The 112,907-nt window shown below is 72.3% G+C and carries 108 protein-coding genes and 1 tRNA gene (2 of these 109 only partly in view); 46 read left to right on the top strand and 63 right to left on the bottom strand.

Features of this window, described 5'->3' with window-relative positions; genetic code table 11:
* Together OHA81_RS18755 and OHA81_RS18750 are read left to right on the top strand one after the other, a co-directional pair.
* Window positions 1–524 carry the 3' end of an amidohydrolase family protein gene (locus OHA81_RS18755; protein WP_329197455.1) on the top strand. It extends 826 nt beyond the left edge of the window, so the window shows 524 of its 1,350 coding nt (coding positions 827–1,350); its start codon lies beyond the left edge, outside the window; it ends in the stop codon at window positions 522–524.
* Between the two features lie 75 nt (window positions 525–599).
* The gene (locus OHA81_RS18750; protein ID WP_329197453.1) at window positions 600–1,256 is read left to right on the top strand and encodes an SDR family oxidoreductase; all 657 of its coding nucleotides are present in this window, start codon (window positions 600–602) and stop codon (window positions 1,254–1,256) included.
* Between the two features lie 117 nt (window positions 1,257–1,373).
* On the opposite strand, the gene OHA81_RS18745 is transcribed toward OHA81_RS18750, so the two are convergent.
* The gene (locus tag OHA81_RS18745) at window positions 1,374–1,814 is read right to left on the bottom strand and encodes a DUF3574 domain-containing protein (protein WP_329197452.1); all 441 of its coding nucleotides are present in this window, start codon (window positions 1,812–1,814) and stop codon (window positions 1,374–1,376) included.
* 103 nt (window positions 1,815–1,917) lie between these two features.
* On the opposite strand from OHA81_RS18745, the gene OHA81_RS18740 reads away from it, so the two are divergent.
* The gene (locus OHA81_RS18740) at window positions 1,918–2,427 is read left to right on the top strand and encodes a hypothetical protein (RefSeq protein WP_329197450.1); all 510 of its coding nucleotides are present in this window, start codon (window positions 1,918–1,920) and stop codon (window positions 2,425–2,427) included.
* A gap of 111 nt (window positions 2,428–2,538) precedes the next feature.
* Here the strand turns inward: OHA81_RS18740 and OHA81_RS18735 are convergent.
* Window positions 2,539–2,620, bottom strand: a tRNA-Tyr gene (locus tag OHA81_RS18735).
* Between the two features lie 200 nt (window positions 2,621–2,820).
* Here OHA81_RS18735 and OHA81_RS18730 point away from each other — a divergent pair.
* Complete coding sequence (locus OHA81_RS18730; RefSeq protein ID WP_329197449.1) at window positions 2,821–3,309, top strand: YajQ family cyclic di-GMP-binding protein; 489 nt, start codon at window positions 2,821–2,823, stop codon at window positions 3,307–3,309.
* A gap of 304 nt (window positions 3,310–3,613) precedes the next feature.
* Entirely contained in the window at window positions 3,614–5,056 is a 1,443-nt protein-coding gene (locus tag OHA81_RS18725) for a SulP family inorganic anion transporter (RefSeq protein WP_329197447.1), read from the top strand.
* A 409-nt stretch (window positions 5,057–5,465) separates the two neighbouring features.
* Here the strand turns inward: OHA81_RS18725 and OHA81_RS18720 are convergent, their stop codons facing one another.
* From OHA81_RS18720 to OHA81_RS18665, 12 genes are all read right to left on the bottom strand, one after another.
* Window positions 5,466–5,858 carry a YccF domain-containing protein gene (locus OHA81_RS18720; RefSeq protein ID WP_329197446.1) on the bottom strand — a complete coding sequence of 131 codons (393 nt, stop codon included), beginning with the start codon at window positions 5,856–5,858 and terminating at the stop codon, window positions 5,466–5,468.
* Window positions 5,855–6,718 (bottom strand): zinc metalloprotease HtpX, encoded by an 864-nt coding sequence (gene htpX / locus OHA81_RS18715; protein ID WP_329197444.1) that lies wholly within the window; start codon window positions 6,716–6,718, stop codon window positions 5,855–5,857. The genes OHA81_RS18720 and htpX overlap by 4 nt, the downstream gene beginning before the upstream one ends.
* A gap of 315 nt (window positions 6,719–7,033) precedes the next feature.
* Window positions 7,034–8,578, bottom strand: coding sequence for an NADH-quinone oxidoreductase subunit N (locus OHA81_RS18710; protein WP_329197442.1), 1,545 nt, complete (start codon window positions 8,576–8,578; stop codon window positions 7,034–7,036).
* The gene (locus tag OHA81_RS18705; RefSeq protein WP_329202376.1) at window positions 8,575–10,128 is read right to left on the bottom strand and encodes a complex I subunit 4 family protein; all 1,554 of its coding nucleotides are present in this window, start codon (window positions 10,126–10,128) and stop codon (window positions 8,575–8,577) included. Before OHA81_RS18705 ends, OHA81_RS18710 begins: the two co-directional genes overlap by 4 nt.
* Window positions 10,129–10,166: 38 nt before the next feature.
* A complete protein-coding gene (locus tag OHA81_RS18700; protein WP_329197440.1) occupies window positions 10,167–12,173 on the bottom strand; it encodes an NADH-quinone oxidoreductase subunit 5 family protein in 2,007 nt (668 codons plus the stop codon).
* A complete protein-coding gene (gene nuoK / locus OHA81_RS18695; protein WP_329197438.1) occupies window positions 12,170–12,541 on the bottom strand; it encodes an NADH-quinone oxidoreductase subunit NuoK in 372 nt (123 codons plus the stop codon). Before nuoK (OHA81_RS18695) ends, OHA81_RS18700 begins: the two co-directional genes overlap by 4 nt.
* Window positions 12,541–13,206, bottom strand: a complete 666-nt coding sequence (locus OHA81_RS18690; RefSeq protein WP_329197435.1) for an NADH-quinone oxidoreductase subunit J family protein — start codon at window positions 13,204–13,206, stop codon at window positions 12,541–12,543. Before OHA81_RS18690 ends, nuoK (OHA81_RS18695) begins: the two co-directional genes overlap by 1 nt.
* A complete protein-coding gene (locus OHA81_RS18685) occupies window positions 13,203–13,826 on the bottom strand; it encodes a NuoI/complex I 23 kDa subunit family protein (RefSeq protein WP_329197433.1) in 624 nt (207 codons plus the stop codon). Before OHA81_RS18685 ends, OHA81_RS18690 begins: the two co-directional genes overlap by 4 nt.
* Window positions 13,826–14,794, bottom strand: a complete 969-nt coding sequence (locus tag OHA81_RS18680) for a complex I subunit 1/NuoH family protein (protein WP_329197431.1) — start codon at window positions 14,792–14,794, stop codon at window positions 13,826–13,828. Before OHA81_RS18680 ends, OHA81_RS18685 begins: the two co-directional genes overlap by 1 nt.
* A complete protein-coding gene (locus tag OHA81_RS18675) occupies window positions 14,791–15,996 on the bottom strand; it encodes an NADH-quinone oxidoreductase subunit C (RefSeq protein ID WP_329197430.1) in 1,206 nt (401 codons plus the stop codon). The genes OHA81_RS18680 and OHA81_RS18675 overlap by 4 nt, the downstream gene beginning before the upstream one ends.
* Window positions 15,993–16,616 carry an NADH-quinone oxidoreductase subunit B gene (locus OHA81_RS18670; RefSeq protein ID WP_329197429.1) on the bottom strand — a complete coding sequence of 208 codons (624 nt, stop codon included), beginning with the start codon at window positions 16,614–16,616 and terminating at the stop codon, window positions 15,993–15,995. Before OHA81_RS18670 ends, OHA81_RS18675 begins: the two co-directional genes overlap by 4 nt.
* Window positions 16,607–17,014 (bottom strand): NADH-quinone oxidoreductase subunit A, encoded by a 408-nt coding sequence (locus tag OHA81_RS18665; protein WP_329197427.1) that lies wholly within the window; start codon window positions 17,012–17,014, stop codon window positions 16,607–16,609. Before OHA81_RS18665 ends, OHA81_RS18670 begins: the two co-directional genes overlap by 10 nt.
* A 156-nt stretch (window positions 17,015–17,170) precedes the next feature.
* On the opposite strand from OHA81_RS18665, the gene OHA81_RS18660 reads away from it, so the two are divergent.
* The 5 genes from OHA81_RS18660 to OHA81_RS18640 all read left to right on the top strand — a co-directional run bounded on the left by OHA81_RS18660 (window position 17,171) and on the right by OHA81_RS18640 (window position 24,104).
* Complete coding sequence (locus tag OHA81_RS18660) at window positions 17,171–18,364, top strand: sensor histidine kinase (protein ID WP_329197426.1); 1,194 nt, start codon at window positions 17,171–17,173, stop codon at window positions 18,362–18,364.
* 407 nt (window positions 18,365–18,771) lie between these two features.
* Complete coding sequence (locus OHA81_RS18655) at window positions 18,772–20,061, top strand: sensor histidine kinase (protein ID WP_329197424.1); 1,290 nt, start codon at window positions 18,772–18,774, stop codon at window positions 20,059–20,061.
* A gap of 135 nt (window positions 20,062–20,196) precedes the next feature.
* A complete protein-coding gene (locus OHA81_RS18650) occupies window positions 20,197–20,856 on the top strand; it encodes a response regulator transcription factor (protein ID WP_329202374.1) in 660 nt (219 codons plus the stop codon).
* 232 nt (window positions 20,857–21,088) lie between these two features.
* Entirely contained in the window at window positions 21,089–23,038 is a 1,950-nt protein-coding gene (locus tag OHA81_RS18645; RefSeq protein ID WP_329197421.1) for a 2-oxoacid:acceptor oxidoreductase subunit alpha, read from the top strand.
* Entirely contained in the window at window positions 23,031–24,104 is a 1,074-nt protein-coding gene (locus OHA81_RS18640) for a 2-oxoacid:ferredoxin oxidoreductase subunit beta (RefSeq protein ID WP_329197420.1), read from the top strand. The genes OHA81_RS18645 and OHA81_RS18640 overlap by 8 nt, the downstream gene beginning before the upstream one ends.
* 36 nt (window positions 24,105–24,140) lie before the next feature.
* On the opposite strand, the gene OHA81_RS18635 is transcribed toward OHA81_RS18640, so the two are convergent.
* Window positions 24,141–24,533: a winged helix-turn-helix transcriptional regulator gene (locus OHA81_RS18635; RefSeq protein ID WP_329197419.1), complete on the bottom strand. Its 393-nt coding sequence runs from the start codon at window positions 24,531–24,533 to the stop codon at window positions 24,141–24,143.
* Between the two features lie 93 nt (window positions 24,534–24,626).
* On the opposite strand from OHA81_RS18635, the gene OHA81_RS18630 reads away from it, so the two are divergent.
* From OHA81_RS18630 to OHA81_RS18620, 3 genes are all read left to right on the top strand, one after another.
* A complete protein-coding gene (locus OHA81_RS18630) occupies window positions 24,627–25,484 on the top strand; it encodes an SDR family oxidoreductase (protein WP_329197417.1) in 858 nt (285 codons plus the stop codon).
* 137 nt (window positions 25,485–25,621) lie between these two features.
* Window positions 25,622–26,623, top strand: coding sequence for an EamA family transporter RarD (gene rarD / locus OHA81_RS18625; RefSeq protein WP_329197415.1), 1,002 nt, complete (start codon window positions 25,622–25,624; stop codon window positions 26,621–26,623).
* A gap of 202 nt (window positions 26,624–26,825) precedes the next feature.
* Window positions 26,826–28,154, top strand: a complete 1,329-nt coding sequence (locus tag OHA81_RS18620; protein WP_329197413.1) for a M28 family metallopeptidase — start codon at window positions 26,826–26,828, stop codon at window positions 28,152–28,154.
* A 22-nt stretch (window positions 28,155–28,176) separates the two neighbouring features.
* On the opposite strand, the gene OHA81_RS18615 is transcribed toward OHA81_RS18620, so the two are convergent.
* From OHA81_RS18615 to OHA81_RS18600, 4 genes are all read right to left on the bottom strand, one after another.
* Entirely contained in the window at window positions 28,177–28,593 is a 417-nt protein-coding gene (locus OHA81_RS18615; RefSeq protein WP_329197411.1) for a hypothetical protein, read from the bottom strand.
* On the bottom strand, window positions 28,590–28,793 hold the full coding sequence (locus OHA81_RS18610; protein WP_251050317.1) for a hypothetical protein: 204 nt from the start codon (window positions 28,791–28,793) through the stop codon (window positions 28,590–28,592). Before OHA81_RS18610 ends, OHA81_RS18615 begins: the two co-directional genes overlap by 4 nt.
* 95 nt (window positions 28,794–28,888) lie before the next feature.
* A complete protein-coding gene (locus tag OHA81_RS18605) occupies window positions 28,889–30,112 on the bottom strand; it encodes a LolA family protein (protein WP_329197406.1) in 1,224 nt (407 codons plus the stop codon).
* A 213-nt stretch (window positions 30,113–30,325) separates the two neighbouring features.
* Window positions 30,326–31,336 carry a polyprenyl synthetase family protein gene (locus OHA81_RS18600; protein ID WP_329197404.1) on the bottom strand — a complete coding sequence of 337 codons (1,011 nt, stop codon included), beginning with the start codon at window positions 31,334–31,336 and terminating at the stop codon, window positions 30,326–30,328.
* A gap of 387 nt (window positions 31,337–31,723) precedes the next feature.
* Between OHA81_RS18600 and OHA81_RS18595 the strand changes: the two genes are divergently transcribed.
* Window positions 31,724–33,727, top strand: coding sequence for a CocE/NonD family hydrolase (locus OHA81_RS18595; RefSeq protein ID WP_329197402.1), 2,004 nt, complete (start codon window positions 31,724–31,726; stop codon window positions 33,725–33,727).
* Window positions 33,728–33,747: 20 nt separating this feature from the next.
* Here OHA81_RS18595 and OHA81_RS18590 read toward each other — a convergent pair whose 3' ends face one another.
* Window positions 33,748–34,566, bottom strand: a complete 819-nt coding sequence (locus tag OHA81_RS18590) for an HAD family hydrolase (protein WP_329197400.1) — start codon at window positions 34,564–34,566, stop codon at window positions 33,748–33,750.
* Window positions 34,567–34,706: 140 nt separating this feature from the next.
* On the opposite strand from OHA81_RS18590, the gene fahA reads away from it, so the two are divergent.
* Window positions 34,707–35,930 carry a fumarylacetoacetase gene (fahA, locus tag OHA81_RS18585; protein ID WP_329197398.1) on the top strand — a complete coding sequence of 408 codons (1,224 nt, stop codon included), beginning with the start codon at window positions 34,707–34,709 and terminating at the stop codon, window positions 35,928–35,930.
* Between the two features lie 89 nt (window positions 35,931–36,019).
* Here fahA and nuoN read toward each other — a convergent pair whose 3' ends face one another.
* From nuoN to OHA81_RS18515, 14 genes are read right to left on the bottom strand one after another with little or no spacing between them, the layout of a single operon-like run.
* A complete protein-coding gene (gene nuoN, locus OHA81_RS18580; protein WP_329202372.1) occupies window positions 36,020–37,666 on the bottom strand; it encodes an NADH-quinone oxidoreductase subunit NuoN in 1,647 nt (548 codons plus the stop codon).
* A gap of 5 nt (window positions 37,667–37,671) precedes the next feature.
* Window positions 37,672–39,264 carry an NADH-quinone oxidoreductase subunit M gene (locus OHA81_RS18575; RefSeq protein ID WP_329197396.1) on the bottom strand — a complete coding sequence of 531 codons (1,593 nt, stop codon included), beginning with the start codon at window positions 39,262–39,264 and terminating at the stop codon, window positions 37,672–37,674.
* 1 nt (window position 39,265) lies between these two features.
* Window positions 39,266–41,206 carry an NADH-quinone oxidoreductase subunit L gene (gene nuoL / locus OHA81_RS18570; RefSeq protein WP_329197394.1) on the bottom strand — a complete coding sequence of 647 codons (1,941 nt, stop codon included), beginning with the start codon at window positions 41,204–41,206 and terminating at the stop codon, window positions 39,266–39,268.
* A 12-nt stretch (window positions 41,207–41,218) separates the two neighbouring features.
* A complete protein-coding gene (nuoK, locus tag OHA81_RS18565; RefSeq protein ID WP_007265827.1) occupies window positions 41,219–41,518 on the bottom strand; it encodes an NADH-quinone oxidoreductase subunit NuoK in 300 nt (99 codons plus the stop codon).
* Window positions 41,515–42,327, bottom strand: coding sequence for an NADH-quinone oxidoreductase subunit J (locus OHA81_RS18560; RefSeq protein ID WP_329197392.1), 813 nt, complete (start codon window positions 42,325–42,327; stop codon window positions 41,515–41,517). Before OHA81_RS18560 ends, nuoK (OHA81_RS18565) begins: the two co-directional genes overlap by 4 nt.
* Entirely contained in the window at window positions 42,324–42,941 is a 618-nt protein-coding gene (gene nuoI, locus OHA81_RS18555; protein ID WP_329197390.1) for an NADH-quinone oxidoreductase subunit NuoI, read from the bottom strand. The genes OHA81_RS18560 and nuoI overlap by 4 nt, the downstream gene beginning before the upstream one ends.
* Complete coding sequence (gene nuoH, locus OHA81_RS18550) at window positions 42,934–44,298, bottom strand: NADH-quinone oxidoreductase subunit NuoH (RefSeq protein ID WP_329197388.1); 1,365 nt, start codon at window positions 44,296–44,298, stop codon at window positions 42,934–42,936. Before nuoH ends, nuoI begins: the two co-directional genes overlap by 8 nt.
* On the bottom strand, window positions 44,295–46,802 hold the full coding sequence (locus OHA81_RS18545) for an NADH-quinone oxidoreductase subunit G (protein WP_329197386.1): 2,508 nt from the start codon (window positions 46,800–46,802) through the stop codon (window positions 44,295–44,297). Before OHA81_RS18545 ends, nuoH begins: the two co-directional genes overlap by 4 nt.
* Window positions 46,799–48,172: an NADH-quinone oxidoreductase subunit NuoF gene (gene nuoF, locus OHA81_RS18540; protein ID WP_329197385.1), complete on the bottom strand. Its 1,374-nt coding sequence runs from the start codon at window positions 48,170–48,172 to the stop codon at window positions 46,799–46,801. The genes OHA81_RS18545 and nuoF overlap by 4 nt, the downstream gene beginning before the upstream one ends.
* Window positions 48,172–48,921, bottom strand: a complete 750-nt coding sequence (gene nuoE, locus OHA81_RS18535) for an NADH-quinone oxidoreductase subunit NuoE (protein ID WP_329197383.1) — start codon at window positions 48,919–48,921, stop codon at window positions 48,172–48,174. The genes nuoF and nuoE overlap by 1 nt, the downstream gene beginning before the upstream one ends.
* On the bottom strand, window positions 48,918–50,252 hold the full coding sequence (locus tag OHA81_RS18530; RefSeq protein WP_329197380.1) for an NADH-quinone oxidoreductase subunit D: 1,335 nt from the start codon (window positions 50,250–50,252) through the stop codon (window positions 48,918–48,920). Before OHA81_RS18530 ends, nuoE begins: the two co-directional genes overlap by 4 nt.
* Window positions 50,252–50,974 carry an NADH-quinone oxidoreductase subunit C gene (locus OHA81_RS18525; RefSeq protein ID WP_329197379.1) on the bottom strand — a complete coding sequence of 241 codons (723 nt, stop codon included), beginning with the start codon at window positions 50,972–50,974 and terminating at the stop codon, window positions 50,252–50,254. Before OHA81_RS18525 ends, OHA81_RS18530 begins: the two co-directional genes overlap by 1 nt.
* Complete coding sequence (locus OHA81_RS18520) at window positions 50,971–51,525, bottom strand: NuoB/complex I 20 kDa subunit family protein (protein WP_007265818.1); 555 nt, start codon at window positions 51,523–51,525, stop codon at window positions 50,971–50,973. Before OHA81_RS18520 ends, OHA81_RS18525 begins: the two co-directional genes overlap by 4 nt.
* Before the next feature lie 15 nt (window positions 51,526–51,540).
* Window positions 51,541–51,900 carry an NADH-quinone oxidoreductase subunit A gene (locus OHA81_RS18515; RefSeq protein ID WP_190182942.1) on the bottom strand — a complete coding sequence of 120 codons (360 nt, stop codon included), beginning with the start codon at window positions 51,898–51,900 and terminating at the stop codon, window positions 51,541–51,543.
* 775 nt (window positions 51,901–52,675) lie between these two features.
* Here OHA81_RS18515 and OHA81_RS18510 point away from each other — a divergent pair.
* The gene (locus tag OHA81_RS18510; protein WP_329197376.1) at window positions 52,676–53,524 is read left to right on the top strand and encodes a C40 family peptidase; all 849 of its coding nucleotides are present in this window, start codon (window positions 52,676–52,678) and stop codon (window positions 53,522–53,524) included.
* 56 nt (window positions 53,525–53,580) lie between these two features.
* On the opposite strand, the gene OHA81_RS18505 is transcribed toward OHA81_RS18510, so the two are convergent.
* Both OHA81_RS18505 and OHA81_RS18500 read right to left on the bottom strand, forming a co-directional pair.
* Window positions 53,581–54,648, bottom strand: coding sequence for a hypothetical protein (locus OHA81_RS18505; RefSeq protein ID WP_329197373.1), 1,068 nt, complete (start codon window positions 54,646–54,648; stop codon window positions 53,581–53,583).
* A gap of 16 nt (window positions 54,649–54,664) precedes the next feature.
* Complete coding sequence (locus OHA81_RS18500; RefSeq protein WP_329197372.1) at window positions 54,665–55,078, bottom strand: hypothetical protein; 414 nt, start codon at window positions 55,076–55,078, stop codon at window positions 54,665–54,667.
* Between the two features lie 226 nt (window positions 55,079–55,304).
* Between OHA81_RS18500 and OHA81_RS18495 the strand changes: the two genes are divergently transcribed.
* The 6 genes from OHA81_RS18495 to OHA81_RS18470 all read left to right on the top strand — a co-directional run bounded on the left by OHA81_RS18495 (window position 55,305) and on the right by OHA81_RS18470 (window position 60,210).
* On the top strand, window positions 55,305–55,757 hold the full coding sequence (locus OHA81_RS18495; protein WP_329197370.1) for a hypothetical protein: 453 nt from the start codon (window positions 55,305–55,307) through the stop codon (window positions 55,755–55,757).
* Window positions 55,754–57,304, top strand: a complete 1,551-nt coding sequence (locus OHA81_RS18490; RefSeq protein WP_329197369.1) for a peptidoglycan-binding protein — start codon at window positions 55,754–55,756, stop codon at window positions 57,302–57,304. Before OHA81_RS18495 ends, OHA81_RS18490 begins: the two co-directional genes overlap by 4 nt.
* The gene (locus tag OHA81_RS18485; RefSeq protein WP_329197367.1) at window positions 57,301–58,128 is read left to right on the top strand and encodes an ABC transporter ATP-binding protein; all 828 of its coding nucleotides are present in this window, start codon (window positions 57,301–57,303) and stop codon (window positions 58,126–58,128) included. The genes OHA81_RS18490 and OHA81_RS18485 overlap by 4 nt, the downstream gene beginning before the upstream one ends.
* The gene (locus tag OHA81_RS18480) at window positions 58,125–59,357 is read left to right on the top strand and encodes an ABC transporter permease (RefSeq protein WP_329197365.1); all 1,233 of its coding nucleotides are present in this window, start codon (window positions 58,125–58,127) and stop codon (window positions 59,355–59,357) included. Before OHA81_RS18485 ends, OHA81_RS18480 begins: the two co-directional genes overlap by 4 nt.
* Before the next feature lie 50 nt (window positions 59,358–59,407).
* Window positions 59,408–59,701: a hypothetical protein gene (locus OHA81_RS18475; RefSeq protein WP_329197363.1), complete on the top strand. Its 294-nt coding sequence runs from the start codon at window positions 59,408–59,410 to the stop codon at window positions 59,699–59,701.
* Between the two features lie 284 nt (window positions 59,702–59,985).
* Complete coding sequence (locus OHA81_RS18470) at window positions 59,986–60,210, top strand: hypothetical protein (RefSeq protein WP_329197362.1); 225 nt, start codon at window positions 59,986–59,988, stop codon at window positions 60,208–60,210.
* 60 nt (window positions 60,211–60,270) lie between these two features.
* Here the strand turns inward: OHA81_RS18470 and OHA81_RS18465 are convergent, their stop codons facing one another.
* Window positions 60,271–61,554, bottom strand: coding sequence for a geranylgeranyl reductase family protein (locus OHA81_RS18465; RefSeq protein ID WP_329202370.1), 1,284 nt, complete (start codon window positions 61,552–61,554; stop codon window positions 60,271–60,273).
* Window positions 61,555–61,664: 110 nt separating this feature from the next.
* On the opposite strand from OHA81_RS18465, the gene OHA81_RS18460 reads away from it, so the two are divergent.
* Window positions 61,665–62,186 carry a GNAT family N-acetyltransferase gene (locus OHA81_RS18460; RefSeq protein ID WP_329197360.1) on the top strand — a complete coding sequence of 174 codons (522 nt, stop codon included), beginning with the start codon at window positions 61,665–61,667 and terminating at the stop codon, window positions 62,184–62,186.
* Between the two features lie 125 nt (window positions 62,187–62,311).
* Here the strand turns inward: OHA81_RS18460 and OHA81_RS18455 are convergent, their stop codons facing one another.
* The 6 genes from OHA81_RS18455 to OHA81_RS18430 all read right to left on the bottom strand — a co-directional run bounded on the left by OHA81_RS18455 (window position 62,312) and on the right by OHA81_RS18430 (window position 68,942).
* A complete protein-coding gene (locus OHA81_RS18455) occupies window positions 62,312–63,271 on the bottom strand; it encodes a glutaminase (RefSeq protein ID WP_329197358.1) in 960 nt (319 codons plus the stop codon).
* 23 nt (window positions 63,272–63,294) lie between these two features.
* Entirely contained in the window at window positions 63,295–63,987 is a 693-nt protein-coding gene (locus tag OHA81_RS18450) for a demethylmenaquinone methyltransferase (RefSeq protein WP_329197356.1), read from the bottom strand.
* An 86-nt stretch (window positions 63,988–64,073) separates the two neighbouring features.
* On the bottom strand, window positions 64,074–64,712 hold the full coding sequence (locus OHA81_RS18445) for an imidazolonepropionase-like domain-containing protein (protein WP_329197354.1): 639 nt from the start codon (window positions 64,710–64,712) through the stop codon (window positions 64,074–64,076).
* A gap of 47 nt (window positions 64,713–64,759) precedes the next feature.
* Entirely contained in the window at window positions 64,760–65,959 is a 1,200-nt protein-coding gene (gene mqnC, locus OHA81_RS18440; protein ID WP_329197353.1) for a cyclic dehypoxanthinyl futalosine synthase, read from the bottom strand.
* 154 nt (window positions 65,960–66,113) lie between these two features.
* Entirely contained in the window at window positions 66,114–67,733 is a 1,620-nt protein-coding gene (locus OHA81_RS18435) for a serine/threonine-protein kinase (RefSeq protein WP_329197351.1), read from the bottom strand.
* Window positions 67,734–68,078: 345 nt separating this feature from the next.
* The gene (locus OHA81_RS18430; protein WP_329197349.1) at window positions 68,079–68,942 is read right to left on the bottom strand and encodes a menaquinone biosynthetic enzyme MqnA/MqnD family protein; all 864 of its coding nucleotides are present in this window, start codon (window positions 68,940–68,942) and stop codon (window positions 68,079–68,081) included.
* Between the two features lie 237 nt (window positions 68,943–69,179).
* Here OHA81_RS18430 and OHA81_RS18425 point away from each other — a divergent pair, with 237 nt between their 5' ends.
* Window positions 69,180–69,383 carry a cold-shock protein gene (locus OHA81_RS18425; protein ID WP_007265804.1) on the top strand — a complete coding sequence of 68 codons (204 nt, stop codon included), beginning with the start codon at window positions 69,180–69,182 and terminating at the stop codon, window positions 69,381–69,383.
* A 165-nt stretch (window positions 69,384–69,548) separates the two neighbouring features.
* On the opposite strand, the gene OHA81_RS18420 is transcribed toward OHA81_RS18425, so the two are convergent.
* Window positions 69,549–71,258: a lytic transglycosylase domain-containing protein gene (locus OHA81_RS18420; RefSeq protein ID WP_329197347.1), complete on the bottom strand. Its 1,710-nt coding sequence runs from the start codon at window positions 71,256–71,258 to the stop codon at window positions 69,549–69,551.
* Window positions 71,259–71,514: 256 nt separating this feature from the next.
* Between OHA81_RS18420 and OHA81_RS18415 the strand changes: the two genes are divergently transcribed.
* The 3 genes from OHA81_RS18415 to OHA81_RS18405 all read left to right on the top strand — a co-directional run bounded on the left by OHA81_RS18415 (window position 71,515) and on the right by OHA81_RS18405 (window position 75,362).
* A complete protein-coding gene (locus tag OHA81_RS18415) occupies window positions 71,515–71,847 on the top strand; it encodes a nuclear transport factor 2 family protein (protein WP_443056778.1) in 333 nt (110 codons plus the stop codon).
* A gap of 115 nt (window positions 71,848–71,962) precedes the next feature.
* Window positions 71,963–72,745 (top strand): SDR family oxidoreductase, encoded by a 783-nt coding sequence (locus OHA81_RS18410; RefSeq protein ID WP_329197345.1) that lies wholly within the window; start codon window positions 71,963–71,965, stop codon window positions 72,743–72,745.
* Between the two features lie 40 nt (window positions 72,746–72,785).
* Window positions 72,786–75,362 (top strand): bifunctional FO biosynthesis protein CofGH, encoded by a 2,577-nt coding sequence (locus OHA81_RS18405; protein WP_329197343.1) that lies wholly within the window; start codon window positions 72,786–72,788, stop codon window positions 75,360–75,362.
* 23 nt (window positions 75,363–75,385) lie between these two features.
* Here OHA81_RS18405 and OHA81_RS18400 read toward each other — a convergent pair whose 3' ends face one another.
* Complete coding sequence (locus tag OHA81_RS18400) at window positions 75,386–76,495, bottom strand: cation diffusion facilitator family transporter (RefSeq protein ID WP_443056575.1); 1,110 nt, start codon at window positions 76,493–76,495, stop codon at window positions 75,386–75,388.
* A gap of 184 nt (window positions 76,496–76,679) precedes the next feature.
* Between OHA81_RS18400 and OHA81_RS18395 the strand changes: the two genes are divergently transcribed.
* The 5 genes from OHA81_RS18395 (at window position 76,680) to OHA81_RS18375 (ending at window position 81,281) form a co-directional block, all read left to right on the top strand.
* Window positions 76,680–77,084 carry a ribonuclease gene (locus OHA81_RS18395; RefSeq protein WP_329197341.1) on the top strand — a complete coding sequence of 135 codons (405 nt, stop codon included), beginning with the start codon at window positions 76,680–76,682 and terminating at the stop codon, window positions 77,082–77,084.
* Window positions 77,085–77,345: 261 nt separating this feature from the next.
* On the top strand, window positions 77,346–78,545 hold the full coding sequence (locus tag OHA81_RS18390; protein WP_329197339.1) for an ADP-ribosylglycohydrolase family protein: 1,200 nt from the start codon (window positions 77,346–77,348) through the stop codon (window positions 78,543–78,545).
* Between the two features lie 34 nt (window positions 78,546–78,579).
* Complete coding sequence (locus OHA81_RS18385) at window positions 78,580–79,440, top strand: hypothetical protein (RefSeq protein ID WP_329197337.1); 861 nt, start codon at window positions 78,580–78,582, stop codon at window positions 79,438–79,440.
* A 147-nt stretch (window positions 79,441–79,587) separates the two neighbouring features.
* Window positions 79,588–80,448, top strand: coding sequence for a TIGR03619 family F420-dependent LLM class oxidoreductase (locus OHA81_RS18380; RefSeq protein WP_329197336.1), 861 nt, complete (start codon window positions 79,588–79,590; stop codon window positions 80,446–80,448).
* 161 nt (window positions 80,449–80,609) lie between these two features.
* Window positions 80,610–81,281, top strand: coding sequence for a DedA family protein (locus OHA81_RS18375; RefSeq protein ID WP_329197333.1), 672 nt, complete (start codon window positions 80,610–80,612; stop codon window positions 81,279–81,281).
* Here OHA81_RS18375 and OHA81_RS18370 read toward each other — a convergent pair.
* From OHA81_RS18370 to OHA81_RS18325, 10 genes are all read right to left on the bottom strand, one after another.
* Entirely contained in the window at window positions 81,271–81,873 is a 603-nt protein-coding gene (locus OHA81_RS18370) for an isochorismatase family protein (RefSeq protein WP_329197332.1), read from the bottom strand. The two genes, OHA81_RS18375 and OHA81_RS18370, sit on opposite strands and share 11 nt — an antisense overlap.
* A 32-nt stretch (window positions 81,874–81,905) precedes the next feature.
* Window positions 81,906–82,889 (bottom strand): GlxA family transcriptional regulator, encoded by a 984-nt coding sequence (locus OHA81_RS18365; RefSeq protein ID WP_329197330.1) that lies wholly within the window; start codon window positions 82,887–82,889, stop codon window positions 81,906–81,908.
* 70 nt (window positions 82,890–82,959) lie between these two features.
* A complete protein-coding gene (locus OHA81_RS18360; protein WP_329197328.1) occupies window positions 82,960–83,295 on the bottom strand; it encodes a hypothetical protein in 336 nt (111 codons plus the stop codon).
* 111 nt (window positions 83,296–83,406) lie between these two features.
* Window positions 83,407–83,697, bottom strand: coding sequence for a hypothetical protein (locus OHA81_RS18355; protein WP_329197326.1), 291 nt, complete (start codon window positions 83,695–83,697; stop codon window positions 83,407–83,409).
* Between the two features lie 62 nt (window positions 83,698–83,759).
* Window positions 83,760–85,340: an APC family permease gene (locus OHA81_RS18350; RefSeq protein ID WP_329197325.1), complete on the bottom strand. Its 1,581-nt coding sequence runs from the start codon at window positions 85,338–85,340 to the stop codon at window positions 83,760–83,762.
* Window positions 85,341–85,592: 252 nt separating this feature from the next.
* Complete coding sequence (locus tag OHA81_RS18345; RefSeq protein WP_329197323.1) at window positions 85,593–87,074, bottom strand: aldehyde dehydrogenase family protein; 1,482 nt, start codon at window positions 87,072–87,074, stop codon at window positions 85,593–85,595.
* A complete protein-coding gene (locus OHA81_RS18340) occupies window positions 87,071–88,810 on the bottom strand; it encodes an N-acyl-D-amino-acid deacylase family protein (RefSeq protein ID WP_329197321.1) in 1,740 nt (579 codons plus the stop codon). Before OHA81_RS18340 ends, OHA81_RS18345 begins: the two co-directional genes overlap by 4 nt.
* 80 nt (window positions 88,811–88,890) lie before the next feature.
* Window positions 88,891–90,012 (bottom strand): LLM class flavin-dependent oxidoreductase, encoded by a 1,122-nt coding sequence (locus tag OHA81_RS18335; RefSeq protein WP_329202366.1) that lies wholly within the window; start codon window positions 90,010–90,012, stop codon window positions 88,891–88,893.
* Between the two features lie 130 nt (window positions 90,013–90,142).
* Window positions 90,143–90,928, bottom strand: coding sequence for an SDR family NAD(P)-dependent oxidoreductase (locus tag OHA81_RS18330; RefSeq protein WP_329197320.1), 786 nt, complete (start codon window positions 90,926–90,928; stop codon window positions 90,143–90,145).
* Window positions 90,929–90,938: 10 nt separating this feature from the next.
* The gene (locus tag OHA81_RS18325; protein ID WP_329197318.1) at window positions 90,939–91,886 is read right to left on the bottom strand and encodes an LLM class F420-dependent oxidoreductase; all 948 of its coding nucleotides are present in this window, start codon (window positions 91,884–91,886) and stop codon (window positions 90,939–90,941) included.
* A 194-nt stretch (window positions 91,887–92,080) separates the two neighbouring features.
* Between OHA81_RS18325 and OHA81_RS18320 the strand changes: the two genes are divergently transcribed.
* The 3 genes from OHA81_RS18320 to OHA81_RS18310 all read left to right on the top strand — a co-directional run bounded on the left by OHA81_RS18320 (window position 92,081) and on the right by OHA81_RS18310 (window position 93,734).
* Window positions 92,081–92,593: a transmembrane-type terpene cyclase gene (locus OHA81_RS18320; RefSeq protein WP_329197317.1), complete on the top strand. Its 513-nt coding sequence runs from the start codon at window positions 92,081–92,083 to the stop codon at window positions 92,591–92,593.
* Window positions 92,566–92,700, top strand: coding sequence for a hypothetical protein (locus tag OHA81_RS18315; RefSeq protein ID WP_329197315.1), 135 nt, complete (start codon window positions 92,566–92,568; stop codon window positions 92,698–92,700). The genes OHA81_RS18320 and OHA81_RS18315 overlap by 28 nt, the downstream gene beginning before the upstream one ends.
* 683 nt (window positions 92,701–93,383) lie before the next feature.
* Window positions 93,384–93,734, top strand: coding sequence for a hypothetical protein (locus OHA81_RS18310; protein ID WP_329197313.1), 351 nt, complete (start codon window positions 93,384–93,386; stop codon window positions 93,732–93,734).
* Window positions 93,735–93,743: 9 nt separating this feature from the next.
* Here the strand turns inward: OHA81_RS18310 and OHA81_RS18305 are convergent, their stop codons facing one another.
* The gene (locus OHA81_RS18305; RefSeq protein WP_329197311.1) at window positions 93,744–94,259 is read right to left on the bottom strand and encodes a hypothetical protein; all 516 of its coding nucleotides are present in this window, start codon (window positions 94,257–94,259) and stop codon (window positions 93,744–93,746) included.
* Window positions 94,260–95,309: 1,050 nt separating this feature from the next.
* On the opposite strand from OHA81_RS18305, the gene OHA81_RS18300 reads away from it, so the two are divergent.
* Window positions 95,310–95,753, top strand: a complete 444-nt coding sequence (locus OHA81_RS18300; RefSeq protein WP_329197309.1) for an NUDIX hydrolase — start codon at window positions 95,310–95,312, stop codon at window positions 95,751–95,753.
* Between the two features lie 99 nt (window positions 95,754–95,852).
* Here OHA81_RS18300 and OHA81_RS18295 read toward each other — a convergent pair whose 3' ends face one another.
* Window positions 95,853–96,698: a trypsin-like serine peptidase gene (locus tag OHA81_RS18295; RefSeq protein WP_329197307.1), complete on the bottom strand. Its 846-nt coding sequence runs from the start codon at window positions 96,696–96,698 to the stop codon at window positions 95,853–95,855.
* 182 nt (window positions 96,699–96,880) lie between these two features.
* Between OHA81_RS18295 and OHA81_RS18290 the strand changes: the two genes are divergently transcribed.
* Entirely contained in the window at window positions 96,881–98,071 is a 1,191-nt protein-coding gene (locus OHA81_RS18290; RefSeq protein ID WP_329197305.1) for an alpha/beta fold hydrolase, read from the top strand.
* Window positions 98,072–98,115: 44 nt separating this feature from the next.
* Here OHA81_RS18290 and OHA81_RS18285 read toward each other — a convergent pair whose 3' ends face one another.
* Window positions 98,116–99,333, bottom strand: a complete 1,218-nt coding sequence (locus tag OHA81_RS18285) for an amidohydrolase family protein (protein WP_329197302.1) — start codon at window positions 99,331–99,333, stop codon at window positions 98,116–98,118.
* 209 nt (window positions 99,334–99,542) lie between these two features.
* Here OHA81_RS18285 and OHA81_RS18280 point away from each other — a divergent pair, with 209 nt between their 5' ends.
* The 4 genes from OHA81_RS18280 (at window position 99,543) to OHA81_RS18265 (ending at window position 105,073) form a co-directional block, all read left to right on the top strand.
* A complete protein-coding gene (locus tag OHA81_RS18280; RefSeq protein ID WP_329197301.1) occupies window positions 99,543–102,692 on the top strand; it encodes a BTAD domain-containing putative transcriptional regulator in 3,150 nt (1,049 codons plus the stop codon).
* A gap of 177 nt (window positions 102,693–102,869) precedes the next feature.
* On the top strand, window positions 102,870–103,091 hold the full coding sequence (locus OHA81_RS18275; RefSeq protein ID WP_329197299.1) for a hypothetical protein: 222 nt from the start codon (window positions 102,870–102,872) through the stop codon (window positions 103,089–103,091).
* 273 nt (window positions 103,092–103,364) lie between these two features.
* Entirely contained in the window at window positions 103,365–104,273 is a 909-nt protein-coding gene (locus OHA81_RS18270; protein WP_329197297.1) for a DUF4232 domain-containing protein, read from the top strand.
* A gap of 47 nt (window positions 104,274–104,320) precedes the next feature.
* On the top strand, window positions 104,321–105,073 hold the full coding sequence (locus OHA81_RS18265) for a class I SAM-dependent methyltransferase (RefSeq protein WP_329197295.1): 753 nt from the start codon (window positions 104,321–104,323) through the stop codon (window positions 105,071–105,073).
* Window positions 105,074–105,202: 129 nt separating this feature from the next.
* Here the strand turns inward: OHA81_RS18265 and OHA81_RS18260 are convergent, their stop codons facing one another.
* Entirely contained in the window at window positions 105,203–106,873 is a 1,671-nt protein-coding gene (locus OHA81_RS18260; protein ID WP_329197293.1) for a FadD3 family acyl-CoA ligase, read from the bottom strand.
* A 95-nt stretch (window positions 106,874–106,968) separates the two neighbouring features.
* Here OHA81_RS18260 and OHA81_RS18255 point away from each other — a divergent pair, with 95 nt between their 5' ends.
* Genes OHA81_RS18255 through OHA81_RS18245 form a run of 3 tightly spaced genes read left to right on the top strand, consistent with a single transcriptional unit; the run spans window position 106,969 to window position 109,348 of the window.
* Entirely contained in the window at window positions 106,969–108,120 is a 1,152-nt protein-coding gene (locus OHA81_RS18255; RefSeq protein ID WP_329197292.1) for a lipid-transfer protein, read from the top strand.
* Between the two features lie 8 nt (window positions 108,121–108,128).
* A complete protein-coding gene (locus OHA81_RS18250) occupies window positions 108,129–108,575 on the top strand; it encodes a Zn-ribbon domain-containing OB-fold protein (protein WP_329197290.1) in 447 nt (148 codons plus the stop codon).
* Window positions 108,572–109,348, top strand: a complete 777-nt coding sequence (locus OHA81_RS18245; RefSeq protein ID WP_329197288.1) for an enoyl-CoA hydratase/isomerase family protein — start codon at window positions 108,572–108,574, stop codon at window positions 109,346–109,348. The genes OHA81_RS18250 and OHA81_RS18245 overlap by 4 nt, the downstream gene beginning before the upstream one ends.
* Window position 109,349: 1 nt before the next feature.
* On the opposite strand, the gene OHA81_RS18240 is transcribed toward OHA81_RS18245, so the two are convergent.
* Window positions 109,350–109,841: a hypothetical protein gene (locus tag OHA81_RS18240; RefSeq protein ID WP_329197287.1), complete on the bottom strand. Its 492-nt coding sequence runs from the start codon at window positions 109,839–109,841 to the stop codon at window positions 109,350–109,352.
* Window positions 109,842–109,940: 99 nt separating this feature from the next.
* Between OHA81_RS18240 and OHA81_RS18235 the strand changes: the two genes are divergently transcribed.
* Both OHA81_RS18235 and OHA81_RS18230 read left to right on the top strand, forming a co-directional pair.
* On the top strand, window positions 109,941–110,486 hold the full coding sequence (locus OHA81_RS18235; RefSeq protein ID WP_329197285.1) for a hypothetical protein: 546 nt from the start codon (window positions 109,941–109,943) through the stop codon (window positions 110,484–110,486).
* A gap of 36 nt (window positions 110,487–110,522) precedes the next feature.
* Window positions 110,523–111,029 (top strand): GNAT family N-acetyltransferase, encoded by a 507-nt coding sequence (locus OHA81_RS18230; protein WP_443056776.1) that lies wholly within the window; start codon window positions 110,523–110,525, stop codon window positions 111,027–111,029.
* Between the two features lie 56 nt (window positions 111,030–111,085).
* Here the strand turns inward: OHA81_RS18230 and OHA81_RS18225 are convergent, their stop codons facing one another.
* The 3 genes from OHA81_RS18225 to OHA81_RS18215 form a co-directional block, all read right to left on the bottom strand.
* Window positions 111,086–111,400 carry a 4a-hydroxytetrahydrobiopterin dehydratase gene (locus OHA81_RS18225; protein ID WP_329197281.1) on the bottom strand — a complete coding sequence of 105 codons (315 nt, stop codon included), beginning with the start codon at window positions 111,398–111,400 and terminating at the stop codon, window positions 111,086–111,088.
* 205 nt (window positions 111,401–111,605) lie between these two features.
* Entirely contained in the window at window positions 111,606–112,103 is a 498-nt protein-coding gene (locus OHA81_RS18220; RefSeq protein ID WP_329197279.1) for a peptidylprolyl isomerase, read from the bottom strand.
* Window positions 112,104–112,181: 78 nt separating this feature from the next.
* On the bottom strand, window positions 112,182–112,907 hold the 3' portion of the coding sequence (locus OHA81_RS18215; RefSeq protein ID WP_329197278.1) for a serine/threonine-protein kinase. 1,686 nt of this gene lie beyond the right edge of the window; the window shows 726 of its 2,412 coding nt (coding positions 1,687–2,412); its start codon lies beyond the right edge, outside the window — the gene reads right to left on this strand; the stop codon is at window positions 112,182–112,184.

The raw sequence follows: 112,907 nt of genomic DNA, 5'->3' as shown, positions 1-112,907 counted from the left end.
CGCGGCTCCCGCTCGACGTGGCGGGCCGGGCCGCCGACGAGCTGGCCACGGCCGGAGTCAGGGTGACCTGCCTCCCGCAGGGCGACTGCGCCGCCCTGGAGCGCCGGGGCCTGCGCACCGCGCCCGTACGCCTCCTGCGCTCCGCCGGGGTCAGGGTCGCGGCGGGCAGCGGAGCACTGCGGGACGCGGGCAACCCCGTGGGACGCGGCGACCCGCTCGAAGCCGCGTACCTGCTGGCCTCCCAGGGCGGTCTGCGTCCGGCGGAGGCGTACGAGTCGGTCAGCGCCGCCGCCCGGGACGCGATGGGCCTTCCGGAAGTCCGGGTGGAATCCGGTTTCCCGGCGGAGCTGCTCGCCGTACGCGGTGACCGCATCGCGGGGGTGCTGTCCCTGGCGTACAGCCGGATCGTGATCCACCGCGGCCGGGTGGTAGCCCGTACGAGTGCCGTACGGGAGTACTGCGACTCGGCGGTCGCGGTGGCCCTGGACCTGCCCCGGCAGGGGCGTACGGAGCCGGGCCCCTGACCCGTACCGAACCGGCACCGGCCGTTCGCCGCCCGTTCGCGGGCGGGCGGGCCCGGCTCGTCGTACGGTCGGGGCATGCGCATCGTCATCGCAGGTGGACACGGTCAGATCGCGCTGCGGCTGGAGCGGCTGCTCTCCGCGCGCGGGTACGAGGTCGCGGGCATCATCCGCGACCCGGAGCAGGGCGACGACCTGCGGGAGGCGGGCGCCGAACCGGTGCTGTGCGATCTGGAGTCGGCCACGGTGGAGCACGTGGCGGGGATCCTCCAGGGCGCCGACGCGGCGGTGTTCGCCGCCGGCGCCGGGCCGGGCAGCGGCATCGAACGCAAGGACACGGTGGACCGTGCGGCCGCGGTGCTGTTCGCGGACGCGGCCGAACGCGCGCGCGTACGCCGCTTCCTGATGGTCTCCTCGATGGGCGCGGACGCCCGTCACGAGGGCGAGGAGGTGTTCGACTACTACCTCCGCGCCAAGGGGGAGGCCGACGACCACCTCCGTACGCGCCTGGGCCTGGAGTGGACGGTGCTGCGCCCCGGTGCGCTGACCGACGACGACGGTACGGGGCTGGTGCGCCTGGAGGCGCACACGGGGCCCGGGGCGATCCCGCGTGACGATGTGGCGGCGGTGCTGGCGGAGCTGGTGGAGACCCCGGCGACGGCCGGCCTGACGCTGGAGGTCGTCTCGGGATCCACCCCGGTCGCGGTGGCCGTCAAGGACGTGGCGGGCAACTGACCGTACCCGCCCGCCCGGGCCCGCACGCGCCGGGACCGCATGCCCCGGACCTGGACGCCCCGGGCCCGCACGCGCCGGGACCGCACGCCCCGGGCCGGAATCCGCCCCCGGCCGCCGTCAGAACTCCGCCGTCACCTCGTCGTCGGAGCGGCCGACGGAGTCCTGTTCGTACTGCCGCTCGTACGCCTGGCGGATCCGCTCGATGCGCACGCTGCGGTCGTCGGCCTCCCGCTCCGGGTAGAGCAGCACCACCTCGTACGACGTCTCGTGGACGATCGTCCCGTCCTTGCCGCGCCACTGGCCGTGTGCGTCCTGGACGGTGAGCCCCTCGGGGAAGGCGGGGGTCACCTCGCGGTCGATGAAGTGGTTGAACTCCGCCTCGGTGACCGGGCTCTGACCGCCGGGCCGCGCGGTGCCGAAGTAGAGCCGGGTCTCCTGGTAGGAGTGCCCGACATGGGGGTGCAGGGCCGCCCCGAGCAGGGCCGGGAGCCCCGCGCCCAGCAGGGCGATGAGGACTCCGCCGCCGACCTTGCCACGTGTATTCGATGTCCAGTTCACGCCCCGTGAACGACGGGACGCGTTGATCGTTGCGCCCGGGGCGCCCGATAGGGTCACTGCGGTTCGGCTGCAGGGGGCGGTCGCGTGGGGTACCGGGGTGGGCATGGGCGACGGCGAGTGGCGCGTGGGCGAGGCGCAGGGCGGCCGGCTCGCCGCCCGGTGGTGGAAGTGGGCCCTCTCGGCGCCGCAGGACCAGAGCCCGGTCGCCGATACGACGGGGCGCAACGCCGGGTGGCGCCAGCCCGACGACCTCTGGTTCCTCGCGGGCACGTACGGCGGCCGGGTGGTGCGGCGGTGCAGCGTCCCGGCGGCCCGTCCGCTGTTCTTCCCGGTGCTGAACACCCAGCGCAGGGCGGTGCCGTTCGTGACCAAGCCGTGGGCGCTCTCCGTGGCGCGCGCGTCGGCGGCGCTGAACAGCACTCCGCTGACGGTGCGCGAGTACAGCTCCAGGACCTTCCACGCGGGGGGCACTCCGCGGGTGGCCTGGGGGCTGTGGTGCGGCCTCACCCCGCTGCCGCCGGGCCAGTTCGTGCTGGAGATCGACGCTGCCACGACGAACGGCTTCCGCGTCGACACGACGTACCACCTGACGGTGACGCAGCCGGGGAAGTAGCCGCCGTCGGCCGCTCGGCGGGGCGCTTGCACCGCGCCGCTCCTCGCTCGCGGACATGCGAAGAGACCCCCGCCCCCTACGTTTCCGTAGAAGGCGAGGGTCTCACTCGCGTGGCGGCGCCAGGGTTCGAACCTGGGTAGGCTGAGCCGGCAGATTTACAGTCTGCTCCCTTTGGCCACTCGGGCACACCGCCATGGGATGTTGCCGTTTTTCCGCCTTGCGGCGGCGCTCCGTGGCAACGACGTAAACAATACCCGATGCCCGGGGGTGCTTCGCCACCGGATTGATCAGCACCGCACGGGGGCGCGGTGGCTAGGCTTTGCGGAGCGGTCCGGGGATGTCCGGCCGCGGCCCCACGGGGCACAGCCAGCCGATTTCAAGGAGCCACAGCACATGGCCGACTCCAGTTTCGACATCGTCTCGAAGGTCGAGCGGCAGGAGGTCGACAACGCCCTCAACCAGGCCGCCAAGGAGCTTTCGCAGCGCTACGACTTCAAGGGCACGGGCGCCTCGATCGCCTGGTCCGGCGAGAAGATCCTCATGGAGGCGAACTCCGAGGAGCGCGTGAAGGCCATCCTCGACGTCTTCGAGACCAAGCTGGTCAAGCGTGGAATCTCGCTCAAGGCGCTGGACGCCGGCGAGCCGCAGCTGTCCGGCAAGGAGTACAAGATCTTCGCGACGATCGAGGAGGGCATCTCCCAGGAGAACGCCAAGAAGGTCGCGAAGATCATCCGGGACGAGGGGCCCAAGGGCGTCAAGGCGCAGGTCCAGGGCGAGGAACTGCGCGTCAGCTCCAAGAGCCGCGACGACCTCCAGACCGTCCAGGCGCTCCTCAAGGGCAAGGACCTGGACTTCGCGATCCAGTTCGTGAACTACCGCTGATCCGGGTCCGCGAGCCGCGCATGCGCTTCTAGCGAGCCGGCAGGGCACAACGGGGGCACACCGCCGAAGGCCGAGGACCGCCTCGACGGCTGCCCGCGTTGTGCCCTCGCCGTTTCTCCGCCCCGTTTCCCCGCGCGGTGTCCCCCGCACGGTGTCCCCCCGTACCCGGGGGCGGGGCTCTCGGGTGGGGTGCGCCGGGCGTGAGCGGCGCGTGCTCCGCCAGGGCTCCCGGTGGTCACTAGGCACCGGCTCGTGCGCCCGTCACGCTGAGTGCCATTCGTCACCGCGTGACAGGGGGACTCGCATGCCCGGGACCGGCACGTTCCGCGAAGACTTCGGGGCGTCCGTGGTCGTCGCGCTCGTCGCGCTGCCCCTCTGTGTGGGGGTGGCCGTCGCTTCCGGCGTGCCGGCCGAGCTGGGCATGGTCACCGGGGTCGTCGGCGGGCTGCTGACCGGCTGGTTCCGCGGGAGCTCGCTCCAGGTCAGCGGGCCGGCGGCGGGGCTGACCGTCCTCGTCTACGAGGCGGTGCAGGCGTACGGTCTGCCCGCGCTCGGGGCGCTGGTGGCTGCTGCCGGGGTGATGCAGCTGGGCATGGGGCTGCTGCGGTTCGGGCGGTGGTTCCGGGCGATCTCGGTCGCCGTGGTGCACGGGATGCTGGCCGGGATCGGCCTCGTGCTGATCGCCGGGCAGCTCTACGCCCTGGGCGGCGTACGGGCCCCGGCGAAGACCCTCGACAAGCTGGCGGGGACCGCCGCGTTGGGCTCGCAGGGCGACTGGGTGGCCGTGGCGCTCGGGGTCGGGACCATCGGCGTTCTCGTGGCGTGGCGCCGGCTGCCGGCCCGGCTGCGGCTCGTACCCGGGGCGCTGGTCGGGGTGGCCGCGGCCACCGCGACGGCCGCGCTGTTCGGGCTGCCGGTCGAACGGGTACGGGTGACGGGCGTACTGGACGCGGTGTCGCTGCCCCGCTGGGAAGACGCCGGGGCGCTGGCTTCCGTCGGGGCGTTCGGGACCGTGGTGGCGCTCGCGCTGATCGCCTCCGCGGAGACCCTGTTCAGTGCGGCGGCGGTGGACCGGATGCATGACGGGCCCCGCACCGACTACGACCGGGAACTGGTGGCCCAAGGCGTGGGCAACCTGACGTGTGGGCTGCTCGGGGCGCTGCCGATGACGGCCGTGATCGTACGCAGCGCCACCAACGTGGAGGCCGGGGCGCGGACCCGGGCGTCCAGGGTCCTGCACGGTGGCTGGCTCCTGCTGTTCTGCGTGGCCTTCCCCCGGGCGCTGGAGGCGGTACCGCTGGCCGCGCTCGCCGGGGTGCTGCTGCACGCGGGGTGGAAGCTGCTCCGGGTCAAGGTGCTCGCCGCCCTGTGGCGGACCCACCGGGGCGAGGCGGTGGTCCTGGTGGCGACGGCCGGCGCGATCGTGGCCACCAACCTCTTCGAGGGCGTGCTGGTCGGGCTGGGCCTGGCGGTGGCCAAGGCGGCGTGGGAGACCTCCCAGCTGCACATCGAGGAGGTCTGGGAGGCGGAAGGGGACGTGCTGTGCGTGCGGATGGTCGGGACCGCCAGCTTCCTGCGGCTGCCCAAGCTGCTGGACTCCCTGGACGGTCTGCCGCCGGGCCAGCCGGTGCGGCTCGACCGCAGTGGCCTGCGGCATCTGGACCACGCCTGTCTGACCGCCCTCGACGGATGGGAGAGGCAGCGCCCGCCGCTCCCGCCGCTCCCGCGGCCCCGGAACGTCAGCTAACGGCCGGACGCGGGGCGGTCACATACGGGAGCTCTCACTGGATCGCGATCGCGAACATCTGCGCGTGGGCTCTGTATTCAGGCGTCAAGGAGCGGGCCGCGGCAGCGGCAAGGGAGTGGGGACGGCGATCCATGCCGCGCGGGGGCGGGGCGGGCACACCGGTTGAGGGCCGATCAGGTCAGGGCGCGCCGGGGCGGAGGGCGCGGCCGGACGCGGCCTGCCGGGCGGCCGGCGCGGGACCGGGTACCGGTTTCCGGCAAGGCCGTTGAGGACCCTGCGTACGCCCGGGCGGAGTTGGGTCGTCGGTGTGGAAGTTGCTGCGGCAACTTCTGTGCTTCGTCCATGCATTCATCGTGCACCACCCCACTGACAAGCGCCCCGGCCTGTGGATAACCACGAGGCGAAGCCGCTACCGGGAGGCGAAGGGGGCGTCCGTCGGGACGATCTCGCGGCCCAGCGGGAGCAGGGAGAGCGGGACCATCTTGAAGTTGGCGATGCCGAACGGGATGCCGATGATCGTGACGCACAGGGCGAGGCCCGTGACGATGTGGCTGATGGCCAGCCACCAGCCGGCCAGGACGAGCCACAGCACGTTGCCGACGCATGAGGCGGCGCCGGCGTCGCGGCGCTCGACGGTGGTGTAGCCGAAGGGCCACAGGGCGTACAGCGCGATGCGGAAGGCGGCGATCCCGAAGGGAATGCCGATGATGGTGACGCAGAGGATCAGGCCCGCGAGGCAGTAGCCCAGGAACAGCCACACGCCGCTGAGTACGAGCCAAATGACGTTCAGAACGGTCTTCACTGGGTCCGGCCTGCCATCTGTTCGAGCCGGGCGATGCGCTCGGCCATCGGGGGGTGCGTGGAGAACATCTTGGACAGTCCCTGGCCGGGACGGAAGGGGTTGGCGATCATCATGTGGCTCGCCGTCTCCAGTCGGGGCTCGGGCGGCAGCGGAAGCTGCCTGGTGCCCGCGTCGAGCTTGCGCAGGGCGCTGGCCAGCGCCAACGGGTCTCCGGTCAGCTGGGCGCCGGAGGCGTCCGCCTCGTATTCGCGCGAGCGGCTGATCGCGAGCTGGATCACGGATGCGGCCAGCGGGCCCAGGATCATGACCAGCAGCATGCCGAGGATGCCGGGCCCCTCCTCGTCGTCGGAGCGCCCGACCGGGATCAGCCAGGCGAAGTTCACCAGGAACATGATCACGGAGGCGAGGGCCCCGGCGACCGAGGAGATGAGGATGTCCCGGTTGTAGACGTGGCTCAGCTCGTGGCCGATGACGCCGCGCAGCTCGCGCTCGTCGAGGATGCGCAGGATGCCCTCGGTGCAGCACACGGCGGCGTTGCGCGGGTTGCGGCCGGTGGCGAAGGCGTTGGGGGCTTCGGTGGGCGAGATGTAGAGCCGGGGCATCGGCTGGCGCGCGGAGGTGGAGAGCTCGCGCACCATGCGGTAGAGGGCGGGGGCCTCGAACTCGCTGACGGGACGGGCGCGCATCGCGCGTAGAGCCAGCTTGTCGCTGTTCCAGTACGCGTACGCGTTCGTCCCGAGCGCGATGAGGACGGCGACGATCAGGCCGGTCCGTCCGAAGAAGCTTCCGATGACGATGATGAGTGCCGACAGCCCGCCGAGGAGTACGGCGGTCTTCAGCCCGTTGTGCCGGCGGTGCACGGTACGCCCTCCAAATGGTGCGGCAGGGGGAACCCGTCCGGGATCTGTGGAACAAAGGGTCTTCCGGTCCAGTGGACCCTCCCTTCCTGGTCAACGCGAGGTGAACGCGCCAGGTTCCCGGGCCGCGCCCCGGCGGACCGCCCCGGCGGGCGGGCAGGCCGGGGCGGCATGCGGCGTTGCTCCGTACGGGTTGCCGCACGAGCGCGGGCCGCGCGGGATCACACGTGCGGCCCGCGCGGGCCACCACGAGGCGGGCCGGCGCGGGCCACTGCCGCACCGGGCGGGCGGGGCGACCGGCGGGATGGGCGGCCCCGGCTACTGCGGGAACAGACTGCCCGACGCGAAGCGCAGCACCAGCTGCGGCGCCCCCGAGAGGATCAGGGCGGTGACCCCGGTGAGCAGGATCGCGACGGTGACGGGCCAGGGCGCCGGGGCGGTGGTGCGCGCCTGGTCCGCGGCGGCGGGGCGGAAGAGCAGGGCCGTCCAGCGCAGGTAGTAGTACAGGGCGATGACCACATTGACGGCCATGACCACGGCCAGCCACCCCAGACCCGCGTCGATCGCGGCCCGGAAGACGGTGACCTTGGCGAACAGGCCGATGATGCCCGGCGGCAGGCCGGCCAGGCAGAGCAGGAAGAAGGCCAGCGTCAGGGCGGCGAGCGGGCGCTCGGCGTACAGCCCGCGGTAGTCGTCGATCCGGTGCAGCGGCTTCGTACGGGCCGCCAGCGCGGCCACGGCGAAGGCGCCGAGGTTCACGGCGCCGTACATGAGCGCGTAGGCGACGGTGGAGCCGATCTGGTCGCGCTCGGCGTACGCGGCGGCGGCGATCGGCACGAGCAGGTAGCCGGCCTGTCCGACCGAGGACCAGGCGAGCAGCCGTACGGCGCTGTTCGCGCGGTCGGCGGACTGGCGCAGGGCGGCGACGTTGCCGACGGTCATGGTGAGGGCGGCGAGGACGGCGAGCGCCGGGCCCCAGATGTCGGAGTACGCCGGGAAAGCGATCACGGTGACCAGGATCAGGCCGGTGAAGCCGACGGCCTTGCCGATGACCGAGAGGTAGCCGGCGATGGGCAGGGGCGCGCCGACGTAGGTGTCGGGGACCCAGAAGTGGAAGGGGACGGCGGCCGTTTTGAAGGCGAAGCCGACGAGGGTGAGGGCGACGCCCGCCATGGCGAGGGTGGTGAGCTGCGCGGGGACGTCTTCGAGGCGGTCGGCGACCTGGGTGAGGTGCAGGGAGCCGGTGACGGCGTAGACGAAGCTGACGCCGAGCAGCGACACGGCCGTGGCGGTGACGGAGGACAGGAAGAACTTGAGGGCGGCCTCGGAGGAGAGCCGGTCGCCGCGGCGCATGCCGACGAGGGCGAAGGCGGGCAGCGAGGCGACTTCGAGGGCGACGATGAGGGTGGCGAGGTCGCGGGCGGCGGGCAGCAGGGCCGCGCCGGCGGCGGAGGAGAGCAGCAGGAACCAGTATTCGCCCGCGGGCATGCGCATCTCGTCGACGGCGGTCAGCGACAGCAGGGCCGTGACGAGGGCGCCGGCCAGGACGAGGAACTGGATGACGAGCGTGAAGTGGTCGGCGGTGTAACTGCACGCGCCGACATCGCCGGCGAGGCAGAAGGTGGCGCGGTCGCCGGCGCGCAGCGGCAGCAGGGTGGCGGTCGCGGCGGCGAGTCCGGCGACGGAGAGCCAGCCGAGGAGCGGCTTGTGCCTCTGCGCTGTGAACAGGTCGGCGACGAGTACGACCAGGGCGACGGCGGCGGGGATCACGACGGGGGCGATCGCGAGCCAGTCGACGGACTGGACGAGGCTGGGCGCGGCCGGGCCGGGGGCCGTGGCGGCCGCGACGGACAGGACCGTCATGAGTTGCCTCCTGCGAGGAGCTTCTGGACGGCCGGGTCGGTGAGGCCGAGGAGGACGGCGGGCCACAGGCCGGCGAGGACGGTGAGGGCGACGAGCGGGGTCCAGGCGGCGAATTCGTAGTGCTGGACGTCGGCCAGGGAGAGCTCGGGGCCTTCCTTCGGGTCGCCCATGCACACCCGCCGTACGACGATCAGAAGGTATGCGGCGGTGAGCAGCGTGCCGAAGGCGCCGACGGCCATGTACGTCAGGAAGGCCGGACGGGACAGGCCCGCGGCCGGGTCGAACGCGCCGAACAAGGCCAGCATCTCGCCCCAGAAACCGGCCAGGCCGGGCAGGCCGAGGGAGGCGACGGCGGCGAAGGCGAGCAGCGCGCCGAGGCGGGGGGCGCGGCCGTACAGGGCGGCACCGGTGGCTCCGGCGAGGGTGTCGAGGTCGGCGGTGCCGTAGCGGTCCTTGAGCGCGCCGACCAGGAAGAAGAGCAGGCCGGTGATCAGGCCGTGGGCGATGTTGGCGAAGAGCGCGCCGTTGACGCCGGTGGGGGTCATGGACGCGATGCCGAGGAGCACGAAGCCCATGTGGCCGACGGAGGAGTACGCGATGAGGCGCTTGAGGTCGCCCTTGTTGCCCTTGCGGGTCAGCGCGAGGCAGGCGAGGGACCCGTAGACGATGCCGATGGCGGCGAACGCCCCGAGGTAGGGGGCGAAGGTGTGCATGCCGTCGGGGGTGACCGGGAGCAGGATGCGTACGAACCCGTACGTGCCCATCTTGAGCAGTACGCCCGCGAGGAGGACGGAGCCGACGGTGGGCGCTGCGGTGTGGGCGTCCGGCAGCCAGCTGTGCAGCGGCCACATCGGGGTCTTCACGGCGAGGCCGATGCCGATGGCGAGCACGGCCAGCAGCTGGGTGGTGTGGGTCAGTCCGCGGCCGTTGTCAGAGGCGAGTGCCACCATGTCGAACGTGCCGCTGTTCAGTCCGATCAGCAGCAGACCGAGCAGCATGACCACGGATCCGAGGAGGGTGTAGAGGATGAACTTCCAGGCGGCTGCCTGCCGCTGAGCACCGCCCCAGCGGGCGATGAGGAAGTACATGGGGATGAGGACCATCTCGAAGGCGAGGAAGAACAGCAGCAGGTCGAGGACGGCGAAGGTCGCGAGGGTGCCGGACTCCAGGACGAGGAGCAGTGCGACGAAGGCCTTCGGGGAAGGGCCGTCGGGGAGCTTGAAGTAGCTGTAGAGCGCGCACAGGAAGAACAGCAGCGCGGTCATCAGGAGGAGGGGGAGCGAGATGCCGTCGACGCCGAGGTGGATCCGGATGTTCAGCGCCTGGATCCAGCTGATGTCCGTCGTCGCCTGGAAGCGGGACGGGGTGTCGTGGTCGAAGCCCGCGGCGAGGGCGATCGCCGCGGCGAGGATCACGCCGGTGACGGTCACGCCGTGGCGCAGCACGGCCTGTTCGGGGCTCTTCCCCCTGAGCCCGGGCGGGGCGGGCAGCAGGGCCGCGACGGCGCCGAGGAGCGGTGCGGCCACGATGAACGCCAGAAGGAACTGCATCACGGACGGGCTGATATCAATCACGGCTGGCTCACGGCTCACGATCCGGCGTTGACGTTGGCGATGACGGCGGTGGCGATGGCCAGGACCACGGCGCCGGCGAGCAGGGCGCTCAGGTAGCTCTGCACGTTGCCGGTCTGGGCGCGGCGTACGAGGAGGCCGAGCAGCCGGGGGCCGGCGCCCGCGCCGGTGACGTACGTGTCCACCACCTCGCGGTCGAGGAAGCGGACCAGGCTCGCGGCGCCGCGGACGGGGCGCACGAAGAGCCGGGCGTAGACGGCGTCGAGGTGGAAGCCGTCGGCGGCGTGGCGGAACAGCGGGCCGAGGAGGGCCTTGCCGGGGTCGGGGGCGGGACCGGCGGGCACGGCCGGGTGGTCGTGGGTGACCTCGGCGACCTCGGGGGTCTCGGCGGCCGACTCCGCGGCGGTGGCGGCGGCGGGCACCGCGGTCGCATCGGAGGGGGCTCCGGCGGCGGCCTTGGCGGTGGCGCGCTGCCACAGGCCGTAGGTGAGCAGGGCTCCGATGAGTGCGGCGCCGGTGCCGAGGAGGGAGGTCGTCACGGTCGGGGTGAGCCGGCGGCCGTCGAACCAGTCGGCGATCGGTCCGGCGGCGAGGCCGAAGCCGATCGACGGGATCGCCAGCAGCCACAGCACGCCGGTCATGGCGAAGGGTTCCCTGCCGTGGTCGGGGGCGGCGGCGCCCCGGCCGCGGAAGGCCATCAGCCACAGGCGGGTGGCGTAGCCGGCGGTGAGCAGGGCGGTCAGCACACCGGCGACCAGGACGACCCAGCCGGCGGTACTGGGCGCGACGTCGGAGTGGCCGCCGGCGGCGTGTTCGGCGGCGACGAGGACGGCTTCCTTGGAGAAGAAGCCGGCGAAGGGCGGGATCGCGGCGAGCGCGAGGAGCGCGATCGTCATGGTCCAGAAGGCGTCGGGGATGCGCTTGGCCAGGCCGTCCATGCGGGACATGGCGGCCAGGGAGTTCGTCCCGGCGGCGTGGATGATGACGCCCGCGCCGAGGAAGAGGAGTGCCTTGAAGGCGCCGTGGGACAGGAGGTGGAAGATGGCGGCCCCGCGGTCGCCGACGGCCAGGGCCCCGATCATGTAGCCGAGCTGGCCGACGGTGGAGTAGGCCAGGACGCGTTTGATGTCGTCCTGCGCCAGGGCGGCGAGGCCCGAGCCGACCATCGTGACGGCCGCCATGACGGCCATGACCACCAGCGCGGCCCGGGAGGCCGCGAAGACGGGCAGGAGTCGGGCGATGAAGTAGACACCGGCGGCGACCATCGTCGCCGCGTGGATCAGGGCGGAGACCGGGGTGGGGCCCGCCATGGCGTCGGGGAGCCAGGTGTGCAGCGGGAACTGCGCGGACTTGCCGGCGACTCCGGCCAGCAGGAGCAGCGCGATCAGCGTCGGGTGGCTCAGGCCCCCGGAGGCGACGGCGCCCAGGATCTTGGTGATCCGGAAGGAGCCCGCGTCGGCGGCGAGGGCGAACAGGCCGATGAGGAAGGGCACGTCGCCGAGCTTGGTGACGAGGAAGGCCTTGAGGGAGGCGGAGCGGGCCGCCTCGGTCTCCCAGTAGTGGCCGACCAGGAAGTACGAGCAGATGCCCATGACCTCCCAGCCGACCAGCAGGACCATCAGGTCGCCGGAGTAGACGACGAGCAGCATGGCGGAGGTGAACAGGGAGACCAGAGCCGCGTACGACGGGTAGCGCGGGTCGTCGCGCAGGTAGGCCGTCGAGTAGATCTGCACGCAGGTGGCGACGACCCCGACGAGGACGGCGACCAGCACGGCGAAGCCGTCGAGGTAGAGGGAGAGGTCGATCGGCACGGAGCCGGTCGGGGTCAGTTCGGTGGCGGTGTCGATCGCCTTGCCGCCGCCCTGGCGGACGGCGACGAGCACGGCCAGTACGGCGGTGCCCAGCGTCGGCAGCACGGCCAGCGGCCGGACGAACCCGGGGGCACGGCGGCCCGAGAGGAGTCCGGCGACTGCGCTCAGGAAGGGGAGGAGGGGGACGAGGACCGCGAGGGTCGTGGTGCTCACGCGGTGACCTCGCTCTGCTGGTTCGCGGCGGTGGAGGAGTCGGGGGCGGCCGGGGGCTCGTGGCCTTCGGCGGTGTCGCGCAGCCGGTCGATGTCCGAGGTGCCCCGGTTGCGGTACACCATCAGCACGATCGCGAGACCGATGCCGATCTCGGCGGCGGCGATGGCGATGGTGAACAGGGTGAGGGCCTGGCCGGCGTGGAGGGTGTCGCGCATCCAGACGTCGAAGGCCACCAGGTTGAGGTTGACGGCGTTGAGCATCAGCTCGACGGACATCAGGACCAGGATGGCGTTGCGGCGGGCGAGCACTCCGTACAGGCCGGTGCAGAACAGCAGCGCCGCGAGCACGGCGGGGTAGGCGAGGTGCATCAGCGCGGCCCCTTGTCGGTGGGGCGGTGGGCCGCGGGGCGGGTGCCGGCGGCGCGGGGGGCGGCCGGCCCGGGGTCGCCCGGGCCGGAGTGGCCCGGGTCTGTCCTGCGGGAGAGCACGATGGCGCCGATCAGGGCGGCGAGGAGCAGGACGGACAGCGCCTCGAAGGGCAGCACCCAGTGCCGGAAGAGGATCTCTCCGGAGACCTTGGTGGAGCCCTGGACGGGGCCGTCGAGGTCGATCCAGGTGGTGCGGAAGGCGTCGACGACGACCCACACCAGCGCGGCGGCGGCGACCACGGCGACACCGACCGCGACCGGGCGGTTGCGGGAGTCGGAGTCCGGGGACGGGCCGATGGGGGCCTTGGTGAGCATCAGCCCGAAGAGCAGGAGGACGATCACGGAACCGAGGTAGATCAGTACCTGGACCCAGGCGATGAACTCGGCGGTCAGCAGCAGGTACTCGACGGCGATCCCGCCGAGCGCGACGACCAGCCACAGGGCGGCGTGCACGAGCTGCTTGGTCGTCACGGTGACGGCGGCCGCGCCGAGGGTGGCGAGGCCGACGAGGGCGAAGGCGATCTCGACACCGGTCGGGGACAGGAAACCCGGTCCCGTCGTCGCGGCCAGGGTGAGGACGGCGGGGCTGAGGACGGCGGGGCTCACGCGTCTGCCTCCGGCGTGCTGTCGGCGCCCGGTTCGGCAGCGGGCTCGGTGGTGGTCGGCTCGGCGGCAGCCGCGGCAGCAGCAGCGGCCGCGGCGGCAGCAGCTTCGGCCTTCTCCACCGCCTTGCGGGCGGCGGCGACTTCCTTCGGCTCCTCGGCGGCCGGGTCCAGGGCGGGCGGGGCCGGCACGGTCCACATCCATTCGCGCAGCTTGTCGCGCTCGTGGGTGAGTTCCAGGATGTCCGTCTCCGCGTACTCGAACTCCGGCGACCAGAACAGGGCGTCGAAGGGGCACACCTCGATGCAGATGCCGCAGTACATGCAGAGGGAGAAGTCGATGGCGAAACGGTCGAGGACGTTGCGGCTGCGCTCGCGGCCGCCGGGGGCGGCGGCCGGCACCGTCTCCTTGTGGGAGTCGATGTAGATGCACCAGTCGGGGCACTCACGTGCGCACAGCATGCAGACTGTGCAGTTCTCCTCGAACAGGCCGATGACCCCACGGCTGCGGGGCGGGAGCTCGGGCTGCACGTCGGGGTACTGGGCGGTGTGCGAGCGCTTCGTCATCGTGCGCAGGGTGACGGCCAGCCCCTTGGCGAGGCCGGAACCGGGGATGGGGGGCATTACTGGATCGCCACCTTCACGATGCCGGTGAGCGCGATCTGGGCGAGCGCGAGGGGGATGAGTACGGTCCAGGCGAGCTTCTGGAGCTGGTCCTCGCGCAGTCGCGGGTAGCTCACGCGGAGCCAGATCACCACGAAGGCGAGGACCGCGACCTTGAGGAGGGTCCAGACCCAACCGAGGCCGTCGGCGCCGAAGGGGCCGTGCCAGCCACCGAGGAACAGGACGGTGGTCAGGGCGCAGAGGACGACGATGCCGGCGTACTCGGCGAGCAGGAACAGCGCGAAGCGCAGGCCGGTGTACTCGGTGTACGCGCCGAAGATGATCTCGGAGTCGGCGACGGGCATGTCGAAGGGGGGCCGCTGGAGTTCGGCGAGGCCGGCGGTGAAGAAGACGACGGCGCCGACGATCTGCCAGGGCAGCCACCACCACTGGAACTCTTCGAGGATGCCGGGCAGGGACACGGTCCCGGCGGCCATGGCGACCGAGGCGGCCGCGAGCAGCATGGGCAGCTCGTACGCGAGGAGCTGGGCGGCGGTGCGCAGGCCGCCGAGCAGGGAGAACTTGTTGGCGGAGGCCCAGCCGGCCATCAGGCTGCCGAGTACGCCGACGCCCATGACCGCGAGCGCGAAGAAGAGCCCGGCGTCGATGACCTGGCCGACGGCGCCCTTGCCGGGGCCGAGGGGGATCACGATGAGGACGAGGAGGTACGGGAGCAGCGCGACGGCGGGGGCGAGCTGGAAGATCCGGCGGTCGGCGTTGGCCGGGACGACGTCTTCCTTCTGCGCGAACTTCACTCCGTCCGCGACGAGCTGTGCCCAGCCGTGGAAGCCGCCGGCGTACATGGGGCCGAGGCGGCCCTGCATGTGGGCCATGACCTTGTGCTCGGTCTGGCCGACGACGAGCGGGAGCACGAGGAAGACGGCGAAGACGAGGACCAGGCGCAGGGCGACGTCGAGTACGTCGTTCACGCGTCGCCTCCATCGTGGTGGTCGGGGGTGGTGCCGTCGGACGGGTCGTCCGCGGCGGGCTCGGGCGGAACGGGGTCGTCCGCGGCGGGCTCGGGCGGAACGGGGTCGCCTGCCGCGGGCTTCGGCGGGGCCGGGTCCTGTGCCGCGGGCTTCGGCGGGGCCGGGTCCTGTGCCGCGGGCTTCGGCGGGGCCGGGTCCTGTGCCGCGGGCTTCGGCGGGGCCGGGTCCTGTGCCGCGGGCTTCGGCGGGGCCGGGTCTTCGAAGGCGGGCTTCGGGTCGTGCCACGGAGCGTCTCGGCCGGCCGGCGGCTTCGCGGTGGGGGTCTCCGCCCCCGGCGCGGGCACCTGCCCGGCGGCAGGGCTGCCCTCGCCGGGCGGGGTCGCCTGGCTCGCCGAGCCCTGTGACACCGAACGCGTACGGCGGGCCGGGCGCGGGGCCGGGGCCTCGGCCGGAGCGCCCTCCACCGGGGTCGCCTGGCTCGCCGAGCCCTCCGACACCGAACGCGTACGGCGGGGTGCGCGGGGCGGCGCGGCGTCGGCGGGGGCGTCCGTGGACGCCGGGCCCGGACGGCGGGTCGGGGCGCCGGCGCGGGGGGTGCGGGCCGGCCGGGCAGGGGCCGGCGGGAGCTGGCCCTTGAGCGGGCCCCAGTCGTTCGGGTCGGGCACTCCCGGCGGCAGCATCTGCCGCCGCTTCGGCGCGTCCGGGTCGTGTGCCTCGCCCGGCTCCTTGGCACCCGGCCACGCCTTGGCCACGCGCGCCGCCAGGACGAAGTCCTTGCGCAGCGGGTGGCCCTCGAAGTTCTCGGGAAGCAGCAGCGGCACCAGGTGCGGGTGGTCGGTGAAGGTCACCCCGAACATCTCGAAGGTCTCCCGCTCGTGCCACTCCGCGCCCGCGTAGACCGCGACCGCCGACGGCAGCGACGGCGCCGCGTGCGGAACCGTCGTCCGCAGCAGGAGGCGACGTACCCGGTGGCCCTCCAGCGCGACGACGTGCGCGCAGATCCGCAAGCCCGTGCCCGGCTCGTCCACCGCGCTCAGCCAGTCGAAGTAGGTGCAGCCCAGCTTGTCGCGGGCGATCTCCAGCGCCGGGATCCAGGATCCGACGGGCACGTCGACCGTGAGGACGTCGTACGCGGACGAGCCGACGGCCTCGGCTCCGAAGACCGTCGGGGCGGCGTCGGGCAGGGTGTCGTAGAGGTTCACTTCCCCGCCCCCTCGGCGGCGGGCGGCGCGACCAGGCCGCTGGTGAGCTGGGCGACCGAGGAGCCGGCGGTGGCGTAGCGGTCGGCGAGCGACTCCCTGGCGATCTTCTCCTGGAGCTTGAGGATCCCCTGGAGCAGCGCCTCGGGACGCGGCGGGCAGCCGGGGACGTAGACGTCGACGGGGATGATCTGGTCGACGCCCTTCGTCACCGCGTACGAGTCCCAGTAGGGGCCCCCGCAGTTGGAGCAGGCACCGAAGGAGATGACGTACTTCGGCTCCGGCATCTGCTCGTAGAGCCGCTTGACGGCCGGGGCCATCTTGTCCGTGACGGTCCCGGAGACGATCATCAGGTCCGCCTGGCGCGGGCCGGGCGCGAACGGGATGACGCCGAGCCGGATGAAGTCGTGCCGGGCCATCGACGCGGCGATGAACTCGATCGCGCAGCAGGCCAGGCCGAAGTTGAAGACCCACAGGCTGTACCGGCGGCCCCAGTTGAGGACCACCTTCATGGGTTCGGGGGCCAGCCGGGAGAGCACGCCCAGCCTCTTCGGCTCCGGCAGGAGCTCCGGGACGGTCACGGCCGGGCCAACGGCCGGTGTGGGGGCGGGTGTCACGTCCATTCGAGGACGCCCTTCTTGTACGCGTAGAGCAGGCCGACGGCCAGGAAGCCCAGGAAGACGAACATCTCCACGAGCGTCGTGGCGCCGTAACCGGCGGCGGCGAAGACCGTCGCCCACGGGAAGAGGAAGATCGAGTCGACGGCGAAGATGACGTAGAGGAAGGCGTAGACGTAGTAGCGGACCTGGGTGTGCGCCCAGCCCTCGCCCACCGGGTCCACGCCGCATTCGTACGTCAGCAGCTTTTCGGGGGTGGGGACCACGGGCCGCAGCAGACGGCCGGCGCCGAAGGCCACGGCGACGAAGAGCACGCCGAGTACGGCGAGCAGGCCGACGACCGAATAGCTTCGGAAGTAGTCCGCCGCGAGCTCGTTTACGGTCGATACCGTTGGGTCGGGCACGTCCGTTCCTCGCTCCTCGGCCACTGTCGACGATCTGGATGATCTGGTACGCACGGGAGTCTAGAGCCTGGGCCACGGCGGGTGGGGTTATCCCCCGTTCACCGCGGGCGGGCCACCCCATGGCATCGGGAGTGCGCAGTTGGCAGGCTGTGGCGCATGGACGCCAGCAGCCGCACCCCAGATGACGACCGCCCTCCCCGAGTCCGGGGCCCCTTCGACGCCTCGACGTGGAGGGAGATCGCGTACCTGCTGATCAATCTGCCGGTGGCGTTGATCGGTTTTGTTTACACGGTTGTCATGGTTGCGGCGACGGGTGCGCTGTCCGTGACCGTGGTCGGACTGCCGTTGCTCGTGTGTGGTCTGTGGGGAGCACGGCAGCTCGGGAAGCCGGAGCGCGCGCGGGCGCGGACGCTGCTCGGGATACGGGTGGACGAGCCGACGCCGATACCGGGGCCGGGACGGTCCGGCGGGTTCTTCCCCTGGCTGTGGACGGGCATCAAGGATCCGGTGGCCTGGCGGACCGTGCTGTACGCGCTGGTCCGGCTGCCGTGGGGACTGCTGACTTTCAGTATCGCGCTGGTCGGGCTGTTCGTGCTGTGGCCGGTGCTGCCGTGGCTGGTGCGCGCCCTGGCCAATGCGGACCGGGCGATGGTACGGGGCCTGCTGTCGCCGTCCGACGGGCTGGAGCGGCGCATCGCGGAGCTGGAGTCCGGGCGGGGGGTGGTCGTGGACACGGCCGCCGCCGACCTGAGGCGGATCGAACGGGACCTGCACGACGGGGCGCAGGCGCGGCTGGTGGCGCTGGCCATGGGGCTGGGCCTGGCGAAGGAGAAGCTGCTGGAGGACCCGGACGCGGCGGCGGCCATGGTGGACGAGGCGCACGGGGAAGTGAAGATCGCCCTCCAGGAGCTGCGGGACCTCGCGCGCGGGATCCATCCGGCGGTGCTGACGGACCGGGGGCTGGACGCGGCGCTGTCGTCGGTGGCGTCGCGGTGTCTGGTGCCGGTGGACGTGGCGGTGGACCTGCCGGGGCGGCCGGCGGCGGCGATCGAGGGGATCGCGTACTTCGTGGTGTCGGAGCTGCTGCAGAACGTGAGCAAGCACGCGGGGGCCGGGGCGGCGAGCGTGGAGGTGTGGCGGGCCGACGGCCACCGCGGTGGGGGCCGGCTGCTGCTGAGGGTGTCGGACGACGGGCGGGGCGGAGCCGATCCCCTGGCCGGGGGTGGGTCGGGGCTGGGGGGGCTCGCCGAGCGGGTGGGGGCGGTGGACGGGGTGTTCGTGGTGGACTCGCCGCCCGGCGGGGGGACCGTGGTGACGGCGGAGCTGCCGTGGCGGGACCGCGAGGCGTAGGCCGCCGGCGGTTGGCGGGCGGTTGCGCTGCCCTGCCGGGCCGGGTTCCGTGCGGCGCCGCTGCGCTGCGGGGCCGGGTTCCGTGCGGCGCCGCTGCGCTGCGCGGAACCCGGCTGCGCCGGGCTTTCTGGGGCTCCGCCCCAGGCCCCGCGCCTCAAACGCCGGCGGGGCTGGAATGGCTCGGCGGGGCCGGGATGTAGCCCGGGGCTGGAGTCGGCTCGGCCATGACGGGCCGTATCCCCGGGCTGGAGCCGGCTCGGCCGGGCCAGGACGCACCCCCGGGGCTGGAGTCGGCTCGGCCGGGGGGTGGGGTTAACCCCCCGGGGGACAGGCCCACGTGCCGGATGGTTTGGGCAGGTGGGCGGCGGGAGGCTGGGGGTACCGAGAAGACACGGAGGGGTGGGGACATGGCCGGCGGCAGTGGGGTGTGGCGAGTGGTGCGGGGGCCCGTGGCGGGGCGGACCTGGAAGGAGTTCGGGTACCTGATCACCGGGTTCCCGCTGGCGTTGCTGTACTTCGGGCTCACCGTCGCCGGGCTGAGCATCGGCGCCGGGTTGCTGGTCACCTTCCTCGGGGTGCCCGTGCTGGCCGGGGTGCTCGCGATGGGCCGGGGCTTCGGCCGGGTGGAGCGGGCCCGGGTGCGCGGGCTGCTGGGCGGACGGCTCGGGGAGCCGGCGCCGATCCGGGCCCGCAAGCCGGGGGCGTTCGCCGCCATGGGGGCCGTGCTCAAGAGCGGGAGTGCCTGGCGGCACGTCCTGTACCCGGTGCTGCACTTCCCCTGGGCGATGTTCGGGTTCACCCTGGCACTGGTGTTCTGGGCGTGCGGTTGGGCCATGCTGCTCTATCCCCTGTACTTCTGGGTCTTCCCGGCCTTCACCGACCAGCCCGGGCTGATCGTCTTCCAGAACGACAGCTACGCCTTCTACCTGGACTCCCCCGCGGCCATCGCCGCCACCGCCGCGGCCGGCCTCGCCCTCACCCTCGCCACCCCGTGGGTGATCCGCGCCCTGACCACCGTCGACCGCGTCCTGGTGACCTCCCTCCTCGGCCCGTCCCGCCTGGACAGCCGCGTCAGCGAGCTGGAGTCCGACCGCGGTGCGGTCGTGGACACGGCCGCCGCCGACCTGCGCCGGATCGAGCGCGACCTGCACGACGGGGCCCAGGCGCGTCTGGCGGCCCTGGCCATGGATCTCGGGCTGGCCAAGGAGAAGCTGGCCGAGGACCCGCGGAGCGCCGCCCGGATGGTGGACGAGGCGCACGGCGAGGTGAAGATCGCCCTCCAGGAGCTGCGGGACCTGGCCCGCGGGATCCATCCGGCCGTCCTCACCGACCGGGGCCTCGATGCGGCGCTGTCCTCGGTGGCCGCGCGGTGCGCGGTACCGGTGAAGGTGGCGGTGGAGCTGCCGGAGCGGCCGTCGGCCTCGGTCGAGGGGATCGCGTACTTCACCGTCTCGGAGCTGCTCCGGAACATCAGCAAGCACGCGCGGGCCCGTAGCGCGAGCGTCGACGTGTGGCGGTCGGGGGACCGGCTGCTGCTCCAGGTGAGCGATGACGGCCGGGGCGGTGCGGACGCACGGGCGGGGACGGGGCTCGCGGGGCTCGCCGGGCGGCTGGACGCGGTGGACGGGGCGCTGGCCGTCGACTCCCCCGCCGGCGGGGGCACGACCGTGACCGCCGAGGTGCCCTGGCGCGCGTAGCCGGTCGGAGAATTCCCCACTTGGCCCGGACTCCTCGGTTCCGGGCCATCGGGCTGGGATGCTTGGCCCAGCCGGTGATCAGCGGGGTTCCGGCCTACGAGTGGACGCGGGAGCTGCTGAGTCGTGGAAGACAGGGTGCGGGTGGTCATCGCCGAGGATTCAGTGCTGCTGCGTGAGGGCCTGACCCGGCTGCTGACCGACCGGGGGCATGACGTCGTGGCGGGCGTCGGGGACGCGGAGGCCCTGGTCAAGACGGTGGCGGAGCTGGACGCGGAGGGTGCCCTGCCGGATGTGGTGGTGGCCGACGTGCGGATGCCGCCGACGCACACCGACGAGGGGATCCGCGCGGCGGTGCGGCTGCGCCGCGATCACCCGGGGATGGGCGTCCTCGTGCTGTCGCAGTACGTGGAGGAGCAGTACGCCACCGAACTGCTGGCCGGTTCCACCACGGGGGTGGGGTACCTGTTGAAGGACCGGGTGGCCGAGGTACGGGAATTCCTGGACGCCGTCGTGCGCGTCGCCCGGGGCGGCACCGCCCTGGATCCCGAGGTGGTCGCCCAGCTGCTCGGACGCAGCCGCAAGCAGGACGTGCTCGCGGGCCTGACGCCGCGCGAGCGCGAGGTGCTGGGGCTGATGGCCGAGGGGCGCACCAATTCGGCGGTGGCCAAGCAGCTCGTGGTGAGCGACGGGGCGGTGGAGAAGCACGTCGGGAACATCTTCATGAAGCTCGGCCTGTCCCCCAGTGACGGGGATCACCGGCGCGTACTGGCCGTTCTCACCTATCTGAGGTCCTGATCGACTGACACTCTTTCAGACGAGACGGCCGGCGCGTCCCCACCGACGCACCAGCCCGTCTCGAGGGCCGCACCGTCGGCGGTGCGGCATATTCGCGTATGGCACGGCGTCTGTCGGACAGACCGTCTGCGAAACGACGGTCCAGAATACGGGCGACCCAGGGAGCGAGCGGCCTGACGGACGTAGAGTTGACCTTGGGAGCGAACGCCCGCCTCGAAGGAGGTCCAGTTCAGTGACCAGCCAGGTCAGCAGCCCAGCCGAGCAGGCCGACGGGGCCGGAGAGTCCGTCGTCGGCGAGCAGCGCACGCCACCGCGACCAACCGGGGGCGGCAAGGAGATCCGCCGTCTCGACCGCGTGATCATCCGCTTCGCGGGTGACTCGGGTGACGGCATGCAGCTCACCGGAGACCGCTTCACTTCGGAGACGGCGTCGTTCGGGAACGACCTTTCCACGCTGCCGAACTTCCCGGCCGAGATCAGGGCGCCTGCCGGCACTCTTCCGGGTGTCTCGTCGTTCCAGCTGCATTTCGCGGACCACGACATCCTGACCCCCGGGGACGCGCCGAACGTGCTGGTGGCGATGAATCCGGCGGCGTTGAAGGCGAACATCGCCGATGTGCCGCGCGGCGCGGAGATCATCATCAATACGGATGAATTCACCAAGCGCCCGATGGCGAAGGTGGGCTACGAGACCTCCCCCCTGGAGGACGGCTCCCTTGCGGCGTACAACATCCACCCGGTGCCGCTCACGACGCTGACGGTGGAGGCGCTCAAGGACTTCGGGCTCTCACGGAAGGAGGCCGAGCGCAGCAAGAACATGTTCGCGCTGGGCCTGCTGTCGTGGATGTACCACCGGCCGACGGAGGGCACCGAGGCGTTCCTGCGGAGCAAGTTCGCGAAGAAGCCGGACATTGCCGAGGCGAACGTGACGGCGTTCCGGGCGGGCTGGAACTTCGGGGAGACGACCGAGGACTTCGCGGTCTCCTACGAGGTCGCCCCCGCCACCCGCGCCTTCCCGACCGGCACCTACCGCAACATCTCGGGGAACCTGGCCCTCGCCTACGGGCTCATCGCCGCAGGTCAGCAGGCTGATCTGCCGCTCTATCTGGGCTCGTACCCGATCACGCCCGCCTCGGACATCCTGCACGAGCTGAGCAAGCACAAGAACTTCGGCGTGCGGACCTTCCAGGCCGAGGACGAGATCGCCGGCATCGGCGCGGCCCTCGGCGCGGCCTTCGGCGGCGCCCTGGCGGTGACCACCACCTCCGGCCCCGGTGTCGCCCTCAAGTCCGAGACCATCGGCCTCGCGGTCTCGCTGGAGCTGCCGCTGCTGATCGTGGACATCCAGCGCGGCGGGCCCTCCACGGGCCTGCCCACCAAGACGGAGCAGGCCGATCTGCTCCAGGCGATGTACGGGCGCAACGGCGAGGCCCCGGTGCCGATCGTCGCGCCCCGCACCCCGGCGGACTGCTTCGACGCCGCTCTGGACGCGGCGCGGATCGCGCTGACCTACCGCACGCCCGTCTTCCTGCTCTCCGACGGTTACCTCGCCAACGGCTCCGAGCCCTGGCGGATCCCGGAGGTCGCCGACCTGCCCGACCTGCGCACCCGGTTCGCCGCCGCCCCGAACCACACCCTGGCCGACGACACCGAGGTGTTCTGGCCCTACAAGCGGGACCCGGAAACCCTGGCCCGCCCCTGGGCCGTCCCCGGCACCCCCGGCCTCGAACACCGCATCGGCGGCATCGAGAAGCACGACGGCTCGGGCAACATCTCCTACGACCCGGCCAACCACGACTTCATGGTCCGCACCCGCCAGGCCAAGATCGACGGGATCACCGTCCCGGACGTGGAGGTCGACGACCCGGACGGGGCCCGCACGCTCGTCCTGGGCTGGGGGTCCACGTACGGCCCCATCACCGCCGCCGTCCGCCGTCTGCGCGCCGCCGGCCTGCCCGTCGCACAGACCCACCTGCGCCACCTGAACCCGTTCCCGAGGAATCTCGGTGAGGTCTTGGGGCGTTACGACAAGGTAGTGGTGCCGGAGATGAACCTCGGGCAGCTGGCCACCTTGATCCGGGCGAAGTACCTGGTGGACGCCCAGTCGTACAACCAGGTCAACGGAATGCCCTTCAAGGCGGAGCAGCTCGCGAAGGTTCTCGAGGAGGCCATCAATGACTGACGTGACCGACGCGCCGACACCGTCGCTGCTCTCGCTGGTGCCCAAGGCCCAGGCCAAGCAGTCGATGAAGGACTTCAAGTCGGACCAGGAGGTCCGCTGGTGTCCGGGCTGCGGTGACTACGCCGTGCTGGCCGCCGTGCAGGGCTTCATGCCCGAACTCGGCCTGGCGAAGGAGAACATCGTCTTCGTCTCGGGCATCGGCTGCTCCTCCCGCTTCCCGTACTACATGAACACGTACGGGATGCACTCCATCCACGGCCGCGCGCCCGCCATCGCCACCGGCCTGGCCACCTCGCGCCGCGACCTGTCCGTCTGGGTCGTCACCGGCGACGGCGACGCCCTGTCCATCGGCGGCAACCACCTCATCCACGCCCTGCGCCGCAACGTCAACCTCAAGATCCTGCTGTTCAACAACCGGATCTACGGCCTCACCAAGGGCCAGTACTCGCCCACTTCGGAGCTCGGCAAGATCACCAAGTCCACGCCGATGGGCTCCCTCGACGCCCCCTTCAACCCGGTCTCGCTCGCGCTCGGCGCCGAAGCCTCCTTCGTGGCCCGCACCGTCGACTCCGACCGCAAGCACCTCACCGAGGTGCTGCGCCAGGCGGCCGACCACCGGGGCACCGCCTTGATCGAGATCTACCAGAACTGCAACATCTTCAACGACGGCGCCTTCGAGGTGCTCAAGGACCAGGAGCAGGCCCAGGAGGCCGTGATCCGCCTCGAACACGGACGGCCGATCCGGTTCGGCGTCGACGGCCACAAGGGCGTCGTGCGCAACCAGGCCACCGGTGACCTGGAGGTCGTCGCCGTCACGCCGGAGAACGAGGCGCGGATCCTGGTCCACGACGCGCACGCGGCGAGCCCGACGACCGCCTTCGCCCTCTCCCGCCTCGCCGACCCCGACACGCTCCACCAGACGCCCATCGGCGTCTTCCGCGACACCGACCGCCCGGTCTACGACACCCTCATGGCCGACCAGCTCGACACCGCGATCGACCAGCGCGGCAAGGGCGACCTGACCACGCTGCTGACCGGCAACGACACCTGGACGGTCGTTGGCTGACCCGCCGCCCGCCGCGCCGCGCCCGCCCGGACCCCGCTACGAGGTCCGGGCTTCGTCGTAGGCGAGGCGGGCCGCCTGGACGTCGGGCGTACGCCGCTCGGTCCAGCGCGCGAGCGCCCAGACCTGCTCGGCGGCCTCGCGGCCGAGCTCGGTGAGCGAGTAGTCGACGCGCGGGGGGATCACCGGATGCGCGTGGCGCAGCAGGAACCCGTCACGCTCCAGGGTCCGCAGGGTCTGGGTGAGCATCTTCTCGCTGACACCGCCCACCTCCCGGCGCAGTTCTCCGAACCGGTACGGCCGCTCCACCAGCGCGGCCAGGACGAGCACGCCCCACTGGCTGGTGACGTGTTCCAGCACCCCCCGCGAGGGGCACATCGGGGCTTTCACACTGGCGGTCTCCGCCGCTCCGGGCTCTTCCCTTACTCCCATACCAGTACCTTACTTCGAAGTGGGTACTTCCGGAAAGTTAGCGCTCTCCCTAGGGTAGTGACACAAGGCAACGCCGCACCAAGGAGAGCCACCATGAGCCGCATCGTCGTCACCGGAGCCACCGGAGCCCTCGGACGCCTGGTCGTCGGGGAACTGCTGACGCGGGTCCCCGCGGACCGGATCAGCGTCGTCGTCCGCAACGAGGAGAAGGCCGCCGACCTCGCCGCGCGGGGCATCGACGTACACGTCGCCGACTACGACGACCCGGCGAGCCTTACCGGCGCCTTCGCCGCGGGCGACCGGGTCCTGCTGATCTCGGGCAGCGAGGTCGGACGCCGCGTCCCGCAGCACACCGCCGTGATCGGGGCGGCCAAGGCGGCGGGCGTCGCGCAGCTCGCCTACACCGGGATCCTCGGCGGCCCGGAGGCGGACTTCGACCTGGCGGCCGAACACAAGGTCACCGAGCAGGCGATCCTGGACTCCGGGCTGCCCTACACCTTCCTCCGCAACGGCTGGTACCACGAGAACTACACCGCCCAGCTCCCCGTCGTCCTGGAGCACGGCGCGGTCGTGGGCAGCGCCGGCGAGGGCCGGATCGCCTCCGCCGCCCGGGCCGACTACGCGGCCGCCGCCGCGGCGGTGCTGACCGGCGAGGGGCACCTGAACCGGGTCTACGAGCTCTCGGGCGACACCGCCTGGAGCCTCGACGAGTACGCGGCCGAGGTGGCGAAGCAGTCCGGCCGCGAGGTCACGTACGCGGCGGTCCCGGCCGATGCCCACCTGGACATCCTGACCGGCGCCGGCGTCCCGGAGGGGTTCGCCGCGATCCTCGTCGACGTGGACGCGGCGATCTCGCGCGGGCGGCTGGCCGGCGCCAGCGGCGACCTGTCCCGGCTGATCGGGCGGCCGACCACACCCGTGGCGCAGGCGATCGCCTCGGCCCTGGCCTGAGCCCGCGGGGCTCCGGCCACCCGGGGTCCCCGGAGATGTCATGAGTATCTCCCGTTGACGGGCATGACATCGGGGCGCTGCGGCGCTACGGTCGTGGGGTTGTGAGATTGGCCGAAAAGTCGCACTGGAGGCGCCCCGTGAAGGCGGAGAACGAGCAGCGCACGGGTTTGCTCTACGGATTCGGCGCGTACGGGATGTGGGGGCTGGTGCCCCTCTTCTGGCCGCTGCTCAAGCCTTCCGGGGCGATCGAGATCCTCGCCCACCGCATGGTGTGGTCCCTGGCCGTGGTCGGTGTCGCACTCCTCGCGCTGCGCCGGTGGGGCTGGATCGCCGATCTGGTGCGCCGTCCGCGCAAGCTGGGCCTCACCGCGCTGGCCGCCTTCGTGATCAGCGTGAACTGGGGTCTGTACATCTGGGCGGTCAACAACGGCCAGGTGGTCGAGGCGAGCCTCGGCTACTTCATCAACCCGCTCGTCACCATCGCCATCGGCGTCCTGGTCCTGGGCGAGCGGCTGCGCCGGGCGCAGTGGGCGGCGGTCGCCATCGGCTGCGCCGCCGTGGTGGTGCTCGCCGTCGGGTACGGACGTCCGCCGTGGATCTCGCTGGTGCTGGCCTTCTCCTTCGCCACGTACGGGCTGATCAAGAAAAAGCTCAACATGGGCGGCCTGGAGTCGCTGACCGCCGAGACCGCGCTGCTGTTCCCGCCCGCCCTGGCGTACCTGGTGTGGCTCGGGGTGCGCGGCGAGTCGACGCTCACCTCCGAGGGTCTGGGGCACGGCGCGCTGCTCGCCGCCACGGGCCTGGTGACGGCGCTCCCGCTGATCTGCTTCGGGGCCGCCGCGATCCGCGTGCCGCTGTCCACCCTGGGGCTGCTCCAGTACCTGGCGCCGGTGTTCCAGTTCGGGCTCGGGGTCGTCTACTTCCAGGAGGCGATGCCGCCCGAGCGCTGGGCCGGCTTCTCCCTGGTCTGGGTCGCGCTGGTGATCCTGACGTGGGAGGCGCTGCGCACCTCGCGCCGCAACCGGGCCCGCCTCGAAGCGCCCGCCCCGGCCACCGCCGCCGCCCCGGTCGGCACCACCGTCCCGGGCGTCACCGCCGTACCTCCCGCGGCCGCGGCACCGGCCCGCGAGCCCGCGTAACAGCCGCCCGCAGCACCTCACGATCCCCGGTACGGACCACCCGTACCGGGGATCGTCCGTTTTCCGAACGCCCCTGACCGGATTGCGCTCTTGACGGACCGTCACGGGCTCCCTGAGCATCGGGCTCGAACTGACGCACGCACGCTCACCCGCTCGATACCGCACGTTCCGTCTCATCCCCAACGGAATCCGGAGCCCCCACATGAGCCTGTCCGTCTCCCGGCGCCTCGCCGCCGTGACCGCGCTCGCGGTCACGGCGGCAGGACTGTACGCGGCCACGACCCCGGCCGCCCTCGCCGCCCCCGCCCCCACGGCGGTCACGGCGGCGCCCACCCCGCCCGACATCCCGGTGGCCAACGTCAAGGCCCACCTGGCACAGCTCCAGTCCATCGCCACCGCCAACGGCGGCAACCGCGCCCACGGCAAGGCCGGCTACAAGGCATCGGTCGACTACGTGAAGGCCAAGCTGGACGCGGCCGGGTTCACCACGACCCTGCAGACCTTCACCTCCAGCGGCGCCACCGGCTACAACCTGATCGCCGACTGGCCGGGCGGCGACCCCAACTCCGTCCTGATGGCCGGCTCACACCTGGACTCGGTGAACGCCGGCCCCGGCATCAACGACAACGGGTCGGGCAGCGCCGCGATCCTGGAGACGGCGCTCGCCGTCTCCCGCGCCCAGCTGCAGCCCACGAAGCACCTGCGGTTCGGCTGGTGGGGCGCCGAGGAGCTGGGCATGGTCGGCTCGAAGTACTACGTGAACAGCCTGCCGGCCGCCGAGAGGTCGAAGATCTCCGGCTACCTGAACTTCGACATGATCGGCTCGCCGAACCCCGGCTACTTCGTCTACGACGACGACCCGACGATCGAGCAGACCTTCAAGACCTACTTCGCGGGCCAGAACATCCCCACGGAGATAGAGACCGAGGGCGACGGCCGCTCCGACCACGCACCGTTCAAGAACGCGGGCATACCGGTCGGTGGCCTGTTCTCCGGCGCCGACTACACCAAGACGGCCGCCCAGGCGCAGAAGTGGGGCGGCACCTCCGGTCAGGCCTTCGACCGCTGCTACCACGCGTCCTGCGACACCTCGGCGAACATCAACGACACCGCGCTCGACCGCAACTCCGACGCCATCGCCTACGCGGTGTGGACCCTCGGCGCGGCCACCCAGGTACCGCCGGGCCCGTCCTTCGAGAACACCACCGACGTGGCGGTCCCGGACTCCCCCGCCCCGGCGGTGACCTCGCCCATCACGGTCTCGGGCGTCGCGGGCAACGCGCCGGCGACCACCAAGGTCGACGTGAACATCGTCCACACCTACCGCGGTGACCTGGTGATCGACCTGCTCGCCCCGGACGGTACGGCGTACCGGCTCAAGAACTCCGGCTCGGACTCGGCGGACAACGTCATCACCACGTACACGGTGAACGCGTCGAGCGAGGTGGCCAACGGCGTGTGGAAGCTCCAGGTCAAGGATGTGGCGGCGCAGGACACCGGCTACATCAACAGCTGGCGGATCACCTTCTGACCGCCCCCGCCGCCCGGCTTCGCTACGCGTCCTCTCCGTGGCCGCGCAGCGAGGCCGGCAGCGGTTCCCTTATGAGGGCGCGCAGTTCCTCGGCCACCGTCCCGACATCCGCGCGGCCGGTCTTCGCCGCCTCGACCAGATCGCCGAGATCCTCCGGCGAGGGCAGCTGCTTCGCTCCCGCCACGCGCAGGTAGGAGCGGGTGGCGGCGGCCGCGTAGAACTCGTTCATCGGGGATTCGAGCGCCGGGCAGACCGCGAGGGTGTGCAGGAACGCGGCGGCCCGCCACGCGGTGTCCGGGGCGGGCTGTTCGGGCACGAGGACGAGGTCGTTCTGGTGCCGGGCGACGGCGGCGGCCACCCCGGAGGGGTCCCATACGGCGGGATCCGACGGCAGGTGATGGGCCAGGGCGGTCCAGGCCCATTCCATGGTGATCTTCAATTGCCGAACCGCTCCTGGAAGTAGCCCCAGTGGTCGGCGAACTCGTCTATGCCGGACAGGAACGACTTGCGGTCCTCGTCCAGTTCGCGTTCGGTGACCTCGGTGATCAGCGCGGTGACCGTCGTACCCAGTGCCGCCGCGCGCGCCTTGAGGCGTTCGTGGAACTCTTCGTCCAGGCGGATGGTGACGTGTCTCGACATGCCCTCACCGTACAGCGGCCGCGCTGTACGCGGGAGCGGAACGGCGTGGGGGTGGCCCGGGACACAGTCCCGGGCCACCCCCGTTTCCCGCGCGGTTACTTGGCGGAGTTGGCCGTCTTCACGAGCGCGTCCTTGGTGACCGCGCCCACGTAGACCTTGCCGTCGTCCGTGATCAGGGCGTTGACCAGGCGGGTCGAGAAGATGCGGCCCGAGCCGAAGGAGCCGTTGACCTTGTCCCCGAGGGAGTCGAGGAACTGCTTGGCCTCCTTCGGGGCGTCCTTGCCGTTGGCCGCGCTCTCGGCGTCCTTGAGGCCCTTGCCTCCGGGTACGGAGATCTGGGCGACCGAGGCCCAGCCCTCGCCGAGCACCTTCACCTCACCCTTGCCGGCGCCGGCGGCACCGCCCGTCAGGCCCTGGAAGCCGGGGAGGGACTCCAGGCCCTTCCACTCCTTGCCGTGGCCGGCGTCCTTGCCGTGCCCGTCCGTGCCCTCGGTCAGCTTCGCGCCCTTGGGCGTGGTGAAGGCGAAGGTGTCGGCGGCCGGCTTGGCGAAGTCGACCTTGGTGAAGCCCGCGTCCACGATCGGCTTGCCGCCCTGGCTGGACAGCACCTGTACGCGCAGCGGCACACCGTTCTTGGCGTCCACGGCGATCTGCACCGAACCGACGGTGGAGCCGGCCTGCTTGGGCTTGAGCACCAGCTGGTAGGCGTCCCGCCCGGCCACCTGGGCGGTGTCGCCCACGCTGACGTCCGTCGTGGGGCCGGCGGCCTTGAGTGCCTCCTGCGCCATCTCCTGCGGCGAAGCGGGCATCCGCTCGCCCGCCTTGGGCTGGGCGCCCGGGCCGGAGTGGACGTCCTTCTCGTGGAAGACCTGGTTGGACTTGCTGTCGTACCCCCACACGTCCTTGCCGTTGTGGGTCAGGCTGTACTCGTCCTTCCCGTCGAGGAAGGTGAGCTTCTGGCGGTCCGGGCCGTCGGCCGCGATGCGGAAGGTGTGCGTCCCGTTCGCCAGCTGCGCGAGCTTGTCCTGCGGGTCGGCCGAACCACCGGTGACACCGCCACCGCCGCCGGCCCGGCCCAGCAGACCGCCCGCGAGGGTGGGCAGGCCCAGGTCGGTGCTGATCTTCGCGCTCCCGGAGAGCTGCTGGACGTCCGAGGCCGCGATCTTCTCGATGAGCTGCTGGGCGGTCACCTTCGGCAGGTCCGGATTCCCGGCGTTGGCGAAGGCCGGGACCATCGCGATGGTCGCGGCCGCCACGCCGAACACCGCGACCGGTACGGCGTACCGAGCGGCCTTGCGGGTCTTCGTGTTCGTTGCCATCTTCTCTGCCTGCCTCCGTAGATGCGTCGCGTCCACCCCCGGCCGTCACTCTCACCCGATCTGGTGGGGATGTGCCTCTATCTGACCAAAGGGGAGGGGCCGAAGGCGTCACTCCCCGGACTCAACCGGGCGTACAACCCAGGGATGACACGACACGGGCCCGGCATCCCCTACCCGTAGGGGATGCCGGGCCCGTCGGGGAAGCCGTACGGACTAACCGGCGCGGTGGACCACCGCGTCGCACAGCTCTTCGAGCGCCGACTTCGCGAAGCACTCGGGGAGGGGGGCCAGCGTGGCCCGCGCGTCCTGCGCGTAGCGGATGGTGTCGCGCCGGGCCTGCTCCAGGGCGGGGTGCACGCGCAGCCGGGCCAGGGCCTCGGCGTGCCGGGCGTCGTCGCTCAGGTCGCCGTCCAGGAGCCGTACGAGGTCCAGGTCGTCGGGGTCGCGGTCCCGCTCCGCCATCTCGCGCAGGCGCAGGACGGGCAGGGTGGGGATGCCCTCGCGCAGGTCGGTGCCGGGGGTCTTGCCGGACTCGTGGGAGTCGGAGGCGATGTCGAGGACGTCGTCGGCCAGCTGGAAGGCGATGCCGAGCCGTTCGCCGTACTGGGTCAGGATGTCGACCACGGACTCGTCGGCGCCCGCCATCAGCGCGCCGAACCGGCCGGAGACGGCGATCAGCGAGCCGGTCTTGCCGGCCATGACGTCGAGGTAGTGGGCGACGGGGTCGCGGCCGTCGCGCGGGCCGGCCGTCTCGAGGATCTGGCCGGTCACCAGCCGCTCGAAGGCCTCCGCCTGGATGCGTACGGCCTCGGGGCCGAGGTCGGCCAGGATGTGCGAGGCGCGGGCGAAGAGGAAGTCACCCGTCAGGACGGCGACCGAGTTGCCCCAGCGGGTGTTGGCGCTCTCCACCCCACGGCGCACCTCCGCCTCGTCCATGACGTCGTCGTGGTACAGCGTGGCCAGGTGGGTGAGCTCCACGACCACCGCGGACGGCACGATCCCGGGGGCGTACGGATCTCCGAAACGGGAGGCGAGCAGCACCAGCAACGGGCGGAACCGCTTGCCTCCGGCCCGCACCAGGTGCTGCGCGGCCTCGGTGATGAAGGGGACTTCGCTCTTGGTGGCCTCCAGCAGACCCGCCTCGACGGCGGCCAGTCCGGCCTGGACATCGGTCTCAAGAGCCTGGTCCCGCACGCTCAGTCCGAACGGCCCGACGACGGTCACGAGGGGTACTCCTGTCTGCTGACGATCACCTTGACGATCACATGGATTGTCGATGTGTCGCTGCCATCACTCAAGCCAGCGTATCCGGTCTGTTTTCGATCACCCAGAGCGCCTGCCCGGTCGGCACGCGCGCACCGCCCGATGTACACCGGTATGTTCGTCACGAGCCGAGACAACCGGAGATTGCCTTTTGTCCAGAACTGTCACCGGCACGGACGAGCCGGGGGATCCGGGGGCGGGCCGGCCGCCGCCCGGACCCCCGTCGGCGCGGCCGTCGTCGCAGCCCTTCCGGCCTCCCCCGGACGGCTGAGGGCGGGCCGCTTCGCCGTCACCGTGCTCGCGCCCCGGCCGAGGCGCACGACGCATACGTTCCCCGAGGCGGTCCGCATGATCATCCGTACCGACTTCCCCTACGAGACCACCCGCGAGGATGTCCGGATCCCGATGCCCGACGGGGTCGAGCTGTACGCCCGGATCTGGCGCCCGGTCACCGACGGGCCGGTCCCGGCGCTGCTGGAGTACCTGCCGTACCGCCTCACCGACTGGACCGCGCCGCGCGACGGGCAGCGCCACCCCTGGTACGCGGGCCACGGCTACGCCTCCGTGCGGGTGGACGTGCGCGGCCACGGCTGCAGCGGCGGCGTCCCCGGCGACGAGCACGACGCGCGGGAGCTCGCCGACGGGGTCGCGGTGGTGGAGTGGCTCGCGGCGCAGCCGTGGTGCACGGGCGCGGTGGGCATGTCCGGGATCTCCTGGGGCGGCTCCAACAGCCTCCGGATCGCAGCCCTCGCCCCCCGGGCGCTCAAGGCGGTCGTCACGGTCTGCTCCACCGACGACCGCTACGACAACGGGGGGCACTACCTGGGCGGCTCCGTCCTCGCCGCCGACATGCCCGCGCGGGCGGCGACGATGCTGGCCTTCGCCGCGCGGCCCCCGGACCCCCGGTACGCCGGCGACGGCTGGCGGGAGCAGTGGCTCACCCGTCTGGAGGCCCTGGAACCGCTGATCCACACCTGGCTCGCCCACCAGACCCGCGACGCCTACTGGAAGCACGGCAGCGTCCGCGAGGACCACGGGAACATCCGCGCGGCCGTCCTCGCGGTCGGCGGCTGGCACGACCCGTACCGGGACACCGTGCTGCGCCTGGTCGAGCACCTGCCCCGGGGCCGTGTCCGCGGGCTGATCGGCCCCTGGTCCCACCAGTACCCCGACCGGGGGCTGCCGCCGGGCCCGGCGATCGGCTTCCTCCAGGAAACCCTGCGCTGGTGGGACCACTGGCTCAAGGGCGAGGACAACGGGGTCATGGACGAACCGCTGCTGCGCTCCTGGATCAGCGAGTCGCACCCGCCGGCCACCGTCTACCCACGTATGGAGGGCCGCTGGGTGGGCGACGCCGCCTGGCCCTCGCCCTCGGTCGTGCCGGTGTCCTACGGGCTCCAGGGCGCGCCGGTGACGGTCGCCTCCCCGCAGCACACCGGGCTGGACGCGGGCCGGTTCCTCCCCCGCGGCAACGACGCGGACCTCCCGCCCGACCAGCGGGAGGAGGACGCCAAGTCGGCGTGCTTCGAGTTCCCGGTCGCGCCGGGCGAGCCGGTGGAGGTCCTGGGCCGGGCCCGGGTGACGCTGCGGCTGCGGATGGACGTCCCGTACGGGCAGGTGGTCGCCCGGCTCTGCGACGTCGCCCCCGACGGAGCCTCGACGCTGGTCACGCGCGGCGCGCTGAACCTGTCGGCGCGGGGCGGGCGGGAGCGGGCCGCGCCCTGGCCGGTGGGCTCGTACGAGGAGGTCACCTTCGAGCTGAACGGCATCGGGCACGCGTTCCCGCCGGGCCACCGGATCCGGCTGGCGCTGTCGTCGGCGTACTGGCCGTGGATCTGGCCCCGGGCCGGCTCGGAGGCGGGCTGGACCCTCGACCCGGCGGGCAGCACGCTGGAGCTGCCGCTGCGCACGGCGGGCCCGCTGGACGACGGCATCGTCTTCGAGGCGCCGGAGCAGGCGGAGCCGCTGGGGGTGGTGCAGCCGGCGACGCTGGACGAGCCGCGCCCGGAGCGGGTCGTCGTGCGGGACGTGGCCCGCGGGTCCTGGCGGCTGGAGGTGGACCCCCGGTACGGGGGGACGCGGGTGTACCCGGACGGGCTGGAGTGCGGTGAGGACGCGGTGGAGGAGTACGAGATCCGGTCGGCGGACGCCCTGTCGGCGCGGGCCCGCTCGCGCTGGCGGATCCGGCTGCACCGGCCGGAGCTGGGCTGGGAGGTCACCGTGGAGACCCGCTCGGAGGTCTCCTGCGACGCGGGCGGGTTCCTCACGTCGAACGAGGTGGTGTGCCGGGAGGGCGGCGAGGCGGTCTTCCACCGCACCTGGGAACGCCGCCTCCCGCGCACGGCGGGCTGACCGCCCGCCGGGGGGGTGCGTCAGCGGAACAGCCGCTCCAGGACCACCGCGATGCCGTCGTCCTCGTTCGACAGCGTCACCTCGTCGGCCACCGCCACCAGTTCCCGGTGGGCGTTGGCCATCGCCACCCCGTACGCCGCCCACCCGAACATCGGGACGTCGTTGGGCATGTCGCCGAAGGCGATCGTGGCCGAGGCGGCCAGGCCCAGGACGTCCGCGGCGCGCGAGAGGCCGCTCGCCTTGTCGATTCCCGGCGGCTGGAGCTCCACCGTGTGCTCCCCCGCCATCGTCACGTTGACGAGGTCCCCGACCACCCCGCGCGCGAGGCGCGTCAGTTCGTCGTCGTCCAGCTCAGGGTGCTGGAGCAGCACCTTGTTGATCGGCGCCGACCACAGGTCCGCGCGGCGCCCTACCCGGACCGTCGGCAGGTGCGGATGCGGCATCCGGTAGCCCGGCCCTATCAGCATCTCCGCGTCCACCCCCTCCTGGTCGACCGCCACGTACACCTCGCCGATCTCGGCCTCGATCTTGCCGAGGGCGACCTCCGCCAGACCCCGGTCCATGCACACGGAGTGCAACAGGCGCCCGCGCGCCGCGTCGTACACCTGCGCGCCCTGCCCGCACACCGCGAGCCCCGTGTAGCCGAGGCCGTCCAGTACGTGGCGCACCTGCGGGACCGGGCGGCCGGTCACGATGATGTGTTCGGCGCCTGCGGCGCGGGCACGCGCGAGGGCGGTGTGGGAACGGGCCGAGACGGTGTCCCCGGCGCGCAGCAGAGTCCCGTCCAGGTCGGTTGCGATCAAGGCGAAGGGAGGGGCCGGAGGCGGGGCGGAAGTCACGGCGCAAGGATACGGACCCCTTTGGACAAGTCCTACAAATAGCGCCCTAATCCGGCCTCCCGCCCGCCCCACCAGCAACGTAACGTGTCAACAAGCCCCCGGGACACCCCCGGACCGCGTCGAAAGCGAGGCAGCAACCCATGCCCCAGCAGAGCCCCCTCGATGTCCCCGAGGGCGACCCGTTCGGACCGCACAACCTGCCCTACGGCGTGTTCTCCACCGCCGAGGACCCCCGGCGCCGGGTCGGTGTGCGGATCGGCGGGTACGTCCTGGACGCCGGAGCGGCCGCGCTCGCGCTCGGTTCCCCCTACGCGGGCCTGCTCGGCCGGCCCTCGCTCAACCCGCTGCTCGCCGCCGGCCGGACCGCCTGGCGCGACGTACGGCGCGCGCTGACCGCCTGGGTGACCGACCCCGGCCACCGCGACACGGTCGAGCCGCACCTGATGCCGCTCGACGCCGTCACCCTGCACCTGCCGTACGAGGTCGCCGACTACGTCGACTTCTACGCGAGCGAGCACCACGCCACGAACGTCGGGAAGATCTTCCGCCCGGACGGTGACGCCCTCACCCCCAACTGGAAGCACCTGCCGATCGGTTACCACGGCCGCTCCGGCACCATCGTGGTCTCCGGCACCGACGTCGTACGCCCCAGCGGGCAGCGCAAGGCGCCCACCGACCCGGCCCCCGTCTTCGGCCCGAGCGTCAAGCTCGACATCGAGGCCGAGGTCGGCTTCGTCGTCGGCACCCCCTCGGAACTCGGCCGCCCGGTCGCGCTCGGCGAGTTCGAGGACCACGTCTTCGGCCTGTTCCTCCTCAACGACTGGTCCGCACGGGACATCCAGGCCTGGGAGTACGTGCCGCTGGGCCCGTTCCTCGGCAAGTCCTTCGCCACCTCCGTCTCCGCCTGGGTCACCCCGCTGGAGGCCCTGGACGCCGCCCGCGTCGCGCCGCCCGCCCGGGACTTCCCGCTGCTGCCGTACCTGGACGACTCGGACGCCGACCGCCCCGGCGGCTTCGACCTGCACATCGCCGTCTCCATCAACGGGCAGGAGGTGGCCCGGCCGCCGTTCGCCTCCATGTACTGGACCGCTGCCCAGCAGCTGGCCCACATGACGGTCAACGGGGCCTCCCTGCGCACCGGTGACGTCTACGGCTCCGGCACCGTCAGCGGCCCCGAGACCGACCAGCGCGGCTCCCTGCTGGAGCTGACCTGGAACGGCCGCGACGCCATCGAGCTCGCCGACGGCAAGCGCACCTTCCTGGAGGACGGCGACACCGTCACGCTCACCGCCTGGGCGCCCGGCCCCGACGGCAGCCGGGTGGGCCTCGGCGAGGTCACCGGCCGCATCACCGCCTCCCGCTGAGCCCGGCCGGGGCGACGGACGTCCCGGTCAGCCCGAGGGCCCGGCCCCCCTTCCTGCGGGGAGCCGGGCCCTCGGTACACCCGTAGGTGCTACCGCACGAACGTGCTCGCGTGCCCGGCCAGGTCGAGGAAGTACTGCGGCGCCACACCCAGGACCAGCGTCACCGCCACGCCCACCGCGATCGTGGTCATCGTCAGCGGCGAGGGCACCGCGACCGTCGGGCCGTCGGCCTTCGGCTCGCTGAAGAACATCAGCACGATCACCCGGATGTAGAAGAACGCGGCGACGGCGGACGAGAGCACACCGACCACGACCAGCACCCCGGCGCCGCCCTCCGCCGCCGCCTTGAACACGGCGAACTTCCCGGCGAAGCCGGACGTCAGCGGGATGCCCGCGAAGGCCAGCAGGAACACCGCGAAGACCGCCGCCGTCAGCGGCGAACGACGGCCGAGCCCGGCCCACTTCGACAGGTGGGTGGCCTCGCCGCCCGCGTCCCGCACCAGCGTGACCACGGCGAACGCGCCGATCGTCACGAAGGAGTAGGCGCCCAGGTAGAACAGGACGGACTTGACGCCCTCGGCGGAGGTGGCGATCACACCGGCCAGGATGAAACCGGCGTGCGCGATCGAGGAGTACGCCAGCAGCCGCTTGACGTCCGTCTGGGTCACGGCGATCACCGCGCCCGCCAGCATCGTGACGATCGCGACGCCCCACATCACCGGCCGCCAGTCCCAGCGCAGGCCCGGGAGCACCACGTACAGCAGACGCAGGAGCGCGCCGAATGCCGCGACCTTCGTCGCCGCCGCCATGAACCCGGTGACCGGGGTCGGGGCGCCCTGGTAGACGTCCGGCGTCCACATGTGGAAGGGGACGGCGCCGACCTTGAACAGCAGGCCCATCAGGATCAGCGCGCCGCCGATGAGCAGCAGCGCGTCGTTGCCCATGGTGGAGGCCAGCGCCGGGTCGATCTTCGAGACCGTGCCGTCCACGACGTCGGCGATCACCGCGTAGGAGACGGAGCCGGCGTAGCCGTAGAGCAGCGCGATGCCGAACAGCAGGAACGCCGAGGAGAACGCACCCAGCAGGAAGTACTTGACCGCCGCCTCCTGCGACATCAGCCGCTGGCGGCGGGCGAGGGCGCAGAGCAGGTACAGCGGGAGGGAGAAGACCTCCAGCGCGATGAACAGCGTCAGCAGGTCGTCGGCCGCCGGGAAGATCAGCATCCCGGAGATCGCGAACAGGGCCAGCGGGAAGACCTCGGTGGTCGTGAAACCGGCCTTGACGGCCGCCTTCTCGCTGTCGCTGCCGGGGACCGACGCGGCCTGCGCGGCGAAGGAGTCGACCCGGTTGCCGTGGGCCGCCGGGTCCAGGCGCCGCTCCGCGAAGGTGAACACGGCCACGATCGAGGCCAGCAGGATGGTGCCCTGCAGGAACAGCGCCGGTCCGTCCACGGCGATCGCGCCCATGGCGGCGATGCGCGCCTTGGCGTTCCCGTACCCGCCGGCTGCAAGGCCGACGACCGCCGCGAAGGCCGCGGCCAGCGCGGCGACGGCGAGGAACACCTGGACGTGGTAGCGGTACTTGCGCGGTACGAAGGCCTCGACGAGGACGCCGAGGACCGCCGCGCCCACCACGATGAGCGTGGGCGCGAGCTGCGCGTATTCGATGTGCGGGGCCGGGATCTTGGTGGCCGGGTCCGCGGCCGCCACTGTCAGCAGGCCCTGGGCAGCAGTCAGCGTGCTCACTTCGCCGCCTCCCCGTTCTTGGCTTCGACGGCGACCTCGGGCTTGGGGTCCGTCCGCTTCACGTCCGACATGGTGTGCTTCACCGCCGGGTTGACGATCTCGGTCAGCGGCTTCGGGTACACGCCCAGCCCGATCAGCAGCGCGATCAGCGGGGCCACCACCAGCACCTCCCGCAGGCGCAGGTCCGGCATCGTGCGGACCTCCTCCTTCACCGGGCCGGTCATCGTGCGCTGGTAGAGCACCAGCGTGTACAGCGCGGCCAGCACGATGCCGATGGTCGCGATGACGCCGACGACCGGGTAGCGGGTGAACGTGCCGACCAGCACCAGGAACTCGCTGACGAACGGGGCGAGGCCGGGCAGGGACAGCGTCGCGAGACCGCCGATGAGGAAGGTCCCGGCGAGGACCGGGGCCACCTTCTGCACGCCGCCGTAGTCGGCGATGAGCCGGGAGCCGCGCCGCGAGATCAGGAAGCCGGCGACCAGCATCAGCGCCGCCGTGGAGATCCCGTGGTTGACCATGTACAGCGTCGCGCCCGACTGGCCCTGGGAGGTCATCGCGAAGATGCCCATGATGATGAAGCCGAAGTGCGAGATGGAGGCGTAGGCCACCAGCCGCTTGATGTCCCGCTGGCCGACCGCGAGCAGCGCTCCGTAGACGATGCTGACCAGGGCCAGGACGAGGATCACGGGCGTCGCCCACTTGCTGGCCTCGGGGAAGAGCCCGAGGCAGAAGCGGAGCATCGCGAAGGTGCCGACCTTGTCCACGACCGCGGTGATCAGTACGGCGACCGGGGCGGTGGCCTCACCCATCGCGTTGGGCAGCCAGGTGTGCAGCGGCCACAGCGGGGCCTTCACCGCGAAGGCGAAGAAGAACCCGAGGAACAGGAGCCGTTCGGTGCTGGTCGCCAACTCGAGCGTGCCCGCGGCGCGGGCGGCGGTGATCTCCTGGAGGGAGAAGTTGCCGGCGACCACGTACAGCCCGATGACGGCGGCCAGCATGATCAGTCCGCCGGCGAGGTTGTAGAGGAGGAACTTGACCGCCGCGTACGAGCGCTGCGCGGCCGCGTTCTCATCGGTCCCGGCGTGCGCCCGGTCCCCGAAGCCGCCGATGAGGAAGTACATCGGGATGAGCATGGCTTCGAAGAAGATGTAGAAGACGAAGACGTCGGTGGCCTCGAAGGAGATCACCACCATCGCCTCGACCAGCAGGATCAGGGCGAAGAACCCCTGCGTCGGGCGCCAGCGGGACGAGTGGGTCTCCAGCGGGTCGGCGTCGTGCCAGCCGGCCAGGATGATGAACGGCATCAGCAGGGCGGTGAGCGCGATCAGCGCCACCCCGATGCCGTCGACGCCCAGCTCGTAGCGGACCCCGAAGTCGGAGATCCAGGCGTGCGATTCGGTGAGCTGGTAACGGGCGCCACCGGGCTCGAAGCGGACCGCGATCAGCACGGCCAGCGCCAGTGTCGCCAGGGAGACGAGCAGCGCGAGCCACTTGGCGGCGCCCCTGCGTGCGGCCGGGACGGCCGCCGTCAGGATCGCGCCGGCCGCGGGTACGGCCGCCGTCACCGTCAGAAGCGGGAAACTCATCTCACACCGCCCTCATCAGCAGGGTCGCGGCGATGAGGATCGCCGTGCCCCCGAACATCGAGACCGCGTAACTGCGGGCGTAGCCGTTCTGCAGCTTGCGCAGCCGGCCCGACAGTCCGCCGACCGAGGCCGCCGTCCCGTTGACCACCCCGTCGACCAGGCTGTGGTCGACGTACACCAGGGAGCGGGTCAGGTGCTCCCCGCCGCGCACCAGCACGACGTGGTTGAAGTCGTCCTGGAGCAGGTCGCGCCGGGCGGCCCTGGTGAGCCAGCTCCCCCGGGGGGCGACCACGGGGACGGGCCCCCGCCCGTACTGCACGTACGCGAGGCCCACGCCGATCAGCAGGACCACGATCGTGGCGGCGGTGATGGCGCCGGCGCCCAGCGGCGGGTTCCCGTGCTCGAAGGAGGTCACGGGCTCCAGCCACTTCACGAACGCCTCGTTGATGCTGAACAGGCCGCCGGCGAAGACCGAGCCGATGGCGAGCACGATCATCGGCAGGGTCATGGTCTTCGGGGACTCGTGGGGGTGCGGCAGCTTCCCGGCCTGGTGTTCGGCGGCGGGTTCGGCGCTGGGCACGGCGTCGGCGTCGGGCGCCGGCTGCCAGCGCTTCTCGCCGAAGAAGGTCAGCAGCATCACGCGGGTCATGTAGAAGGCGGTGATGGCGGCGCCCAGCAGGGCCACTCCGCCGAGGATCCAGCCCTCGGTGCCGCCCTTGGCGAAGGCCGCTTCGATGATCTTGTCCTTGGACCAGAAGCCCGAGAGGCCCGGGAAGCCGATGATGGCGAGGTAGCCGAGGCCGAAGGTGACGAAGGTGACCGGCATGTACTTCCGCAGGCCGCCGTACTTGCGCATGTCCACCTCGTCGTTCATCCCGTGCATCACGGAACCGGCGCCGAGGAAGAGTCCGGCCTTGAAGAAGCCGTGCGTCACCAGGTGCATGATCGCGAAGGCGTAGCCGATGGGCCCGAGGCCGGCCGCGAGGACCATGTAGCCGATCTGCGACATCGTGGAGCCGGCCAGGGCCTTCTTGATGTCGTCCTTCGCGCAACCGACGATCGCACCGAAGAGCAGCGTCACCGCGCCGACCACGACGACCGCGGTCTGCGCGTCCGGCGCGGCGTTGAAGACCGCACCGGAGCGGGTGATCAGGTACACGCCGGCGGTGACCATGGTCGCCGCGTGGATCAGGGCCGAGACCGGGGTCGGGCCCTCCATCGCGTCACCGAGCCAGGACTGGAGCGGCACCTGCGCGGACTTGCCGCACGCGGCCAGCAGCAGCATCAGGGCGATCGCCGTCAGCTTGCCCTCGGACGTGCCGTCCACCGCCCCGAACACCGGCCCGAAGGCGAACGTCCCGAAGGTGGCGAACATGATCATGATCGCGATCGAAAGGCCCATGTCGCCGACCCGGTTGACCAGGAAGGCCTTCTTCGCGGCCGTGGCCGCGCTGGGCTTGTGCTGCCAGAAGCCGATGAGCAGGTACGAGGCCAGGCCCACGCCCTCCCAGCCGACGTACAGCAGCAGGTAGTTGTCGGCGAGGACGAGGAGCAGCATCGCCGCGAGGAACAGGTTCAGGTAGCCGAAGAAGCGGCGGCGCCGCTCGTCGTGCTCCATGTACCCGATGGAGTAGATGTGGATGAGGGTGCCGACACCGGTGATCAGCAGGACGAAGGTCATCGACAGCTGGTCGAGCTGGAAGGCGACGTCCGCCTGGAAGCCCCCCACCGGGATCCAGCTGAACAGCTGCTGGTGGACGGTGCGGTCATCGGCGCCGCGCCCCAGCATGTCGGTGAACAGGGCCACGCCGATGCCGAAGGAGGCGGCGGCGAAGAGGGTGCCGAGCCAGTGGCCGGCCTTGTCGAGGCGGCGGCCGCCGCACAGCAGCACCGCCGCTCCGAGCAGGGGCGCCGCCACCAGCAGCGCAATCAGATTCTCCACTGTGAAGGCCCCTTACAGCTTCATCAGGCTGGCGTCGTCGACCGAGGCCGAGTGGCGGGTACGGAACAGCGACACGATGATCGCGAGGCCCACCACGACCTCCGCGGCGGCGACGACCATCGTGAAGAACGCGATGATCTGACCGTCGAGGTTGCCGTGCATCCGGGAGAAGGTGACGAAGGCGAGGTTGCAGGCGTTGAGCATCAGCTCCACGCACATGAACAGCACGATCGCGTTCTTGCGGATGAGTACGCCGGCCGCACCGATGGTGAACAGCAGGGCGGCCAGGTACAGGTAGTTGACCGGGTTCACTTCGAGGCCTCCTCTCGGCCGAGGCGCTCCGCCGACTTCTGCTCCAGCGCCTTGAGGTCCTCCAGTGCCTCGCTCGACACGTCACGGATCTGACCGCGGGCCCGCAGCGTCTTGTTGACGGTGAGCTCGGACGGGGTGCCGTCCGGCAGCAGACCGGCGATGTCCACCGCGTTGTGCCGGGCGTAGACGCCGGGTGCGGGCAGCGGCGGGAGCTGGACGCCCTCGCGCACGCGCCGCTCGGCGAGTTCGCGCTGGGTGGCGGCCCGCTCGGTGCGCTCGCGGTGGGTGAGCACCATCGCGCCGACGGCCGCCGTGATCAGCAGGGCGCCGGTGATCTCGAAGGCGAAGATGTACCGGGTGAAGATCAGCTCGGCGAGGCCTTCGACGTGCCCGGCGGAGTTGACCCGGCCCAGGCCGTTGAAGTGGGTGAGCTTGGCGTTGGCGATGCCGGCGATCAGCAGGATGCCGAAGCCGAGCCCGCACAGGGCGGCCAGCCAGCGCTGCCCCTTGATGGTTTCGGTGAGCGAGTCCGCGGCGGTGACGCCGACGAGCATCACCACGAAGAGGAACAGCATCATGATGGCGCCGGTGTAGACGACGACCTGGACGACGCCCAGGAAGTACGCCCCGTTGGCGAGGTAGAAGACCGCCAGGATGATCATCGTCCCGGCCAGGCACAGCGCGCTGTGCACGGCCTTCTTCATCAGGATCGTGCACAGCGCGCCGATCACGGCGACCGTGCCGAGGACCCAGAACTGCACGGCCTCACCCGTGGAGGTGGCCGAAGCCGCGGCGGCGAGGGCGCTCATGCGTCCACCCCCTCGGGTTCGGCCGCGTCCTGCCCGGCGCCTTCGGCGACCTCGCCCTTGGACCGCGCGACCTGCCGGGCGGTCCCCGGAGCCGCGCCCGTCACCAGACCGCGGTAGTAGTCCTGGTCGTCGGTGCCCGGGTACATCTCGTGCGGTGCCTCGACCATGCCCTCAGTCAGGCCGACCAGCAGCTGTTCCTTGGTGTAGATCAGCGATTCGCGGCTGGAGTCGGCCAGCTCGAACTCGTTCGTCATCGTCAGCGCCCGGGTGGGGCACGCCTCGACGCACAGCCCGCACAGGATGCAGCGGGCGTAGTTGATCTGGTAGACCGCGCCGTACCGCTCACCCGGGGAGTAGCGCTCCTCCTCGGCGTTGTCCGCGCCCTCCACGTAGATCGCGTCGGCCGGACAGGCCCAGGCACACAGCTCGCACCCGATGCACTTCTCCAGACCGTCGGGATGGCGGTTGAGCTGGTGCCGCCCGTGGAAGCGGGGTGCGGTGGTCTTGCGCTGCTCCGGGTACTGCTCGGTGAGGCGCTTCTTGAACATGGCCTTGAAGGTCACGCCGAAGCCGGCCACCGGGTTCTGCCACTTCTCGTTCTCGGCGTCAGACATTCTCACCACCCTCCTCTCGGTCACTGTCAGTATTCGCCCCGCCACTGACAATCAGCTCCCGCTGCCCGCGAGGCCGCCTGCGCGGCACGGGCGCCGGCTGCTGACCGGGCTTGGGGGGTACGGGGAATCCGCCCGCCATCGGGTCGAAGGGCTCGTCCGCCGCGCCGGCGGCGCCCTTCGCCCGGTCGTCCCGCTTGTGGCGGAACAGGTCGGCGACGAAGGACAGGAGCAGTACGGCGATCACCGCGCCGCCGACGTACAGCACGATCTGCTGGAAGTCGTAGTTCTCGTTCCGCAGCGCCCGCACGGTCGCCACCAGCATCAGCCAGACCACGGAGACGGGGATGAGGACCTTCCAGCCGAGCTTCATCAGCTGGTCGTAGCGCACCCGGGGCAGCGTGCCGCGCAGCCAGATGAAGAAGAACAGCAGCAGCTGCACCTTGATGACGAACCAGAGCATCGGCCACCAGCCGTGGTTCGCGCCCTCCCAGTACGTCGAGATCGGCGCGGGGGCCCGCCAGCCGCCGAGGAAGAGGGTGACCGAGACCGCCGAGACGGTGACCATGTTGACGTACTCGGCCAGCATGAACAGTGCGAACTTGATGGAGGAGTACTCGGTGTTGAAGCCGCCGACCAGGTCGCCCTCGGACTCCGGCATGTCGAAGGGGGCGCGGTTCGTCTCCCCGACCATGGTGATGACGTAGATGATGAAGGAGACCGGCAGCAGGACGATGTACCAGCGGTCCGCCTGCGCCTCCACGATCTTCGAGGTCGACATCGACCCGGAGTAGAGGAACACCGACGCGAACGCCGCGCCCATCGCGATCTCGTACGAGATCATCTGCGCGCAGGAGCGCAAGCCCCCGAGCAGCGGGTACGTGGAGCCCGAGGACCAGCCGGCGAGGACGATGCCGTAGATGCCGACCGACGCCACCGCGAGGACGTACAGCATCGCGATGGGCAGGTCCGTCAGCTGCATCGTGGTGCGCTGGCCGAAGATCGAGACCTCGTTGCCGGAGGGCCCGAAGGGGATCACCGCGATGGCCATGAACGCCGGGATCGCCGCGATGATGGGGGCCAGGACGTACACGACCTTGTCGGCCCGCTTGACGATGACGTCTTCCTTGAGCATCAGCTTCACGCCGTCGGCGAGCGACTGGAGCATGCCCCAGGGGCCGTGCCGGTTGGGGCCGATGCGCAGCTGCATCCAGGCGACGACCTTGCGCTCCCAGACGATGGAGAAGAGCACGGTCACCATCAGGAAGGCGAAGCAGAACACCGCCTTGACGACGACGAGCCACCAGACGTCCTTGCCGAAGAGGGACAGGTCCTCCGCGGCGAGCTGTACCGGATTCACGCGTCCACCTCCGCAGTGCTGTCGCCCGCGCCGGACGGGACCGCCGGGCCGATGCGTACGAGGGCGCCCGGGCGGGCGCCGGTGTCGGCGAGGACGCCGGAGCCGGTGGAGTTCAGCGGCAGCCAGACCACCCGGTCGGGCATCCGCGTGATCCGCAGCGGCAGTTCCACGGACCCGGCCGGGCCGGTGACCGCGAGGACGTCCCCGTCCTTCACGCCCGTCTCGGCGGCCGTGGCCGCCGACAACCGGGCGCTCGCCTCGTGCCGGGTACCGGCCAGGGCGGCGTCGCCGTCCTGGAGCCGGCCCTGGTCCAGCAGCAGCCGGTGGCCCGCGAGGACCGCCTCGCCCGCGCCGGGCCGGGGCAGCGGCGCGGTGTCCGCACCCTGCTCGGCGGCGCGCTCCCCGGCCCACGGGCCGAGCCGGCCCAGTTCCCGCCGGACGGCCTGTACGTCGGGCAGCCCGATCGACCGGTCGGCCGCGTCGGCCAGCATGTGCAGCACGCGGTGGTCGGCGGGGGCGAGCCGGCGGGTCATCTGGTCCGGCTTGAGCGCCGCCTCGAACGGCCGCACCCGGCCCTCCCAGTTGATGAAGGCTCCCGCCTTCTCGGCCACCGCGGCGACCGGGAACACCACGTCGGCGTGGTCGGTGACCTCGCTGGGCCGCAGCTCCAGCGAGACCACGAACGCCTCCTGGAGCGCGAGACGGGCACGCACCGGGTCGGGCAGGTCGGCCACCTCGACACCCGCGACGAGCAGCGCGGACAGCTCCCGCCCGGCGGCCGCCTCGACGATCTGGCCCGTGTCACGGCCGTAGCGGTGCGGGAGTTCGTCCAGCCCCCAGGCGGCCGCGACCTCCTCCCGGGCCCGCGGGTCGGTGGCCGGGCGGGCACCGGGCAGCAGCGACGGCAGCGCGCCCGCCTCCACGGCGGCCCGCTCCCCGGCCCGGCGCGGGATCCACACCAGCTGCGCGCCGGTCGCGGCCGCCGCCCGTACCGCGGCGGTCAGCGCGCCCGGCACCCCGGCCAGGCGCTCCCCGACGACGATGACGGCGCCGGGCTCGCGCAGCGCTTCCGCGGCGGCGTGGCCGCCCTGCTCCAGGCCGGTCCGCGAGGCGAGCGCGTCCAGCCAGTCGGGTTCGGTGCCGGGGGCGGCGGCCAGCAGGGTGCCGCCCGTCTTCTCCAGGCCCCTGGTGGCGAACGGGGCGAGGCCGAAGGTCCGCTGCTTGTGCTTGCGGTGGGCCTTGCGCAGCCGCAGGAAGACCCCGGGAGCCTCCTCCTCGGACTCGATGCCGGCCAGCAGCACGGCGGGCGCGGCCTCCAGGGAGGAATACGTCACCCCGCCGCCCGCCAGGTCCTTGCCGGTGCCGGCCACGGTGGCGGCCAGGAACTCCGCCTCCTCCGCGCTGTGCACCCGCGCCCGGAAGTCGATGTCGTTGGTGTCCAGCACCACGCGGGCGAACTTGGCGTACGCGTAGGCGTCCTCGGCGGTGAGCCGGCCGCCCGTCAGCACCCCCGCCCGGCCGCGCGCGGAGGCCAGCCCCTTCGCGGCGGCCTCCAGCGCCTCGGGCCAGCTCGCCGGGGCGAGCACCCCGTCGGAGCCGCGCACCAGCGGGGTGGTGAGGCGGTCGGGGCGCTGCGCGTAGCGGAACGCGAAGCGGCCCTTGTCGCAGATCCACTCCTCGTTGACCTCGGGGTCCTCGGCGGCCAGCCGGCGCAGCACCTTCCCGCGCCGGTGGTCGGTGCGCGTCGCGCAGCCGCCCGCGCAGTGCTCGCACACGCTCGGGGAGGAGACGAGGTCGAAGGGGCGGGCGCGGAAGCGGTACTCGGCCGAGGTGAGGGCGCCGACCGGGCAGATCTGGATGGTGTTGCCGGAGAAGTACGACTCGAACGGGTCGCCCTCACCGGTGCCGACCTGCTGGAGGGCGCCGCGCTCCAGCAGCTCGATCATCGGGTCGCCCGCCACCTGCGTGGAGAAGCGGGTGCAGCGCGCGCACAGCACGCACCGCTCGCGGTCCAGCAGTACCTGCGTGGAGATCGCGACCGGCTTCTCGTACGTCCGCTTCTTGCCCTCGAAACGCGATTCGGCGTTGCCGTGCGAGAGGGCCTGGTTCTGCAGCGGGCACTCGCCGCCCTTGTCGCAGACCGGGCAGTCCAGCGGGTGGTTGATGAGCAGCAGCTCCATCACCCCGCGCTGCGCCTTGTCGGCGGCCTGCGACGTCAGCTGCGTCTTGACGACCATGCCGTCGGTGCAGGTGATCGTGCAGGAGGCCATCGGCTTGCGCTGGCCCTCCACCTCGACGATGCACTGGCGGCAGGCGCCGACCGGGTCGAGGAGCGGGTGGTCGCAGAACCGGGGGATCTCGATGCCGAGCTGTTCGGCGGCCCGGATGACCAGCGTCCCCTTGGGGACGGACAGTTCGATGCCGTCGATGGTCAGCGAGACCAGGTCCTCGGGCGGAACCGCCGCCCCGCCGCCGCCCGCCGGGGCGTTAGTGGTGACGGTCATGCGTTCACCTCCGTGTCAGCCCAGAGGGTCGACTTCTTGGGGTCGAAGGGGCAGCCCTTGCCCGTGATGTGCTGCTCGTACTCCTCGCGGAAGTACTTGAGCGAGGAGAAGATCGGGCTGGCGGCGCCGTCGCCGAGGGCGCAGAACGACTTGCCGTTGATGTTGTCGGCGATGTCGTTCAGCTTGTCGAGGTCGCTCATCACGCCCTTGCCGGCCTCGATGTCCCGCAGCAGCTGCACGAGCCAGTACGTGCCTTCCCGGCACGGCGTGCACTTGCCGCAGGACTCGTGGGCGTAGAACTCGGTCCACCGGGTCACCGCACGGACCACGCAGGTGGTCTCGTCGAAGCACTGGAGCGCCTTGGTGCCGAGCATGGAACCGGCCGCGCCGACGCCCTCGTAGTCGAGCGGGACGTCGAGGTGCTCGTCGGTGAACATGGGGGTCGAGGAGCCGCCGGGGGTCCAGAACTTGAGCCGGTGCCCGGGGCGCATCCCGCCGCTCATGTCGAGCAGCTGGCGCAGGGTGATGCCGAGCGGGGCCTCGTACTGGCCGGGACCGGCGACGTGCCCGGAGAGCGAGTACAGCGTGAAGCCGGGGGACTTCTCGGTCCCCATCGCCTTGAACCAGTCCTTGCCCTTGTTCAGGATCGCGGGAACCGAGGCGATGGACTCGACGTTGTTGACGACAGTGGGGCACGCGTAGAGGCCCTCCACGGCGGGGAAGGGGGGGCGCAGCCGGGGCTGACCGCGCCGGCCTTCGAGGGAGTCGAGGAGCGCCGTCTCCTCACCGCAGATGTACGCGCCCGCCCCCGCGTGGACGGTGATGTCCAGCTTGAGTCCGCTCCCGAGGATGTTCTCCCCGAGGTAGCCCGCCTCGTACGCCTCGCGCACCGCCTCGTGCAGGCGCCGCAGGACCGGCACGACCTCGCCGCGCAGGTAGATGAAGGCGTGCTCCGAGCGGATCGCGTAGCAGGCGATGACCATTCCCTCGATGAGGGAGTGCGGATTGGCGAACAGGAGGGGGATGTCCTTGCAGGTTCCCGGTTCCGACTCGTCCGCGTTCACCACGAGGTAGTGCGGCTTCCCGTCGCCCTGCGGGATGAACTGCCACTTCATTCCGGTGGGGAAGCCCGCGCCGCCGCGCCCGCGCAGACCCGAGTCCTTGACGTACGCGATGAGGTCGTCCGGGGTCATCGCGAGGGCCTTGCGCAGGCCCTCGTAGCCCTCGTGGCGCTGGTAGGTCTCCAGCGTCCACGACTCGGGCTCGTCCCAGAACGCCGACAGGACGGGCGCCAGGAGCTTCTCCGGGCTCCCTCCCCCGGCCTGCGGTCGGGGGGCGCCCTCGTTGCTCAGTTCGGAAGACACCGACATCACTCCCCTCCCTCGGTGCCGGCCCCGCCACGCGCCTCACCGCGCGGGTGCACGATCGGGGTGTGCGGGGACTCGCCGCGGGCGATGCGCAGGCCGATCAGCGAGGCGGGACCCGCGCCGCCGCCCGCCTCCACCGCGCCCTCGCGCTCGTCCGGGAACCCGGCGAGGATCCGGGCCGTCTCCTTGTACGTGCACAGCGGCGCGCCCCGCGTGGGCACGACCTGCCGGCCGGCCAGCAGGTCGTCCACCATCGCCTTCGCGGACTCGGGGGTCTGGTTGTCGAAGAACTCCCAGTTGACCATCACCACGGGCGCGTAGTCGCAGGCCGCGTTGCACTCGATGTGTTCGAGGGTGATCTTGCCGTCGGGGGTGGTCTCGTTGTTCCCGACGCCCAGGTGCTCCTTGAGCTCGTCGAAGATGGCGTCACCGCCCATCACCGCGCACAGGGTGTTGGTGCAGACGCCCACCTGGTACTCGCCGGACGGCTTGCGCCGGTACATCGTGTAGAAGGTGGCGACGGCCGTCACCTCGGCGGTGGTCAGGCCCAGCGTCTCGGCGCAGAACCGCATGCCGGTGCGCGTGACGTGGCCCTCCTCCGCCTGCACGAGGTGCAGCAGCGGCAGCAGCGCGGAGCGGCTGTCGGGGTAGCGGGCGATGACCTGGGCGGCGTCGGCCGCCAGCCTCTCGCGGACCTCTGCCGGGTAATCGGGGGCCGGGAGCTGGGGCATGCCCAACGACACGTCTGTCATCGGTCGACGCCTCCCATCACGGGGTCGATGGAGGCGACGGCGACGATGACGTCGGCGACCTGGCCGCCCTCGCACATCGCCGCCATGGCCTGGAGGTTGGTGAAGGACGGGTCGCGGAAGTGGACCCTGTAGGGGCGGGTGCCGCCGTCGGAGACGACGTGGACGCCGAGCTCGCCCTTGGGGGACTCGACGGCCGCGTACGCCTGCCCGGCCGGGACCCGGAAGCCCTCGGTCACCAGCTTGAAGTGGTGGATGAGGGCCTCCATCGAGGTGCCCATGATGGTGCGGATGTGGTCGAGGGAGTTGCCGAGTCCGTCGGGGCCCATCGCGAGCTGCGCCGGCCAGGCGATCTTCTTGTCCGCGACCATCACCGGGCCCGGCTCCAGCCGCTCCAGGCACTGTTCGACGATCCGCAGCGACTGGCGCATCTCCTCCAGGCGGATCAGGAACCGCCCGTAGGAGTCGCAGCTCTCGGCGGTCGGCACGTCGAACTCGTAGTCCTCGTAACCGCAGTACGGGTCCGACTTGCGCAGGTCGTGCGGCAGGCCGGCGGAGCGCAGGATGGGGCCGGTGGCACCCAGGGCCATGCAGCCGGTCAGGTCGAGGTAGCCGACGTCCTGCATGCGGGCCTTGAAGATGGGGTTGCCGGTGGCGAGCTTGTCGTACTCCGGCAGGTTCTTCTTCATGGTCTTCACGAAGTCGCGCAGCTGGTCGACGGCGCCCGGGGGCAGGTCCTGGGCCAGGCCGCCGGGGCGGATGAACGCGTGGTTCATGCGCAGGCCGGTGATCAGCTCGAAGACGTCCAGGATCAGCTCGCGGTCGCGGAACCCGTAGATCATGATCGTCGTCGCGCCCAGCTCCATGCCGCCGGTGGCGATGCACACCAGGTGGGAGGAGAGCCGGTTGAGCTCCATCAGCAGGACGCGGATGACGGTGGCGCGGTCCGGGACCTGCTCGGTGATGCCGAGCAGCTTCTCGACGCCCAGGCAGTACGCCGTCTCGTTGAAGAACGGCGTCAGGTAGTCCATGCGCGTCACGAAGGTGGTGCCCTGCGTCCAGTTCCGGAATTCGAGGTTCTTCTCGATGCCGGTGTGCAGGTACCCGATGCCGCAGCGGGCCTCGGTGACCGTCTCGCCGTCGATCTCCAGGATCAGGCGGAGCACGCCGTGGGTCGACGGGTGCTGCGGACCCATGTTGACGACGATCCGCTCGTCGTCCGCGCGGGCCGCCGACTGCACGACCTCGTCCCAGTCTCCGCCGGTGACGGTGTAGACGGTGCCCTCGGTCGTCTCGCGGGCGGACGCGTGCTGCGATGTGTTCGGCGTGTTCATCAGCTGTACGACCTCCGCTGGTCGGGAGCCGGGATCTGGGCGCCCTTGTACTCGACGGGAATGCCGCCGAGCGGGTAGTCCTTGCGCTGCGGGAAGCCCTGCCAGTCGTCCGGCATCATGATCCGCGTGAGGGCGGGGTGCCCGTCGAAGACCAGGCCGAAGAAGTCGTACGTCTCGCGCTCGTGCCAGTCGTTGGTCGGGTAGACGGAGACGAGCGAGGGGACGTGCGGGTCGCTGTCGGGGACGCAGACCTCCAGGCGCAGGACCCGGCCGTGGGTGATCGAGCGCAGGTGGTAGACCGCGTGCAGCTCGCGTCCCTTGTCCTGCGGGAAGTGCACGCCGGATACGCCGGTGCACAGCTCGAAGCGCAGCGCCGGGTCGTCGCGCAGGGTGGAGGCGACCCGGACGAGGTGCTCGCGGGCGATGTGGAAGGTGAGCTCGCCCCGGTCGACCACCGTCTTCTCGATGGCGTTCTCGGGAACCAGGTCCTGTTCCTCCAGGGCTCCTTCGAGTTCGTCGGCGACCTCGTCGAAGTACGAACCGTAGGGGCGGCTCGTCGCCCCGGGCAGCGCCACGGTGCGCACCAGACCGCCGTAGCCGGTGGTGTCGCCGCCGTTGTTCGCGCCGAACATGCCCTTGCGGACCCCGATCACCTCGGGGCCGGCCGAGCCCCGGGGGGCGGGCACGTTGTTGCCGTTGTCCACGGCGGGGTCGTCGCTCACCGCAGGAGCCCCTTCATCTCGATGGTGGGGAGGGCCTTGAGGGCCGCCTCCTCCGCCTCGCGCGCCGCCTCTTCCCGGTTCACGCCGAGCTTGGAGCCCTGGATCTTCTGGTGGAGCTTGAGGATCGCGTCCATCAGCATCTCGGGCCGGGGCGGGCAGCCGGGCAGGTAGATGTCCACGGGCACGATGTGGTCGACGCCCTGGACGATCGCGTAGTTGTTGAACATGCCGCCCGAGGAGGCGCAGACGCCCATGGAGATCACCCACTTCGGGGCGGGCATCTGGTCGTACACCTGCCGCAGCACCGGCGCCATCTTCTGGCTGACCCGGCCGGCCACGATCATCAGGTCGGCCTGGCGCGGGGAGCCGCGGAAGACCTCCATGCCGAAGCGGGCGAGGTCGTAGCGGCCCGCTCCGGTGGTCATCATCTCGATGGCGCAGCAGGCGAGGCCGAAGGTGGCCGGGAAGACGGATGACTTGCGCACCCAGCCCGCGGCCTGTTCGACGGTGGTCAGCAGGAAGCCGCTCGGCAGCTTCTCTTCCAGTCCCATGGAAAATTCAGCCCCTCAGTCCCATTCCAGGCCGCCGCGGCGCCAGACGTAGGCGTAGGCGACGAAGACGGTGAGCACGAAGAGCAGCATCTCGACGAGCCCGAAGATCCCCAGGGAGTCGAAGGTGACGGCCCAGGGGTAGAGGAAGACGATCTCGATGTCGAAGACGATGAAGAGCATCGCCGTCAGGTAGTACTTGATCGGGAAGCGGCCGCCGCCGGCCGGCATCGGAGTGGGCTCGATGCCGCACTCGTACGCTTCGAGCTTCGCCCGGTTGTACCGTTTTGGGCCGATCAGCGTGGCCATGACCACGGAGAAGATCGCAAACCCTGCGCCGAGGGCGCCGAGCACGAGGATGGGCGCGTACGCATTCACGCTCCTCGCTCCTTCCAGTCGTCCTTGACCGTTGGACCGCTGTGCCGGCGCCGAGCGCCCCGCCCCGCGAAGATCTTGCACATGTGAGGCAGTTCACAAGCCGGACTGCTGCGCATCTTATGCCTGCCGATCTGTGATCTGCGACACGGGTTACAACAACGAGTTTGTGATCTCCACCACCCGACGAACGATCATGAAGTCCGATGAGCGGTGATCTTCATACGCAAGGCATCCACATGGTCACCAAAGGTGACATCCGCAGTCGTCACCCCAGGTCGGAGCGGGGTTCCACTATCAAATGATGGCCATTGCAGGCAAATTGGCAACCAGGCGGACCCGGTGGTAAGGGAATCGGCGTCGCCCGCCCGGGGGAGCGGCCGGGGACGGAAGTGGACGCGGGGGCGGCCGCGGGGAACCCGCAAGATCACGGGCTTCGGAAGCTGTGCATCCGTTCACGAACCCCACGGGAAGGCCACAGCGTGATCACGGACCGGCCACAGCGCCCGCACAGCGGTGGGTAACTGTGACCTGCGCCACATGGAATCGAGGCCGCCGAAAGGGGGCTTGGCCAACTGTCGGGCGGAATGGTAGGCGCGGTTCAATTCGGACTTATTAGAGAAACCCCTTGATCACAGGCTTATGAGGGCCCGGTCCGTTTCGCCCGTTACGGCGTCAATATCCCGCGCGACGCGCCCGGTTAGCGCCCTTCGCGCGCAACTGTGGCGCACACCACGTTTCTTGAAGCCAACGGCTGCGCCCTGATAGCGGTTGTCCCATGTCCCACACCGCTCACATACCCAGCCACCGGAAGCCCCGCCGCAGCACCTCGAAGCTCGCGGTCCGCGCCGGAGTTGCCGGTGGCGTCCTCAGCACCCTCGCCATGGCCGGCACCGCGAGCGCGTCCCCGTCCGCCGAGCCCGTGGCCGAGACGACGCTCGAAATGCCGGTCCTGAGCCTGGACCTGACCGCCGACGTCGCCTCCGCGGTCACCACCGCAGCAGAGAACACCCGTGTCGCAGCCGTCGAGGCGGCCGTCACCGGCGAGCTGAACGCCCAGGAGGAGAGCGCCCGCAGCGGCGCCGCCGCCGAGGCCAAGCAGGCCAAGGAAGAGGCCCAGCAGAAGGCCGAGAAGAAGGCGAAGGAGGAGGCGGACCGCAAGGCCGAGGCCCAGCGCGCCACCCGCAGCGCCGGTCGCACCACCCTCCAGACCGCCTCCGCGTCCGCCGGCACCTCCGACGACGGCGAGGGCACCGTCACCGCCCCGGCCACCGGCTCGGCCTCCGCGATCATCAACTTCGCCCGCAACCAGGTCGGCAAGGCGTACGTCATGGGCGGCACCGGCCCGTCCTCGTACGACTGCTCCGGCCTCGTTCAGGCCGCGTACCGCCAGGCGGGCATCTCCCTGCCGCGCATGTCCCAGGACCAGTCCTCGGAGGGCACCTCGGTGTCGCTGAGCAACCTGCAGCCCGGCGACGTCCTGTACTGGGGCTCCCGCGGCAACGCGTACCACGTCGCCCTGTACGTCGGCGGCGGCAAGTTCATCGGCGCGCAGAACCCCAGCACGGGCATCGTCGAGCGCAGCCTGAGCTACGACATGCCGACGGGCGCCGTCCGCATCCTCTGACGCCGCTGAGGCCCTCCAGGCCTCCCCAAGGGCCCCACAGGCCTCCTGAGCCGCTCTCAGGAGCCTTGAGGGGCCCTCCCGGCCGCCCCGCGCACGACGCAAGGGCCGGTACTCCCCCGCTCGGGGGTGGAGTACCGGCCCTTCGTCGTGCCCCGGTTCAGCCGACCGAGGCCGCCAGCTTGAAGCGGGCGTCGCGCTGCTGCTCGTAGAGGGCGAGCGTCTCCGCGTTCTCCTCGACGAGCCGCTGCTGATAGGCCTTCTCGACGGCGTACCAGATCCCCACGAGGTTCACCTCTCGCTTGCAGGTGACGTCGGCCTTGGCCGCCTCCCAAGTCGCTCTGGAGACCCAGCTTCTCGACCACCTCGTACGGGGTTTTGATCCCGGTGTAGCCGGACTTGTCCATGCAGGCGGACCACCTGCGCAGGACGTCGACGACCCGCGAGTCCCCCTTGGAGCGGTCGTGCGCCTCGCCCGCCAGGCCGAAGGCGAAGAGGAGGTCCACGCTGTCCTTCGCCGGCGCGTACAGCCTGCGGTACCCCTCCCGCCCGCAGCCCCCGGCGGGCACCTTGCGGCCACCGACCTCGATGCCGCTGTCCACGCGGGCGGCGTCCTCCTCGTTGAGCGCGTCGGGGGCGGGCGGTGCGCCCTGCCCGCCGCCGCCCGGCGGTTCACCGTGCAGGACGGTGTACGCGCTGTCGCTCAGCTTCGGGGAGGGCGGCTTGGCCGGCTTCCCCTCGCCCGCGGTCTTGTCGTACCCGTGGGCCGCCGCCTTCGCCGGATCGGCCAGGCCGAACAGATAGGCGTGCCGGTCCTCCGCCGCCGCGGCCGGGGCGTGCTCGACCGCCGTCACCCCCTCGTACGTGAACCCGTACCGGGCCATGCACCGGGCGACGAGGCCCTCCTGCACCCGGCCCATCCGCAGGGCGTCCGCCTCGGTGTCCATGTAGGCGTCCATGGGCAGGGAGAGGGAGGCGGTGGCCGGGTTCACGGCGATGGCGCCCAGCTCCGGCTCCCCGCCCCCGCTCCCGGCCCCGGCGTCCGAACAGCCCGCCAGGAGGACCGCCGCCAGGAGCGCCCCCGGGACGGGAACCCGGCGCCGGCGGGCGGTACGCGATGCGGACAACTCCCCCACGCCCGGCTCAGGCGTGGAGGGTGTAGGTGGACGAGCTGATCGTGTTCTTGAAGGTGGACGAGGCGTTGCCCTGGTAGTTCGACGGGATTTCGCCGACATTGCCGTCCATGTTGGCGTCGGTCGCCACCTTCCACGCGTAGACGTCCCGGTTCTTGTAGGACTCGGTGTTGTCGTTCACCAGCGAGGTGCCGCCCGTGCAACCGCTCTTGAAGTAGTTGTCGTTGAAGTTGAGGTCCTCGCCGTATAGGTCGAAGACACAACCGGACTGGTACTGGTTGTAGAAAAGGCCGAACTCGTCGACTTCGAGAATTCCGTCCTTGCCGTACGCCGCCGACGGGCCCGCCGCGGCCAGCAGGATCGCAGCGGTCGAAACAGCGGCGATGCAGCCCGTCGCCAGATTCCGGAATGCCTTGTCCATCATGTGCTCCTCGTCCTCGGGATGGAACCGTTCCGTTCCGGCGGGGAGTCAACAGGCCGATCGCCCCCCGGCAAAGCCCCTTCTCACCTGATGGACAATCACTTTCGGTTTCCCACAAGTAACTTGTGGTGGACGATCACCTCTCCTTACTATCTGCCGACGCGCTCCCCGCCGCCCTTTTCGCACCGGGAGCGCGGCCCCACTTCTACGGCCTCGAGGAATCGCCGTCGTGCACGCACGCCATTTCGCCCCACTGCTCGCTCTGTGCATATCCCTCACGGCTTGCGGAGGTGAAAAGGAGCCCGAGGCAAGCGACAGCCCGCCGCCCACACAGCAGGAAATCGCCTACCACGACTGTCTGAAAAAGCACGGCGTGAACATCGTCTACCGGGGCAACGGAATGCCTTACGTGGACAAGACGAAACCCTGGAACGAAGAAGCGCACACCGCGTGCGCTTCCCTGTATCCGCCACCGCGCACTCCCGCCCCGGCCGACCCCGATCAGCTCGCGGCCGCGCAGGAGGAAGCCGCGTGCCTGCGGGCCTCGGGCGTCTCCTGGTATCCGGACCCGGACCCGGTCACGGCCGAGACCGACCAGCGCAAGGGCGGTACCCCGGAGCAGTGGTCCACGCTCAAGACCGACCACGCCGACGCCCTGCGCAAGTGCCGGCCGGCGAGATGAGCGAACCGGACCACCCCGTGGAGACGGTGCGGGGCCCGGTGACCGCGGCCGGGGGCCCCGGCGGGCTCGCCCGGGGCCGGAGGGTCGTCCTCGGGGTCGTCGGCGGCGCCGCGCTGATGGCGGTCGGCGGTCTGCTGGCCGCGGCACTGGTGAAGTCGCCGGCCCAGGTCGCGGCGGAGACCGGACCGCCGGCACAGGGAGCACTGACCGCGGAGGTCGAGCGGCGGGTCCTCGCCGAGACCGTGGTGATGCGCGGAACCGTGGTCGCCGGGCAGAGCGTCACCGTGTCCCCCCAGGGAGTGCGGACCGGTGAGGGCGCGGGGGCCGCGGTGGTGACCAAGCTGCCGCTCGGGCCCGGGGATCCGGTGCGGGCCGGGCAGCTGCTCGCCGAAGTGTCGGGCAGGCCGGTGTTCGCGCTGCACGGCGGCCTGCCGATGTACCGGGACCTCAAGCCGGGTGCCACCGGCGACGACGTGGCCCAGCTCCAGCGGGCGCTGCGCGAGCTCGGGCACGGTACCGGCGGGGACGCCGAGGGGGTGTTCGGACCCGGTACGAAAGTGGCCCTCGCCGCGCGGTACCGGGCCGTCGGGTACGACCCGCTGCCCGCCGTCGCGGACGGCGGCTCGGCGCTCAAGGCCGCCCGGGACGCGGTGCGGTCGGCGCAGTGGGCCGTGGAGGACGCGGGCGCCGCCGGCGGGACCGTGCGGAGCACCGGGAAACCGGCGCCGGGCGCAGCGCCGGGCGCGACGGCGACCCCCGGCTCGGGCTCCGGCCCGGGCTCCGGGCGGGAGCTCGCCCGCGCCCGGGAGGCCCTCGCCGAGGCACGGACCGTGCTGGCCGCCGCCGAGGCCGCGGACGGGCCGATGCTGCCGGCCGCCGAGGCCGTGTTCCTCGGCGCCTTCCCCGCCCGGGTGAGCGCGGTCGGCGGATCGGTCGGCGCGGCCGTGTCCGGGTCGGTACTGACCCTCTCCGCGGGGGAACTCGTCGTCGAGGCCTACCTCAAGGAGGACAAGAAGCAGCTGCTGCGCGCCGGCATGACCGTGGTGATCTCCTCCGAGCTCGCGGGCAGCGACGCCCGGGGCACGGTGGCCTCGGTCGCCGCCGAGCGCTCCGGTGCGCAGGCGGCCGGACGGCCGCAGCAGGACCGGGCACAGGGGCAACGCCAGGGGGAGGGCGAGGGCCAGGGCCCCAAAGGCGCCCCGGGCAGCGGCGGTGGCGGCGGCGTCGGTGATCCCGGCTACCGCATGGTCGTGCGCGCCGACCAGCCGCTGCCGGCGGCCTTCGCCGGGCAGGACGTACGGCTGACCGTCGAGTCCGCCGCCACCGACGGCGCCGCCCTCGTGGTCCCGGTCACGGCGGTCTCCGCCGGTGCGGACGGGCGTACGGTGGTCACCGCCCAGGGTGCCGACGGCGCGCAGCACCGCATCGAGGTCCGCATCGGCACCACCGGGGACGGCTACGTGGCCGTGGCCCCCGTCCGGCCGGGCGCCCTGACGGCCGGGACCCGCGTCATCGTCGGCGCCGCTCCCGGGGCGGCGCCCCGATGAGACTGCGCCTGCCCCCCGGCATCACCGCCCGCACCCGCACCCGGCCCGTCCCCGGCACCCCCGTCCCGGCCGGCACGCCGGCTCACACCCCGGCCGACACCCGGTTCCCCGCCCCGGCCTCCGGCGGCGCGGCGGAGCGGGTGGCCCCGCAGGCGGCCGCGCCCGTCATCGAGTTCCGCGGTGTGGGGCTCACCTATCCCGGCCCGCCTCCCGTCAAGGCACTGCACCCCTTCGACCTGGCCATGGGACGCGGTGAGTTCATCACCGTCGTCGGGCCCTCCGGTTCGGGGAAGTCCACCTTCCTCAACGTCGCCGGGCTGCTCGACTCCCCGACCTGCGGCCGGCACCTCCTCGACGGGATCGACACCGCCGCGCTGCCCGACCGGGAGCGCACCGCCCTGCGCGGGCGCCGCATCGGCTTCGTCTTCCAGTCCTTCCACCTCCTGCCCCACCGCTCGGCCCTGGAGAACGTCACCCTCGCCATGCTCTACACCGAAGTCCCGCGCGCGCAGCGTCTCGTACGGGCCCGCGAGGCCCTGGAACAGGTCGGGCTCGGCCATCGGGCGGACGCCGTTCCCGGCCGGCTCTCCGGCGGTGAGCGCCAGCGCGTCGCCATCGCCCGTGCGCTCGTCGGACGCCCGTCCCTGCTGCTGTGCGACGAACCGACCGGCAACCTGGACTCCGCCAACGCCGCCTCCGTCCTCGCCCTGCTGGACGAACTGCACGGCCGCGGCATGACCGTTCTCCTGATCACCCACGACCCCGCGGTCGCCGCCCGCGGCCGCCGGACCGTCACCATCCGCGACGGGCGGCTCCGCGGGTGAGCGCCGTCCGCCCCACCCGGCTGTCCCCGCGCGACACCGTCTCCGAGGCGGTCGCGGGGATGCTGCGCCGCCCCGGCCGCGCCGTGCTCACCGCGCTCGGCACCGTCCTCGGCGTCGGCAGCTTCGTCGCCGTACTGGGCCTGACCGCCACCCTCTCCTCGCAGATCGACGGCCGGTTCAACGTCCTGACCGCCACCGAGGTGACCCTCGAGGACGTCGCCGCCCAGCACGACCCGTTCGCCGGCCCGGCCTTCCCCGCCGACGCCGAACAGCGGCTGCGCCAGGTCGCCGGCATCGCCCACGCCGGGGTGCTCTGGCCGGTACGGCTCGACCCCGGCACCCCGGTCTCCGCGCTCCCGCCGACCGCCGGCGCCGGCGCGGCGGGCACCGCGGGCGCCACCTCCGTCGTCGCCGCCTCCCCCGGGGCCGTCGCCGCCCTGGCCCCGACGCTGCGCCAGGGCCGGCTCTACGACGAGTACGCCGAACGCGGCCACCTGCGCGTCGCGCTCATCGGCGGCGGCGTGGCCGACCGCCTCGGCATCACCACCCTGGCGACCCGGCCCGTGGTCCACGTCGGGGAGGAACCGTTCGTGGTCGCCGGCATCATCGGCGACGTCGAACGCCGGCCCGAGTACCTGCTGTCGGTACTGGTCCCCCGGTCCACCGCCGAGGAACTGTGGGGGCCGCCGGGGCCGTCCGGCGCGCGGGCGCTGATCGCCACCGAGCTCGGCGCCGCCCGGCAGGTCGCCGGCCTCGCCCCGCTCGCGCTGCGCCCCGACCACCCCGAGTACCTGAAAGCCCTGCCGCCTCCCGACCCCCGGCTGCTGCGCTCGGGGGTGACGTCCGACCTCAGCGCCCTGTTCCTGCTGCTGGCCGGGATCTGCCTGGTCATCGGCGCGGTGGGGATCGCCAACACGACGCTCGTCGCCGTCCTGGAACGGACCGGGGAGATCGGGCTGCGGCGTGCGCTGGGGGCCCGCGGGCGGCACGTGGCGGCCCAGTTCCTGGCCGAATCCGCCGCTTTGGGGGCACTCGGCGGCCTGGTGGGGACCTCCGTCGGCGAGCTGACGGTGGTCGCGGTGTCCCTCGTACGGGACTGGACGCCGGTGATCCACCCGTTGACGGTGGCCGCGGCTCCGCTCGCCGGGCTCGTCACCGGATTGCTGGCCGGGGTCCATCCCGCCTGGCGGGCTGCCCGTGTGGAACCGGCCGAAGCCCTGCGAAGATAGCGGAGGCGCAGTGCCCGCCCGCCCCGATTTCACCTGAGGAGGTGGTGGCCGTGTGGAGCAAGAACGCCTCCGAAGACGCCGGTTCCGACGCGCACACAGCGGACTCCGCGAACGCCACCGGTAACCCCACCAGTGACCCCACCGCCGTGCCGGCCGCCGTCGGCCTCTTCCTGCTCGCCGTCGGCGGCTGGCTCCTCAACACCGCCCGCCCCTGGCACAAACCGGGACATCCCCTCACCCTGGGCCTCGGTTGGGCAGCCAGCCTGACGATGCTCCTGTACGGCCTGCTCCTGCTGGTCCGCTCCGTACGCACCGTCCACGGCCACGGCGCCGAAGACGCGTAGGCCCGAGCCCGCCCGAGCCGACCCGCGCGCCCCGACCCGCGCACCCCGACCCGCGGGCGCCGGGGCCGCCCCGGTCAGACCTTCGGGGCCGCCTTGGTTCCGCCGAGCCAACCATCGGACGGGAAATTTCCTACCGCCGGTGGTGCGTTTTGGGTATGAGCCGTGCGCGCATCGAGGTCGCCCAGCAGCGGCCAACGCGTGGCGCTGTCCGCACTGACACCTCTGGAGGTGCGCCGAACAGGGGAAGCCGCCAAGCGACTCCGGTTCCTGCGTCCCGGTTCGACGTGAAGCCGGTCAACGACGCGGTGGCGGACGCCGCAGCGAAGCTGCTGGACACCTCGGGCCTTGACGGACACGAATGCCTCGTGGACGCCCTCGTGGTCGCCACGGCCGCACTCTGCACTCCCCCGGTACTGCTCGCCACTTCTGACAAGTCGCACATCCCAGCGCTGTGCAAGGCCGCCGAGGAGCTTCCCGGCTCGCCGAAGGTGAAGATCGTCAACCTGTGACGGCCGAACACCACGAGCCGGGCCGCTCGACCGTTCAAGGAGCGGCCCGGCATTGAACCATCAGGCTCGGGGTGCCACCTTGGAGAGACCGTTGATGATGCGGTCCATCGCGTCGCCGCCCGTCGGGTCGGTGAGGTTGGCCAGCATCTTGAGGGTGAACCGCATCAGGACCGGGTGGCTCAGGCCGCGCTGGGTGGCGACCTTCATCACCTTCGGGTTGCCGATCAGCTTCACGAACGCGCGGCCCAGCGTGTAGTAGCCGCCGTACGTCTCCTTGAGCACCTTCGGGTAGCCGTGCAGGGCGAGTTCGCGCTGCGCGGGGGTGGCGCGGGCGTGGGCCTGGACGATGACGTCCGCCGCGATCTGCCCCGACTCCATCGCATAGGCGATGCCCTCGCCGTTGAACGGGTTGACGAGCCCGCCGGCGTCACCGACCAGCAGCAGGCCCTTGGTGTAGTGCGGCTGCCGGTTGAAGGCCATCGGCAGGGCCGCGCCGCGGATCGGCTGCGTCATGTTCTCGGGGGTGTAGCCCCAGTCCTCGGGCATGGACGCGCACCAGGCCTTGAGGACCTCGCGCCAGTCCAGCTCCTTGAACGCGGAGGAGGAGTTGAGGATGCCGAGGCCGACGTTCGACGTACCGTCGCCCATGCCGAAGATCCAGCCGTAGCCGGGCAGCAGCCGGTCCTGCGGGCCGCGCCGGTCCCACAGCTCCAGCCAGGACTCCAGGTAGTCGTCGTCGTGCCGCGGCGAGGTGAAGTACGTACGCACCGCCACGCCCATCGGGCGGTCCTCGCGCCGGTGCAGGCCCATCGCCAGGGAGAGGCGGGAGCTGTTGCCGTCGGCGGCGACGACCAGCGGCGCCTTGAAGGTGACCGGGGTCTTCTCCTCGCCCAGCTTCGCCTGCACGCCCGTGATGTGTCCCGTGCGGGGGTCCCGGACGGGCTCGCCGACGTTGCAGCGCTCGTACAGCCGCGCCCCGGCCTTCTGCGCCTGACGGGCCAGGGTCTCGTCGAAGTCGTCGCGCTTGCGGACGAGTCCGTAGTCCGGGTAGGAGGCGAGTTCCGGCCAGTCCAGCTGGAGCCGCTGCCCGCCGCCGATGATCCGCAGGCCCTTGTTGCGCAGCCAGCCGGCCTCTTCGGAGATGTCGATGCCCATGGAGACCAGCTGCTTGGTGGCGCGCGGGGTCAGCCCGTCGCCGCACACCTTCTCGCGCGGGAAGGCCGTCTTCTCCAGCAGCAGGACGTCCAGTCCCGCCTTGGCGAGGTAGTAGGCGGTGGTGGAGCCGGCGGGTCCGGCCCCGACGACGATCACATCAGCGGAGTGTTCGGAGAGGGGCTCGGTCACTGCCTCGGTCACTGCGGGCTCTCCCGAAGGCTCGATAAAGGGTGCCCAACGGCACGGGACATGTCGCAGTCTATGCAGCGGAAGAGATCGCGATCCGAAGGGCTGCCCCTGTGACCACCTCGCCGACCCGGCCGCCGCTCCCGGCCGTACAGCTCCGCGTGCCCACCGACGAGGACGCGCACGCCTGGCACACCGTCTTCGACGACACCGACGTCATGGAGTTCCTGGGCGGCCCCGCCGAACTGTCGCTGTACGAGGAGTTCACCGCGCGGCAGCGCATGCACGACGCCCGGCTCGGCTACTGCCTGTGGACCCTGCTGGACGCGCAGGGGGCGGTGATCGGTTTCACCGGCGCCCAGCCCTGGCCCCGGGAGGACTGGGGGCCCGTCGGGGAGGTCGAGATCGGTTGGCGGCTGGGGCGCTCCACCTGGGGGAAGGGGTACGCGTACGCCGCCGCGCTGGCCACCCTCGACCGGCTCCGGGAGGCGGGGGTCCCGCACGTGGTCGCGATGATCCACGCCCACAACACCCGCTCGGTGGCCGTGGCGGAACGGCTCGGCATGGACCTGGCCGAGGAGTTCACCACCCCGGGCGGCAACCCGTGCCGCCGCTACGCGCTGACGCTCGCCTGAGCCGTCGGGCGCCGCGGCGTGAACCCGGCCCCGGACCCGGACGCCCGACGGCTCGCCGGGCGGGGTCCGGGGCAGCGGCCCGAAGCCCGGGAGGCGCCCCGGCGCCGACTGGTGCGAGGGGCGCGTCAGAAAACGGACATGCCGGTCAGGGTCGTGAAGCGGTCCAGCGCCGCCACGCCCGCCACCGAGTTGCCGTGCGCGTCCAGCCCCGGGCTCCACACCGCCAGCGCACACCGGCCCGGCACGACGGCGACGATGCCGCCGCCGACACCGCTCTTGCCGGGCAGGCCGACGCGGTAGGCGAACTCGCCCGCCGCGTCGTACGTCCCGCAGGTCAGCATCACCGCGTTGATCTGCTTCGCCCCGCTGCGCGTCAGCAGCCGCGTACCGTCCGCGCGCAGCCCGTGCCGGGCCAGGACCCTGGCGGCGCGCGCCAGGTCGGCGCAGCTCATCTCGATGGAGCACTGCCAGAAGTAGTGGTCCAGCAGGGCCGGTACGGGGTTGTCGATGTTCCCGTAAGAGGCCATGAAGTGGGCCAGCGCCGCGTTGCGGTCGCCGTGCTCGTGCTCGGAGGCCGCCACCTCGGCGTCGAAGGCGACGTCCGGGTTGCCGCTCTCCTCCCGCAGGAACTTGAGCAGTTCGCTGCTCGCGTCGCCCGTCAGCGTCTGGAGCCGGTCGGTGACGACGAGCGCGCCCGCGTTGATGAACGGGTTGCGCGGGATGCCGTTCTCGTACTCCAGCTGCACGAGCGAGTTGAACGGGTTGCCGGACGGCTCCCGCCCCACCCGCTCCCACAGGCTGTCGCCGCCCTCGGCCGCCAGCGCCAGGGCGAGCGTGAACACCTTGGTGATCGACTGGACGGAGAAGGGGACCTGCCAGTCCCCGACCCCGAACACCTTGCCGCCCATCGTGACGAGCGCCATCCCGAACTGCGCCGGATCCACCGAGGCGAGCGCCGGGATGTACTCGGCGGGCGTGCCGGTCCCGACCAGCGGGGCGACGTCCCGCGCGATCTGGTCCAGCACCGCCTGGTAATCGAAGGGGGCGGTGTCGTAACGGGAGGTCTGCGAAGGCGCGGCGTCCACGGGCTCGTCCGCTCCGTACGCCGTTACGCCTTGACCCCGCGGTGCAGCGCGACGATGCCACCGCTGAGGTTGCGCCAGGCGGCCTTCGACCAGCCGGCCTTCTGCAGCAGCGCCGCGAGCGCGGGCTGGTCCGGCCACTCCCGGATCGACTCGGCGAGGTACACGTACGCGTCGGGGTTGGACGACACCGCGCGGGCCACCGGGGGCAGGGCGCGCATCAGGTACTCGGTGTAGAGCGTGCGCAGCGGCGCCCACGTCGGCTGGGAGAACTCGCAGATGACCACCTGGCCCCCCGGCTTCGTCACCCGGTACAGCTCGTGCAGCGCCGCGTCCGTGTCCTGGACGTTGCGCAGGCCGAAGGAGATCGTCACGGTGTCGAAGACGTCGTCCTTGAACGGCAGCCTCGTCGCGTCACCGGCGGTCAGCGGAAGCCAGGCGTGGCGCTTCTTGCCCTCCCGCAGCATCCCGAGGGAGAAGTCGCAGGGGACGACGTACGCGCCGGTCGCGGCGAAGGGCAGCGAGGACGTCGCCGTGCCGGCGGCCAGGTCCAGGACCTTGTGCCCGGGGCGCGCGCCGACCGCCTTGGCGACCTCCTTGCGCCACAGCCGGGCCTGGCCGAGGGAGAGGACGTCGTTGGTGAGGTCGTAGTTCGCCGCGACACCGTCGAACATGGAGGCGACTTCGTGCGGCTGCTTGTCCAGGGAAGCGCGGGTCACTGGCGTAGGCCCCTCGGTGCGGTGTGGCTCGGGTCGGTCGATACCGGGCCATTCTCGCAGGCGGCCCGACCGCCGCCACGAGCGGCTCAGCGCCGGCGGTGCAGCAGCCGGCCGCCGATGACGGTGGCCACACAGCTCGTCGCGCCCTGCTCCAGCAGGTCCCGGGCGTCCGCCGCCGCGAACACCGCGAAACGGGCGGGGGCGCCGGCCTCCAGAACCCCGTGGAACGCCTCCTCGGCCGCGGTCAGCCCGGCCAGCGGGTCCAGGGACGGCGGAGCCCCGTAGGGGAGCGGCGCGAGGAGCGTCAGCCCCGACCGCACCACCGCCGTCCGCACCGCCGGCACCGTCAGCCGCCCGGCCACCGCCACCACCCCGCGCGAGAGCAGCTTCTGCGTGGCCCGGCGGGCGCTGTGGCCCCAGCGGGACTCGGTCGGCTCCGGGGCGGTGGGCGCGGTGGCCGCGTACGGGCCGTCCCCGTCGTCGGCGCCCTCGGCGTCCTCGGGGTAGTACGTCCGCTCCAGCAGCTCGTCCGCCCCGCGCACCAGCAGACCCGGGGTCAGTACCCCGGGCCAGCGCCGCACTCGCGCGTGCGCGAAGGCCGCGCCGAGCTCCTCGTACGGTCCCACCCGGGCGATCCGGTCGCCCTCGACGAGGACCGCCCCACCGGGCAGCGCGGCGCGGCCCGGCCCGGGGACGAGGAGTTCGGCGGCGTGGAGCGTCAGCACGGGCGTGTCAGTCAGTCTGTCCGGGTGTCGGTCTGTCCGGGCGTCGGTCAGTTCGAGGAGATGAGCTTCAGCTCGGGGTGCGCGGTGCCGCCCTCGATGGCGGTGGAGGAGATGTGCGAGACCACGCGGTCGTCGACCGGGTCGTTCGCCGGGTCCTCGTGCACGAGGAGGTGCTCGTACGTCGTCGCGCGCTGCGCCGGGACCCGGTCCGCCTTGCGGATCAGGTCGATGATCTCCTGGCGGTTCGAGCGGTGCTTGGCACCGGCCGAGGACACGACGTTCTCCTCCAGCATGATCGAGCCGAGGTCGTCCGCACCGTAGTGCAGGGACAGCTGGCCCGCCTCCTTGCCGACGGTCAGCCAGGAGCCCTGGATGTGCGCGATGTTGTCGAGGAACAGACGGGCGATCGCGATCATCCGCAGGTACTCGAAGACCGTCGCCTGCGTGCGGCCCTTGAGGTGGTTGTTCTCGGGCTGGTACGTGTACGGGATGAACGCGCGGAAGCCGCCCGTCCGGTCCTGCGTGTCACGGATCATCGCGATGTGCTCGATGCGCTCGGCGTTCGTCTCGCCGGTGCCCATCAGCATGGTGGAGGTGGACTCCACACCCAGCTTGTGGGCGATCTCCATGATCTCCAGCCAGCGCTCGCCGGACTCCTTGAGCGGGGCGATCGCCTTGCGCGGCCGCTCCGGCAGCAGCTCGGCGCCGGCGCCGGCGAAGGAGTCGAGACCGGCGGCGTGGATGCGGCGGATGGCCTCTTCGGCGCTCACGCCGGAGATCCGCGCCATGTGGTCGACCTCGGACGCGCCGAGGGAGTGGATGACCAGCTGCGGGAACGCCTTCTTGATGGCGGAGAAGTGGTGCTCGTAGTACTCGACGCCGTAGTCCGGGTGGTGGCCGCCCTGGAACATGATCTGGGTGCCGCCCAGCTCCACGGTCTCCGCGCAGCGGCGCAGGATGTCGTCGAGGTCCCGGGACCAGCCCTTCTTCGTGTCCTTGGGCGCGGCGTAGAAGGCGCAGAACTTGCAGGCCGTCACGCACACGTTGGTGTAGTTGATGTTGCGCTCGATGATGTACGTCGCGATGTGCTCGGTACCCGCGTAGCGCCGCCGGCGGGCCGCGTCGGCGGCCTGGCCGAGCGCGTGCAGCGGGGCGTGCCGGTAGAGGTCGAGCGCCTCTTCCTTGGTGATCCGGCCCCCTGCGGCGGCACGGTCGAGGACAGACTGGAGAGCGGCCTGGTCGGTCACCGGTGCTTCACCTTTCGGCGGTGTGTCAAGGTCCGGACCGATCCAGCCTACGCCAGGAGGCTCGGACGGCCGTTCCAGGGTCCGCAGCGCCCGCGCTCCGGTTCGGGGTTCACGGCCGCGCGCTCACCGGCCGCGCGCTCGCCGTCCGCCGCGCTCACGGGCTGCGGGTGAGGTCGCCCTCGGGGTTTCCGGCCGCCCGGTCGCCGGACTTGTAGTGGAGGGTTCCGTTCGGGTTGAGCGTGAAGCGTTCGTCGGCCGAGCCGTCGGAGCAGATGCCGGGGGCCGGGTTGGGGCCGCCGGCCGTGTCGAGGACGAGGGAGCGGTCGGTGGCGGAGGCGAGCTTCCAGTCTCCGCTGCAGTCGGTGTCGAAGAGCGGGATGATCGACTTGTCCCGCGCCACCACCTCGCCGGTCCTGCCGCCCTTGATGGTGATCTCGAACTGCCCGGGCGCCCCGAGGTTGCTGGTGGTCGTCCCCTTCCACGTCCCCATCAGCGCCTTCGGCACGGTGTCCCTGGTGCCCCCGGGGGTGGCCGAAGGGGTGGGGGCGGGACTGCCGGTGGAGGGGCCGGCCGAGGCCGACGGCCGGCTGCCGACCGGCGGCCGCTGCCCCTCCTCGCGATGCCCGGGCAGCAGGTCCAGCCCGTAGAGGCCGCCCGACAGCGCCGCCAGCACGGCGACCACCGTGACGACCACCGTGCAGCTGACGCGGCGCCGGCTGCGGCGGCCGCTTCCGGGTTCCTCCGGGGTTCGCGGCGCGCCCGCGCCGCCCGTCCGGGTGTCGGCGTGGCTCAGCGAGGAGTCCGGGGACCCGGGGGAACCCGGTGAACCGCCGCTGTCGGGCGGCCCGTAGGGGCCGTACGGAGCCGGGCCCCCGCTCACCCCGGAGTCGAGGTGCAGCAGCGCCACCGCCGCGCGGCTCGCCTCCTCCACCAGGGGCGCGGGCAGCCACCCCGGCGTGCGCAGGGCGCCGTCGAGCGCCGCCGCGATCGCCGCCGGAGCCGGGCGGTCGGCGGGCGCCTTGGCCAGGCAGGCTCCGATGAGTTCGCGCAACTCCCCGGGCGGTACCCCGTCGAGCTCCGGCGGCTCGTGCACCACCTTGTAGAGCAGCGCGGCCGAGTGGTCCCCGGTGAAGGGCGGCCGACCGCCCGCCGCGAAGGCGAGGACCGCCCCGAGCGAGAACACGTCCGCCGCGCCCGTGACGCCGCCCCCGATGATCTGCTCCGGTGCCATGTAGCCCGGCGAACCGACGGAGACCCCGGTGGAGGTGAGGGAGGCGGTGCCCGCGGTCGCCCGGGCGATCCCGAAGTCGATCAGCCGGGGCCCGGGGCCCTCCAGCGTCAGCATCACGTTCGACGGCTTGACGTCCCGGTGTACGAGGCCCAGCGCGTGCACCGCCACCAGGGCGCGGGCCAGCCCCTCGCCGACGGCCCGTACCGAGGCTTCGGGCAGCGCGCCGTAAGCGGCGACCGCCCGGTCCAGGGAGGGGCCGGCCACGTACCCGGCCGCCACCCACGGCACCGCCGCCTCCGGGTCGGCGTCCAGCACGGGCGCGGTCCACTGCCCGCCGACCCGCCGGGCGGCCGTGATCTCCCGGCGGAACCTGGCGCGGAACTCCGGGTCGGCGGCGAACTGCGGGTGCACGATCTTGACGGCGACGGTCCGGCCCCCCGCGTTCCGCCCGAGGTACACCCGCCCCATGCCGCCCGCGCCGAGCCGGCCGAGCAGCCGGTACCCGCCGATGGTCCGCGGGTCGTCGGCTTCGAGCGGCTGCATCGCGTCCCTCCCCCGTCCGGCCACGTGATCCCCTGTGGCGTGGCCAAGGAGCACCTTAGGGCGGGGCGGGCGGGCGCGGCGACGGTATCCGCCATCCGGTGTCCCGCGGGAGGGCAACGGCGTGGGGCGTCACGGCCGCTGCCGGTCGGGACGGGGGTGACGGCACCGCCCCTCCCCGCAGCCCCCGCGAGCCGGCGCCGATTCCGTGCGCGCCCTTGGCGGGAGCACCGGAAAGCGAAAGGGGAACGAATTCCCGGGAAACGGGCCATTCCCCGTTCCGCGATACGGAAAGGGATCGCTCACGTGTTCCCCTTCCCCCCGTTCGGGCCGCTGATATAAGTCCCGCTAATACCCCGGCGCGGCCGCGGCCAGCAGTTCCACCGCCACATCCGCCGCGTACCCGGAGGCGGAACCGGTACGGCGGGCGAATTCACGTACGCCGGCCAGCTGGTCCGGGCCGAAGCGGAAGTCGAGGGTGGTGAAGTACCGCTCCAGGAGCTCGGCGTCGAAGGCCTCCCAGCGCGCCGCCTGCTCGGCGACCTTGGTGACCTCCTCCAGGGAGACGTCCCGGGAGGCGAGGAAGGCTTCGTGGACCTTGCGCACGACGACGGGCTCGCGGGCGAGGTAGTCCTTGCGGGCGGCCCAGACGGCGAAGACGAAGGGCAGTCCGGTCCACTCCTTCCACATCAGCCCCAGGTCGTGCACGGCCAGGCCGAGCCGGGGTGCATCGTGCAGCGAAGCACGCAGCGCGGCGTCCCCGATCAGGACCGCCGCCTCGGCCTCCTGCATCATCACCCCCAGGTCAGGGGGGCAGGTGTAGTAGTCGGGCCGCACTCCGTACTGCTCGGCGAGCAGCAGCTGGGCGAGGCGGACGGAGGTCCGGGAGGTCGATCCGAGGGCCACCCGGGCGCCGTCGAGCTGGTCCAGGGGGACCTGCGAGACGATCACGCAGGACATGACGGGGCCGTCGCAGCCCACGGCGAGGTCGGGGAAGGCGACGAGCTGGTCGGCGTTGCGCAGGAACTCCACGAGGGTGATCGGCGCGATGTCGAGGTCCCCCCGGACGAGCCGTTCGCTCAGCTTCTCGGGGGTGTCCTTCGTCAGCTCCAGGTCCAGCAGCGTGCCGGTTCTGGCCAGCCCCCAGTAGAGGGGAAGGCAGTTCAGGAACTGGATGTGGCCGACCCGGGGCCGGCTGCGATAGACGTCCACATCGCGAGACTAGCCCCCGGAGTCCCGTCAGCCTTCGGCCGGGTCTCAAACGTCCGAGTGACGTGATCTTTCCCTCTGGTCTCGGCCGCAGGGTGCGTGCTAGGCTCGACGCAAGTTGCAGTTTGGTTTCCCTTGCAGTACGAGGCCTGCGGAGAATGTGACCCGCAGGCTTTTGTAGTTTTCAGACTTCTTAGCAGGTTCTGGAGCAGGGCGACCCTTTGGCCCATAGGAGGGCTCATGGCTACCGGAACCGTGAAGTGGTTCAACGCTGAAAAGGGCTTCGGCTTCATCGCCCAGGACGGCGGCGGCCCGGATGTCTTCGTCCACTACTCCGCGATCAACGCCTCTGGCTTCCGCTCCCTGGAGGAGAACCAGCAGGTCAACTTCGACGTCACGCAGGGTCCGAAGGGCCCGCAGGCGGAGAACGTCACCCCGGCCTAGTCGCCTGGCCGACCGGATCGCGGTTGGATTAGCAGTACCCAAGGAGCCCTGCCTCCTCCGTGCGAGCGGAGGTGGCGGGGCTCCTGCCTTTCGTGCGGGTCCTGCCACATGGAGCGCCCCCGGCACCTTCGTACGGTGCCGGGGGCGCTGCGGGTTCCGGTTCCCCTACGGCTTGGTGGCCGGGGCGGTGGGAGTCGGGGCGGAGGGAGTCGGGGTGTTGGGGGCGGTGGGAGCCGGCGTCGGGCCGGGCGTCGCCGGAGCGGTGATGCTGAGCTCCAGGACCAACTCGACCTTCTCCGGCGTGACGACCCGGAGGAAGTACGTGCCCGGTGCCACGTCCGTGGTGTACAGCTCCGGCAGGGTGATCTTGCCGTCCGCGCCGCTCGGGGCGAGGTCCACGGTGAACAGCTTCTTGCCGTCCGGGCCCTTGAAGTACGGGCCGGTCGCCTTCGCCGGGTCCACCGGGACCCACGCGCCGCCGGCGCCCTGCACCCCCAGGCCCGCGCTGGTCTTCGTGCCGGCGACCGGCTGGCCCTGGGACGTGGCGACCAGTTGGAAGCCGTTGACGCTGGTGCCGGCGACGGCCTCCAGCGGCTTCGTGCCGTGGTCGGCCCGCACCAGCAGGTTCGCGACCGGCTTCGCGGTGACGGTGCCCTTGAGCACCACCGTGAAGTTGTCGGCGTCGTAGGCCGAGGCGCGGAAGGAGAAGGTGCCGTCCTTCGGGCCCGCGGTGAGCCCGGGCACGCCGGCGAAACCCTGGGCGTCGGTGAGGACGACCGCGCTGTTCTTCTTGTCCGCCTGGAAGACCGTGCCGCCGGTGGTGTCGGACTCGACGGCGAACACGACCTTCTGCCCGGCGGCCGGCTTGCCGTCCGAAAGCACGGCCTTGAACTTGGCGCCCGGGGTCAACGCGGCCCCGGCCTCGGCCTGGAGCTCCGGATCGCCGACCAGCTCGAACTTGGCCAGCCGGGGGGCCGTCGGCTTCGGCTTCTCGGGCTGGGCCGGCGGCTTGGACGCCTCGGGCTTGGGGGCGGACGGCTGGGGCGCGGGGGGCCGCGGGGTGGGCAGGGGAGCCGTGACCGGGGGCGTCGGGAAGTTGCCCGCGGGCGGGTTCGGCACCTCGGCGACGCCGCCGTCCTTGTACTGGCGCATGTACCCGAGTACGGAGTTCACGTACTCGCGGGAGTTGTTGTAGCTGAGGATCGCCTGGTCGAGCTTGGCGGGGTCGGACAGGTCCCGGTCGCCCGCGCAGAGGTAGAGGCCGGCGCCCAGCGCGGCGTCGTAGATGTTGTTCGGGTCGCGGCTGCCGTCGCCGTTGCCGTCGGCGCCCCACGTCTTCCAGGTGGAGGGGATGAACTGGAGCGGACCGACGGCGCGGTCGTACTCGGTGTCCGCGTCCCACTCGCCCTTGTCGGTGTCCTTGATCTGCGCGTAGCCGTTGCCGTCGAGGCGGGGGCCGCGGATCGGCTTCTCGGTGGAGCCGTCGGACTTGAGCCCGTAGCCGGAGGCGTGCACGGACTCGACCCTGCCGATGCCCGCGACCAACTCCCAGGGCAAATTGCAGTGCGGCAGCGCGGCGGCGACCGACACCGCGGCCCGCTTGTAGGCGTCGAGGGCGGTCCCGGGTATGCCGCTGGCCCCCTCGGGGGCGACGGCTCCCGGCGGCACGGGCGGGTCGGCTACCAGGCCGGGCAGGTCCAGCCGGGCGTCACCGCGGTCGGTGGCCTGCGGACTGTCGGGCGTGGGCTCGGACTCCCCCGCTCCGGCGGTGGGCGTGTTGGTCACCACCGCGGCGGTGGTCAGGCTGGCCGCGAGTGCGGCGGTGCACAGGACTTTGCGCGAGGTGTTGACTACGTGGCGGTGAAGCGGCTTCACAGTGCGGCGATCCCCCCAAGGCGGCCGGCAGGACGTGTGGCTGGTCGAGCCGTGAATATTCTGTCTATCAGGTATTCGCTCACGACTCGCCGTCGCCCTGGCAGATATGACACGCCATTCGTCTCACCTTCGCCAGAAGTTCCACGGGGTCGCGAGCTTGATGCGTTTTGGGCGGATTGCCCACCGACTGGAGGAGGATGGCGCGGTGGGCGACGTCGACGAGGTGGGGGCGGCGATCGCGGCCGAGTTGCGGTTGATGGACCCCCGCGTGCGCACGTCCCGGTCGCTCGTACGTCAGCTCCTCGACCCGGACTTCACGGAGGTCGGCGCGTCGGGGCGGCGCTGGACGCACGAAGAGATGCTGGCGGCCCTGCCCGGGATGGAAGGGGCGGCCGACGACGGGCCGCGCTACGAGCCGTCGGAGATGACCGGTGTCGTGCTGGCCCCCGGGCTGGTGCACCTCACGTACACGACCGTGATCGACGGGCGGCGGGCACGGCGGAGTTCGCTGTGGCGCAGGCGCGACGGGGACGGCACCTGGCGCATGTACTACCACCAGGCGACCCCCGCACCACCTGCCGACAGGTAGCGGCCCCAAGGGCCGTGCGGCTCCGCCACGAAGGCCCCGCCCCCGCCTTCCCATCCGGGCCCGGCACCCCTACTCTGACGAGCCGTCAGGAACGGGTACAGCCACAGGAGGGGTCATGCTGCTTCGCGGGAAGACCGTCGTCGTCTCCGGGGTCGGGGCCGGGCTCGGGCACCAGGTGGCCGCCGCCGTCGTGCGGGACGGGGGGAACGCCGTGCTCGGGGCGCGGACCGAGGCGAACCTGGTCAAGGCCGCCGCCGAGATCGACCCCGACGGCGCGCACACCGCCCACCGTCCGACCGACATCACCGACGAGGCGCAGTGCGAGGCCCTCGCCGCCCTCGCCGTGGAGCGGTTCGGCGGCATCGACGCCGTCGTGCACGTCGCCGCCTGGGACTCGTACTTCGGAGGCCTCGAAGACGCCGACTTCGGCACCTGGCAGCAGATCATCGACGTCAACCTCCTCGGGACCCTGCGCATGACCCGGGCCTGCCTGCCCGCGCTCAAGCGGGCCGGCGGTTCCGTCGTCATCATCGGCACGCAGTCCGCCGTGGCCTCCCCCTCCCAGGTGCAGCAGGCCGCGTACGCCGCGTCCAAGGGGGCGCTGACCTCCGCCATGTACTCCATGGCGCGGGAGCTCGGCCCCCACCGGATCCGCGTCAACACGGTGCTGCCGGGGTGGATGTGGGGACCGCCCGTGCAGGCCTTCGTGACCTTCACCGCGCATTCCGAGGGCGTACCGGAAGCCGACGTACGGGCCCGGCTCACCGAGCGGATGGCGCTGCCGGACCTCGCCACCGACGGCGACGTCGCGGACGCCGCCGTCTTCTTCGCCTCCGACCGCGCGCGGGCCATAACCGGCCAGTCGCTGCTGGTCAACGCCGGTGAGCTGATGCGATGACCCTCCCCCGGCCCGGTCGACCGGATCGTATGCTCGGCGCATGACCACTCCGAGTGACGCCCCGACCGACAACGCGATGCGCCGCGCGCTCCGGCGGGCCCGGGACGGCGTCGCGCTCGACGCGACCGAGGCGGCCGTACTCCTCCAGGCACGCGGTGAGTCCCTGACGGACCTCGCCGCCTCCGCCGCCCGGGTCCGCGACGCAGGTCTCGCCGCGGCCGGCCGGCCGGGCGTGATCACGTACTCGAAGAGCGTGTTCATCCCCCTCACCCGCCTGTGCCGCGACAAGTGCCACTACTGCACCTTCGCGACGGTCCCCGGGAAGCTCCGCCGGGCCGGTCACGGGATGTTCATGTCGCCCGACGAGGTCCTCGACATCGCCCGCCGCGGCGCCGCGCTCGGCTGCAAGGAAGCGCTCATCACCCTCGGCGACAAGCCCGAGGACCGCTGGCCCGAGGCGCGCGAGTGGCTGGAGGCGCACGGCTACGACGACACGATCTCCTACGTACGGGCCGTCTCGATCCGCATCCTGGAGGAGACGGGCCTCCTCCCCCACCTCAACCCGGGCGTCATGTCCTGGGCGGACTTCCAGCGCCTCAAGCCGGTCGCCCCGTCGATGGGCATGATGCTGGAGACCACCGCCACCCGCCTGTGGTCCGAGCCGGGCGGGCCGCACCACGGTTCCCCCGACAAGGAGCCGGCGGTCCGGCTGCGCGTGCTGGAGGACGCCGGGCGTTCCTCGGTGCCCTTCACCTCCGGCCTGCTCATCGGCATCGGGGAGACGTACGAGGAGCGCGCGCAGTCGCTGTTCGCGCTGCGCCGCGTCTCGCGCGCCTACCACGGCATCCAGGAGCTGATCATCCAGAACTTCCGCGCCAAGCCGGACACGGCGATGCGCGGCATGCCGGACGCGGAACTGGACGACCTCGTGGCGACGATCGCCGTCGCCCGGCACATCATGGGCCCCTCGGCGTGCCTCCAGGCGCCGCCCAACCTGGTCGACGGCGAGTACGCCCGGCTGATCGGCGCCGGAATCGACGACTGGGGCGGTGTCTCACCGCTGACGCCCGACCACGTCAACCCCGAGCGGCCCTGGCCCCAGATCGACCTGCTGGCCGAGCAGTCGGCGGCCGCCGGCTTCGAGCTCCGCGAACGGCTGTGCGTGTACCCCGAGTTCGTTCAGCGCGGCGAGCCGTGGCTGGACCCGCGCCTGCTGCCGCACGTACGGGCGCTCGCCGATCCGGACACCGGGCTGGCGGACGAGGCCGCCGAGGTGACGGGCCACCCGTGGCAGGAACCGGACGAGAGCTTCGCCTCCTACGGGCGCACCGACCTGCACGCCACCATCGACACCGAGGGGCGTACGGGCGACCGGCGCGAGGACTTCGACCTCGTCTACGGCGACTGGGAGGCCCTGCGCGAGGCCGCCGCGCCCGGCATGGTGCCCGAGCGGATCGACACGGACGTACGGGCCGCGCTCGCGCAGGCGGCCGACGACCCGACGAAACTGACCGACGAGCAGGCGCTGGCGCTGCTGCACGCCGACGGGCCGGCGCTGGACGCGCTGTGCCGGATCGCGGACGACCTGCGCAGGTCGGTGGTGGGCGACGACGTCACGTACGTCGTCACGCGGAACATCAACTTCACCAACGTCTGCTACACCGGCTGCCGGTTCTGCGCCTTCGCGCAGCGCCGCACCGACGCGGACGCGTACACGCTCTCCCTGGAGCAGGTCGCGGACCGGGCCGCGCAGGCGTGGGACGTCGGCGCGGTCGAGGTGTGCATGCAGGGCGGCATCCACCCGGACCTGCCCGGGACGGCGTACTTCGACATCGCGCGGGCGGTGAAGCAGCGGGTGCCGGGCATGCACGTCCACGCGTTCTCGCCGATGGAGGTGGTCAACGGCGCCACGCGGACGGGCATGTCGGTACGGGAGTGGCTGACGGCCGCCAAGGAGGCCGGGCTGGACTCGATACCGGGTACGGCGGCGGAGATCCTCGACGACGAGGTCCGCTGGGTGCTGACCAAGGGGAAGCTTCCGACGGCCGACTGGATCGACGTGATCACGACGGCGCACGAGCTGGGCATCCGCTCGTCGTCCACGATGATGTACGGGCACGTGGACCAGCCCCGCCACTGGCTCGGGCACCTGCGCACACTGGCCCGGATCCAGCAGCGGACCGGCGGTTTCACGGAGTTCGTGACGCTGCCGTTCATCCACACCAACGCCCCCGTGTACCTGGCGGGCATCGCACGGCCCGGGCCGACGGTGCGCGACAACCGGGCGGTGACGGCGATGGCCCGGATCCTGTTGCACCCGCACATCACCAACATCCAGACGAGCTGGGTGAAGCTGGGCGCGGAGGGCGCGGCGGAGATGCTCCGCTCGGGCGCCAACGACCTGGGCGGGACGCTGATGGAGGAGACCATCTCGCGGATGGCGGGCTCCTCTTACGGCTCTTACAAGTCCGTCCGGGACCTGGTCGCGGTCGCGGCAGCCGCCGGGCGGCCGGCGAGGCCCCGTACGACCCTGTACGGGGAGGTGCCGCAGGAACGCCGGCTCGCGGCGGCGGCCTCGGACGGGCACCTGCCGGAGCTGCTGCCGCTGGTGGACTGAGTCCGGGCCGCCGCGGCGCCCGCTCAGGCGGGCGTCGCGGGGCGGCCGATGGGCGTGTGGTGGGCGAGGGCGGCGTGCGGGTCGTCGTGGTCGTGGTCGGCGGTGTGGTCGGTGTGGACGGTGGCGGCCGTCAGCCGGGGCACGGCGTGGATGAGGGCGTGTTCGGCGGCGACGGCCAGGGCGTGGGCCTGCACGACGGTGAGGTGGGGGTCGACGACGATGTCGGCCTCCGCCCGCAGGGTGTGGCCGATCCACCGCAGCCGGACCTGCCCGAGGTCGCGTACGCCGGCCACGGCGCGCAGCGCGTGTTCGGCGGTGTCGACGAGGGCCGGGTCGACGGAGTCCATGAGCCGGCGGAAGACCTCGCGGGCCGCGTCGCGCAGCACCATCAGGATCGCCGCGGTGACGAGCAGACCCACGAGCGGGTCGGCGGCCCGCCACCCGAGCGCGGCGCCGCCCGCGCCGACGAGGACGGCGAGCGAGGTGAACCCGTCGGTGCGGGCGTGCAGTCCGTCCGCGACGAGGGCGGCCGAGCCGATCCGGCGGCCGGTGCGGATGCGGAACCGGGCCACCCACTCGTTGCCGGCGAACCCGACCACCGCCGCGACGGCCACCGTCCCCAGGTGGCTGATCGGGCGCGGGTGCAGCAGCCGGTCCACGGCCGTGTGCGCGGCGAGCGCGGAGGAGGCGGCGATGGTCAGCACGACGGCGATCCCGGCCAGGTCCTCGGCGCGGCCGTACCCGTAGGTGTAGCGGCGGTTGGGCGCCCGGCGGCCCAGGACGAACGCGAGGCCCAGCGGCACGGCCGTGAGCGCGTCGGCCCCGTTGTGGAGGGCGTCGCCCAGCAGCGCCACCGAACCGGAGAGGGCGGCGACCACGGCCTGGACCCCGGTGGTCAGTCCCAGGACGGCCAGGGAGAGCCACAGGGTGCGCACGCCCTCGCGGGAGGTCTCCATCGCGGGGTCGACCTTGTCCCGGGCGTCGTGGCTGTGCGGGGTGAGGAGATGCCGCAGCCGGTGGCGCGGCCTCCGCGACCGGCGGGTGCCGTGCGTGTGGCCGTGGCCGTCGTCGTGGCCGTGGTGATGCCCGTGGCCGTGGTGATGCCCGTGGTCGTGATCGTGGCCTTCCAGCACGCGACCACCATACAAACGGCTCCCCCGTCGCAGCCGTTTCCCACGTCGGGCACCGCGCCGGGTTGCCGATGTCTTAAGGCCGGACGGCGCCCCGGTTCCCACCGCCGCCCGCTCGGTGAACAGGTGTGGAACACAAGGGAGTTGATATTCCTGGGGTCGCTCTACGCGCGTCATCCTGGCCGGCATGAGGATCTCCCCACGCATCGCAGCCCTCGGCGCGGCGACCGCCTTCGCCGCCGCCCTCCTCGCGGGCCCGGCCGCCTCCGCCGCGCCCGTCGCCCCCGTGTCCGCCTCCGTCGCCTCGGTCGGCCGGATCTGCTACTCCGCCCTCCCCTCCCAGGCGCACGACACCCTCGACCTCATCGACCAGGGCGGCCCGTTCCCGTACTCCCAGGACGGCGTCGTCTTCCAGAACCGCGAGGGCCTGCTGCCCGCCCACACCAGCGGGTACTACCACGAGTACACGGTCATCACCCCGGGCTCCCCGACCCGCGGCGCCCGACGCATCATCACGGGACGGCAGACCGACGAGGACTACTACACGTCGGACCACTACGCCTCGTTCCGCCGCGTCGACTCCGCCTGCTGACACCGCTCGCCCACGCCGCCCGTCGCGCGGCACACGTACGCCCCCGACGGTCGCCGACCGGTCGGGGGCGTCGTCACGTCCGCATCAGCCGACGAGTGCCGGTGACGACACCTGCCACGAAAGTCCGACCGGTAGGAGGGAAGCCTGATGTGTTCGGATTCCGGCCGTTCTCCGACCACTTCTGCGCGACCTGACGCATACCGTCCGGGTTCGACCGAACCTGTCCACTACAGTGCGCGCCAAAGCCTGGGGGGAAACAGCATGGACACGAGTACGGCGACGCCTACGGCCCTTCCGGAGGCGGCGGCCCCTGCGGGCACCGGCGCACCCGCCGCCACATCGAGCGCCACCTCCACCGCGCTCTGGGGCCGGGCCGAGCAGCAGGACTTCCGTAGCCGGGTCCGCGGCACCCTGCTCGGCTCCGCGATCGGGGACGCCCTCGGCGCACCCGTCGCCGGCCTCTCCCTCGACGGCATCCGCGAGACCCACGGCCTGGCCGGCCTGACCGAACCGGCCCCCGCCTACGGCCGCCGGGGCAGCGTCACCGCCTCCACGCAGCTCGCCCTCTTCACCGTCGACGGGCTGATCCGGGCCCACGTGCGCCGGGACACCGGCGGCTGGCACCCGCCGACCGACGTCCACCGGGCCTACCTGCGCTGGGCCGCGACCCAGCACGACTGGGGCCCCGACGAGCGCCGCAAGGACAACGGCTGGCTCGCGCAGCAGGAGTGGCTCTACGCCCGCCGCGGCCCCGACCGCGCCTGCATGACCGGCTTCGCCGACGACATGCTCGGCACCCCGGACAAGCCGAAGAACCCCACCGCCCGGGACGCGGCCGCGACCGTCCGCTCGGCACCCTTCGGTCTGCTGGTCGGCTGGGAACCGACCCTCGTACTGCAACTCGCCGTCGAGTGCGCCACGCAGAGCCACGGACACCCCACCGCCTTCCTTTCCGCCGGGGCCTTCGCCGTCATCGTCCACGGCCTGATCCGGGGCGACACCCTGGACGGCGCCGTCCGGCGCGCCCTCGGCCTGCTCGGCGCGCGCGCCTCCCACCAGCCGGTCACCGACGCCCTCCAGCGCGCGGTATCGGCCGCCACGCAAGGGGAACCGAGCCCGAAGATGGTCGAATCGCTGTCCCCGGGGGACGGCCGCGACGCCGAGGACGCGCTGGCCATCGCCGTGTACTGCGCCCTGGTCGCCGAGGACGTTCCGCACGGGCTGCGGCTCGCCGTCAACCACGGCGGCGACTCCACCGTCACCGGCGCCATGTGCGGGGCGCTGCTCGGGGCCCTGCACGGGGAGACGGCCCTGCCGGCCGCCTGGCTGGCCGACGTGGAGGGCCGCGCCACGATCCTGGAGCTGGCCGACGACTTCGCGCTGGAGATGACGCAGGGTCCCGCCCTGCACGGCCCCTCCGCCTCCGCGCCGGGCTGGCTCTCGCGCTATCCGCGCGGCTGACGGGGTGTCCGTGGGGTGAAGTAGCGTTCCGATCATGAGCATGCCGCCTCCGCCCCCGCACTCCCCGGGTCCGTACGGACCCCCGCAGTACCCGAACCCGCCCGGCGGCCGGCCCTACGCGCAACAGCAGGGGTACCCGGGCCCGCCCCACCCGCCGCAGCCGTACCCCGGCCAGGCGCCCTGGGGGCCGCTGCCGGTGGGACCGGCGCCGATGGGCGCGCCGCCGATGGGACCGCCGCCGCGCAAGAGCCGGGCCGGGATCGTGATCGCCGTCGTCGCGATCGCCCTGGGCGGGCTGTTCGTCGCGGGGTTCGTGGTGAACCGGATCGCCCGGGCCGGAGCCGTCGTGAGCGGGGCCGGGTTCCCCGCCGCCGAGTACCGGCTGACGGTGCCGAAGACGGTGCTGAGCGGCACGTACCGGCTGTCGCAGGACGCGTCCGGGACCAAGGGCAAGGAGATCATCGACGGCGGCTACGACCCCAAGGTCCGCGACCCGAAGCCGGTGGTCGCCCAGTACGCCACCGCCGACTCCGCCACCGAACCCGGCGTCCTCGTCATCTCCGGCATGTACGGCCAGTTCAAGGACCATGCGGACTCCCGGCGCAAGATGATCGCGGGCGCCCAGGAGGGCGATGGCGCCGGTCAGGCGGTCCCCCCGAGGGACATCACCCCGACCGGCTCGGACATCACCCTGACCTGCCAGGTGCTGACCTCCCTGCAGAACGGCACCAAGGTCCCCTTCCCCATGTGCGCCTGGGCGGACGCCAACACGGCCGCCACGGTCGCCGTGGTCACCGCCGCAACCGCCCTTCAAGACCCCGCCTCCATCGACCTCGACCGGATGGCCGAAACCACCCTCAAGGTCCGCGCGGAATCGCGTCAGCCGCTGCACTGACGCGGACGGGCCGCAGGCCGCGCCCTGGCGGCGACCTGCCCGCCGGGGCGGTGCGGCGCCGGGCGGTGCGGCTCGTGCTCCGGGGTGTCGCGCGGGGGCGCGGGGGCCGTACGTTGGACCTTCGACGTCTCGGAGGTGCCCTCACCCATGCGGATCGCCACGACCATCTTCCTCACCGACCGCACCATCACCCCCACCCGCCTCGCCCGCACCCTGGAAGAGCGCGGCTTCTGCGGTCTCTACCTCCCCGAGCACACGCACATCCCCGTCACCCGCGACACGGCCGCGCCCATGGGCGGCGAACTCCCCGAGGAGTACGGCCGCACCCTCGACCCGTTCGTCGCGCTCGGCCAGGCCGCCGCCGTCACCGAGCGGCTCACCCTCGGCACCGGCATCACCCTGGTCGCCCAGCACGACCCGATCGTCCTCGCGAAGCAGGCCGCCACGCTGGACCACCTCTGCGGCGGCCGCTTCACCCTCGGCGTCGGCTACGGCTGGAACGTGGAGGAGGCCGCCGACCACGGCGTCGAGTGGCGCACCCGGCGCGAACTGGTCCGCGACCGCCTGGCCCTGATGCGCGCCCTGTGGGCCCCCGAACCCACCCCCTACGAGGGCGCCTTCGGCTCCGTCCGGGCCAGCCAGGCCCACCCCAAACCGGCCCGCCCCTCCCGTGAACTGCGCCCCGGCGTCCCGCTGCACGGCCCCCGCACCCTCATCGGGGGCGCCGCCGGCCCGAAGCTCTTCGCGGCCGTCGCCGACCACGCCGACGGCTGGCTGCCCATCGGCGGTGGCGGTCTCACCGAGTCCCTGCCGGTGCTGCGCCGCGCCTGGGAGGACGCGGGCCGCGATCCGAAGGCCCTCCAGGTGGTCCCGTACGCCGTCCGCCCCACCCCGGGCAAGCTGTCCCACTACGAGGATCTCGGCATCGAGGAGGTCGTCCTGCAACTGCCGCCCGCGGCGGAGCCGGACGTGCTGCGCGTACTGGACGACTTCGCCCAGTACCTCTGACCGACACCCCTGACCGCTACCTCTGACCGACACCCGGGCCCGAACCGGGGCGGCCGTCCGGGGCGATCGCTACAGTGCGGTAGACCGTCCACGGGATGGCAGTCGACCGGATGTCCCCCCACGGCCGGCTCCGCCGGCTGCGCGCACCGAGAGGTCCCCCCATGACCGTCCCCCTCGCGAGCGACCTCGCGGTCAACCTGCTCGACGCGCATTCACTCCTCGCCGCCTTCGGCGTCGTCGGCATCGCGGTGGTGATGTTCGCGGAGACCGGGCTGCTGGTCGGGTTCTTCCTGCCCGGCGACTCCCTGCTGTTCACCGCCGGCCTGCTGTGCGTCGCCGGAACCCCGGACGGGGACGCGAGACTCTCGCTCCCGCTGGTACTGGCCGCCTCCGCGGCCGGTGCGCTGGCCGGCGCCCAGACCGGCTACCTCATCGGGCGGCGCGCGGGCGGCGCCGTCCTGGAGCGCAGCCGGTCCAGGAAGCTGCACGAAGGCGCCGAGCGCGCCGGGGAGTTCCTCGCGAAGTACGGGCACGCCAAGGCGATCGTGCTGGCCCGCTTCGTCCCCATCGTCCGTACGGTCCTCAACCCGCTGGCCGGGGCCCTGAACGTCCCGGCCCGCGTCTTCACGGTGTGGCAGGTCGTCGGCGGCCTCGTCTGGACGGTCGGTCTGGTCCTCGCGGGGTACGCGCTCGGCTCCTCCATCCCGAACGTCGACCGGTACCTGCTGCCGATCGTCGCCCTGGTCGTCGCGGTGTCCCTGCTGCCCCTCGCCGTCGAAGTGCTCCGCTCCCGGCGGGCCCGCAAGCAGCGGAACGGCACCGCTACTCCGTGAGGTCCCCGACCGTGGGGGCGACGAGGCCGAACAGGTCCGTGATCGTGGTCAGCGCGGCCTTGTGCAGCGCGGCGGCCGGCACGACGGTGCCGTCGGGGGCGGTCAGCGGGCGCGCGGCGGTGGCCTCGGCGACGACCGAGGGACGGAAGCCGCGGTAGAAGGCGCCCTCGGCGGTGAAGGTGACGCACATGTGGGTCATGAACCCGGCCAGCACCAGCTCCTTGCCCGCGCCGACCTCGTGCAGGACCTTCTCCAGCTCGGTCCCGTGGAAGGCGTTGGGGAACTGCTTGACCACCACCGGCTCACCGGCGACCGGGGCGACTTCCTCACTGATCGCACCGATCTCGGCACGGATGTCGTACGGGGTGCCCTCGCCGCCGTCGTTGACGACGTGCACGACGGGGATCCCCGCCCCGCGCGCCGCCGACAGCAGCCGGGCCCCGGCCGCCAGCGCCTCCTCGGCGCCTTCGAGGGCCATGACGCCGGTGCGGTAGGTGTTCTGGTAGTCGATCATCACCAGGGTGGTGTCGGCGAGGCGCGGCAGCTCGTCGTCGAGGCCGATCACGTCGCGCAGGCGCGTGGAAGAAGGCATGGCAAAGCTCCTCGAACGGTCAAGGGGAAGGATCAGGAAGTCGTACGGAAACGACGGCGGTAGGCCGCCGGGGTGGTGCCGGTCTGCTTGCGCAGCGCCCGGTGGAGCGTCTCCACCGAACCCAGCCCGCAGGCAGCGGCGATCTGCTCCAGCGGCCGGTCGGTGCCCTCCAGCAGACGCCGCGCCGCCTCCACCCGGGAGGCCTCGACGTACGCGGCGGCGGTCATACCGGTCTCCTGGCGGAACACCCGCGCGAAGTGGCGCTCGCTCAGGCACATCCGCGCCGCGAGCGCTGCGGCGGACAGATCACCGTCCACGTGGTCGGCGATGTACATCCGCAGCTCGTCGATGTCCCGGCGGGACGCGGGCGGCCGGGACAACGGGACGGAGAACTGGCTCTGGCCGCCCTGCCGCTTGAGGTACATGACCAGCTGCCGCGCCACCGCCAGCGCCACCTCCTCCCCCAGGTCGTCGGTCACCAGGGCCAGCGCGAGATCCATGCAGGCACTGATCCCGGCGCCGGTCCACACGTTCCCGGACCGCACGAAGATGGGGTCCGGGTCGACCGTCACCGCCGGGTGGTCGGCGGCGAGCCGGGCCGCGGTCGACCAGTGGGTGGTGGCCGTCCTGCCGTCCAGCAGCCCGGCCGCGGCCAGGAGGTGCGCGCCCACGCACACCGAAGCCACCCGCCGGGCCAGTGGCGCGACCCTCTCCAGCCACGCCACCACGTCCCGGTCGATCCGGGCGACCGGCCCGTCCGGGTGCGGATCCACGGCGCCGGGCACCAGCAGCATGTCCAGCACCCCGTCCACGTCGCCGAACGCGAGGTCCGCCACCAGGCGCACCCCCGCCGACGTGGTCACCACACCCGCCGACGGCCCGGCGAGCTCCACCCGGTACCCGGCCCGGCCCCCGGTCTCCCGGTTGGCGAGCGCGAACACCTCGGCCGGGCCGGTGACGTCGAGGAGGTCGACGTCGGGGAAGACCGCGATGACGACGCGGCGGGTCGTGGACATGCCCTCCATCGTGGTGCCCGCTGCCGGACGGCCGCAATGACGCGGTTCTGTCGCATCCGGCCACCGCTCGCTAGGGCGGCGGGATCGGTCCCGGGGCGGTCACACCCACCGCCGGACGCCAAAAACGCCCGTCAGGCAGGGCCTGACGGGCGCCGAGGTAGTAGTCCGCATCACGCTGGAAGCCGAGCCCCGGGACGGCCTGACGCAGGTGCCCCCAGATGCCCGGCACGACACGGTACTCACCGGCCACCATCCAAGGATCGTCCCCCAGCACGAACAGGTGCCGTATCGCCAGGAACTGGTCCCGGGTGAGGGTGACGGACTCGACCATCTCCTCGTCGGCGCCGAAACCGGTCAGGTCCCAGACGAGGTTGTGCCCATCGGCGAATGGATAGTCGCTGCTCACCGCCTCAAGCTAGGCGTCCTCCATACGGCCCGCACCTGCTTTTCCCTCCCCTTCGGCGGATCGGCGCCGAACGCCGGGAGCCCCGCTCCCACCGCCCGGGCCCACCTGGCGTCAGCCGACCTTGGGCGGCTTCGGCAGGCCGGACGTCAGGGCCGTGCCGGTGCTCTTGACGGATCCGTCGGCCGCCTTGGCCGCGCTGCCGGCCGCCGAGGCGGTGATGCCCACCGCCGTCTTCGTGTCCTGCACGGCGTGCCCGGGGTGGTCCACGATGTCGCCGACGCGCTCGGTGATCGGGGGCCCCTGGACGGCGGGTTCGTCGGCGTGGGCGAGGGCGGGGGTGAGGGCGAGGGCCGCACCGCCGGTCAGGATCAGGGTGGCGAGGCTGCGCTTGATGGGATTCATGCCCGGCCCAACGACCCCACCGCGCCCGGGGTCACCCCCGGACGGACCCCACCACGCTCCCCTCAGTCCTCGACCACCAGCGCCGGCGTGGACTTCGTCAGGACCTCGCCCCGGAAGAAGGCGGGGCTGCGGCGTTCGGTGACCAGCATGATGACCAGGCCGAGGGCGAGCAGGCCGACGCCGATGACGAAGACGCTGCCGACGCCGAAGACGGTGGAACCGGATCCGTAGGACGGGTCCCACATGTCGGCCAGGGTCTTGCAGAAGACGGAGGCCAGCAGCAGTCCGCCCAGGACCGGGAAGACGCCCTTGAAGAACAGGTCGCGGACGGAGTCGCGCAGCTCGCGCCGGAAGTACCAGGCGCAGGCGAAGGCGGTCAGCGAGTAGTAGAAGCAGATCATCAGGCCGAGGGCGAAGATCGTGTCGGTCAGGACGTTCTCGCTGACCAGCGACATCACGGTGTAGAAGACGCCGGTCGCGACGCCCGCCGTGACGGTGGCGCGGCCCGGGGTCTTGAAGCGCGGGTGGACCTTGGCGTAGGAGGCGGGCAGCGCCTCGTACGCCGCCATGGCCAGGACCGTGCGGGCCACCGGGATGAAGGTGGTCTGGAGGGAGGCGGCGGCGGAGGCGAGGACGGCGACGAAGAGCAGGATGCCCAGCAGCGGCCCCATCACGGGCCCGGCGAGGGCGGCGAAGACGTTGCCGGAGGTCTGCGGGTTGCCGAGGCCGAGGCCGGAGGTGCCGGAGCCGACGGCCATCTGGGCGGCGATGCCGGTGGCCAGGTAGGAGCCGACCAGGACGATCATGGCGATCAGCGAGGCGCGGCCGGGTGTCTTGGCCGAGCCGATGGTCTCCTCGTTGGCGGTGAGGCAGGTGTCCCAGCCCCAGTACATGAAGATCGAGAGGGAGAGCCCGGCGGTGAAGGCGCCCATGGACTCCACCGCGAAGGGGTTCATCCACTCCCACGAGAAGTGCACGCCGGTGTCGAAGGCGCCGGTGTCGAAGGCGCCGGCGGAGGCCTTCTGGAAGGCCATCGCGACGAAGATCGCGAGGACGGCCAGTTGCAGGCCGACCAGCGTGTACTGGACGCCCTTGGTGGCGGTCATGCCGCGGTAGCTGACGGCGGTCGCGGCGGCGATCAGGGTGAGGCAGGTGGTGATGTGGACGAGCTTGTCGTCGTCCAGGGCGGCGATCGCGTCGTTGCCCGTGATCTGCCCGGCCAGGAGCCAGAAGTAGGAGGTGGCGACGCCGGCCAGGTTGGACAGCACGATGATCGTGGCGATCACCAGGCCCCAGCCGCACATCCAGCCGACGCGCGGGCCGAAGGCCTTCACGGTCCAGGTGAAGGAGGTGCCGCAGTCGGGGACGGCCTTGTTCAGCTCGCGGTACGCGAAGGCGACCAGCAGCATCGGGAGGAAGCCGGCGAGGAACACCGCGGGCATCTGGACGCCGACCTCGCCGGCCGTGGAGCCGAGGGTGGAGGTCAGGCAGTAGACGGGAGCGACGGTGGAGATGCCGATGACGGCGCTCCCGACGAGGCCGACGGAGCCCTTGCCGAGCCCTTTGCCGCGGACGTCGCCGTCGCTCTCCGCCGTCCCTGCCCCTGCGGCCGCCTGGGGCCGCCGAACGTCCAGCTGTGTCATGGGTCAGGACGTTAGAGGGTGCGGTTTCCACATCTGGAAGGTTTAAGTCCGGATGACTGACAGCCAAATGACCTTTGATTCGATCAGAAAACAGCTCCCACCCCAACGAAACACAAGGTTCGCTCAGACATCCATCCCCACTTCGCGAGGACCCGAACAACCACTTCCGTTATACGGAAACCGCAGATGTGTCCGTTTTGCCCGGCTGCAAAGTTTCCGGTGTGACCCCCGCCTCATACGCCCCTCACGCCCTCACCCCGCCCACACGATCGACTGCATCTCGCTGTAGGCGTGCAGCGCGTACGAGCCGACGTCCCGGCCCACCCCCGACCGCTTGAAGCCCCCGAACGGCGCCTCCATGTTCCGCCCGATCGTGTTCACGCCCACCCCGCCCGCCCGCAGCCGCCGCGCGACCCGGAACGCGCGCGCCGGGTCCCCGGACCACACGTAGCTCAGCAGGCCGAAGTCGCTGTCGTTGGCCAGCGCCACCGCCGCGTCCTCACCCGCCTCCCCGGCGCCGTCGAACGGTACGACCACCACCACCGGGCCGAAGATCTCCTCCCGCACCACCCGCATGTCGTTCGTGCAGTCCACGAGCAGCGTCGGGGCCACGTAGAAGCCGCTGCCGTCCCCGACCACCGGGCGCTCGCCGCCGTACGCGATCCGCGCGCCCTCCTTGCGGCCGAGCTCGACGTACGACTCCACCCGGTCCCGGTGGGCCGCCGAGATCACCGGGCCGACGACCGTGCCCCGCTCCCCCGGATCGCCCACCTTCATGAAGGCCAGGTAGCCGGTGAGCTTCTCCACGAGCGCCCCGTACACCGACCGGTGCACGATCACCCGGGTCGGGGCGGTGCAGATCTGGCCGCTGTAGAAGGAGAAGGTGGTGCCGATCCCCGCCACCGCCGCGTCGAGGTCCGCGTCCTCCAGCACCACCGCCGCGCCCTTGCCGCCCAGCTCCATCAGCTGCCGCTTCATGGAACGGCCGCACGCCTCGGCGATGCGCTGCCCGACCGCCGTGGAGCCGGTGAACGACACCATGTCCACGTACGGGGAGTCCACCGCCGCCTCGCCCACCTCCACCGAGGCACCCGAGACGACGTTGACGACGCCCGCCGGGACCCCCGCCTCCTGGAGCGCCTGCGCCATCTTGAACACCGACAGCGGGTCCTGCGGGGCCGGCTTCACCACCACCGTGTTCCCCATGGCCAGCGCCGGGGCCACCTTGCCCGCCGGATTGGCCCACGGGTTGTTGTACGAGGTGATGCAGGTGACCACGCCGACCGGCTGGCGCACCTCCAGCGCGCCGAGCACGGTCGCCTTCCCCATCGGGCCGGCCTCGGTGACCTGCGGCGGAAGCCCCCGCTCCACCGGCTCCAGGGCGCCCTTCGCGTACCGCCGGAAGCGGGACACCCCGACGCCCACCTGCATGCCCCGCGCGATGCCCGTGGGGGCGCCCGTCTCGGCCTGCGCGAGCGCCGCCCACGGCTCGTACTCCCGCTGGATGATGTCCGCGGCCCGGTCCAGGATCGCCGCCCGCTCCTGCGGCCGGGTACGGGACCAGCCCTCGAAGGCCCCGGCCGCGGCGCGGGCCGCCTCCTCCACCTGGGCGCGCGAGGCCTCCGGGGCGAGGCCGACCACCGACTCGTCGGCCGGGTTCACCACCTCGTAGTGCCCGCCGTCGGGATCCACCCACTCCCCTGCGATGAAGAGCCTCTGGGGCGCGTCCGTCATCGGGTGCTCACCGTCCTCGTGTCGCGGCCCGAGCGCAACACGGTGCCGGGGACCGCGCCCGTCACCCGGTCGTCGCGGACGGTCTCCACGCCGTTGACGCGTACCGACACGATCCCGACGGCCCGCGCGTCCAGCCGCGGGCTGTTGCCCGGCAGGTCGTGGACGAGCGTCGCGGGGCCCGCTTCGATGCGCTCCGGATCGAAGAGCACCAGGTCCGCGTGGAACCCCTCGGCGATCCGCCCGCGCTCGCGCAGCCCGAACAGCCGGGCGGGGTCGTCCGTGAGCATCCGCACCGCCTGCTCCAGCGGCACCAGCTTGCGGCCGCGCAGGCAGTCGCCGAGGAACCGGGTCGTGTACGGGGCTCCGCACATCCGGTCCAGGTGGGCGCCCGCGTCGGAGCCGCCGAGCATCACGTCCTCGTGCTGCCAGGTCTCGGCGCGCAGCGCCCAGCTCGCCGGGTCGTTGTCGGTGGGCATGGGCCACAGGATCGTGCGCAGGTCGTCGTTGGCGCAGATCTCCACCAGGCAGTGGAAGGCGTCCTGGCCGCGCTCGGCCGCGATGTCGTTCACGACCCGGCCGGAGAGGCCCTCGTTCTCCTTGCTGTACGTGTCCCCTATGACGTAGCGGCCGAAGTCGGCGAGGCGGCGGAACACCCCGGCCTCCTTGCTGTCGGCGCGGCGCAGCATCTCGGCGCGCACGTCCGGGTCGCGGAGTGCGGCTATCCGCTCGGGGACGGGCAGTGCGAGGACCTCGCCCCAGCCGGGGATGAGGTTGAGCGCGCAGAAGGTACGGAGCGACATGTTCATGGGGGTGAGGATCGGCATGGTCAGTGCGACGATCCGGCCGCCGGCCTTGCGGGCCCGCTCGCTCGGTACCAGCTGGCGCGGCACCCGTTCCGGGACGGAGGCGTCGATGGTGAGGACGTTCCAGTTCAGGGGGCGTCCGGCGGCGGCGCTCATCTCCACGAAGAGGTCGATCTCCTCGTCGGAGAACTGGTCCAGGCAGCCCGCGACGATCGCCTCCAGCTGGGTGCCCTCGTGCTCGCCGACCGCCCGGGACAGGGCGAGGAGCTCGGCGGGACCGGCGTGCCGGGAGGCGACGGGGGCGCCGTCGCCGTCGGAGTGGGTGGAGGACTGGGTGGTGGACAGGCCCCAGGCGCCGGCGTCCATGGCTTCGTGGAAGAGGTCGAGCATCTGCCGCATCTGCCGGTCGGTGGGCTGCCCCCCGATGGCGTCCTCGCCCATGACGTGCTGGCGCAGCGCGCAGTGGCCGACCATGAAGCCGGCGTTGACGGCGATCCGCCCCTCCAGGGCGTCGAGGTACTCGCCGAAGGTGGACCAGGTCCAGTCGACGCCTTCCTCCAGGGCGGCCAGGGCCATCCCCTCGACCTTGCTCATCATGCGGCGCGTGTAGTCGGCGTCGTCGGGACGGTCCGGGTTGAGGGGGGCGAGGGTGAAGCCGCAGTTGCCGCCGGCGACGGTGGTGACGCCGTGGTTCATGGAGGGGGTGGCGTACGGGTCCCAGAACAGCTGGGCGTCGTAGTGGGTGTGCGGGTCGATGAACCCGGGGGTGAGGACCAGCCCGGTGGCGTCCTCGTCGGTGCGGGCCGTCCCGGTGACGGTGCCGGGTTCGCCGATGACGACGATCCGCCCGTCCCGGAGGCCGACGTCGGCGACGTACGCGGGCGCGCCCGTGCCGTCGACGACGGTGGCTCCCTTGATCAGGTGGTCGAGCATGACGCTGAGGCTCCTTCTTCCCTGACGTGGCGTTCCGGCCCCGCCGGGGCGGGGCCGGGGGCGGCCGGCGGGCGGGCCGTTCAGACGGCTTGGCGGAAGCGGGTCGTGCGGTGGACCGGGTCGGTGTCGATGTGCGGGATCACGTGTTCGCCGATGAGCTTGATGGTCGTCATCGTGTCCTCGTAGGACACCCCGGTCGGCAGGCCGAAGGACAGCTGGTCGGCGCCGGCCTGCTCCCACCGCTTGCACTGGGCGCGGACCTCGGACGGGTCGCCGCAGATCAGCAGTTCCTCGGCGATCAGCAGCTCGATGATCTCCGCGTTGTACTCGGGCAGCGTCTCGGGCCACTGCGGGATGGCCTCGGGGCGCGGGAAGGTGTCGTGGTAGCGGAAGACCAGCGACTGGAAGCGGTTCATGTTCGCGTTGACGGCGATCTCGACGGCCTTGTCGTGGGTCTCGGCGCAGATCGCGGTGGAGGTGACCATCACGTTGTCGTTGACGAACGCGCCGATGGCCTTCGCCTCCTGGATGGCCGTCTTGTACTGCTCCAGCACCCACTCCATGTCGGAGACCTTCTGCACGCTGAACCCGAGGACGCCCAGGCCCTTCTTGGCGGCCATCGCGTACGACGAAGGGGACCCGGCGGCGTACCACATGGCGGGGTGCGCCTTGCCGTACGGCTTGGGGAAGATCTTGCGCGGGGGCAGCGACCAGTGCTTGCCCTGGAACCCCTCGTATTCCTCCTGGAGGAACATCTTGGGGAACTCCGCGATGGTCTCCTCCCAGATCTCCTTGGTGTGGTTCATGTCGGTGATGCCCGGCAGGAACCCGAGGATCTCGTGGCTGCCCGCGCCGCGGCCGGTGCCGAACTCGAAGCGGCCCTTGGAGAGGTGGTCGAGCATGGCGACCTTCTCGGCCACCTTGACGGGGTGGTTCACCGGGGCGAGGGGGTTGAAGATGCCGGAGCCGAGGTGGATGCGTTCCGTGGCGTGGGCGAGGTAGGCGAGGAACACCTCGTTGGCGGAGAGGTGCGAGTACTCCTCCAGGAAGTGGTGCTCGGAGGCCCAGGCGTACTTGAAGCCGGACTTGTCGGCCTGGATGACGTACTCGGTCTCCTCGATCAGAGACTTGTGCTCCGCCTCGGGGTCGACCTTGGACCGCGCCTCAGGCACGTATCCCTGCACGAAGAGCCCGAATTCCAAGGGGTTCACCGTCCTTAGTTTTCTGACGTTGCGTCAGATTCGATGAGGCCGACTGTTCCACCGTGCGGCGGGAGCGTCAATACCTGACGCACCATCAGAAAGACCTCGTGGGAGCGTGCCGCCGCCCGCGCTAGAGGATGCTCACCCCGGCCATCCAGCCGCCGTCGATGACGAACGGCTGACCGGTGATGTAGGAGGAGTCCTCGCTGGTCAGGAAGAGCGCGAGCCTCGCGACCTCCTCCGGCCGGCCGACCCGGCCCAGCGGGACCACCCGCTTGTACAGGTCTGCCATCGCGTCCCGGGCCTCGTCCGTCATCCCCGCCGGGTCCAGCAGCCCCGGGTTGGCCATCGGGGTGTCCACGGCGCCCGGGCACATCGCGTTGACCCGGATGTTCTTCGCCGCCAGCTCCAGCGCGGCGACGCGCGTCAGCCCCAGGACGGCCGCCTTGGTGGCGGCGTACGCGCCCACGTACGCCATGCCCGTCAAACCGGTGTAGGAGGAGGTGTTGACGATCGTCCCGCCGCCCGCCGCCCCGATCTCCGGGGCCAGCGCCTTGATGCCGAGGAAGGCGCCGATCTGGTTGACCCGCACCACCTGCTCGAACTCCTCCAGCGGGGTCGCGGTCAGCTCGTTGAAGCGCAGGATGCCGGCGTTGTTGACCAGGCCGTCGATCCGGCCGAAGGCCTCCTTGGCGGCGGTGACGGCGGACGCCCAGTCCTCCTCCCGGGTCACGTCCATCCGTACGTAGCGGGCCCGGTCCTCGCCGATCTCCTTGGCGACCGCCGCGCCCTGCTCGTCCAGTACGTCCCCGAGCAGCACCTTCGCCCCCTCGGCGGCGAAGAGGCGGGCCTCCTGCTCTCCCTGGCCGCGTGCGGCGCCGGTGATGAGGACGACGCGGCCCTCCAGCTTGCCCATGCCGATGCTCCTAGTCGTTGAGGAGGGGGGCCACCTCGGCCCCGAAAACGGCTATCTGGTCGATCAGTTCGGCGCGGTCGCGGCTGCGGAAGCGCACCTGGATCTGGTCCACGCCGAGCTCCCGGTACGCGCGCAGCGACTCCGCGAGCGCCTCCGCCTTGCCCGTGAGGGTGCGGCGGCCGGTGTCCCAGGCCGGCTCGCCGACGTAGAGCGCCTCGGTGATCGCGCCGATCTCCAGCGGGCCGTCCACCCCCGCCGCCTCGCGCAGTTCCCTGATGCGGTTGATCTGCGCGGGGAGCTCGTGGCGGGGGTCGCCCTGCGGGAGCCAGCCGTCGCCGCGCACGGCGGCCCGGCGCACGGCGGCGGGCGAGGAACCGCCGACCCACACGGGGATCCGCGCCTGGGTGGGCCGGGGCAGCTGGCCGAGGTCCTTGAAGGAGAACCGCCCGCCCTCGAACTCCGGGTACTCCTCGGGCCCCAGGGCCGCGCGCAGGGCGTCCAGGGTCTCGTCGAGCACGGCCCCGCGGCGCCCGAAGTCCACGCCGAGCACCTCGAACTCCTCCGCCACGTGCCCGGCGCCGACCCCGAGGATCAGGCGGCCGCCCGAGAGGTGGTCGAGGGTGGCGTACTGCTTGGCGGTGACCAGGGGGTGGCGCAGGCCGACGATCGCGACGTGGCTCAGCAGCCGCACGTGCTCGGTGATCCCGGCGAGGTAGGCCAGGGTGGCGACCGGGTCGTACCAGACGGTGCCCATGGGCCCGGCGAGGCGGCGCGGGACGGCCACGTGGTCGCAGGTGGCGAGGTAACCGAACCCGGCCCGGTCGGCGGCCCGGGCGACCTCGGCGAGGTCGGCGGCGCCGGCCGCGGCCTCCCAGGGCTCGGCGTACAGGGTGCTCTGCGACTGGACCGGGAGCTGCATCCCGTATGCCAGCCGGCCTTCCGTAAACACGCGCGCCATGCCGTGACCGCCTCGCCTTCGTGGGCCGTGCGTCCGCCGGTTCGTCGTACCGGCTCGGGGGCATCGTCGTAGCTGACGCTCCGTCAGGCAATAGCGCGGCGGAACGGGATCCCGTTCCCGTGCGCTCTGGCGCGGGCCCGCGGCCCGGGCCTAAGGTGCGGCGCGCGGGATGGCGCGAGCACGGGAGACGTGGCGTGGAACTGTTTCTGACCCTGCTCAGCGGGGTCGCGTGGACCGGCGTGTACGCGGAGGCGATCCGGGTCGGGCTCCGGGACCGCACGTACGCGGTGCCGGCGGCCGCGCTCGCGCTGAACTTCGCGTGGGAGGCCACGTACGCGGTCGCCGAACTGCGCACCGGCCTCTCGGCCCAGGGCGTGGTGAACGTGGTGTGGGCGGCGGCCGACATCGCCATCATCGCCACCTACCTGCGCTTCGGGCGGGCCGAGCTGCCCCCGTTCGTGACCCGGCCGCTGTTCGCGGCGTGGGGCGCCCTGCTCTTCGGCGCCGCCTTCGCCGTGCAGTGGCTGTTCCTGGCCCACTTCGGGATGCACGACGCGGTGCGCTACTCGGCGTTCCTGCAGAACCTGCTGATGTCCGTCCTGTTCGTCGCGCTGTACGCCGCCCGCCGGGGCGGGCGCGGCCAGTCCCTGGTCATCGCCGTCGCGAAGTGGCTGGGGACTTGGCGCCGACCGTGCTGTTCGGGGTGATCGAGGACGCCCCGTTCATCCTCGGGCTGGGAGTGATGTGCTCCGTGTTCGACCTGGCGTACCTCGCGCTGCTGGCCAGGGACCCGGCTGCGGCTACCGGGCACTGACCTCGCCCCGCGCCACCCCGTCGGAGCGGACGCGGACGGCGGGGCGTTTCCCGTTGGGCGGTATCGGGGAAGTGCGGGCCGGCTGCCGGTGGCGGGTGCCGTTGGGCGGTATCGGGGAAGTGCGGGCCGACTGCCGCTGGCAGGGTCCCCTTGGGCGGTATCAGGGGAGTGCTGGGGGCTTCCCGTCAGTCCACTGTCCTTTCGCGTCGGTCCGGTCCGTCAAGGGCGCTCGCTGCGCTCGCGTCGCTCCGCGATGGCCTGCGGCCACCCTTGACTGCCCGTCCCGCCCCAAAACGCCAAAGACTGCCGGGAAGCCCCCAAGGAAACGGCCGGGAGGTCATGTTCCGATGACCCGGTCTCAACGACGCCCGCCCGAAGCCCCGGTCCAGGCCCGTCTCTTGCACCCCGGCAAATCCAGCCTCGCCGGCGTTTGAGGCGCGGGGCCTGGGGCGGAGCCCCAGAAAGCCCCGAGCGCAGCGAGGGGGACCACCCACCCGCGCGACAGATCGCTACGCGCTCCCCCCGGCATGGCGTCCGCAGCCCGGCATGGGCTGGGCCGCCAACGACCGCTACACAGCTGACCTCGTCTGGCGTCGTACCGGCCCGCCGGATCCGGCCGACCCGACTGGGAACCGACCGGGCGCAGCGCACATGTCCGCGCTCCCGAGGGCTAGATTGCCCGTATGCCTTCTGCACTCATTATTGGTTACGACCCGCAGGCGATACCCGGCGTCGATGCGAAGGCTCTTCGCGCGGATCTCGATGGGGAGCTGGCCCGGTTCGGCGCGCACGGTATCGACGCGGCCATGACGCTGGTCGTATTCGGCGAGGCGGGCGAGTCCGCCCTCGTCGCGTCGCTGACGGAGCGCCCGTGGGATGTCGTGATCGTCGGCGGCGGGATCCGCAAGACCGAGCAGTTGCTCCCGCTCTTCGAGCAGATCGTAAACCTGATTCGCCGCCATGCGCCTCAGGCGGCCATCGCGTTCAACACCAGTGGCGGGGACAGCGTGGAGGCGGCGAAACGGTGGGTATGAAGCCCCTGCTCAGGCGCGGCGCTTCGCCAGGACCGATCCGAGGAGCATGACGCCGGGGGCGATTCCCGCGATCAACGCGATGACGGCGGTGGAGAAGCCGTAGGCACCCAGCACCAGACCCACCGCGCCACACACCGACAGCCCCGCCGCCAGCCAACGCATGGACGTCAGCCGCCAGACGGCCGCCAGACCGAAGAAGTGCAGACCGACCACCAGCGCGATCCAACCCACCGTCGCCTGTGGGGCGTGCAGTACGGGATTGATCACGACGAGGCCCGCCGCTCCGACGACGACTTCGGCGGCGACGACGTACCGGTAGTTCCGGCCGAAGTCCGTCCTGGCACCGTCGGCGGCCGGCTGCTCCCCGCGCGCACGACGCAGTGTGAGTACCAGGGCGAGGAATGCGGTGACCGCCAGCACGCGCAAGGCAATGGCGACGGCCTCCGGCAGGGCGCCGGCGTTCGCCATGATGAAGAGGAACCCGAATATTCCACCGATGAGTCGGCCTGTCTGCGTCCGTATCATGGCGCCAGTGTCACCGATGTGGATCACCGGACCAATTCCGTTTTCGCGGCTCTGACCAGGCCTCTTGCCTCCCGGCAGGGGGCCGAGCCGGTGGCCTCCGGCCAGCGCGCAGCCCCTGCCGGGAGGCGCCCCCTCGCGGCCGACGGACGCCCTCGGGGCGGTGGTTGGTGCCGGTTCGGGCGGCTTCTACCCCGCCGATGGTGCCGTGTTCGACGCCAGAGCGCGTCAGCCGGGCATCGAGCGTCGGCATGCCCAGCCCACTGCCGGGCGGCAGACGCCGTGCGGGAGGAGCGCGTAGCGATCTGTCGCGCCGGTGGGCGGTCCCCCTCGCTGCGCTCGGGGCTTCTTGGGGCTCCGCCCCAGGCCCCGCGCCTCAATCGCCGCCGGGGCTGAATTTCCCGACCGGCGCCACATGCTGGGAGGTGCCCTCACGAGGCTGGATTCTGCGGATCGGCGCCGAACCCCGGCAGGCGCCCCACGGGCCGAAAACGGTGGCCGGTACGACGTCAGAGCACGTCAGCCGTGTAGCGATCGTTGGCGGCCTGTGCCCAGCCCATGCCGGGCTGCGGACGCCGTGCCGGGGGGAGCGCGTAGCGATCTGTCGCGCGGCCGGTGGGTGGGCCCCCTCGCTGCGCTCGGGGCTTCCTGGCGCTCCGCCCCAGGCCCCGCGCCTCAAACGCCGGCGAGGCTGAATTTTGCCGACCGGCGTCGAGCGCTTGAAGGGGCTTCGCGTCGCTGAGACCGGGTCATCGGAACATGACCCCCGGCCGTTTCCTTGGGGGCTTCCCGGCAGTCTTTGGCGTTTTGGGGCGGGACGGGCAGTCAAGGGTGGCCGCAGGCCATCGCGGAGCGACGCGAGCGCAGCGAGCGCCCTTGACGGACCGGACCGACACGAAAGGACAGTGGACTGACGGGACGCCCCCAACACCCCCCGACACCGCCTGAGGACACTCCGCCACCGCAGCCCCCGCACCCCGCCACCCACACCCCGCACAAGAAGCCGCCTCCTACCCCGAGACCACCCCGCCCCCTCCCCCGTACGCTGGGTCGATGAAGAGAACTCCACGTCAGGCAGCGCGAATTGTCGTACTTTCCCCGACTGGATCCGTGTTCCTCTTCCGGGAGAACAACGTCGAAGTCGGCATCCACTGGCTCCCGCCCGGCGGGGGGATCGATCCCGGGGAGAGTCCCGAGGAGTGTGTGCGGCGCGAGTTGCGGGAGGAGACCGGGTGGACCGACCTGGAGCCGCAGCGGCTGCTCTGCACCTGGGAGCACGACTTCACCCATATGGGCATACCGGTCCGCCAGTACGAGCACATCTACGTCACCAGCGGCCCCCGCCGCGACCCCGTCCCGGAGTATCCCGAGGCGCACTGGCGCTGGCTCTCGCAGGATGCGCTGGCCGCGCTCGGGGAGCCCCTGTGGCCGCCGCGGCTGGACGAGTTGCTGGCCCGCGTCTCCGCCGGCCCCGTCCACCTCGGCCTGATCGCCTGACCGCCGCAGCGCCGCAACGCCGCAGCGCCGCAGCGCCTAGCCGCCTGACCGCCTCAGCCCCTGATCACCTCAGCGACGCCGCCGCCCCCCCCCCCCTGATCACCGTGCCGCCGTGGCGCGGGCGTACAGGGACGCCGCGTACTCCCCCAGGACCGTGCTCGTGGAGACGTCGTCCGTGTCGCCGCCGGTCAGAATGCCGACGATCTTCCCGTCCCGGGCGATCCACGCGCTGCCGCTCGTGCCGCCCGGGAAGTCGGCGCAGTCGAAGCGCTGCTCCGTCGCCTTCTCGCGGATCGACACGGCCGTGCACGTGCGCGGCACCTTGCGGTCGGCCGGGTAGCCCGTCACCGTGACCTCCTCGCCGGTGCGGCCCGAGGTGTCGAGGACGGCGGCGCCGGTGAGGTCCTCGATGTTGCGGCCCGAGGCGTCGGGGGCGAGGCGGGCGAAGGCCAGGTCGTAGTCGTCGTTCCCGTCGTCCGTCCAGCGTGCGTCCTCGTAGACCTCTTCGAGCTTCCACGCGCCGTACGGGGCGGATCCGTTCGCGTACGCGGGTGCGAAGACCGCACTGCCCGCGCCGTCCTTGCCCGCCACCAGACAGTGCCCGGCGGTGACGATCAGGTTGCGGCCGGGGCTGTGCACGACGGTTGCGGTGCAGAAGTGGTCGCCGTCCACACCGCCCTCGAACAGCGGCCCCGTGAAGGCGGACGGGCCGCCCGGGCGCGGGGTCACGGGTGACGAGCTCGGGCGCGGCGTCTTGGACAACTGGGGCTGCTTCGACGATTGCGAACGTGACGGCGGGCTGGAGGAAGCGCCTGCCGGAGGGGCCGACTTCGGGTGCGCCGCCACCGTACCGCCCGTTTCCGGCACCACCGTCGTCATGGCCGCGGACGCGCCCAGCGCCGCCACCCCGCACAGCACCGCGGTCACCACGGTCCGCTTGTCCACCACCGCCACCCTCCCCACTCAGCTCTGGCGGAGCATGCCTTGGCGCCCCTGCCGCCGCAAGGGCCGGAGCCCGCCAGGATCCCGGGCTCCACCATCGCACTTCCGGGCCACGGGTGTTGACACGACCTCGGGAACACCCCACACTCCTCTGCATACGCCGGAAACAGTTTACGGAGGACACAATGATTGCCGAAGTCGTCACCGCCACCGCCCTCGCCGCCCCTCCCGCCGCCCTCTTCGGCCACCGCGCCGTGCGCCGCCTCCAAGGCGCCCGGGCGCTGCGGATCGACTCCCCCCGCGGGATCGACGAGCAGGGCTTCGTCCGCATCGGCGGCATCGAGCAGTGGGTCTCGGTGCGCGGCGAGGACCGCGCCAACCCCGTCATCGTCGAGGTCCACGGCGGCCCGGGCGCCCCCAACTCCATCTACGCAGTGCGCACGCGCGCCTGGGAGCAGCACTTCACGATCGTCCGCTGGGACATGCGCGGCGCCGGCAAGACCTTCGGCCGCGGCGGCCCGGAAGGCCAGGGGGACGCCACCTTCGCGCGGCTGTACGAGGACGCCCTGGAGGTGGTCGGCCACGCACGCCGGAGGCTCGGCGTACGCCGGGTCGTACTCGTCGCCAACTCCTTCGGCAGCGTCTTCGGCCTGCGCCTGGTGCGCAACCACCCGGAGCTGTTCTCGGCGTACGTCGGCACCGACCAGAACGTCCCCGACGCCGACCGCGACGCCTGCGCGTACCGGGACCTCCTGGAGCGGCTGCGCGCCGCCGGGAAGACCAAGCAGCTGGCGCGGGCCGAGGCCCTCGGCGCCGACCAGCGCGCCTGGAGCGCCGGGCAGCGCGCCACGTACGACCGACTCCGCACCCAGAGCGACCCGCTGACCCTGGACACCCTCAAGAAGGTGGTGCTCGGCTCGATGTGGCTGTCGCCGCTGCACACCCTGCGCGACCTGCGGGACTACTTCAAGGGGCAGCACTTCTCGGAGCGGGTCGCCGAAGGCACGACAGGGCTCACCGACGACCACAGGGGCGACCAGGCCGACGACCACGCCGACGACCACACCGACGACTACACCGACGACCAGGCCGACGACCAGGCAGACGACCCCGCCGACGAGACCGCCGACGAGACCGGCACGCGCTTCGAGGTGCCGTTCTTCGTCTTCCAGGGCGAGCTCGACGTCCTCACCCCGCCGGAGCGGGCCAAGGCCTTCTTCGACGCGGTCGAGGCACCCCTCAAGCACTTCGCCCTGATCGGGGGCGCGAGCCACTTCGCCTCGTTCCGGCGCCCCGAGGCCTTCCTGGAGCTCCTGCTGACCCACGTCCGGCCGGCGGTCACGGCCGAACGCGTCCAGGAGGCGCCCCAGAGGTGAACCAGAGGTGAGCCAGAGGGACGGCCCCCGAGCCCCCTACCCCCTCACCCCGCCCACAGCCCCTCCGCCGTCAGCCCCAGCAGGTCGATGGCGTTGCCCCGGACGATGCGCTCCACGACGTCCGGAGCGAGGTGCCCCATCTGGGCCTCCCCCACCTCCCGCGACTTCGGCCAGGTGGAGTCGGAGTGCGGGTAGTCCGTCTCGTAGAGGACGTTGCCCACGCCGATCGCGTCGAGGTTCCGCAGCCCGAACGCGTCGTCGAAGAAGCACCCGAAGACGTGGTCCGCGAACAGTTCGGACGGCGGCCGGTGGACCTTGTCCGCGACCCCGCCCCAGCCGCGGTTCTCCTCCCACACCACGTCCGCGCGTTCCAGGATGTACGGGATCCACCCGATCTGGCCCTCCGCGTACATGATCCGCAGGTTCGGGAAGCGCTCGAACTTGCCGCTCATCAGCCAGTCCACCATCGAGAAGCAGCAGTTGGCGAAGGTGATGGTGGAGCCGACGGCCGGCGGGGCGTCCGCCGAGGTGGACGGCATGCGGGAGGACGAGCCGATGTGCATGGCGATGACCGTGCCGGTCTCGTCGCAGGCCCGCAGGAAGGGGTCCCAGTCGTCGGTGTGGACGGAGGGGAGCCCGAGGTGCGGGGGTATCTCGGAGAAGGCGACGGCCCGCACCCCGCGGGCGGCGTTGCGGCGGACCTCGGCGGCGGCGAGGCGGGCGTCCCAGAGGGGGACGAGGGTGAGCGGGATGAGGCGGCCCTGCGCCTCGGGGCCGCACCATTCCTCGACCATCCAGTCGTTGTAGGCCCTGACCCCCAGCAGCCCGAGTTCGCGGTCGGCGGCCTCGGTGAAGGTCTGTCCGCAAAAGCGCGGGAAGGTCGGGAAGCAGAGTGCGGACTGGACGTGGTTGACGTCCATGTCGGCGAGCCGGTCGGGAACCGAGAAGGAGCCCGGGCGCATCTGCTCGTAGGTGATGACTTCCAGTTTGATCTCGTCGCGGTCGTATCCGACGGACGTGTCCAGGCGCGTGAGGGGCCGGTGCAGGTCTTCGTACACCCACCAGTCGCCGATGGGCCCGTCGTCGCCCCGGGCTCCCATGACGGGGGCGAACTTTCCGCCGAGGAAGGTCATTTCCTTCAACGGGGCGCGGACGACACGCGGCCCGATGTCGCGGTACTTGGACGGGAGCCGGTCCCGCCAGACGTGCGGGGGCTCCACCGTGTGGTCGTCCACCGAGATGATCTTCGGGAAGGTCTCCATGCGTATTACGGTAGCGCTGATCTGACGGATCGTCAGCTAGTAGTGCAGCACCGGGGCGCCCGCAGTGGTCCGGTAGTGCGCCGGCAGTACGCCGGTAGTCAGCCAGTTGTACGTCGATCAGGAGGGGATCCCTCCGCCGCGGGCTGACGGGTACGTGCGAGACAGGGCAGACTGGCCCTTACACCGACGGAAGGCAGGGGGGACGACAGATGGACGGCATACCGGCCATCCCGCACCAGCGGAACCACCCCGAGGCAGCCCGGAGAAACCCCGCCGCGGCCCAAGCCCCCGTCCCGTCCGCCGTCGGCCCCGCCGGCCCCTGCCACGCCGGCCGCTACCCCTCCGACACGACGACCTGCGACACGGCGCCCACCGACACCGCGCGCACCGACACCGCACCCACCGACACGGCGTCCACCGACACCGCGCCCACCGACACGGCGCCCGCCGGCCCCACCACCCGCTTCGCCGTCCTCGGCACCGTCCGCGCCTGGCGCGGCGCCGAGTCGCTGCCCTCCGGCAGCCCCCAGCAGCGCGCCCTGCTCGCCGTGCTGCTCCTGCGCGACGGCCGCACCGCCACCGCGCCCGAGCTCATCGACGCCATCTGGGGCGAGGAGCCGCCGCAGCAGGCCCTCGCCACCATCCGTACGTACGCCTCCCGGCTGCGCAAGGTCCTCGACCCGGGGCTGCTGGTGTCCGACGCGGGCGGCTACGCCATCCGCCTGCACCACGCGGCCGCCCTGGACCTCGGCGTCGCCCGCGCCCTCGCGGCCGACGCCGACAAGGCCCGCGCCGCCGGGGACCGCGCCCTCGCGCGTGCGCTGCTGGCACGCGCCCTGGACCTGTGGGACGGCGAACCCCTCGCCGGAGTCCCCGGACCGCACGCCGACACCGAGCGCACCCGCCTCGCCGAGTGGCGCCTCCAGCTGCTGGAGACCCGCCTCGACCTGGACCTGGAGGTCGGCCACCACGCCGAGGCCGTCTCCGAGCTCACCGCCCTCACCGCGGCGCACCCCCTGCGCGAGCGGCTGCGCGAGCTGCTGATGCTCGCCCTGTACCGCAGCGGCCGCCAGGCCGAGGCCCTCGCCGTCTACGCCGACACCCGCCGCCTCCTCGCGGACGAACTCGGTGTCGACCCGCGCCCCGAGCTCTCCGCGCTCCAGCAGCGCATCCTGCGCGCCGACGCCGAACTCGCCCGCGCCGAGGACCCGGCCCAGACGGCCGCCCCCGTGGTGGTCCGCCCCGCCCAACTGCCCGCGACCGTGCCCGACTTCACCGGGCGGGCGCCCTTCGTCAGCGAGCTCGGCGAGATCCTCTCGGGTGCGGAGGGCCAGGTCATGGCCGTCTCCGCGCTCGCCGGGATCGGCGGGGTCGGCAAGACCACCCTCGCCGTGCACGTCGCGCACGCCGCCCGGCCCCACTTCCCCGACGGCCAGCTCTACGTGGACCTCCAGGGCACCGAAACCCGCCCGGCCGAGCCCGTCGCCGTCCTCGGCTCCTTCCTGCGGGCGCTCGGCACCCCGGACACCGCCATCCCCGACACCGCCGCCGAACGGGCCGCGCTGTACCGCTCCACGCTCGACGGCCGGCGCGTCCTGGTCCTGCTCGACAACGCCCGCGACGCGGCCCAGGTGCGCCCGCTGCTGCCGGGCACCGCGGGCTGCGCCGCCCTCGTCACCAGCCGGGTCCGCATGTCGGGCCTCGCCGGAGCCCACCTCGTCGACCTGGACGTGATGAGCCCCGACGAGGCCCTGCAGCTGTTCACCCGCATCGTGGGGGCCGAGCGCGTCGGAGCCGAGCGCCAGGCCGCCCTCGACGTCGTCGGCGCCTGCGGGTTCCTGCCGCTCGCCATCCGCATCGCCGCCTCCCGGCTCGCCGCCCGCCGCACCTGGACCGTGTCCGTCCTCGCCGCGAAGCTCGCCGACGAACGCCGCCGCCTGGACGAGCTCCAGGCGGGCGACCTGGCCGTCAAAGCCACCTTCGAGCTGGGCTACGGGCAGCTGGAGCCCGCCCAGCAGCGCGCGTTCCGCCTCCTCGGGCTCGCCGACGGCCCCGACGTCTCCCTGCCCGCGGCCGCGGCCGTACTGGACCTGCCCGAGCACGACACCGAGGACCTCCTCGAAGCCCTGGTCGACTGCTCCCTGCTCGAATCCGCCGCGCCCGGCCGCTACCGCTTCCACGACCTCGTACGCCTCTACGCGCGCGCCTGCGCCGAACGCGACGAGCAGCCGCCGGACGAGCGCACGGCCGCCCTCGACCGGCTCCTCGACTTCTACCTGGCGACCGCCGCCGGGGTGTACGCGCTGGAGCGCCCCGGCGACCGGCTGCCCGCGCACATGTCCGCGACCCGCCACCCGGGCCTCGCCTTCACCGAGGCCCGCCCCGCGCTGGACTGGCTGTTCGCCGAGGCGGACCCGCTGCTGGCGTGCGTGCGGCAGTCCTCCGTACGCGGCGCCGAGCGGCCCGACGTGCTGCGCCGGGCGGTGGACCTGCTGTGGGCGGCGAAGGACCTCACCGAGTCCGGGGCCAACTCCAAGCAGTACGAGTCCGCCGCCCGCGCCGTGTGCGAGACGGCGCGCGCCGTGAAGGACCCCTACGCCGAGGGCCGGGCCCGCACCACGCTGACGATGGTCCACCTGGTGGCGGGCCGCTTCGCGGAGGCCGACGACGAGGCCCGCCGGGCGATGGCCCTGGCGCGGGAGGCCGACGACCCGCTGCCCAGCTGCTGGGCGCCCAACGACCGCGGGATCATCGCCCTCTACCAGGGCCGGCACGCCGACGGCGAGCGGTTCCTGCTGGAGGCGATCGCGAACTTCCGGGCCGACGCCAACTTCGTCGGCGAGGCCAGCGCCCTGTGCAACCTCTCCCGGATCCACGTCGAACTCGGCCGCCTCTCCAGCGCCATAGACCTCGCGCAGCAGGGCATCGCGATCTACGACCGGATGGGCCTGACGCTGCGCCTGGCCAACGGCCGCTACGCGCTGGGCATCGCGCTGACCCAGGCGGGCCGGCTCGGGGAGGCGCTGGAGCAGCTGGGCGAGGCGCTGTCGCTGTTCCACGAGAACCGGCAGCCGCTGTGGGAGGGCGTGACGCACTTCCGGCTCGCGGAGGCCCATCTGGCGGCCGGGCGCCCGACGCTGGCCGCCTCGCACGCCGAGCAGGCCATCGCGCTGCGCGGGATCGGCGGCGAGTGGCGGCGGGCGACGGTGCTGACGGTGCTGGGGAAGGCCCTGGTGCGGCTGGGGCAGCGGGACCGGGCGCGGGTGTGCTGGCGGGACGCGGAGAGCGTGTTCGCGCAACTTGGTTCCGCGGAGCTGGCCGAAGTCCGTACCTTGCTGGCTTCGCAGTTGGCCGCCTGACCTGCGCGGCAGCGTGATGAACGGGCCGTTCATCGTTCGTTTATCGCCGCCCGACATGATGAATGCATCGGCTCGGCGCGTCGGGGGGGGCTCGCGGGTCGACTGGAGGACTACCCGTTCGGCGGTCCACGGGGGAATCGCCGAACGGGCCCGACTCATCCATCAGGAGATCCGACGATGACGACGAACGAGAACACCCTGCCGAACAACACCGCTTCGAACACCGCTCCGCCGAACGAAGGCGACATCAAGCCGCTCGACAACCACGCGTCGGGCATCGAGATCAAGCCGCTCGACAACCATGCCTCGGGCGGTACGCCGCTGCCCGGGCAGGAAGACAAGGTTCTGGACGCAGACATCGTGACGCTGGACAACCACGCGTCCGTTCCGCGCCCGTAGCCGAGGCGAGCACAGCACGTACGGGGGAAACGTACGGGGGTACGTGCCGGCGCACAGCACGGGGGACGTACGGGGGAAACGTACGGGGGAAGCCCACAGGGATGCGTACGGGGGGATACGTACGGGGGAGACCTGAGGGCTCGTACGGGGGAACGGCGGCCGCGGTGGCCCGGGGGGACCACCGCGGCCGCCGCACGTCGTTGTGACGGCCCTGTGACCGCAGGCGTGGCCTCCGTCACAGCCACGGGCATCCGCTCCTGATCTCCTGGGGCGATGCGCCCCGCCCCCGCCGCCACCCTGCTCCCCGCCGCCACCCTGCTCCCCGCCGCCACCGTGGTCCTCGCCGCCACCGTGGTCCTCGCCGGATGCGGGACGCGAACCGCCGCCTCCGGCACGACCGGCGGCTCCGCTGCACCGAGCTGCGCCCCCACCACCGCGGGGCGGGCCTCCGAGCACGACGGGGTGAGCCTCATCAGCCGGGAGTGCGCTCCCTCCCCCGCCTCGGGCGCCGCCTTCCGGGTCACCAACACCGCCGCGGAAGCCCTCACCTACACCGTCACCTTCAGCCTTCTGGACGACTCCGGTCGGGCCATGGACAGCGTCCGGCAGACCGTCTCGTCGGTGGGCCCGGGTCAGAGCGTGACGCGCACCGTCGAGAGGTCGGACACGGCGTCCGGGACCGGGTCGCGGGTGCGGATCTCCAAGGTGCGGGCCGTACCCGCCGCCGAGGCGCCCGACCCCGCCGGCGCCTGCCCGCCCTCCGGGATCCGGGTCACGGCCGACGACGGGGACGCCGCCATGGGCTTGCGCGTCGTGGGGATCCGGCTGACCTACTGCGGCACCGGCCGCTACGAGCTCGACGGCTACCCCGGCCTCCAGCTGCTCGACGAAAGCCGCGAGCCGGTGACCGGCGTCGAGATCCTCCGGGGCACCGCCGGCATCTCCACGGGCCTCGGAGGGGACGGGCCGCCCGCGCCGTTGACGCTGGGCCCGGGCGAATCGGCGAGCACCACCCTGGCGTGGCGCAACACCACCGGCTCCGGCGACGCCGTGAACGCGCCGTACGCCAGGGTGACGGCGAAGCCCGGGGCCGCGGCCGTGACCGTGGTACCGGAACTCGACCTCGGGACCACGGGCCGGCTCGGCGTCGGCGCCTGGCGGAAGGACCGGGCGCCCCGGTGACCGCCGGCGCACCGGCCGCACGGCGGGAACGCGTCTAGGCTGGAGGGGTGTTCACCTCCCAGGGGCCGACCCTCCGCGAACTGGCCGTGCAGGCGCTGACCTCCCTCGAGCGCGGCTACGACCTGCTCGCGCCGAAGTTCGACGAGACGCCGTTCCGCACCCCGGTCCGGATGCTCGACGCGGTCGAGGAGGCCCTGGCCGCACACGAGGGGTCCTTCGGCTCGGGGCTCGACCTGTGCTGCGGCACCGGCGCGGCCCTGCCCCTGCTGCGGCGGCTGTGCCGGGAGCGGGTCACCGGGGTGGACCTCAGCGCCGGCATGCTGCGGCGGGCCGCGCTGGACCTCCCCGACGGGGCCGACCTCGTACGGGCCGACGCGCTGGCGCTGCCCGAGGCGCTCACCGCTTCCTACGACCTGGCCGTGAGCTTCGGTGCGTTCGGCCACTTCCTCCCGGCGCAGCGGCCGGCCCTGTTCTCGGGCGTGCACCGGACGCTGCGCCCCGGCGGTGTCTTCGCGTTCCCGATCGGGGCGCCGATTCCGCCGACGTCCCCGCTGTGGTGGGCGGTGGCCGGCTTCGACGCGGCGATGCGCGTCCGCAACGCGGTGTGGCGGCCGCCGTTCGTCATGTACTACCGCACCTTCCCCTGGGGGCCGGTCCGGGCGGACCTGCTCGCGGCGGGTTTCACGGTGGACACGGTCCCGCTGGAGCACTTCGGCCGCCGGCCCGACGGGACCCCGCGCTGGCGTCTGGTGCTGGCCCGCAAGCCGGACCGGGCGGTCCCTTCGACACCCCGGGCCTGAACCCCGGGCCTGAACCCCCGGCCGGGTCCCTCGCGGGCAAGGCCTGACGGCAGCGGACTCCTTCCGCGGTGCCGCTCCTGCCCCCGGGCGGGAGCGGCGCCACCGGGGCCCGACGGGCGGACACCCGCCTCAGGTCCGGGTGCGCAGCTCCCGCTTGAGGACCTTGCCGCTCGCGTTGCGCGGCAGTTCGGTGACGAACTCCACCGCGCGCGGCACCTTGTAGTTGGCCATCTCCCGCCGGGACCAGGCGATCAGGTCGTCCGCGGTGAGGGTGGCACCGGGGCGCCGGACCGCGTACGCCTTGCCGACCTCGCCGAGGCGCGGGTCGGGGACGCCGACGACCGCGACGTCCGCGATGTCCGGGTGCAGGCCGAGGAGCTGCTCGATCTCGGCGGGGTAGGCGTTGAACCCGCCGACGATGAACATGTCCTTGATCCGGTCGGTGATGCGCAGGTTCCCGGCGGTGTCGAGGACGCCGACGTCGCCGGTGCGCAGCCAGCCGTCGGGGGTGATGGCGCGCCGCGTCTCGTCCGGGTCCTCGAAGTAGCCCCGCATGACGTGGTGCCCGCGCACCCAGACCTCGCCGGGGGTGCCGGCCGGTGCCGGGTCGCCGCTTTCGCCGGCTATCCGTATCTCGGTGCCGGGGATGGCGCGTCCGGAGGTGGCGGCGATGACCTCGGGCGGGTCGCCCCGGCGGCACATGGTGACGATGCCGCCGGCCTCGGAGAGCCCGTAGGCGGTCAGGACGGTGGCGATGTGCAGTTCGCCGCGCAGCCGCTCGACGAGCCGGAGCGGGACGACGGCCGCGCCGGTGACGACCAGGCGCAGGGCGGACAGGTCGTGGTGGTCGCGCTGGGGGTGGTCGAGGAGCGACTGGTGGAGGGTGGGCGGCCCGGGCAGGACGGAGATCCGTTCGGCGGCGACGTTGGCGAGGACGGTGTCGACGTTGAAGACGGGCTGGGGGACCATCGTCGCCCCGCGCATCAGGCAGGCGATGATCCCCGCCTTGTAGCCGAAGGTGTGGAAGAAGGGGTTCACGATCAGGTAGCGGTCGCCCTCGCGCAGTCCGGCGAGCTCGCTCCACACGTCGTAGCAGCGCAGGGTCTGGGCGTGGGTGATGACCGCGCCCTTGGGGCTGCCGGTGGTGCCGGAGGTGAAGATGATGTCGCAGGGCGCCTCGGAGCGGAGCGAGTCGGCGCGCTCGCGGACGGCCGCGGCCGGTACGGCGTCGCCGCCTGCCAGGAAGTCCTTCCAGGTGTGGAAGGCCTCGGGCGCGTCTCCCGCGAGGACGACGACCTGTTCGAGGTGGGGAAGGCCGGGCAGGGGGCCGGCGCCGCGGCCCTCGGCTGCGGCGCGGCGCAGGGAGGCGACGTAGGAGGTGCCGAGGAAGGTGCCGGTGACGAAGAGGAGACGGGCCCGGCTGCGCCGGAGTACGTACGCGGCCTCGGTTCCTTTGAAACGGGTGTTGAGGGGGACGAGTACGGCGCCCGCGGTGACGGCGCCGAGGGCGGAGACGATCCAGTCGAGGGTGTTGGGCGCCCATACGGCGACCCGGTCGCCGGGTTCGATCCCGGCGGCGAGGCAGGCGGCCGCGGCGCGTTCGACGCGTTCGCCGAGCTGGGCGTAGCTGACGCGGACGCGGCCGTCGGCGACGGCCTCGCGGTCGCGGTAGCGGGCGGCGGCGTCGCGCACGAGGCCTCCGATGGTGCCCCAGTGCAGGTCGCCGCGGGGGTCGGTGGGGTCGTCGGCCGGCCGGACGGTGCCTTGTCGGTGCGTCCCGTGCTGCTCCTCGTCGCCCATCGTGCGTCACCCTCCCCGGTGCCAGTAGCTGACTATCCGTCAGATTAGCTGTAGCCTTCGCGGCTGTCAGCACTGGCGCGCACCCGGAGGTGGCGATGGCGGCAACGCTCAAGGACGCTACGGCAATCGTCGGCATCGGCCAGACCGCCTTTGCCAAACGACTGCCGGGCAGCGAAAAGGAACTGGCCTGCCGCGCGATCCTCGCGGCGCTCGCCGACGCGGGCATCGCACCGGCCGAGGTGGACGCCTTCGCCTCGTACACGATGGAGGAGACCGACGAGGTGGAGGTCGCCAAGTCCATCGGCGCCGGCGACGTCACCTTCTTCTCCAAGGTCGGCTACGGCGGCGGCGGTTCCTGCGCCACGGTCGGCCACCTCGCCGCCGCCCTCGCCACCGGCCAGGCCTCCGTCGGCGTCGCCTGGCGCTCGCGCAAGCGCGGCTCGGGACCGCGCCCCTGGAAGAACACGACCGTGCAGCTGCCCACCCCCGGCCAGTGGACCCGCCCGTTCGGGCTGCTGCGGCCGGCCGACGAGATAGGCATGCTGGCCCGCCGCTACATGCACGAGTACGGGGCCACCCGCGACCACCTCTTCAACGTGGCGATGGCCTGCCGCAACCGGGCCAACGAGAACCCCGCCGCCATGATGTACGAGCGGCCGCTGACCCGCGAGATGTACATGACCTCCCGCATGATCAGTGAGCCGCTCTGTCTCTTCGACAACTGCCTGGAGACGGACGGGGCGCTGGCCTGCGTCATCGTGTCCGCCGAGCGGGCGCGGGACTGCCGTCAGAAGCCGGTCTACGTCCACTCCGTCGCGCAGGGCCTGCCCGCGCAGCACCACGGGATGGTCAACTACTGGAACGACGACCCGCTGTCCGGCCCGGCGTGGACTGCGGCCCGTCACCTGTGGAAGCAGGCCGACTTCGGGCCCGAGGACGTGGACGTGGCCCAGATCTACGACGCGTTCACCCCGCTGATCCCGCTGTCCCTGGAGGGCTACGGCTTCTGCGGGCGCGGTGAGGGGGCCGCGTTCACCGAGGGCGGGGCACTGGAGATGGGCGGCAGGCTGCCGATCAACACCGGCGGGGGCGGCCTGTCGGAGGCGTACGTCCACGGCTTCAACCTGATCAACGAGGGCGTCAAGCAGTTGCGCGGCACCTCGACCGCGCAGGTGCCGGACGCCGCGACGTGCCTGGTGACGGCGGGCGAAGGCGTCCCGACGTCCGCGATCTTGCTGAGGAGCTGACACCGACCATGACCGCGCCCGCCGAAAACCTCCTCCTCCCGGTCCCGGACGAGGACGGGGCCCCGTTCTGGGAGTACGCCGCCCGGGGTGAGCTCCGTATCCAGGCCTGCGCCGACTGCGGCAGGCTCCGCTTCCCGCCCCGGCCCTGCTGCCCGCACTGCGGGTCGTTCGGCTCCGAGTGGCGGCTGATGAGCGGCCGGGGCCGGATCTGGTCGTTCGTACGGCCGCACCCGCCGCTGCTGCCCGCCTACGCGGCGCAGGCCCCGTACAACGTCATCCTCGTGGAGCTGGCGGAGGCGCCGCTGATCCGGCTGGCGGGGAACCTCGTCACCTCGGCCGACGCCCCGCTGGACTCGGTGGATCCGGCCCGGCTGCGGATCGGGGCGCGGGTACAGGTGGTGTTCACCGATACGGGCGGCACGAGCGTGCCGCGCTGGGTCCTGGAGCGGCCGTGACGGTACGGGTGGAGCGGGACGGGGCGAGCGGGGTCGCGGTCGTCACCCTGGACCGGGAGCACCGGCACAACGCGATCGATCTCGCGACGGCCGCCGAACTCGCCGTGGTCTGGCGGGAGTTCCGCTACGACGAGGGTGTACGGGCGGTGGTGCTGACGGGGGCGGGGACGGCCGCGTTCTGTACGGGCATCGACCGGGGCGTGCAGGTGCCGCAGCCCGCGTCCCCGTACTCGGTGGACGACCCGCTCCTGGCCGTCGGGCCGAAGGCCAACGACCTGTGGAAACCGGTGGTCGCGGCCGTCAACGGCATGGCGTGCGGCGGCGCGTTCTACCTGCTGGGCGAGTCGGAGTTCATCGTCGCGTCGTCGTCCGCGACGTTCTTCGACCCGCACACGACGTACGGGATGGTCAGCGCCTACGAGGCGGTGTACATGGCGCAGCGGATGCCGTTCGGGGAGGTGGCCCGGATGTCCCTGATGGGCACGGCGGAACGGCTCTCCGCGCGGCGGGCGTACGAGACCGGCCTGGTGTCCGAGCTGGCCGGACCCGGGGAACTCCTGGAGGCGGCCCTGCGGTCGGCGCGGACCCTGGCCGGTTTTCCGACGGGGGCCGTGCAGGGCACGGTGCGGGCCCTGTGGTCGGCCAAGCAGGCGGCGCTCCGGCAGGCCCTCGACCAGGCGCCGGCCCTGATCGCCCTGGGCAACCTGCCGGCGGCCGGGCAGGCCGCCCTCTTCGCCGGCCGCCGGACCTCGCCGGAGTCCCGGATCCGGTAGCTCAGGCGGCGGTGACGGACCCGATCCGGCAGCTCGTGACGTCGGCGGCCCGGTCGGGGTCGCGCAGCTTGACCTCGACCGTGCGGGTCTCGCCCTTCTTGAGGGTGACGCTGGTGGTGGCGCTCTCGACGGTCCCGGCCGCGCCCTCGAAGCCGAGCCGGATCCGGACCGTGCGCTCCACGGCCGCGAGGGAGGTGACCTTGACGGTGGCCATCGGTGAGCCCGGGCCGGCGCAGCTGACGACCTCGGCGCGGGCGGGCGCGCCGGTGGGGCTGGCGGTGGGACTGGCGGTGGGGCTGGCCGTCGACCGGCTGCCGCTGTTGCGGTTGCTGCTGTGGTAGCTGCTGTTGCTGTCGTAGCTGCTGCGCTTGCTGCTCTTGGAACTGGAGCAGCCTCCGTGGCCGCTGCTCTTGTGGCCGGACGAGAACCCCGTGAGCGCCAACACCACCGTCACGAGCACCGCGCCGAACCTGATGCGACCTCCAGCCGTCATGGCCGACTCCTCCCCCTGGGCAACGGCGCGCCACGCTACCAGGCCCCCGGACGCCCCACCCGGGGTGCGGGTGCCCGGGGCCGCACATAGCGTCGGGGCATGATCCGGAACCTGCTCGGCTCGCTCCTCGGTCTGATCGGAGCCGCAGCCGCCGTCTGGAGTCCCTTCCGCGCCTGGTACGGCGGCCGGCACGGGCGCGACTACCGGCTCGCGGACCTCTTCTCCACGGGCGGGATCACCGACGCCAAAGCCGCGCTGTTCGCCTCGCTGCTGCTGCCGTTCTGCTTCGCGGCGCTCCTGGCCCTCGTCGCGATCGTGCGGTGCTCGCGCGCCCTCATGGCGCTCGCCGGGGTCGTGGTCCTCGGCATCGCCGTGCTGTGGATGGTCCGTCAGGGCCAGGCCGTGGACGGCATCGCGGTGGGGACCGACGGCAAGGGCATCGGCGAGGGCGTGGCCAGCGCGTTCGGTGCCGGCGCGCTGCTCATCCTGGCGGGGGCCGTCATGCGCGGCCGCTCCCGCCGCCGCGTCCGCGACCGCGACCTGCCGCCCACTTTCCCGGCCTCTTCCCCCCACCCCGCCGAACCCTGGCCCCCGCCCCCCGCCCCGACGAACCCCGGTTTCCACCCCCCTGCCGAGCGCCCCTAGGCTTCCCCCGTGGACAACGGCACGCACGGCATACGGATGGCCATCCGGCCGGGCACCCCGGCCGACGCCCCGGCGATCCTGGGCATGCTCGACTCCGCGGTGGCCTGGATGAACGCGCGCGGCAACACCGAGCAGTGGGGCACGGCGCCGTATTCGCAGCGTCCCGGGGGGCCGGAGCGGGTCGAGCGCTACACGACCGAGAACCTCCCGTTCGTCGCGGAGTGGGACGGAGCCCCCGCCGGGGCGCTGGTACTGGACTCCGGGCCCAGCCCGCAGCTGCCGGTCGCGGCGGCGGGGGAACCCGAGCGGTACGTCCGGCTGCTGGTCTGCGACCGCCGCTACGCCGGCCTCGGCATCGGGGCGGCCCTGCTGGCCCGCGCCGTCGAGGAGACCCGGCGGGCGGGCGCCCGGCTGCTGCGGGTCGACTGCTGGGCGGGCGGCGGGGGCGAACTGGTCGCGTACTACGAGCGCAACGGCTTCACCCCCACCGACCGCTTCCGCTCCGGCACCTGGCCGGGCCGGGTCCTGGCGCGCCGGGTCTAGACGCGCCGGACCCAGGCGCGCCGGGCCCAGGTTCCCGGGGCCTGTCACGCGCACGGTCAGTCGAGGGGCAGTGCCTGGTGTGCGGCCACGATCGCGTCGATGCGGCGGGCCAGGTCGAAGTCGGCCGCGGTCAGCCGGTTGCCGACGTCGTGAGTGGTGATCGACGCGCGCAGGTGGTCGGCGCGCAGGTCGAGATCGGCGTGGTGGCGCACGCGCCGCGCCCGGTCGGCGATCGTCACGATCGCCGCCACCGCCGCGTGGTAGGAGATCGCGTAGGTCCGGGTGATCACGTCACCGTCCTGCTCCCACCCGGGCAGCTCCGCCAGGTTCTCGGCCATCTCCTCGTGCGTCAGCGGCTTCGGTACGCCCATGTCGGCTCCCCTCGGTCACGAACGCCGGGCCCCCGGCGGGCTCCCGGCCTACCGCAGCATCGTGCCACGACCGCAACCCCCGCCGCAGGGCTCCCGGTTCGCGCGCCGCACGAGGCTCGGCCGGGGGTCACGCAGGCCGGGGCGGGCCCGGCATGGCGGCGGCCCCGGCCCCCCGAGGGGGCGGGGCCGGCCGGCCGGGAAGGGGTCAGGCGGCGTCGACGACGCCCGAGGCCGAGATCTCGATCTTCGCGGAGGTGCGGCCGGACTGGGAGCCCAGGGACTCGATCTTCTTGACCAGGTCCGAGCCCTCGACGACCTCGCCGAAGACGACGTGCTTGCCGTCGAGCCACGGGGTGGGGATCGTCGTGATGAAGAACTGCGAGCCGTTGGTGTTGCGGCCGGCGTTCGCCATCGACAGCAGGAACGGCCGGTCGTGCTTCAGGTCGAAGTTCTCGTCGGCGAACTTCTCGCCGTAGATGCTCTTGCCGCCCGTGCCGTTCTGGTTGGTGAAGTCACCGCCCTGGAGCATGAACTGGGGGATGACGCGGTGGAAGGGCGAACCGGCGTAGCCGAAGCCGTGCTCGCCGGTGGCCAGCTCGCGGAAGTTCTTCGTGGTCTTGGGGACGACCTTGTCGAAGAGGTTGAAGACGATGCGGCCCGCGGGCTTGCCGTCGATGTCGATGTCGAAGTAGACGTTGCTCATGGGGTCCATCCTGTCACTCCCGGTGCCGTGCGCGACCCGGCGGGGCCGGGACCGGACCCGGGGACGGGCCGGACCGGCTCAGCCGCCGGTCCGGGTGCCCGTCCCCTTCGCCGCGTCCAGCGCGTACACGCAGCGGTCCTTGCTGCACGCGTACACCACGCCCGAATCGGCCACCGGGGCGCCGGTGATCTCCCCGCCCGTGGCCAGCTTCCAGCGCAGCTGCCCGCCCGCCGCGTCCAGGGTGTACAGGCAGTGGTCCGCCGAGCCGAAGTGCACGCGGCCGTCGGCGACCGCCGGGGAGCCGGTGATCTCCCCGCCCGCCGCGAACCGCCACTTCGGGGTGCCGGTGACCGCGTCGAGCGTGTACAGGGCGCTGCCCGCGCCCAGGTGGACGTTGCCGGCGGCCACCAGGACCGGGTCGGGCGAAGGCCGCGACTCCGTCGCGATGCGCCAGCGGTCCTTGCCGGTGACCGCGTCCAGGGCGTACACGGTGCCGAGGTAGTCGACGAGGTACACGCCGCCGCCCGTCACCGCCGCGCCCGGCGCGAAGGCCGGGGGCGCCAGGAAGACCGCCGGGGCCTCGAAGTGCCAGCGCACCCGCCCCGAGGCCCGGTCGACGGACAGGACGCGGGTGCCGGCGGCGACGTAGACGTTGCCGTCCGGCGCCGGGGTGACCCGCACCGGGACGTTCCCGCAGGACGCCGCGTCACCGACCGGGTACGACCAGGCCTCCAGACCGGAGCGGGCGTCCAGGGCGCGCAGCCGGGCGTCCTGCCACACGTAGACGGTGCCCTCGTGCAGGAC

Origin of the sequence: Streptomyces sp. NBC_00667, from assembly GCF_036226825.1 — a bacterium.
Classification (GTDB): Bacteria; Actinomycetota; Actinomycetes; order Streptomycetales; family Streptomycetaceae; genus Streptomyces.
This window is presented reverse-complemented; position numbering and strand designations above follow the sequence as displayed.

Bases quoted from the DNA above. Each gene is read 5' to 3' on its own strand.
- OHA81_RS18750 (WP_329197453.1), top strand. From the start codon at position 600: ATGCGCATCGTCATCGCAGGTGGACACGGTCAGATCGCGCTGCGGCTG.
- OHA81_RS18740 (WP_329197450.1), top strand. From the start codon at position 1,918: ATGGGCGACGGCGAGTGGCGCGTGGGCGAGGCGCAGGGCGGCCGGCTC.
- OHA81_RS18730 (WP_329197449.1), top strand. From the start codon at position 2,821: ATGGCCGACTCCAGTTTCGACATCGTCTCGAAGGTCGAGCGGCAGGAG.
- OHA81_RS18725 (WP_329197447.1), top strand. From the start codon at position 3,614: ATGCCCGGGACCGGCACGTTCCGCGAAGACTTCGGGGCGTCCGTGGTC.
- OHA81_RS18710 (WP_329197442.1), bottom strand. From the start codon at position 8,578: ATGACGGTCCTGTCCGTCGCGGCCGCCACGGCCCCCGGCCCGGCCGCG.
- OHA81_RS18705 (WP_329202376.1), bottom strand. From the start codon at position 10,128: ATGCAGTTCCTTCTGGCGTTCATCGTGGCCGCACCGCTCCTCGGCGCC.
- nuoK (WP_329197438.1), bottom strand. From the start codon at position 12,541: ATGCACCTCGCCTACCCCGCCGTGCTCGCGGCGCTGCTGTTCTGCACC.
- OHA81_RS18685 (WP_329197433.1), bottom strand. From the start codon at position 13,826: ATGCCCCCCATCCCCGGTTCCGGCCTCGCCAAGGGGCTGGCCGTCACC.
- OHA81_RS18670 (WP_329197429.1), bottom strand. From the start codon at position 16,616: ATGGACGTGACACCCGCCCCCACACCGGCCGTTGGCCCGGCCGTGACC.
- OHA81_RS18660 (WP_329197426.1), top strand. From the start codon at position 17,171: ATGGACGCCAGCAGCCGCACCCCAGATGACGACCGCCCTCCCCGAGTC.
- OHA81_RS18655 (WP_329197424.1), top strand. From the start codon at position 18,772: ATGGCCGGCGGCAGTGGGGTGTGGCGAGTGGTGCGGGGGCCCGTGGCG.
- OHA81_RS18640 (WP_329197420.1), top strand. From the start codon at position 23,031: ATGACTGACGTGACCGACGCGCCGACACCGTCGCTGCTCTCGCTGGTG.
- OHA81_RS18635 (WP_329197419.1), bottom strand. From the start codon at position 24,533: ATGGGAGTAAGGGAAGAGCCCGGAGCGGCGGAGACCGCCAGTGTGAAA.
- OHA81_RS18630 (WP_329197417.1), top strand. From the start codon at position 24,627: ATGAGCCGCATCGTCGTCACCGGAGCCACCGGAGCCCTCGGACGCCTG.
- OHA81_RS18620 (WP_329197413.1), top strand. From the start codon at position 26,826: ATGAGCCTGTCCGTCTCCCGGCGCCTCGCCGCCGTGACCGCGCTCGCG.
- OHA81_RS18610 (WP_251050317.1), bottom strand. From the start codon at position 28,793: ATGTCGAGACACGTCACCATCCGCCTGGACGAAGAGTTCCACGAACGC.
- OHA81_RS18605 (WP_329197406.1), bottom strand. From the start codon at position 30,112: ATGGCAACGAACACGAAGACCCGCAAGGCCGCTCGGTACGCCGTACCG.
- OHA81_RS18595 (WP_329197402.1), top strand. From the start codon at position 31,724: ATGATCATCCGTACCGACTTCCCCTACGAGACCACCCGCGAGGATGTC.
- fahA (WP_329197398.1), top strand. From the start codon at position 34,707: ATGCCCCAGCAGAGCCCCCTCGATGTCCCCGAGGGCGACCCGTTCGGA.
- OHA81_RS18575 (WP_329197396.1), bottom strand. From the start codon at position 39,264: ATGAGTTTCCCGCTTCTGACGGTGACGGCGGCCGTACCCGCGGCCGGC.
- OHA81_RS18560 (WP_329197392.1), bottom strand. From the start codon at position 42,327: ATGAGCGCCCTCGCCGCCGCGGCTTCGGCCACCTCCACGGGTGAGGCC.
- nuoI (WP_329197390.1), bottom strand. From the start codon at position 42,941: ATGTCTGACGCCGAGAACGAGAAGTGGCAGAACCCGGTGGCCGGCTTC.
- OHA81_RS18545 (WP_329197386.1), bottom strand. From the start codon at position 46,802: ATGACCGTCACCACTAACGCCCCGGCGGGCGGCGGCGGGGCGGCGGTT.
- nuoF (WP_329197385.1), bottom strand. From the start codon at position 48,172: ATGTCGGTGTCTTCCGAACTGAGCAACGAGGGCGCCCCCCGACCGCAG.
- nuoE (WP_329197383.1), bottom strand. From the start codon at position 48,921: ATGACAGACGTGTCGTTGGGCATGCCCCAGCTCCCGGCCCCCGATTAC.
- OHA81_RS18530 (WP_329197380.1), bottom strand. From the start codon at position 50,252: ATGAACACGCCGAACACATCGCAGCACGCGTCCGCCCGCGAGACGACC.
- OHA81_RS18520 (WP_007265818.1), bottom strand. From the start codon at position 51,525: ATGGGACTGGAAGAGAAGCTGCCGAGCGGCTTCCTGCTGACCACCGTC.
- OHA81_RS18510 (WP_329197376.1), top strand. From the start codon at position 52,676: ATGTCCCACACCGCTCACATACCCAGCCACCGGAAGCCCCGCCGCAGC.
- OHA81_RS18500 (WP_329197372.1), bottom strand. From the start codon at position 55,078: ATGATGGACAAGGCATTCCGGAATCTGGCGACGGGCTGCATCGCCGCT.
- OHA81_RS18490 (WP_329197369.1), top strand. From the start codon at position 55,754: ATGAGCGAACCGGACCACCCCGTGGAGACGGTGCGGGGCCCGGTGACC.
- OHA81_RS18485 (WP_329197367.1), top strand. From the start codon at position 57,301: ATGAGACTGCGCCTGCCCCCCGGCATCACCGCCCGCACCCGCACCCGG.
- OHA81_RS18435 (WP_329197351.1), bottom strand. From the start codon at position 67,733: ATGCAGCCGCTCGAAGCCGACGACCCGCGGACCATCGGCGGGTACCGG.
- OHA81_RS18425 (WP_007265804.1), top strand. From the start codon at position 69,180: ATGGCTACCGGAACCGTGAAGTGGTTCAACGCTGAAAAGGGCTTCGGC.
- OHA81_RS18415 (WP_443056778.1), top strand. From the start codon at position 71,515: ATGGACCCCCGCGTGCGCACGTCCCGGTCGCTCGTACGTCAGCTCCTC.
- OHA81_RS18410 (WP_329197345.1), top strand. From the start codon at position 71,963: ATGCTGCTTCGCGGGAAGACCGTCGTCGTCTCCGGGGTCGGGGCCGGG.
- OHA81_RS18405 (WP_329197343.1), top strand. From the start codon at position 72,786: ATGACCACTCCGAGTGACGCCCCGACCGACAACGCGATGCGCCGCGCG.
- OHA81_RS18395 (WP_329197341.1), top strand. From the start codon at position 76,680: ATGAGGATCTCCCCACGCATCGCAGCCCTCGGCGCGGCGACCGCCTTC.
- OHA81_RS18390 (WP_329197339.1), top strand. From the start codon at position 77,346: ATGGACACGAGTACGGCGACGCCTACGGCCCTTCCGGAGGCGGCGGCC.
- OHA81_RS18385 (WP_329197337.1), top strand. From the start codon at position 78,580: ATGAGCATGCCGCCTCCGCCCCCGCACTCCCCGGGTCCGTACGGACCC.
- OHA81_RS18380 (WP_329197336.1), top strand. From the start codon at position 79,588: ATGCGGATCGCCACGACCATCTTCCTCACCGACCGCACCATCACCCCC.
- OHA81_RS18375 (WP_329197333.1), top strand. From the start codon at position 80,610: ATGACCGTCCCCCTCGCGAGCGACCTCGCGGTCAACCTGCTCGACGCG.
- OHA81_RS18370 (WP_329197332.1), bottom strand. From the start codon at position 81,873: ATGCCTTCTTCCACGCGCCTGCGCGACGTGATCGGCCTCGACGACGAG.
- OHA81_RS18365 (WP_329197330.1), bottom strand. From the start codon at position 82,889: ATGTCCACGACCCGCCGCGTCGTCATCGCGGTCTTCCCCGACGTCGAC.
- OHA81_RS18355 (WP_329197326.1), bottom strand. From the start codon at position 83,697: ATGAATCCCATCAAGCGCAGCCTCGCCACCCTGATCCTGACCGGCGGT.
- OHA81_RS18350 (WP_329197325.1), bottom strand. From the start codon at position 85,340: ATGACACAGCTGGACGTTCGGCGGCCCCAGGCGGCCGCAGGGGCAGGG.
- OHA81_RS18345 (WP_329197323.1), bottom strand. From the start codon at position 87,074: ATGACGGACGCGCCCCAGAGGCTCTTCATCGCAGGGGAGTGGGTGGAT.
- OHA81_RS18340 (WP_329197321.1), bottom strand. From the start codon at position 88,810: ATGCTCGACCACCTGATCAAGGGAGCCACCGTCGTCGACGGCACGGGC.
- OHA81_RS18330 (WP_329197320.1), bottom strand. From the start codon at position 90,928: ATGGGCAAGCTGGAGGGCCGCGTCGTCCTCATCACCGGCGCCGCACGC.
- OHA81_RS18325 (WP_329197318.1), bottom strand. From the start codon at position 91,886: ATGGCGCGCGTGTTTACGGAAGGCCGGCTGGCATACGGGATGCAGCTC.
- OHA81_RS18310 (WP_329197313.1), top strand. From the start codon at position 93,384: ATGCCTTCTGCACTCATTATTGGTTACGACCCGCAGGCGATACCCGGC.
- OHA81_RS18305 (WP_329197311.1), bottom strand. From the start codon at position 94,259: ATGATACGGACGCAGACAGGCCGACTCATCGGTGGAATATTCGGGTTC.
- OHA81_RS18300 (WP_329197309.1), top strand. From the start codon at position 95,310: ATGAAGAGAACTCCACGTCAGGCAGCGCGAATTGTCGTACTTTCCCCG.
- OHA81_RS18290 (WP_329197305.1), top strand. From the start codon at position 96,881: ATGATTGCCGAAGTCGTCACCGCCACCGCCCTCGCCGCCCCTCCCGCC.
- OHA81_RS18285 (WP_329197302.1), bottom strand. From the start codon at position 99,333: ATGGAGACCTTCCCGAAGATCATCTCGGTGGACGACCACACGGTGGAG.
- OHA81_RS18280 (WP_329197301.1), top strand. From the start codon at position 99,543: ATGGACGGCATACCGGCCATCCCGCACCAGCGGAACCACCCCGAGGCA.
- OHA81_RS18275 (WP_329197299.1), top strand. From the start codon at position 102,870: ATGACGACGAACGAGAACACCCTGCCGAACAACACCGCTTCGAACACC.
- OHA81_RS18270 (WP_329197297.1), top strand. From the start codon at position 103,365: ATGCGCCCCGCCCCCGCCGCCACCCTGCTCCCCGCCGCCACCCTGCTC.
- OHA81_RS18260 (WP_329197293.1), bottom strand. From the start codon at position 106,873: ATGGGCGACGAGGAGCAGCACGGGACGCACCGACAAGGCACCGTCCGG.
- OHA81_RS18255 (WP_329197292.1), top strand. From the start codon at position 106,969: ATGGCGGCAACGCTCAAGGACGCTACGGCAATCGTCGGCATCGGCCAG.
- OHA81_RS18250 (WP_329197290.1), top strand. From the start codon at position 108,129: ATGACCGCGCCCGCCGAAAACCTCCTCCTCCCGGTCCCGGACGAGGAC.
- OHA81_RS18240 (WP_329197287.1), bottom strand. From the start codon at position 109,841: ATGACGGCTGGAGGTCGCATCAGGTTCGGCGCGGTGCTCGTGACGGTG.
- OHA81_RS18235 (WP_329197285.1), top strand. From the start codon at position 109,941: ATGATCCGGAACCTGCTCGGCTCGCTCCTCGGTCTGATCGGAGCCGCA.
- OHA81_RS18230 (WP_443056776.1), top strand. From the start codon at position 110,523: ATGGCCATCCGGCCGGGCACCCCGGCCGACGCCCCGGCGATCCTGGGC.
- OHA81_RS18225 (WP_329197281.1), bottom strand. From the start codon at position 111,400: ATGGGCGTACCGAAGCCGCTGACGCACGAGGAGATGGCCGAGAACCTG.
- OHA81_RS18220 (WP_329197279.1), bottom strand. From the start codon at position 112,103: ATGAGCAACGTCTACTTCGACATCGACATCGACGGCAAGCCCGCGGGC.